95 protein-coding genes, 1 tRNA gene, 1 other RNA gene and 5 pseudogenes (2 of these 102 cut by a window edge) are annotated in these 115343 nt (G+C 66.5%); 32 read left to right on the top strand and 70 right to left on the bottom strand.

Annotated elements, in window-relative coordinates; genetic code table 11:
- From U5S82_16505 to U5S82_16455, 11 genes are all read right to left on the bottom strand, one after another.
- Positions 1–428 carry the 5' portion of a hypothetical protein gene (locus tag U5S82_16505; GenBank protein MDZ7753207.1) on the bottom strand. Its footprint begins 238 nt before the window's first position, so 428 of the gene's 666 nt are visible here — the first part of the coding sequence; its start codon is at positions 426–428; its stop codon lies off the left edge, out of view.
- A gap of 664 nt (positions 429–1092) precedes the next feature.
- Entirely contained in the window at positions 1093–1830 is a 738-nt protein-coding gene (locus U5S82_16500) for a TIGR03747 family integrating conjugative element membrane protein (GenBank protein ID MDZ7753206.1), read from the bottom strand.
- Entirely contained in the window at positions 1820–3946 is a 2127-nt protein-coding gene (gene traD / locus U5S82_16495) for a type IV conjugative transfer system coupling protein TraD (GenBank protein MDZ7753205.1), read from the bottom strand. Before traD ends, U5S82_16500 begins: the two co-directional genes overlap by 11 nt.
- Positions 3943–4476: an integrating conjugative element protein gene (locus U5S82_16490; protein MDZ7753204.1), complete on the bottom strand. Its 534-nt coding sequence runs from the start codon at positions 4474–4476 to the stop codon at positions 3943–3945. The genes traD and U5S82_16490 overlap by 4 nt, the downstream gene beginning before the upstream one ends.
- Positions 4477–4483: 7 nt before the next feature.
- On the bottom strand, positions 4484–4948 hold the full coding sequence (locus U5S82_16485) for a lytic transglycosylase domain-containing protein (GenBank protein MDZ7753203.1): 465 nt from the start codon (positions 4946–4948) through the stop codon (positions 4484–4486).
- Positions 4949–5037: 89 nt separating this feature from the next.
- A complete protein-coding gene (locus U5S82_16480) occupies positions 5038–5817 on the bottom strand; it encodes a TIGR03759 family integrating conjugative element protein (protein ID MDZ7753202.1) in 780 nt (259 codons plus the stop codon).
- A complete protein-coding gene (locus U5S82_16475; protein ID MDZ7753201.1) occupies positions 5810–6052 on the bottom strand; it encodes a hypothetical protein in 243 nt (80 codons plus the stop codon). Before U5S82_16475 ends, U5S82_16480 begins: the two co-directional genes overlap by 8 nt.
- A 2-nt stretch (positions 6053–6054) precedes the next feature.
- Positions 6055–6501: a pili assembly chaperone gene (locus tag U5S82_16470; protein MDZ7753200.1), complete on the bottom strand. Its 447-nt coding sequence runs from the start codon at positions 6499–6501 to the stop codon at positions 6055–6057.
- A 91-nt stretch (positions 6502–6592) separates the two neighbouring features.
- The gene (locus U5S82_16465) at positions 6593–7459 is read right to left on the bottom strand and encodes a phage integrase N-terminal domain-containing protein (protein ID MDZ7753199.1); all 867 of its coding nucleotides are present in this window, start codon (positions 7457–7459) and stop codon (positions 6593–6595) included.
- Positions 7460–8840: 1381 nt separating this feature from the next.
- Positions 8841–9137: a type II toxin-antitoxin system RelE/ParE family toxin gene (locus U5S82_16460; GenBank protein ID MDZ7753198.1), complete on the bottom strand. Its 297-nt coding sequence runs from the start codon at positions 9135–9137 to the stop codon at positions 8841–8843.
- 12 nt (positions 9138–9149) lie between these two features.
- The gene (locus U5S82_16455) at positions 9150–9434 is read right to left on the bottom strand and encodes a ribbon-helix-helix protein, CopG family (protein MDZ7753197.1); all 285 of its coding nucleotides are present in this window, start codon (positions 9432–9434) and stop codon (positions 9150–9152) included.
- A 537-nt stretch (positions 9435–9971) separates the two neighbouring features.
- Between U5S82_16455 and U5S82_16450 the strand changes: the two genes are divergently transcribed.
- From U5S82_16450 to U5S82_16430, 5 genes are read left to right on the top strand one after another with little or no spacing between them, the layout of a single operon-like run.
- Positions 9972–10481 carry a hypothetical protein gene (locus tag U5S82_16450; protein ID MDZ7753196.1) on the top strand — a complete coding sequence of 170 codons (510 nt, stop codon included), beginning with the start codon at positions 9972–9974 and terminating at the stop codon, positions 10479–10481.
- A 46-nt stretch (positions 10482–10527) separates the two neighbouring features.
- Positions 10528–10665, top strand: a complete 138-nt coding sequence (locus tag U5S82_16445; protein MDZ7753195.1) for a hypothetical protein — start codon at positions 10528–10530, stop codon at positions 10663–10665.
- A gap of 39 nt (positions 10666–10704) precedes the next feature.
- The gene (locus tag U5S82_16440) at positions 10705–11874 is read left to right on the top strand and encodes a DDE-type integrase/transposase/recombinase (GenBank protein ID MDZ7753194.1); all 1170 of its coding nucleotides are present in this window, start codon (positions 10705–10707) and stop codon (positions 11872–11874) included.
- Positions 11874–12674, top strand: coding sequence for an AAA family ATPase (locus U5S82_16435; GenBank protein MDZ7753193.1), 801 nt, complete (start codon positions 11874–11876; stop codon positions 12672–12674). The genes U5S82_16440 and U5S82_16435 overlap by 1 nt, the downstream gene beginning before the upstream one ends.
- A complete protein-coding gene (locus U5S82_16430) occupies positions 12671–12856 on the top strand; it encodes a hypothetical protein (protein ID MDZ7753192.1) in 186 nt (61 codons plus the stop codon). The genes U5S82_16435 and U5S82_16430 overlap by 4 nt, the downstream gene beginning before the upstream one ends.
- 343 nt (positions 12857–13199) lie before the next feature.
- Here the strand turns inward: U5S82_16430 and U5S82_16425 are convergent.
- The 7 genes and pseudogenes from U5S82_16425 to U5S82_16395 all read right to left on the bottom strand — a co-directional run bounded on the left by U5S82_16425 (position 13200) and on the right by U5S82_16395 (position 17112).
- A pseudogene (locus U5S82_16425) lies at positions 13200–13364 on the bottom strand (prevent-host-death family protein).
- Between the two features lie 58 nt (positions 13365–13422).
- On the bottom strand, positions 13423–13725 hold the full coding sequence (locus U5S82_16420; protein MDZ7753191.1) for a type II toxin-antitoxin system RelE/ParE family toxin: 303 nt from the start codon (positions 13723–13725) through the stop codon (positions 13423–13425).
- Positions 13722–14003 (bottom strand): type II toxin-antitoxin system Phd/YefM family antitoxin, encoded by a 282-nt coding sequence (locus tag U5S82_16415; protein ID MDZ7753190.1) that lies wholly within the window; start codon positions 14001–14003, stop codon positions 13722–13724. Before U5S82_16415 ends, U5S82_16420 begins: the two co-directional genes overlap by 4 nt.
- Before the next feature lie 556 nt (positions 14004–14559).
- Positions 14560–14667, bottom strand: a pseudogene (locus U5S82_16410) (peptide-methionine (S)-S-oxide reductase).
- A 57-nt stretch (positions 14668–14724) separates the two neighbouring features.
- Positions 14725–15062: pseudogene (locus U5S82_16405) on the bottom strand (transposase).
- Between the two features lie 62 nt (positions 15063–15124).
- Positions 15125–16204, bottom strand: coding sequence for a nucleotidyl transferase AbiEii/AbiGii toxin family protein (locus tag U5S82_16400; GenBank protein MDZ7753189.1), 1080 nt, complete (start codon positions 16202–16204; stop codon positions 15125–15127).
- Entirely contained in the window at positions 16201–17112 is a 912-nt protein-coding gene (locus tag U5S82_16395) for a DUF6088 family protein (GenBank protein MDZ7753188.1), read from the bottom strand. Before U5S82_16395 ends, U5S82_16400 begins: the two co-directional genes overlap by 4 nt.
- A gap of 593 nt (positions 17113–17705) precedes the next feature.
- Here U5S82_16395 and U5S82_16390 point away from each other — a divergent pair.
- The 3 genes and pseudogenes from U5S82_16390 (at position 17706) to U5S82_16380 (ending at position 19706) form a co-directional block, all read left to right on the top strand.
- A pseudogene (locus tag U5S82_16390) lies at positions 17706–18185 on the top strand (phage integrase N-terminal SAM-like domain-containing protein).
- Between the two features lie 53 nt (positions 18186–18238).
- Complete coding sequence (locus U5S82_16385) at positions 18239–18562, top strand: tyrosine-type recombinase/integrase (protein MDZ7753187.1); 324 nt, start codon at positions 18239–18241, stop codon at positions 18560–18562.
- The gene (locus tag U5S82_16380) at positions 18555–19706 is read left to right on the top strand and encodes an IS91 family transposase (GenBank protein MDZ7753186.1); all 1152 of its coding nucleotides are present in this window, start codon (positions 18555–18557) and stop codon (positions 19704–19706) included. Before U5S82_16385 ends, U5S82_16380 begins: the two co-directional genes overlap by 8 nt.
- Positions 19707–20052: 346 nt before the next feature.
- On the opposite strand, the gene U5S82_16375 is transcribed toward U5S82_16380, so the two are convergent.
- From U5S82_16375 to U5S82_16315, 13 genes and pseudogenes are all read right to left on the bottom strand, one after another.
- On the bottom strand, positions 20053–20277 hold the full coding sequence (locus tag U5S82_16375; protein MDZ7753185.1) for a hypothetical protein: 225 nt from the start codon (positions 20275–20277) through the stop codon (positions 20053–20055).
- A 135-nt stretch (positions 20278–20412) separates the two neighbouring features.
- Positions 20413–20775: a DUF3147 family protein gene (locus U5S82_16370; protein MDZ7753184.1), complete on the bottom strand. Its 363-nt coding sequence runs from the start codon at positions 20773–20775 to the stop codon at positions 20413–20415.
- A 295-nt stretch (positions 20776–21070) separates the two neighbouring features.
- Positions 21071–24172 (bottom strand): efflux RND transporter permease subunit, encoded by a 3102-nt coding sequence (locus U5S82_16365; protein ID MDZ7753183.1) that lies wholly within the window; start codon positions 24170–24172, stop codon positions 21071–21073.
- Positions 24173–24205: 33 nt separating this feature from the next.
- Positions 24206–25906 (bottom strand): HlyD family efflux transporter periplasmic adaptor subunit, encoded by a 1701-nt coding sequence (locus U5S82_16360; protein ID MDZ7753182.1) that lies wholly within the window; start codon positions 25904–25906, stop codon positions 24206–24208.
- Positions 25809–26210 (bottom strand): hypothetical protein, encoded by a 402-nt coding sequence (locus U5S82_16355; GenBank protein MDZ7753181.1) that lies wholly within the window; start codon positions 26208–26210, stop codon positions 25809–25811. Before U5S82_16355 ends, U5S82_16360 begins: the two co-directional genes overlap by 98 nt.
- Positions 26207–27430 carry a TolC family protein gene (locus U5S82_16350; protein ID MDZ7753180.1) on the bottom strand — a complete coding sequence of 408 codons (1224 nt, stop codon included), beginning with the start codon at positions 27428–27430 and terminating at the stop codon, positions 26207–26209. The genes U5S82_16355 and U5S82_16350 overlap by 4 nt, the downstream gene beginning before the upstream one ends.
- Positions 27427–28410 (bottom strand): M56 family metallopeptidase, encoded by a 984-nt coding sequence (locus U5S82_16345; protein MDZ7753179.1) that lies wholly within the window; start codon positions 28408–28410, stop codon positions 27427–27429. Before U5S82_16345 ends, U5S82_16350 begins: the two co-directional genes overlap by 4 nt.
- Positions 28403–28813, bottom strand: a complete 411-nt coding sequence (locus U5S82_16340; protein MDZ7753178.1) for a BlaI/MecI/CopY family transcriptional regulator — start codon at positions 28811–28813, stop codon at positions 28403–28405. The genes U5S82_16345 and U5S82_16340 overlap by 8 nt, the downstream gene beginning before the upstream one ends.
- A gap of 141 nt (positions 28814–28954) precedes the next feature.
- Positions 28955–29476, bottom strand: a pseudogene (gene nuoB / locus U5S82_16335) (NADH-quinone oxidoreductase subunit NuoB).
- A 130-nt stretch (positions 29477–29606) separates the two neighbouring features.
- Positions 29607–30797: a DNA polymerase IV gene (dinB, locus tag U5S82_16330; protein ID MDZ7753177.1), complete on the bottom strand. Its 1191-nt coding sequence runs from the start codon at positions 30795–30797 to the stop codon at positions 29607–29609.
- Positions 30798–31305: 508 nt separating this feature from the next.
- Positions 31306–31381: transfer RNA gene (locus tag U5S82_16325), tRNA-Thr, on the bottom strand.
- A gap of 209 nt (positions 31382–31590) precedes the next feature.
- Positions 31591–32889, bottom strand: coding sequence for a citrate synthase (locus U5S82_16320; protein ID MDZ7753176.1), 1299 nt, complete (start codon positions 32887–32889; stop codon positions 31591–31593).
- A 309-nt stretch (positions 32890–33198) separates the two neighbouring features.
- Positions 33199–34317: a sigma-54 dependent transcriptional regulator gene (locus U5S82_16315; GenBank protein MDZ7753175.1), complete on the bottom strand. Its 1119-nt coding sequence runs from the start codon at positions 34315–34317 to the stop codon at positions 33199–33201.
- Positions 34318–34742: 425 nt separating this feature from the next.
- Here U5S82_16315 and U5S82_16310 point away from each other — a divergent pair, with 425 nt between their 5' ends.
- From U5S82_16310 to U5S82_16285, 6 genes are all read left to right on the top strand, one after another.
- Positions 34743–35165 carry a CBS domain-containing protein gene (locus tag U5S82_16310; protein MDZ7753174.1) on the top strand — a complete coding sequence of 141 codons (423 nt, stop codon included), beginning with the start codon at positions 34743–34745 and terminating at the stop codon, positions 35163–35165.
- A gap of 481 nt (positions 35166–35646) precedes the next feature.
- The gene (locus U5S82_16305; GenBank protein ID MDZ7753173.1) at positions 35647–38508 is read left to right on the top strand and encodes a 2-oxoglutarate dehydrogenase E1 component; all 2862 of its coding nucleotides are present in this window, start codon (positions 35647–35649) and stop codon (positions 38506–38508) included.
- Positions 38509–38521: 13 nt separating this feature from the next.
- Positions 38522–39820: a 2-oxoglutarate dehydrogenase complex dihydrolipoyllysine-residue succinyltransferase gene (odhB, locus tag U5S82_16300; protein ID MDZ7753172.1), complete on the top strand. Its 1299-nt coding sequence runs from the start codon at positions 38522–38524 to the stop codon at positions 39818–39820.
- Positions 39821–40030: 210 nt separating this feature from the next.
- On the top strand, positions 40031–42685 hold the full coding sequence (acnA, locus tag U5S82_16295) for an aconitate hydratase AcnA (GenBank protein MDZ7753171.1): 2655 nt from the start codon (positions 40031–40033) through the stop codon (positions 42683–42685).
- A gap of 71 nt (positions 42686–42756) precedes the next feature.
- Entirely contained in the window at positions 42757–44874 is a 2118-nt protein-coding gene (locus U5S82_16290; GenBank protein ID MDZ7753170.1) for a S9 family peptidase, read from the top strand.
- 131 nt (positions 44875–45005) lie between these two features.
- Positions 45006–46031 (top strand): thioredoxin fold domain-containing protein, encoded by a 1026-nt coding sequence (locus tag U5S82_16285; protein MDZ7753169.1) that lies wholly within the window; start codon positions 45006–45008, stop codon positions 46029–46031.
- Between the two features lie 7 nt (positions 46032–46038).
- On the opposite strand, the gene U5S82_16280 is transcribed toward U5S82_16285, so the two are convergent.
- From U5S82_16280 to U5S82_16270, 3 genes are read right to left on the bottom strand one after another with little or no spacing between them, the layout of a single operon-like run.
- Positions 46039–46758: a polysaccharide deacetylase family protein gene (locus tag U5S82_16280; GenBank protein MDZ7753168.1), complete on the bottom strand. Its 720-nt coding sequence runs from the start codon at positions 46756–46758 to the stop codon at positions 46039–46041.
- Entirely contained in the window at positions 46751–47911 is a 1161-nt protein-coding gene (locus U5S82_16275; GenBank protein ID MDZ7753167.1) for a glycosyltransferase, read from the bottom strand. The genes U5S82_16280 and U5S82_16275 overlap by 8 nt, the downstream gene beginning before the upstream one ends.
- Entirely contained in the window at positions 47895–49151 is a 1257-nt protein-coding gene (locus U5S82_16270; GenBank protein ID MDZ7753166.1) for a sulfotransferase, read from the bottom strand. Before U5S82_16270 ends, U5S82_16275 begins: the two co-directional genes overlap by 17 nt.
- A gap of 116 nt (positions 49152–49267) precedes the next feature.
- On the opposite strand from U5S82_16270, the gene U5S82_16265 reads away from it, so the two are divergent.
- On the top strand, positions 49268–49429 hold the full coding sequence (locus U5S82_16265; protein MDZ7753165.1) for a hypothetical protein: 162 nt from the start codon (positions 49268–49270) through the stop codon (positions 49427–49429).
- A gap of 303 nt (positions 49430–49732) precedes the next feature.
- On the opposite strand, the gene U5S82_16260 is transcribed toward U5S82_16265, so the two are convergent.
- From U5S82_16260 to U5S82_16215, 10 genes are all read right to left on the bottom strand, one after another.
- A complete protein-coding gene (locus U5S82_16260) occupies positions 49733–50566 on the bottom strand; it encodes a hypothetical protein (GenBank protein MDZ7753164.1) in 834 nt (277 codons plus the stop codon).
- Complete coding sequence (locus tag U5S82_16255) at positions 50563–50844, bottom strand: hypothetical protein (protein ID MDZ7753163.1); 282 nt, start codon at positions 50842–50844, stop codon at positions 50563–50565. The genes U5S82_16260 and U5S82_16255 overlap by 4 nt, the downstream gene beginning before the upstream one ends.
- Positions 50845–51180: 336 nt before the next feature.
- Positions 51181–51777: a recombination mediator RecR gene (gene recR / locus U5S82_16250; GenBank protein MDZ7753162.1), complete on the bottom strand. Its 597-nt coding sequence runs from the start codon at positions 51775–51777 to the stop codon at positions 51181–51183.
- Between the two features lie 18 nt (positions 51778–51795).
- On the bottom strand, positions 51796–52119 hold the full coding sequence (locus U5S82_16245) for a YbaB/EbfC family nucleoid-associated protein (protein MDZ7753161.1): 324 nt from the start codon (positions 52117–52119) through the stop codon (positions 51796–51798).
- 18 nt (positions 52120–52137) lie between these two features.
- Positions 52138–53760: a DNA polymerase III subunit gamma/tau gene (gene dnaX / locus U5S82_16240; GenBank protein ID MDZ7753160.1), complete on the bottom strand. Its 1623-nt coding sequence runs from the start codon at positions 53758–53760 to the stop codon at positions 52138–52140.
- A gap of 173 nt (positions 53761–53933) precedes the next feature.
- Positions 53934–54030: signal recognition particle sRNA small type (ffs, locus tag U5S82_16235), an RNA gene on the bottom strand.
- A gap of 301 nt (positions 54031–54331) precedes the next feature.
- A complete protein-coding gene (locus U5S82_16230; GenBank protein MDZ7753159.1) occupies positions 54332–55435 on the bottom strand; it encodes a 5-(carboxyamino)imidazole ribonucleotide synthase in 1104 nt (367 codons plus the stop codon).
- Positions 55432–55929: a 5-(carboxyamino)imidazole ribonucleotide mutase gene (gene purE, locus U5S82_16225; GenBank protein MDZ7753158.1), complete on the bottom strand. Its 498-nt coding sequence runs from the start codon at positions 55927–55929 to the stop codon at positions 55432–55434. The genes U5S82_16230 and purE overlap by 4 nt, the downstream gene beginning before the upstream one ends.
- 231 nt (positions 55930–56160) lie before the next feature.
- Positions 56161–56784, bottom strand: a complete 624-nt coding sequence (locus tag U5S82_16220) for an OmpA family protein (protein ID MDZ7753157.1) — start codon at positions 56782–56784, stop codon at positions 56161–56163.
- Positions 56785–56857: 73 nt separating this feature from the next.
- Positions 56858–57085, bottom strand: a complete 228-nt coding sequence (locus U5S82_16215) for a DUF3330 domain-containing protein (protein ID MDZ7753156.1) — start codon at positions 57083–57085, stop codon at positions 56858–56860.
- A gap of 375 nt (positions 57086–57460) precedes the next feature.
- On the opposite strand from U5S82_16215, the gene glpK reads away from it, so the two are divergent.
- The 4 genes from glpK to U5S82_16195 are packed head-to-tail and all read left to right on the top strand — an operon-like array spanning position 57461 to position 63167.
- A complete protein-coding gene (gene glpK / locus U5S82_16210; protein MDZ7753155.1) occupies positions 57461–58975 on the top strand; it encodes a glycerol kinase GlpK in 1515 nt (504 codons plus the stop codon).
- Between the two features lie 2 nt (positions 58976–58977).
- Entirely contained in the window at positions 58978–60624 is a 1647-nt protein-coding gene (locus tag U5S82_16205; GenBank protein ID MDZ7753154.1) for an FAD-dependent oxidoreductase, read from the top strand.
- Between the two features lie 43 nt (positions 60625–60667).
- A complete protein-coding gene (locus U5S82_16200) occupies positions 60668–61402 on the top strand; it encodes an MIP/aquaporin family protein (protein ID MDZ7753153.1) in 735 nt (244 codons plus the stop codon).
- Between the two features lie 10 nt (positions 61403–61412).
- On the top strand, positions 61413–63167 hold the full coding sequence (locus U5S82_16195; GenBank protein ID MDZ7753152.1) for an ABC transporter substrate-binding protein: 1755 nt from the start codon (positions 61413–61415) through the stop codon (positions 63165–63167).
- A gap of 795 nt (positions 63168–63962) precedes the next feature.
- Here U5S82_16195 and U5S82_16190 read toward each other — a convergent pair.
- A complete protein-coding gene (locus U5S82_16190) occupies positions 63963–64238 on the bottom strand; it encodes a hypothetical protein (GenBank protein ID MDZ7753151.1) in 276 nt (91 codons plus the stop codon).
- A gap of 457 nt (positions 64239–64695) precedes the next feature.
- On the opposite strand from U5S82_16190, the gene U5S82_16185 reads away from it, so the two are divergent.
- A complete protein-coding gene (locus tag U5S82_16185; GenBank protein MDZ7753150.1) occupies positions 64696–65658 on the top strand; it encodes an adenylate/guanylate cyclase domain-containing protein in 963 nt (320 codons plus the stop codon).
- 553 nt (positions 65659–66211) lie between these two features.
- On the opposite strand, the gene U5S82_16180 is transcribed toward U5S82_16185, so the two are convergent.
- The 4 genes from U5S82_16180 to U5S82_16165 form a co-directional block, all read right to left on the bottom strand.
- Positions 66212–67069: a TraB/GumN family protein gene (locus U5S82_16180; protein ID MDZ7753149.1), complete on the bottom strand. Its 858-nt coding sequence runs from the start codon at positions 67067–67069 to the stop codon at positions 66212–66214.
- 187 nt (positions 67070–67256) lie between these two features.
- Positions 67257–70421 carry an efflux RND transporter permease subunit gene (locus U5S82_16175; protein ID MDZ7753148.1) on the bottom strand — a complete coding sequence of 1055 codons (3165 nt, stop codon included), beginning with the start codon at positions 70419–70421 and terminating at the stop codon, positions 67257–67259.
- Positions 70422–70498: 77 nt separating this feature from the next.
- Positions 70499–71497 carry an efflux RND transporter periplasmic adaptor subunit gene (locus U5S82_16170; protein MDZ7753147.1) on the bottom strand — a complete coding sequence of 333 codons (999 nt, stop codon included), beginning with the start codon at positions 71495–71497 and terminating at the stop codon, positions 70499–70501.
- Positions 71494–72156, bottom strand: a complete 663-nt coding sequence (locus U5S82_16165; protein MDZ7753146.1) for a CerR family C-terminal domain-containing protein — start codon at positions 72154–72156, stop codon at positions 71494–71496. Before U5S82_16165 ends, U5S82_16170 begins: the two co-directional genes overlap by 4 nt.
- A 275-nt stretch (positions 72157–72431) precedes the next feature.
- On the opposite strand from U5S82_16165, the gene U5S82_16160 reads away from it, so the two are divergent.
- Positions 72432–72899: a transposase gene (locus U5S82_16160; protein ID MDZ7753145.1), complete on the top strand. Its 468-nt coding sequence runs from the start codon at positions 72432–72434 to the stop codon at positions 72897–72899.
- A 1119-nt stretch (positions 72900–74018) separates the two neighbouring features.
- Here U5S82_16160 and U5S82_16155 read toward each other — a convergent pair.
- From U5S82_16155 to kaiC, 6 genes are all read right to left on the bottom strand, one after another.
- A complete protein-coding gene (locus U5S82_16155) occupies positions 74019–75206 on the bottom strand; it encodes a response regulator (GenBank protein ID MDZ7753144.1) in 1188 nt (395 codons plus the stop codon).
- Positions 75207–75230: 24 nt separating this feature from the next.
- Positions 75231–78362 carry a PAS domain S-box protein gene (locus tag U5S82_16150; protein MDZ7753143.1) on the bottom strand — a complete coding sequence of 1044 codons (3132 nt, stop codon included), beginning with the start codon at positions 78360–78362 and terminating at the stop codon, positions 75231–75233.
- 5 nt (positions 78363–78367) lie between these two features.
- Entirely contained in the window at positions 78368–84523 is a 6156-nt protein-coding gene (locus U5S82_16145) for a PAS domain S-box protein (protein MDZ7753142.1), read from the bottom strand.
- A 4-nt stretch (positions 84524–84527) separates the two neighbouring features.
- The gene (locus tag U5S82_16140; protein MDZ7753141.1) at positions 84528–85619 is read right to left on the bottom strand and encodes a response regulator; all 1092 of its coding nucleotides are present in this window, start codon (positions 85617–85619) and stop codon (positions 84528–84530) included.
- Positions 85620–85758: 139 nt separating this feature from the next.
- Positions 85759–86052: a circadian clock KaiB family protein gene (locus U5S82_16135; GenBank protein ID MDZ7753140.1), complete on the bottom strand. Its 294-nt coding sequence runs from the start codon at positions 86050–86052 to the stop codon at positions 85759–85761.
- 6 nt (positions 86053–86058) lie between these two features.
- On the bottom strand, positions 86059–87450 hold the full coding sequence (gene kaiC, locus U5S82_16130) for a circadian clock protein KaiC (protein ID MDZ7753139.1): 1392 nt from the start codon (positions 87448–87450) through the stop codon (positions 86059–86061).
- A 102-nt stretch (positions 87451–87552) separates the two neighbouring features.
- Here kaiC and U5S82_16125 point away from each other — a divergent pair, with 102 nt between their 5' ends.
- Complete coding sequence (locus U5S82_16125; GenBank protein MDZ7753138.1) at positions 87553–87768, top strand: hypothetical protein; 216 nt, start codon at positions 87553–87555, stop codon at positions 87766–87768.
- A gap of 223 nt (positions 87769–87991) precedes the next feature.
- On the opposite strand, the gene U5S82_16120 is transcribed toward U5S82_16125, so the two are convergent.
- Positions 87992–90493 (bottom strand): MMPL family transporter, encoded by a 2502-nt coding sequence (locus U5S82_16120; GenBank protein ID MDZ7753137.1) that lies wholly within the window; start codon positions 90491–90493, stop codon positions 87992–87994.
- A 244-nt stretch (positions 90494–90737) separates the two neighbouring features.
- Between U5S82_16120 and U5S82_16115 the strand changes: the two genes are divergently transcribed.
- On the top strand, positions 90738–91028 hold the full coding sequence (locus tag U5S82_16115; protein ID MDZ7753136.1) for a hypothetical protein: 291 nt from the start codon (positions 90738–90740) through the stop codon (positions 91026–91028).
- A gap of 1129 nt (positions 91029–92157) precedes the next feature.
- Here the strand turns inward: U5S82_16115 and U5S82_16110 are convergent.
- The 3 genes from U5S82_16110 to U5S82_16100 form a co-directional block, all read right to left on the bottom strand.
- Complete coding sequence (locus U5S82_16110) at positions 92158–92730, bottom strand: hypothetical protein (protein ID MDZ7753135.1); 573 nt, start codon at positions 92728–92730, stop codon at positions 92158–92160.
- On the bottom strand, positions 92730–94472 hold the full coding sequence (locus tag U5S82_16105; protein MDZ7753134.1) for a VWA domain-containing protein: 1743 nt from the start codon (positions 94470–94472) through the stop codon (positions 92730–92732). Before U5S82_16105 ends, U5S82_16110 begins: the two co-directional genes overlap by 1 nt.
- Positions 94473–94574: 102 nt before the next feature.
- Positions 94575–95012: a cyclic nucleotide-binding domain-containing protein gene (locus tag U5S82_16100; protein MDZ7753133.1), complete on the bottom strand. Its 438-nt coding sequence runs from the start codon at positions 95010–95012 to the stop codon at positions 94575–94577.
- A gap of 380 nt (positions 95013–95392) precedes the next feature.
- On the opposite strand from U5S82_16100, the gene U5S82_16095 reads away from it, so the two are divergent.
- A complete protein-coding gene (locus U5S82_16095) occupies positions 95393–95569 on the top strand; it encodes a hypothetical protein (GenBank protein MDZ7753132.1) in 177 nt (58 codons plus the stop codon).
- Between the two features lie 327 nt (positions 95570–95896).
- On the opposite strand, the gene zapE is transcribed toward U5S82_16095, so the two are convergent.
- Positions 95897–97003, bottom strand: coding sequence for a cell division protein ZapE (gene zapE / locus U5S82_16090; GenBank protein MDZ7753131.1), 1107 nt, complete (start codon positions 97001–97003; stop codon positions 95897–95899).
- Between the two features lie 212 nt (positions 97004–97215).
- Complete coding sequence (locus tag U5S82_16085; GenBank protein ID MDZ7753130.1) at positions 97216–97347, bottom strand: hypothetical protein; 132 nt, start codon at positions 97345–97347, stop codon at positions 97216–97218.
- Between U5S82_16085 and U5S82_16080 the strand changes: the two genes are divergently transcribed.
- From U5S82_16080 to U5S82_16070, 3 genes are all read left to right on the top strand, one after another.
- A complete protein-coding gene (locus U5S82_16080; GenBank protein MDZ7753129.1) occupies positions 97346–97942 on the top strand; it encodes a hypothetical protein in 597 nt (198 codons plus the stop codon). The genes U5S82_16085 and U5S82_16080 overlap by 2 nt on opposite strands.
- A 725-nt stretch (positions 97943–98667) precedes the next feature.
- The gene (locus U5S82_16075; protein ID MDZ7753128.1) at positions 98668–99228 is read left to right on the top strand and encodes an invasion associated locus B family protein; all 561 of its coding nucleotides are present in this window, start codon (positions 98668–98670) and stop codon (positions 99226–99228) included.
- 6 nt (positions 99229–99234) lie between these two features.
- On the top strand, positions 99235–99366 hold the full coding sequence (locus tag U5S82_16070; protein MDZ7753127.1) for a hypothetical protein: 132 nt from the start codon (positions 99235–99237) through the stop codon (positions 99364–99366).
- Here the strand turns inward: U5S82_16070 and U5S82_16065 are convergent.
- The 5 genes from U5S82_16065 to U5S82_16045 all read right to left on the bottom strand — a co-directional run bounded on the left by U5S82_16065 (position 99338) and on the right by U5S82_16045 (position 108501).
- On the bottom strand, positions 99338–100507 hold the full coding sequence (locus tag U5S82_16065) for a glycosyltransferase (GenBank protein MDZ7753126.1): 1170 nt from the start codon (positions 100505–100507) through the stop codon (positions 99338–99340). The two genes, U5S82_16070 and U5S82_16065, sit on opposite strands and share 29 nt — an antisense overlap.
- Positions 100508–100566: 59 nt before the next feature.
- Positions 100567–101103 carry a phosphatase PAP2 family protein gene (locus tag U5S82_16060; protein MDZ7753125.1) on the bottom strand — a complete coding sequence of 179 codons (537 nt, stop codon included), beginning with the start codon at positions 101101–101103 and terminating at the stop codon, positions 100567–100569.
- A 105-nt stretch (positions 101104–101208) separates the two neighbouring features.
- Positions 101209–102792 (bottom strand): peptide chain release factor 3, encoded by a 1584-nt coding sequence (locus U5S82_16055; GenBank protein MDZ7753124.1) that lies wholly within the window; start codon positions 102790–102792, stop codon positions 101209–101211.
- Between the two features lie 1159 nt (positions 102793–103951).
- The gene (locus U5S82_16050; GenBank protein MDZ7753123.1) at positions 103952–106198 is read right to left on the bottom strand and encodes a PAS domain S-box protein; all 2247 of its coding nucleotides are present in this window, start codon (positions 106196–106198) and stop codon (positions 103952–103954) included.
- Positions 106195–108501 (bottom strand): PAS domain S-box protein, encoded by a 2307-nt coding sequence (locus U5S82_16045; GenBank protein ID MDZ7753122.1) that lies wholly within the window; start codon positions 108499–108501, stop codon positions 106195–106197. Before U5S82_16045 ends, U5S82_16050 begins: the two co-directional genes overlap by 4 nt.
- A 282-nt stretch (positions 108502–108783) precedes the next feature.
- On the opposite strand from U5S82_16045, the gene U5S82_16040 reads away from it, so the two are divergent.
- The 4 genes from U5S82_16040 to U5S82_16025 all read left to right on the top strand — a co-directional run bounded on the left by U5S82_16040 (position 108784) and on the right by U5S82_16025 (position 110667).
- Positions 108784–108990 carry a hypothetical protein gene (locus U5S82_16040; protein MDZ7753121.1) on the top strand — a complete coding sequence of 69 codons (207 nt, stop codon included), beginning with the start codon at positions 108784–108786 and terminating at the stop codon, positions 108988–108990.
- Positions 108991–109156: 166 nt separating this feature from the next.
- Positions 109157–109909 carry a pentapeptide repeat-containing protein gene (locus tag U5S82_16035; protein ID MDZ7753120.1) on the top strand — a complete coding sequence of 251 codons (753 nt, stop codon included), beginning with the start codon at positions 109157–109159 and terminating at the stop codon, positions 109907–109909.
- The gene (locus tag U5S82_16030) at positions 109900–110220 is read left to right on the top strand and encodes a DUF4389 domain-containing protein (protein MDZ7753119.1); all 321 of its coding nucleotides are present in this window, start codon (positions 109900–109902) and stop codon (positions 110218–110220) included. The genes U5S82_16035 and U5S82_16030 overlap by 10 nt, the downstream gene beginning before the upstream one ends.
- Positions 110221–110286: 66 nt before the next feature.
- Complete coding sequence (locus U5S82_16025; GenBank protein ID MDZ7753118.1) at positions 110287–110667, top strand: PilZ domain-containing protein; 381 nt, start codon at positions 110287–110289, stop codon at positions 110665–110667.
- A 415-nt stretch (positions 110668–111082) separates the two neighbouring features.
- On the opposite strand, the gene msrA is transcribed toward U5S82_16025, so the two are convergent.
- The 3 genes from msrA to U5S82_16010 are packed head-to-tail and all read right to left on the bottom strand — an operon-like array spanning position 111083 to position 113148.
- A complete protein-coding gene (gene msrA / locus U5S82_16020; protein ID MDZ7753117.1) occupies positions 111083–111724 on the bottom strand; it encodes a peptide-methionine (S)-S-oxide reductase MsrA in 642 nt (213 codons plus the stop codon).
- A 45-nt stretch (positions 111725–111769) separates the two neighbouring features.
- On the bottom strand, positions 111770–112288 hold the full coding sequence (locus U5S82_16015) for a gamma-glutamylcyclotransferase family protein (protein MDZ7753116.1): 519 nt from the start codon (positions 112286–112288) through the stop codon (positions 111770–111772).
- The gene (locus U5S82_16010; protein MDZ7753115.1) at positions 112285–113148 is read right to left on the bottom strand and encodes a paraquat-inducible protein A; all 864 of its coding nucleotides are present in this window, start codon (positions 113146–113148) and stop codon (positions 112285–112287) included. The genes U5S82_16015 and U5S82_16010 overlap by 4 nt, the downstream gene beginning before the upstream one ends.
- Positions 113149–113249: 101 nt before the next feature.
- Here U5S82_16010 and U5S82_16005 point away from each other — a divergent pair, with 101 nt between their 5' ends.
- Positions 113250–113936, top strand: a complete 687-nt coding sequence (locus tag U5S82_16005; GenBank protein MDZ7753114.1) for an SIMPL domain-containing protein — start codon at positions 113250–113252, stop codon at positions 113934–113936.
- A 218-nt stretch (positions 113937–114154) separates the two neighbouring features.
- Here the strand turns inward: U5S82_16005 and U5S82_16000 are convergent, their stop codons facing one another.
- Positions 114155–115343, bottom strand: the 3' portion of a protein-coding gene (locus U5S82_16000; GenBank protein MDZ7753113.1) for a serine/threonine-protein kinase. The gene runs 95 nt beyond the window's last position; only the last 1189 of its 1284 coding nucleotides appear in the window; the start codon falls outside the window, past its right edge; its stop codon occupies positions 114155–114157.

Genomic DNA, 115343 nt, shown 5'->3' with positions numbered 1-115343 from the left:
TCTGGATCTTCTGGCGAAAGGCCTGAGAAGAAATCTAAAGAGCCACCGTTAGTTGTCTGGCTTTCGATCCATTTGTGCGCTCTAGTGCGAGCTGCGGTCATTTCTTCGGTATGGAAGTCACGATACAATTGAAATGTCGCGTAACGACGCTCTTTTTGTGCGGCTTCATCTTTTTGATTTTCTGTGTCCCTATGTTGCATAAATATGCTAACAATTGCTCCTAGGAGTGCTAGAGAAGATACAAAGGACTGAAAGGCAAAAAAGGTTGTTGTAACGTTAGCGGCTGTAGCCCAATCGTCGAACAGGGCGCTTATTATAAATGGGGTAGCAGCCCACAACAGTAGCAATATACTGCCAACGATTAGAATTAAACTAAATGTACTAATACCACGCCTAGGCGTTTGAGTCGAAGATTCTTGTGCGTTCATGTAGTTAGCAGTCGGTTTAATTGTAAGTCCATTTTCTGGAATAACGCTGATTTCTAATATATGGCGATCGGGTGAAGGGGGGCGTTTCCTGTTGGTTGGTCACGACCAACATCGCAACCAACAGAACAGGAGACGCCATGCCCGAGTCTACATTCCAATCGATTTCGCAGCCACAGGTAGAGAACGACCCAATGTAAGAATCGATCAGCAACGGTGTCCGCGACATCCTCAGTGCGGTGGTGGAAGCCGAGATTGCACAGTGGCTGGCACACTACAGAGAGCTCAAGGATGAACAGGACCGCTAGGCCGTGGCACACAACGGCTACCTGCCCGAAGCTGCTGCGAATAGGCAGTTTAAACGACCTCTTTGGTGCCTCGCAGCTTAGGTGCCTCGCAGCGGTTAGTCTCGCCTGATTGGCATCGACACCTTCCGTGGGGAGGCCCGGCCGGCACACCCATCAACGTGCAGAATGGGGTCACGGCATCGAATTCTTCTCAACGACGCCCTCGTCGGCGTACTTTTCCTCGGCCCGCCTGTTCCCCGGACAGGCGGCACCGTTGCCGCGCCGCTGACGGCACAGCCCAAACGAGGGCATCCTGGGGTAACCCCGTCTCGTCGAACAGCCCACGCCGCGGCGGCGTTCGGCGCGACGACCGCCAACCCTTATAGATACTTCTTGAACGAACTCGCCGTGACCGCCACGCTCAGGGCGAACAATGTCGCGAATGGCAGGACGACGAAGCTCGGGTGCAGGCTGAAGGGCAACGCCAGGTAAATCACCCAGGTGAGGACCAGCAGCGGCAGCGCGGAGCGTTTCGCCCAGTGGTAGACGAAAGAGCTCTCCCGTCCCCCACCCCACCGCCGCAGATCCCGCTTCACCAGGCCGTCGACGATGGCGACCAGCGTGAACATCACGAACACCGGCATGGCGAGTGCCAGAACAGCCAGCCGGACCGAAAAGACCTGCGTCACTTGCATCGCGGCGAGCACGTACTCGGCGACCGGCTGAAATGCGCCATGCAGCCGTGACCGCAGCCCCGACTCGCCGGGCACCGGGGCACTGGCGACCCACTCGATGAAGTCGGCGACTCGGGTAAACTCGAACAGGACGTAGTAGGTCTGGTCCGCGACGGTCTTGGTGAACTGGGCGGGATCCGAACTGACCAGGCTGCGGCCGAAGTCCGCCTGGAGGTAGCCGATCTCGGCAGCCAGCATGTCGCGGCTGTGCTCGAGGCCCTCGTCCGGCCACCAGAAGACCATGCCCACCCATTCGATGATCACCGAGAACACCAGCGACAGGATGAGCCATTTGATGCCCTGAGCGACGGTAGTCAGGAGAGTTGATAACAGCCCTTGGCGCACCTCCCGGCGTCTTGGATCTGCGGCGGCCTCAGATCCCACGGTCGCCCTCCCCCGCGACGGGAGGGTCGCCATCGGTAACCGCGTGCCACCAGGTCTCGTTGGCCCGATACCAGTGGTCGTTGGTGATGTAGGTACGCTCCATCTCATCGGCGATGGCCGTCAGGTTCGCCGGCATCGCTGGATCGCCTTTGTCATCGGGTAACGGCATGCGGATCTTCCAGAGTCCTCCGCCTTCGAGCAGCGCGAAGGCCTGGCCCTTCGGGAGTCGGACGAGTTCGGCAGGCGTGAGCATCGGCACCTCGGACACGCTGATGCGATCCTCGTTGCGCGACTGGAAATCGACGCCGGACATGGGATCCGACGAGTCGTTGACGCCGGAGACGTTCATGAGCGTGAACGCTTCGACCCGGGGCAGCTGGTCGGTAAGCATCTCGGCCGTCGCGAGTTCCTTGACCCGCAGCATGATCAGGGTGTTGAAATTACCGGCCACCTGCCCCGCCTTGGCACGGCTGCCGATCTTCGCCTCCACGTCGGACCAGGTCTGGGTGTAGGCGGTCACCTGAAAGCCGGCGCCACCCGCCTTGTTCAGTAAGGGGACGAACTCGTCCCCGATCAGTTCGTTGAACTCGTCGGCGTGCATCGAGATCGTCGGCAAATGGACCGTTTGCGGCGCGGCACCTTCCTCGGCCGGGTCGTGAATACCGTGCTTGTAGATGTGACCGGCCACGGAGACCAGATCGGCGAACATGGAGTTGCCTACGGCACTCGCGACGGTCGTATCAGTGAGTGCATCGAGGCCGACGTAGACGATCCCCTTGCGATGGATCACGTCCAGCCACTCGAAGATCGGCCGGCTGTCGTCGCCGTTCAGGTAATCGGGCGAGATGAGCTCGGCGATCTTGCCGGTGGTCAGCTTCTCCATCAGGGGCCCGACCGAGCTCACGATCTTGTCGAAATAGGTCTTGTCGTACTTGAACGCCGACACGAGGCCATCGAGGACCGGATCATAGAAATCCTGCGCCTGCAGGTAGCGCATCAGGGCGATTGCGTCCCGATCGCGCCCTTTCAGCGCCGATGAGAGGTTACGCTCACTGATCTTGCCCGCGATCTCCTCGACCGCCTCGGACCAGCTCTCCTCACCATTGCGCCGCAGGTGCTCGCGTGCGTATTCGACAAACAGGGGCTCGATGTCATTGATGTAACGACGGATCTGCTGGTAGTCCGGCCGACGGCCGAGTGCCACCAGCGCCCGGGCGATGATATTGACGAAGCGCCAGGCGAACTCCTTGAAGGCAGCCGAGTTGCCCTCGCTGGGCAGCTGGTTCGCGATCCGGGTCGCCACTTCGGTGATCCGCGAGAAGCTGCCGATGGCGTTGTACCGCGCCGACACCTCGGGGAAGCCGAGATGAAACAGGGTGAAGTCCCTGGCGCGTCCGGCCCGCCTGGCCTCGGCGTAGACACGGCGCAGCAAGTCGGCATCGCCCTTCGGATCGAAGACGATGACCACGTCGCCGCGGCGGATATCCTGGGTGATCAGGATCTCGGCGAGCCGGGTCTTACCGACCCGGGTCGTACCGAGCACCAGGGTGTGGCCGACGCGCTCGCCGAGATCCATCCAGACGTCCTGCTCGTCGGGCTCCACGGCATGCAGTGCCGGGGTGCCGCCGACCGCCGGCAGGGGCTTGAGCGGATTCCACCCTCTGGGCTGGCGCAGCATCCAGGCCACGACGCTGAGCATCGGCACCGATTCCCAGGCGACCTCTTTCCGCCGCGCCCACTGGTAGAGCGTCCCCGGCTGAACGTAGTGCTGCACTTCGGGACGGAGGGTGTCGCGCAGGCGCTGGGTGTGGCGCTGGGTCCAGCGAAAGCCGCGCCCGAGAAACAGCTTGTGGCGGCTGACGGGAATGCGATCGGCCCGGAGCTTGTAGCTTGGCAGGCGGCGCATGTTGCGCTGGTAGCGGATGACGCGCCACGCCTGGCGGGTACGCACAAACGCCAAGAGGAACAATGCCGCAGCCGCGGCCATGGCGACACCCGGCGGCATCATCAATGCCCAGGGCGCCAGCAGGGCCATCATTCCCGTTGCTGCCGCGACCAGGGCCGACCAGAGTTCCACCGGCGGGCGCAGCAGCGCCTCGACGGGATGCGGACTCATTGCTCGATGCCGCGCCGGGAGATCAGGACCGGGATGTGCTTCAGGCCCAGGATCTCCGCGATGTCCGTCGCGGACGCCGGCAGGATCGGCAGGCCCCGCGCGATGGTGGCGATGGCCTCGAGATCTGCCGCGGACTCCGCATTGACCAGCAAGCCGACCCCATGGATCGCCGCGAGCCGCTCCCGATGCGTCTCCAGCCACTGGCGCGACAGGGGATCGGCGCCGATCAGGAAGAGTGGTCGCGGCAGCGTCGCCCCATTGGGGAGAGATAACGGACGCGGTGACACCGGCCCTGGTGTCAGCGCCGGCGTGCGGATCGGGAGCAGGCGCGTCAGATCGGCCGCGCCCAGACTGACTTCGGGCTGTGCCTGGACCGGGGCTGCCGGCGGCCGCTCACTGAAGGCCTCCAGGTACGGTGCGAGGGGCGCGGTGGCGCCGCTGTCGTAGATGACCGTGAGTTCTGCGCAGGCGACAGCGGACCACAGGCCGAGGGTCGCCGGGAGGATCCTTACCGTTCGCGCCATTCGCATCCGGGGATTACCCCATCGCCGTGACGCGGGACCAGATCCGCTCCACCCGCTCACGGTAGCGGGCCGCCCGATCGGCATCATTCGGCGCGTGATAGCAGCCGACCGCCGCCCACCAGTCGCCCCGTGCCCGGTAACAGTCGGCGAGGACCCCCGCGCCTACGGCGAGGTTATGGTAGGGATCGATGGCCGCCTCGACCGAGCGCAAAGCTGCCTTGTGGTATGCCCAATTGATCTGCATGAGGCCGATATCGACCGATCGGCGCCCTTTGGCGAGCGCCTCGCGCGCGGCGACCACCGCCGCCTGGCGAGTGGGAAAGTAGCGCCCCTTGCCCTGTATGTTGAGGGTCCAGGGCCACGGCCGGGTGGTGCGCAGGTGTTCGACGTGTTGGCCACTCTCGGCGAGCGCGACGGCGTAGAACAGCGCGCTCGGGATCCCATGGGCCACCGCGACGCGGCGGTACCCTTCGGGCACGCCGTTTTCCGAAACAGGGGTGGCGGCGAGGGCCGAAGGTGACGCCACCCCGATCGCCACCAGCGCAAGAACCGAGCGGGCGTACGGTCTCACAACGCCGATCCCGACAGTGGTGTGACGGACTCACCCCGGCGGCGCATCAGGACGGGGAGATCACCTCGCCCGGGCGCGACGCGCTTGAGGGCGCCTCCATCGAAGTTCAAGGTCACGCGTCGCGTGGTGACCCACTCGGGACGGATCCCGCGCTCGATTGCCCAGTTCCGAATGGCCCCTTCGTCGCCCACTGCGATCTCGCTCAAGAAGACATCGACGCCGTCCAGGCGGTCGAGTCTCGCCAGCACCCGCGCGAGCAGCGCATCGCACGCGGCACAGTCCGGACGCGCGAACAGCAACACCCGATCGGTGCGCCGTAACCCCTCGCCGCCGTCGGTCTGAGCCGGCAGGCGCGCGACCTCGATGAGGGTCTGGTTCGGGAACAACAGGCGCGCCGCGTCGTCGTAGGCCCGCTGGAAGGCGAGGATACGCCCGGCATCCTCACGCATCATCACGGCCCACTGCTCGGCGTACCTGCGGCGCTCGGCCTCATCGCGCGCGTGGATACCGAGGACCTCTATCGGCGAGATGGTCCCGGGGCTGATGCTGCCGCGGATCCCTTCCATGAGCGTCCGATAGCGCTGCCACTCGGCTGCCGACAAGCCCCAGAGCCCGGCCCGGGCACGTTCGTGCTCGGTGAGCGGCGTGCGCTCCAGGAGGGTCGCACTGGTCGTGGTGTTCCCTGATGCGGTGTTGGCCGGATCGGCGGCCCGGCTTGGGCTCACGATCAGCGACAGCACCGTGCCCACCGTTGCGAGGAGGAAGGGCCTATACATCGCACGCGGCCTCCATGTTGTCGGCCGGGTCGCTACTCGTCCGTCGCGGGTAAGGCACGGTGAGGTCGCGATACGCCGGGTCGTGCTGATTACACGCGGGGCGGACCCCTGGCTCAGACGCCTCCAGGGCAGACGGCTGCGTCTGCTGGTTGGCCGGTCGCGGGGATTTCTCGGGCAGCACGCCGCTTGCGGACAAAAGGCCGAGGACGATCAGGATGGCGATGAGGGTTTCCATGGTCAGCGCTTACCCGTCCCTTGGTCGCACCGCTCGAACGAGATCAGCCGATGCACGGGATCTTCGACCAGCATGAAGGCGGGTCCGGCGAGGATCCTCAAGGCCGTGCGCAGCGGCAGCGGACCGAGCGCGCGGTGGGCTTCCGGCAGCGGCAGATCCAAAAGTTCGGCTCGTTCCGCGTCGGCGGCAAGGGATGACGACAGACGGTAGCCGGATGATTCGAGCAGCGTCTCGACCGCTGCTCCGATCCGGATCACGGAGGCCGGCAGTACCGAGACCACCGGCGCTGCGAGGGGATCCCGTTGCGCCAGGCTCGGCGCCGGCTGCACCGTCGAGTAGCGCGCGACGGTGAGCTCGGCCGTATTGGCATCGAGGGACGCAATCAGCGCCCCCAGCATGCACGCGGAGACGGGAAAAAGGTGACGGCGATGCGCGTAGGTTCGTTTCATGAGTGCCCGGCCGAGTTCAAAACCTGCGTCCGAGTTTGCTGAGCGCGCCGTCCTCGCGAAACGGGAAACTCTCGCAGGTTACGCGCTCCTTTCAGCGCGACAAATATACGGTCAATATCTGCTCGCGTCCGTGGCCGAGCTCGCGGCTGATGACGAGCCGCGCCGCGCGGTCGATGGCGCGCTGCTCTCGCGTGAAAGAACTCGAGGTCGGGCCCCCGGCCGCGGGTGCCTTCCAGCCGGTGAGCTCCTCGTAACGTCCCTGGGCATAGGCGTGCCGGAGGCCGTGCAGCTTGGAGAGACCGGCATTCGCCGTGTGTCGCTCGTACACGCGCAGCTGCTGCCGGTAGTTGCGCTCGGCCGGGATCAGCGAGCCGCGGCCCGCGAGGCGATGGGCGCGATCCAGGATCACCCGCTGCGCCGGGGTGCGCACGGGGATCTCGCGGGCCTTGCCGCCCTTGGTCCAGCTGTCCTTCAGCACCAGTTGATCGCCCCGATCCGCGTAGCTCGGCTGGAACTTGATGGCTTCCTCGCGCCGGAGGCCGAAGGCCTGCTGCAGCTCGAGGCTCATACGGACGTGGGCATCCTTGATGCGATCGAGTGCCGCGCCGTCGACCTGGCGCGCCTTCGACTCGGTGCTGACGAAGGTCCGCTCCGGGATCCCATAGTGGTCGTTCTGGCGTGCAATCACATTCTGTCGATTGACCTTCTGGGCCCACCAGCGCAACACCGTCATCCGGTTCTTGATGGTGCCGATGGAGAGCGACTCGGTCTGCCACCGGTTCACCAGCGCTTCCACATGTTTCGGTTTCAGCGATTGTGCGCCCATGCCCCGGAAGCCCAGCGCGTGGAGTTGGTCCGCGATCAGCGACAGCAGGCGCTCGCGGTTGCGCTGGGTCGCGTAGCCACCGTCACGGTTGTGGCGACACAGCTGTTTGAGTTGGTAGTTCAGGTCTCTCAAAGTGTTCGATGCTCTGGTAAGTGTTTCTGACCACCTGGCAGGCCGTAGCCGCCCAGGTCCCTAGATCAAGGCACGGGTCACGGGACACCACTCCCGTTCAACCTGAAGATGCCTGGTTGCAGGCAACACCGGTTCTCCCCTGTGGGGGATCGGTCCGGTGCAGACCAACGGGCCCGTTGCGGGCCGCTTTTCGATAACGCATCACCTCCTTCGTGTTGCTTGAGTTGAATGAATGGTCTTGCTGTAGCGCATTACCTCCGTTGAGTTGGGCGAATGGGATCTTCGCGATGTTGAGAGAACACCCGTCGACGCGCCTTGCGGCGGCCGGATCGAGCGGATCGTGGAATGGCGAGCTGGGAGCTCACCGGATGAGTCGACCGGAGGGCCGACGATTTTGACGATGGACCGGCGACCTCTCGGTCGGCGCGCTGGATCCGGTCCTTGGCGCGCATGCCCGATTCGACCTGAGAGGTCGAGGGTGGGCGCCCTCTTTGCCACTGAGCCGCAGTGGCCACGGATGAAATCGATCGTGGGCGGCAGTTTAGGAACGCGTCATTCGCGCGTCATCGGAAAAATCGGCCCTCACGCCGCGCCGATTACGGCAGCGCCGCCCGCGTCACTACCCCGCTTGCGCTCGCTAGTGACACGGGCGGCTTCGCGGCGGAGCAGCCCCGGCGCCAGGCATGCGCCTGGCACAGGGGCTGCATCAACGGGCTCCCGCGGGCCTGCGGCGCGGCTTCACCTGACCACAGGGGTCCACAGGCACCGCGCAGGCGCGGTCCCGCCCTTGGCGACGCGAGTAAGAAGGCTCGCTTTGCCAAGGGCGGGCAAGGCCTGTGGACTCTGTGGACAGCTGATTCGGGAGTGAGGGACGGCTTCGAGCGGCCGGCCGGCGGGCGATTATTACACTGTAATAATTTGCCGAGGCGGCACGTCAGGGCGAGTCTTCGTCCGGCACGACGAGCAGGCGCTCGCTACGCCAGACTCGAACGACACGAATCCGCGTACCAGGTCCGTATCGATTCCAGATCGCTAAGTGCGGATTCGGTGATCCGAATGGCAACCTTCGCCATGCTCCTACTTCGAGCCCAGCCGTTTACAGCAGCGCCGCCCGCGCCACTACCCCGCTTGCGCTCGCTAGTGAGACGGGAGGCGTCGCGGCGGAGCAGCCCCGGCGCCAGGCATGCGCCTGGCACAGGGGCTGCATCGAGAGGCTCCCGCGGGCCTCCGGCGCGGCTTCACCTGACCACAGGGGCCCACAGTCACCGCGCAAGCGCGGTCCCGCCCCTGGCGACGCGAGTGAGAAGGCTCGCTTTGCCAAGGGCAGGCAAGGCCTGTGGACTTAAGGGGACAGCTGCGTGAGAATTTCTTCTTTCGTCCGTTAGAGGAATTTGTAACCCGCCTCGCGCTGGCTTCTGATCGCCAACACGAAGACGGTATCGACCTCAGGAACATAGCGGTAGAGGGCAACATAACCGCGAGATTGTCGGCCGATGATCAGTTCCCGGGCATCGTGACGAGCTGGGCGTCCCAGCAGGGGATTGGATTCAAGCACATTGATTGCCTGGATGATCTGATCGATACGCGCTGCCGCCTCCGCGACCTCGTATTGTGCGAGGTGTTCCAGTATTCGATCGAAATCGTCGGCAACCTGCGCCGCCAGCTCGATGCGCGCCATCGCGACGAATGATCAGCGGGAAAGCTTACGTGCCACCGGAGGAGTCGGCTTCTTACCGGCTACGCGATCTTCCAGATAGATACGCATCTCCGACCAGGGGATCGTCTCTCCCGATGCGACGATCTGGGCATAGCGATCTCCTGCCGTCTCGTGGAATTCATTGCGTCGCTCTTCCGCATCCACGCGTTCGGCAATCGCATCGAGGATGAACGCGTGCGAGGTCATGCCTACCCGCTCTGCGGCACGCGCAATACGATTTTTGAGATCATCGGGCAAACGAACGGTCGTCGTCGGCATCATGCAGGCTCCCAAGCATTGCTTTGGCGAAAGTGTAGCACATAAGTGCTACTATCCAAGATACCCGTACGGGTTGATGCCGTCGCTCCACCGGTGGTCCGCGCCATCACCGATCTTGACAGGGGCTACCTCGAGGTAGGTTCGGTTATGCGTCTGAACGTACGTTGAACTCGAAGAGGTCGCTACCTGACCGGCAACCGATGTTGTTTCGCAGATTAAAGCGTTGGATACCAGTCGGATCTTCTCGGTTTGTCCCGCTGGTGAAGCCTCTGGTCAGAGAGAGTATTCCGGGAAGTCGTCGGGCAGGGGTGTCGCCGGTGGATGTTGAGGCTTTCGCTGATCGGGGCAGAGCCGGTAATCTCTACTTACCGATAAGTGAGAAGAAAGGAAAAGGCCCGCGCGGTGACAGCCGCCGGGCCGTGGCCGGTGCAGCTTCGATTCCAAACGGGGCACACCAGCGAGGATTACGTTAACCGCCAAGCCTGGCGGGAGGCAAGTCTCTCTCGCTGCCCAAACCATCCTCGTGGTGGTTGCTCGTTGGCCCGCCACGGCACCTACGAGCGCAAGACGCCGGCGGGGACACGAATCGCCCGCTGGTACTGCCCTGAGAGTCACACCACCTTCAGTCTGTTGCCGGACCATCTGGCGGCACGGCTGCCCGGTACGCTCAACGAGCTGGAACACGTGGTGGCCGTCGCCGAGCAGGCGCCGAGCATGGAAGCGGCGGCAAGCACCTTGCGCCTGGATATCGAGCTGCCGGGGGCGCTGCGCTGGATACGCCGGCGCATTGTCTTGGTGCACCGTTTCTTGCTCATCGTCATCGCTCTTCTGCCTGACCAACTGGCCGGCTGCCTCGCGACCGTCACTCACCTTCGTGGCCATCTCGGCCATGAGACCGTGCTGATGGCGCTGCGTGCTTCGGCGGCCCGGCAGCTGCCTCAACTGCCGACGCCGGTGGGGTTTTGTCCCCGGGCAACCGCCCACGGTGATCCCAATTTGGCCACCCAACAACCCCTGGGGCCTGATCCGCCGCGTTCTCCGCCGTAACGTCTCCTCTCCCGGGCCCAAGGGCTCATAACCGAGAGAAGATCCGATGACTGATCCTGATGATGACCACCGCCAGGCGGTGGCCCTGTTCCGCTACGGCCTGATCGCCGACCTCGTACACTGGCCCCGGGCAGTGCCGGCATCACCGAGCGGCTGCGCGCCAAGGCAGACAAGGACTATGTGATCCCCGGCAGCCGTCGCTCCCGCGTGGCCGCCGAGAACGATCCGCGACTGGCTCAAGCACTATCGGCGCGGCGGCTTCGACGCGCTGTTGCCCAAGCCACGGGCCGATCGGGGGCAGCCCCGGCGACTGCCCGACTCCGTGGCCGAAGCGCTGTGCGCCATCAAAGAGGGGCATCCGAAGCTGTCAGTGCGCGCAGTGATCAAACACGCACGCGAGCAGGGCCTGGTCCCGGCCGAGCAGCCGTTGCCCGCCTCCACCGTGCACCGTCTGTTCACCCGCGAAGGGCTCATGGTCAAGAAGACCGATGCACCCATCGGCACCGATCGGCGGCGCTTCGCCTTCCAGTACGCCGACGAGCTGTGGATGAGCGATGTGATGCATGGCATCACCGCCGCTGATGGGCGGGGCCGGCGCAGAAAGACCTATCTCATCGCCTTCATCGATGACGCCACCCGCGTCATCCCCTATGCGGCCTTCGCCTTCGCCGAAAACACCGGCGCCTTCCTGCCGGTGTTCAAGCAGGCTCTCATCCGCCGCGGGATCCCCCAGCGCCTTTACGTCGACAACGGCGCCAACTACCGCTCCCGCCAACTCGCCCTCGTCTGCGCCAGGCTCGGCACGGCGCTGATCCACGCCCGACCCCATCAACCTCAGGGGAAGGGCAAAATCGAACGCTGGTTCCGCACCGTCCGAGCACAGCTGCTCACCCAGCTCACCGCTGAGGATACGGTGAGCCTCGAGGCCCTCAACCGACGCCTGTGGGCCTTCATCGAGGGCGAGTATCACCACACCCCGCACCGCGGCCTCGACGGCAAAACGCCCCTCGAACAGTGGGCCCTGGTCGGCGATCAGATCCGCTTCCCCGATCCCGGCCTCGATGCGCTGTTCCTCTGCGAGACCAAGCGCCGGGTCATGAACGACCGCACCGTGAGCCTGAACGGCCACGTCTATGAGGTCGACGCCGTGCTCGTCGGCGAGACCGTGACCTTACAGTACGACCCCGCCGTGCCGCCCACCCGGCCCCTGACCGTGGTCCATAAAGGCCAGCCGGCAGGACAGGCCACGCCGCTCGATGCCTATGCCAACACCACCGTGCGCCGCGACCGGCCCTCCTGGCGCCTCGACACCGATACCCCAGCCTCCGAACCGCACCCGTCGCGTCTCACCCTCGGGGCCTTCGACAACCCGCACAATGAGGAGAACGACTAATGTATCTGCGCCACTTCGCGTTCACTCGCTTCCCCTTCGAGAATACCCTCGAGGCCGATGAACTCTATGCCTCCACCGCCCGCCGCGAGGCCGAGGCCCGGCTCACGCACCTCATCGATCTGCGCGGCATCGGCCTGCTGACCGGCGAGGTCGGCTCCGGCAAAACCACCGTCTGCCGGCACGTCACCGCCGGACTCCATCCCGGCCTGTACCGCGTCTATTACGTCTCCCTGTCCACCGGCAACGTGCTCGATATGTACAAGTCCATCGCCTGGGAACTCGGCCTGCCCACGGAGCGGTCCCGCGCTACCGCCTACCGCGCCATCCGCGTCGAGATCACCCGCCTGGTGCAGGAGGCCAAGCAGCTGCCCGTGTTGATCGTCGACGAGGCGCAGCACCTACGCAATGACGTGCTCGAGGATCTGCGCCTCTTGACCAGCTACGCCATGGATGCCGACAACCGCCTGTGCCTGCTGCTGGTCGGGCTCACCGAGCTGCGCCGACGCCTCGCCATGGCCGTGCACGAGTCGTTGAGCCAGCGACTGGTGGTGCGCCACCACCTCCCCGGCCTCTCGCGCGACGAACTCGATGACTATCTCATTCACCGCCTGCGCCTCGCCGGCGCCGAGGCCCCCATCTTCACCCCACCCGCAACCGAGGCCCTGTTCCAGGCCTCGCGCGGGCTTCCGCGCAAGGTCAACCGCATCGCCCACTACGCCCTCACTGCCGCCGCGCTGGACAACCAACACCACGTCACCGAGACCCACCTCCAGACAGCGCTCGACGAGCTGCAACCGTGAGACACCACACCACCATGAACGACGACGATCAGACCCTGCCCGACCACCTCTCCGACGAGGCCGCCGCTCAGATGGTTGACCTCCTCTACGCCATCGCCCAGACCCTCGAAAACCGCTACTTCGCCGAGATCACGCGCTACTACCAGAACACCAATCCCAGACAGCCCGACCTCTGGGACTGAATCCCAGTCTTTCCCAACCGCAACCGCCGCCACAAGCGGCGCCCATCTCGCCAGACCTCCAGCTTCTTCTCATCCTATCCTGCCCGCGCTCTTCCACCGGAGCGCTCAAACCGAGAAAACTGCAGCCTACTCGCTCGGAATAAACCGGGAAATTACTGGTGGAATAATTTGAGATACAACAACCGAGGTCGAAAGCGGCCACCAATAGCCATCCGCAGGAATTATTACACTGTAATAATTTGGTGGCCGGCTTCCGGGCGGCTCGTCGGCGGCATGTTTTGGCAACGCCGCGGCCGGACCGATGCACCTATTCGATGCCGAGTCGGCGCGTTTCGGCATGAGTCTACTTCAAGCCCAACCGCGCTTTGGCCTCCGCGAGTGGCAGTTCCCCTCCGGCCTTGAGGTCGGCGAGACCGGCGATGACGGCGCGCATGAACGCCCGTTCGTCTTCGGCCATCGCCGAGTCAGTCACCGACTTCACATCTGCCACGTCCCGGCCGCGGCGGGTTCGCGCAGGCGACAAGCCAGCCGGCCTTGGGCACTGGGCTTTCGGTGCCATGGTCTCGTTACTCCTGTTCATCGTCGATCTCGCTCACATCCAGCAGCTGGCTTCCCCGGCGGACCGTGAGGATCTCGACCTTGTCCTTGACGCTGTAAATCACGCGGTAGGCGCCAAAGATCAGCTCTCTGATTCGCCTGACACCCACTTCCGGAACAACGCGACCGATCTCCGGAAAATCCTCCAGACGCTCGACCGCATCGAACAGTTCGTTCACCCACCGCTCGGCGGCATCCGGGTTGTCTTTGGCGATGTAGCGCGCGATATCAGATACCCGATCCAGTGCCAGTGGAGACCACTCCACCCTCACCGCGCGATCCCTTTCAGGACCCGCGCCCTCGCTTCATCGTGGGGGACGCCCCCGCCAGCGGCGAGTTGTTCTTCGGCGCGATAGATGTCCTCGAGGATCTCCAGTCGTTCCTGCATCAGCTCGAACTCATGGACATCCATGAGGACGGCGACCCCACGCCCTCGCTGGGTCAAAACCATCGGTCGCCGCGTCTCGTGAATGTGCTTTACAAATGACGCCACTTCGGCACGAAACTCAGACAGGGGACGGATATCCTCATCAACTCTTACCTTCGACATGGCGACCTCTAAAAGTACGTTAAGTTGTACTTTTTAATGTACGTCAAAGGTAAGATGGTCGCAAACTTAGCGGCGATGGGCCGGCACATGCTGGCCGCCCTCGCACGCCACGGCTGAGTGGTCCATTACAGGGCATCGCGATGACCTCGCGGCCCTCTTCGTTATTGTGATTTGTTAACGTGGTTTATTAAGCGTCGAGCCCTAATTCATTAATGGTGCGGATAAAACCCGGATTGCCCACAGAGTCTGTGGATAAGGTTGTGGATGTTTTGGGGCAATTGGTCTCCAACCCGCATTCCCACACGGCTTTCTTTAGATTGGCGACACTTTAGCCAATTCGAATTATACTTTTAACATCATATACTTAAGTAAGTGTTAATGAACCTCACGGCGCCTTGACCGATGTTGTTTCATTTTTAATACAGCAGCACCAGTCATGTGCATAAGGTGGATGTCAAGGCCTTGACAACAACCTGCATCCCCTCTTTCGAGGAGGCCAGCCGGGCTTGGAACGGCCGCCCCGATGCCCATTGCCGGGCGGATCGCGGCGGGCTGCTCAAGCCACCGTCGGATAATCCACCCCGGTGCCGCCGATGGCGCAATATCCGCCGGGATTCTTGGCCAGGCATTGTTGGTGATAGTCCTCGGCATAGTAGAACTCCGGGGGCCGAAAGCATCTCGGTGGTAATGCCCCCAACAGCTCGTCCATCGCGCCAGCCTTGATGTCATCGCCGGCCAGGTAGCGGTTCTCCGCAACAGCGCTCCAGCATCCCATGGCGTTCGAGGTAGCCGCCGATGCATTGCGCCGAGATCCAGGTCAGCCGGGCTAGCTCGGCGCTGATCGGCACCCTCACTCAGGGGAAACGCAGTGCACTGGCGGCACGCTCGATGTACACCCCGTCGAGAAACAGCATATGGAAGTGGACATTGAGGTGATTCCGGGCGTCCTGCCCTCCACCCCTCCGGGACCAGCCTTCGGCTGTTCAAAATCGGTCCTGGCGATTTTGTCAGCGCGCTACCAAAACGCTGGATCAGCTTGACCGCACCGATCTGGGCCACCGCCTCGTCCGCGCGCTGCGCGCCAAACTCCAGCTTCTGCACCGGCCCCTCCTCCAGTTGCTTCATCGTGTCACCCCGCTTCCACTTGCGCCGTTTCGGTTCAGATGCGTCTCCAACGCGCTGATGCTCTTGAGCACGGCTTCGAACTCCGGAGGGTCACCGAAGATCATGCCCTGCATAGCTCTGTAGTCGACCCGCAACTGATCGATCATCGCGTCATGCGGCACCATCGCGAAGGAGCCGGGCGCAGCACTCGCAAAATCAAAGTCCGGTCGATTGAAGAACATCCGGGCGTGCGCAACGCAGTCCGTGCCGAGCGCCGTCTCAGCGATGGCGGCGGCGGCGACCGGCGACGCGGCGAGCCGGTGCAGGTCATAATAATGGCGGGACACGCGTTGGCCGCCCCCGCGTAGCTCGCCGCGCTTGTCGAACCAGCGCCGCAGCCCGTGGAGGATGACGACCTTGTCCCAGAACGTACGTTCCGGATCGACCGTCCGTACAGAAGGAACGGTCAGGTCAAGCGTCGGCAAATCATCATCGACATAGGGTTTGATGGGCACTTCGCTGTTCGGGTCGAGCGCGGACTTCGCGCCAGACTCAATCTTGATCGCCGCCCGCACGTAATCCGATCGCGGCGTTGCCGCGGGATACCAGATCAGCAAGGTCTGCCCGTCGGGATCGGCGTCGTCGGCTTCCACCCGTGGCACGCTGGTATCGAAACCTGCGGCTTGGAGCCGGTCTTGGAGGATCAGCGTCAACTCAGCGTGTAGCGGGCCACTGATATACGTCTTACAGGCATCCTTGATCGCATCGAGCCGCGCCCTGCGCTTTTTGCCGCTGAGCGCATCGAGTTCCTCAATGGTCGCCGGCTCGCCAATGTCGTCCCGAAACACGGTGATGTCGATGTCTTCGGAGAAGCGGTTGATCAGACCGAACCCCTTGGACAAGGAAGTTCCGCCTTTGAAGAGGAGACGGGGTCCCCCGTCTTTCAGGCCATTGAACAAGGCATCCAGCGTCCAGCAGACCCAGAAGTCCTTCTCGATATTCTGGGACACCGTACCGAGACGCAGGGCCGTCGCATCAAAGGCGCCCAACATCGCGTCCGCCCCGGCTGCGAGAACCTCATCGAAAGCCGGATTCATACCTTCGTCGTCCCCGTCGCGCCGCGCTTGGCGGTTCGTGACTTCTGAGTCGAGAGCCGTTTTCGTTTGGGCTGGGCGACGGCCGCGTGATGCTGATCATTACCGCCATCGCACCTTGTCTGTCGATGACGATCATGATCTGCACCATCATCATCATCAGCAGCAGCAGCAGCAGCAGCAGCAGCAGCAGCAGCAGCAGCACGATTATCGTCGACATGCCGAAGACGAGTGCTGGTATCACTTTCGATGAGCGGTTTGAGAAACACCCGCATCCATGTCGGAAGCGCCGTCATGCCGGCTCTGAGATCGGCTGTGAGGTACGACCCCGCCGTCGGATCTTCGAAAAGCTTGGCGAGCTTGCGCTTGACCTGGTCGCTCTCCCCTTCACGGCCCAAGAGATCGTGCAACCAGTGAAGCGCTTGGACAACGCGCATCGCCGGCCGCCCGGCCCAGAACAGCTTGCTGGCCGCGGTCTGACGAAAGGTGATCGTCACGTTGTCAAGCTTGATCGCGCGGCGCCGCGCGTCGGTGTGCACCACGATTTTTGCTGGGACGGCGTCGGTCAAGCCCAGATCGTTCGCCGCGGTCATTCCGTCGACAAGCATCCGGGTTTGGTCGCGGCGCCCGACGGCGTCGATAACCGAGCGCGGATCGGGTGGGTTGAGTTTCTGGGTGAGCTTGTTGTAGCCAGGTTGATCGTAGAGACCGCGATCGATTCGCCTGAGGGTTCCGGCCTTCGTCTGCCGCTGCAACGTCTTGTCGACGGCGTCCCGCGAGGCGAGATCGACGAAATCACTGGGCGTCCAGACCTTACGCGGCGCGTCCGCGCGGATGCGTGCAAGCATGGCGGTCTTCAGATCGGGTGAGTCGTCGTTCATGTCCGAAAATTGTAGATCTTTTTCGGACATCGTGCGAATCGATCTCGGAAATAGATATACAACGTTCAGATCTGACGTTTGTCCAAAGAAACCATTGATTTAAAGTTCAATATGATTCTCTCCGCCTCCACCAGACGACAGCAAAGGGATCCGCCAACTCGCCAGTCTGGTCGCGATGGCGGCTTGACTTAAACCAAGCAGCCTCCGCGATTTTCGGGGCGGTTCACTGTAGCCCGTGGGCCAGAGAGGGGGAGGCGCCACTTTTACCCAAGTGGCCAGGGCGAAGATGCCGGCAGCGGCCGGCGGGATCAGTCCTCGTTTCGTAGCAAGAGGGTCATGACGGGTTCACCGTCGTCACCGGGTCCCACCACGCCTTCGAGAAGATTTGCCAGAACGGGATGATAAATATTATCGCCAACACGACCCACATGATCGGACCGAATGGGAAAAAGCCCATCGGCATTTCTTGGCCTGCATTTGGCATGGTTCTCTCCATTGAAATCTAACGCTGAGTTGAACTAAACCGCTCCGCGGTAGCTCCCCTTCGATAGACGCCGGCGGTTCTTCCGTCGTCAACACTCTCAGTTGACCCGATGTGGGTCTGACTGAGAGGAGAGACGACGATGACACCCTTGCGTCAGCAGATGATTGATGCCATGCGCCAGCGTGGCTTTTCAGTGCGTACCCATCAGAGTTACCTGGCAGCGGTTACCGCCCTGGCGCGGTACTACGGGCGTTCGCCGAGTCAGTTGAGCCTCGAAGAGCTGGAGGCCTGGTTCAGGTATCTGGCCGTCGAGCGTTCGCTATCCGGTTCGACCTGCCGGGTTCACCACGGTGCGGTGCGCTTCCTCTATGTGCAGGTGCTGAAGTGGCCGTCGTTCGATGTGTCCTTCGTGATGCCGAAGCGGGCCCAACGGATCCCCGAGTTGCTGACCCGCGATGAGGTGGGGCGCATTCTGGTGGCGTGTACCAACCCCAAGCACCGCATGCTGCTTCAGACCTGCTACGGCTGCGGCCTGCGGGTGAGCGAGGTGGTGCGAGTGCGGGTGCGTGATATCGATGGCGAACGCGGGCTGCTGCGCATCGAGCAGGGCAAGGGGGCGAAGGACCGGCTGGTCACCCTTTCGCCCGGCCTGCTTCACGCGCTGCGCCGTTACTGGGCGATTTACCGCCCCCCACGTGGCTCTTTCCCAGCGGAAGCGATACGACGACCCCTCTCAGTATCGCCAGCGCCCAGCGGGTGTTCGGTCGCGCCAAGAACCGGGCCAGAGTGGAGAAGATCGGCGGCATCCACAGCCTGCGTCACGCCTATGCGACCCATCAACTGGAGAGCGGCCTGCCGGTCCACCGGCTGCAACGCCTGCTCGGCCACGGCAACCTGCAATCGACGATGCGCTACGTGCATTGGGTACCCGAGCAGCGCGGCGCTGCGCAGGGGGTGTCCGATCTGATCGCGGGACTGGGGGTGGGTCATGACTGAGGCGGCCACTGTGCAAGGGATTCTGAACCGCTTCCTGCGCGCTGACACGCTGGATTACCAGCGGCGCAAGGTCTGTGGCCATCTGCAGGCCTGCCGAACCGAGGCGATGGGCGGGGTGCGGCTGCGCTGCGGCGCCTGCGGTGACGAAGAGGTTTGGTATCACGGTTGCCGCGACCGGCACTGCCCGCAGTGCCAGGGACGGGCGACCCGCCAATGGGCCGCGCGTCAGCAGGGGCACATCCTGCCGGTGACCTATTACCATCTGGTCTTCACCCTGCCACATACCCTCAACGGCTGGGTGGCACTGCACCCGGAGGTGATCTACCGCCTGCTCTTTCAGGCGGCCTGGTCCACCCTCAAGGCGTTCGGCCAGGATCCCAAGCGTCTGGGCGGTGAGATGGGCATGAGTGCAGTACTGCACACCTGGGGCCAGAACCTGAGCCGCCATGTGCACCTGCATTGCCTGGTGCCCGGCGGAGCCCTGGGTAGCGACGGCCAGTGGCGGGCGGCGAAGAGCACCTACCTGTTTCCCGTCAAGGCGCTCTCGCGGCACTTCCGAGGGCGGATGGTGACACAGTTGCGCCAGGCCGCGACCCAGGGCGAACTGTACCGTGTCACGCGCGACGGCGAGGTCGATGCCGTACTCGACGCCTTGATGGCCGTTGACTGGGTGGTCTACACCAAACACTGTCTCGACCATACCGCCACCGTCGTCGACTACCTGGCCCGTTACACCCACCGCATCGCGATCACCCCAGCGCGGATCCTCGCGGTCGACGACGAACGGGTGACCATCCGGTACAAGGACTACCGCGACCGTGACCGACATAAGACATTGTCCCTGGAGGGCGAAGAGTTCGTGCGCCGCTTCCTGATGCATGTCCTACCGAAAGGGCTGATGCGCATTCGTCACTTCGGCTTCCTGGCCAACCGCGGCCGCCGGGAGAAGCTCGCCCGGATCCGTGAGGCCCTGGCCGTCCCCGTCCCACCGGAGAAGGACGACGGCACCGCACACCACGACAGCGTCGACTATCCCTGCCCGCAGTGCCGGACCGGGCGACTGCACGTGATCGCGCAGATTGCGCCCGGTCGGTCCCTCTGGAGACCGCCCGACACGCGACACCGAGGCCGTAGAACAGGATAAAGGCCCGCGGTCTTGACCGAGGTGGGACGGCCCCGCAGCCGGGCCGCGGTTGCGCTCGTCCGGACATTGGATTTTGCGCAGAAATGGCGAGAGAATGACCACCTATCGCACGTTGCAGGGCCCGAAGACATGGACGAAGACGCCTCGCCGGCCACGACCACCGCCCCGATCTGCGCCACCGCCGGCGCATCGCACCCACCCCGCGCAATACATTTCCCTATAGATCAGACCGCGCCGATCTGATGGGCGGCTTAGTCCAACAGACATTTATTCGCCATGCTGCGCACGGCGGATAAATGCTTATGAGTTATGCGGAGCATAACTAAGATCAACGCTGGTGACGAATCTATGTTTGCTTGTCGCTAGTTCCGAGGATCGGCCATTTAGAGAACGCAAAGAAATACAAAAGGATCACGTTCACGAGTGGAACGATCATCAGCAAGCTTAACCACTTTGAGTAGCCAGCTTTGGAAAAAATAAACCAAAACGGCACGATAATCACTGCCGCCATCACCAACATCATCAATGGGCCTAAGGGCCACATTCCAGGACCAGGTATAGTTTCTGTCATGACATATCTCCAGTTTCTCTAAATGATTGCACAATGGCGGGCAACCTTCGCCTAAATCCAGCCACTTAACCCTAGACACAGAGGCGCAAGCTTGCGAGCGTCCTGCGCCCGAAGGGCGCGTCATACTTCGCCTCGTTATACGCTATTTATATATTGGACTCCGTAATAGCGAAGCACAGCCACCATCAGCCCATAGCAAATTGCGGTAATACCGATCGATCCCGCCAGACTGAGATAGAAATTTATCCCCTGCGCCAGAAGAATAGGCAGCGCGATAAACAATGCCAGCGATGGCAAAACCAGCCAGAAGATACTGTCTGCGAGCGCGCTGACTTTGCCAGCATCCCCGGTGTCTGCATAAAGCCAGAACATCGCCAGGACGGAAGTCAGCGGCACCGAGGCAAGCACGGCCCCGACAAACGAGCTGCGTTTGGAGATTTCCGATATAAGGACTACCAGAATGGCGGTCACTGCGACTTTAACGATGTAATAAGCCAACCGTGTCTACCTCCTGCTGAAAATCAACAAATGCCGCTGGAACTCAGCCCATTGATATCTTGAGCCTTATGAGGATAAGCACTATGCCTACTGATAGCTCCGCATTGCTTTCCAGCCACGTTCCACGTTTCGCACAGCGCGGATAACTTTGTCACGCGAGTTGCTGTTACCGACCCCGATGTCATGCGCTCGAATCCGGATACTGGCGTCGATGAACTCTAGTTCTCTCTATCGTTCATGCAGCACACTTCGCCCCGGGAATTATGTCAAACCATTATCTGGTTAGTCAGCGCACTCACGATCGGCAAACGGCGCCGAAACGCAGATACAGCGCGGGTACGACGACCATGTTCAGCGCGGTCGAGGTGATCAGGCCGCACAGGATGACAATGGCCATTGGTGCCTGGATTTCGCTGCCTGGCTGGCCGCCGGCCAGCGCCAGCGGCACCAGCGCGAGTGCTGTGGCCAGCGCGGTCATCAGGATGGGGATCAGGCGCTGATCGGCACCGGTGCGGACGGCTTCGGCCGGCGCCAGGTCGTGCTCCTCGACCAGTCGGCGGATATGGTCGATGAGGATCACACCGTTGCGGGTGGCGATGCCGAACAGCGTGATGAAGCCGATCAGTGCCGCGATGGTCACGACGCCACCGGCCAGCCACACGCCGGCCACGCCGCCGATCAGCGCCAGCGGCAGGTTCAGCATCACCAGCGCGGCGTCACGAGCCGAGGTGAAAGCGGTGACCAACAGGAAGAAAATGCCGGCAATGACCACGAGGCCCAATAACAGTAATCTTTGGCCGGCCGCCTCGGCACTTTCGAACTGGCCGCCGAACTCAATGTGATAACCGGTCGGAAATTCAATCTGCGCGCCGATGCGCCGCCGCATGTCTTCGACCACCCCGACCAGATCGCGGCCGGCGACATTGGCCATCACCACCATCTTGCGCTGGACGTTTTCGCGACTGATCGTATCGGGTCCGCGGGCGCGCCGGACATCGGCGATGGTATCCAGCGTCAGTTCGGCACCGGCCGGGGTCTCGAAGATCGTGTTGCGCAAGGTCTCGAAGTCGTCACGCATGCGCTCGGGGTAGCGCACGACCAGATCGAAGCTGGCCGATTCCTCGAGCACGCTGCCGACCACGGTGCCGCCGAACGCCGCCTCGACCATCTCGGCCGCGGCGGCCATCGACACGCCGTAGCGCGCCAGCGCCGCGCGGTCGAATCGTATGGCGACGAACGGAATCTCGCTTTGCTGTTGCATCGCGACGTCGACGGCGCCGTCGACCTGCCCCGCGATCTGCTCGATGCGTGCGCCGAGCCGGCGCAGTTCGGGCAGTTCGGGGCCGAAGATCTTGATCGCGATGTTGGCGCGCGTGCCCGAAAGCATGTGGTCGATGCGGTGCGAAATCGGCTGGCCAACGACGATATTGGTGCCCGGAATCGCGGCGAATGCCGCGCGCAGGTCGGCCAGCAGCGCGGCCTTTTCGCGCTCGCGCATTTTCAGGTTGACGTCGATCTCCGACGAATACACCGCCTGGGCATGCGGGTCAAGTTCGGCGCGACCGGTGCGCCGGGTGGTCGCGACTACTTCCGGTTGCGCCAGCAGGATGTTCTCGACTTGCGCCCCGATGCGGTCGGATTCCTGCAGCGCAGTACCGGGCAGCGTCACCACGCTGATCGTCAGGCTGCCTTCATTGAATTCGGGCAGAAAGCCGCGACCGGCAAACGCCAGTGCGATACAGGCGGCGATCAGCAGGCCGGTCGCCGTTACAGCGACTGCGCGCCAGCGAGACAGCGCGGTTTCCAGCAGCGGCCGGTAGCCCCGCTTGAGCAGAGCGGTAAAACGGTTGTCGTGGCTGTTCCCGGCCTCGGGCCGCTCCGGCAGCATCAGCAGGCACAGCACCGGCGTGACCGTCAATGCCACCAGCAGCGAGGCGGCCAGCGCGACGATGTAGGCCAGGCCCAGCGGCTCCAGCAGGCGGCCCTCGACGCCGGCCAGAAAGAACAGTGGCAAAAAGACCAGGATGATGATCAGCGTGGCGAACACGATCGAGCCCTGGATTTCGCGCGTGGCATCGAAGACCACGGCGACGGTCGGGCGGCGCACGTCGGCGGCCCGTGCCTGATTCTCCCGCAGTCGCCGCACGATGTTTTCGACCACGATGATCGCGTCGTCGACCAGCGCACCCAGCGCAATCGCCATGCCGCCCAGCGTCATCGTGTTGATGCTGCCGCCCAGCGCGCGGATGGTCAGTACCGCGGCCAGCAGTGATAATGGAATCGCCAGCAACGCAATGCCGGTGGCGCGCGCCGAGAGCAGGAACACGAACATGATCGCCACGACCAGCACCGCGCCATCGCGCAGCGCCACCCCCAGATTGTCGACCGCGATCCGGATAAAGTCGGCCTGGCGGAACGCATCGGTCTCAATCCGCATGCCGTCGGGCAGCGATGCCTGGATATCGTCGATCGCCGAATCCAGGCGGCGGGTCAGCGCCAGGGTGTTGACGCCCGGCTGCTTCTGAATGCCCAGCACCACCGCCGGCTCTCCGCTGTGCGCGGCCGTACCGCGGCGCGGCGCTGGACCGATCCGCACCACGGCCAAGTCACGCAGCTGCACTGGGACGTTGTCGCGCCGGGCGACCACGGCCTGTTCGATGTCTTCAACCCGGCGCACTCGCCCGATACCCTGGATCAAAAATTCCTGGCCGTTTTCAACCATGAAGCCGGCCGACGCGTTGCGCCCGGCCGTGCGCACGGCTTCGAGCACCTGGCCCATGGAAATATCGAAGGTGGCCAGTCGTTCGGGCTGAACGATGACCTGAAACTGACGCGTGCGACCGCCGATCGGAATGACTTCGGCCACCCCGGGTACGGCCAGCAGGCGCCGCCTGACGACCCAGTCGGCCGCGGTCTTCAGCGCCATCTCGTCCCGGATGTCGGGCTCGGCTGCATTCGATTTGAGCGCGATGAACATCACCTCGCCCATGATCGAGGTCACCGGTGTGAGCACCGGCGGCGGCAGTTCGGCGGGCAGCGAGGCCCGCGCGATCTGAAGCTTTTCGGCCACCACCTGGCGCGCGCGATAAATGTCGGTTCCCCAATCGAACTCGATGGTGACCACGCTGATGCCGATGCCGCTGGTCGAGCGCACCCGACGCACCCCGGCCGCGCCGTTCAGCGCGGTCTCGATCGGCAGGGTCACCTGAATCTCGACATCCTCCGGCGGCATCCCGTGGGCTTCCGCGACGACGGTAACCGTGGGTGCGGTCAGATCGGGGAACACGTCGACCGGCGTTTGCAGCGCCGACCAGCTGCCCCAGACAAGCAGGCCGGCGGCCAGCACCAGCACCAGCAGGCGATTGCCCAGCGACCAGGAAATGACGCGGTCAATCATCGCGAACGGGACTTACTAATGCAACCAGAAGTATCAATGCGCATGGCCGTGACCGACCTCTTCGCCGCCGACCGACGCCAGCTTGACGTCATAGGCGCCGGTGGTCACGACCCGCTCGCCGGCCGCCAGACCCGACTGGATTTCGATCCACCCGGCGTCGCGAATACCGGTCTCGACCGGCCGGCGCGCAAAGCTCTCGCCGCCGGTCTGCACGTAGACCACGGGTCGCCCGCCGTCGTCGATGATCGCGCTGGACGGGACGGCCAGACGCTCGGTCGGCGCGCCGACATACACGTGTGCGGCCATGCCGAGGCCGATCAACCCGGGCGCATCCGGGATCGGTTTTGCGCTCGATTCATTGTCGCCGGCGCGGGTGTCGCCGACGGCCGCTCCGGCCGCGGCGAGCAAGGGGTATTCAATCGTCACCACCACGGTGCGCGAGGCCGGTTCGACGCGCCGCGCGGCCTGGATCACCTGGGCGCCGGTGGCGGCATCCAGCACCACGGTTGTGCCATCGGCCATGAACCAGACGCCGCTGGTTTCTTCCAGCCGTCTCGCGCGGGCTTCCGGCACGCGCACTTCCAGCCAGCGCCGGGTCGGGTCCGCCAGCCAGGCCAGCGACTCGCCGGCGCGCACGAACGCACCAGGTGCAATCGCCACGTCGATGATTTCGCCCGACACCGGCGCCTTCAGCGCAATGCCGGCCCCGGCCGTATCGCCCTGCCGTTGCTCGACCCGCCCGCGAGCGGCGCGCAACTCGCTTTGCGCGACGTTGAACTCCGCGCGTGCCTCGATCAGTCGGCGCTCGGGGACCGCGCCCTTTTCGACCAGCGCGGTCAAGCGATCGACGTCGCGGCGTGCCAGATAGAGCCGGCTGCGGGCGCTTTCCAGTTCGGCCATCAGCCGGCCGAAGTCGGTGCCTTCGCCCAACCGGGGGACCAGGTAGCCGAGCACGTCGCCGGCCTGCACATGCCGGCCCGCGCGCGGAACCTCGACCGCCGTGAAGTAGCCGTCGGCAGGCGCGACCACCTGCGCACTGCCGTCGGCGGGCGCCTGGACCCGGGCCACACCCGGTACCGATGCCCGCATCAACACCTCGCGTACCGCCTGGGTGGCGAACGGTACGCGCCATTGCTGTTCCTTGAGGTAGGTGATTTCGCCGGCAGGCGCCTCGCCGACAACGCGTGCGGCGCCCGGATCGGAAAATACCGGGAACTGGCCTAGCTCGTGCACAGTCCTCAAGCCCGGCGCCTCGACCTCGATACGCAACTCGAATTCGCCGGATTCGCGCGGCGTGACGGTGGGCGTGAACAGGCCGTCGCGCGCCGGCTGCTCGACCCGGAACCGAGCTGCGGTCTGGCCATCGCGCGCCAGCACCACATCGACCCGGCCGGCGCGCACCGGCTCGAAATCGCTCAGTCGCGTGACGTGCGCCGCAAAGCGCGAACCCCGGCCCGCGACCAACGGCGCGAATTCAACGAAAAGTTCGCTGTCGGCGGTGTAGTGAGTCACCACTTCGGCCGCTGTTTCCTCGGCAGGCGCGTGTTCGGCCTCGTCGCGGTCGTGCGCGTGGTCTCCGGTTTCCAGCGCGCCGCAGCCTGCCAGCAAGACCAGAGCGGCCAGCAGCAACAGATTTTTATCCATGCGGGTCGTGGTCTTCGCCATCGCCGTGATCATGAGCGTGCGGATCGGATTGCGCGGCGTCGTCGGCATCGCCGTGGTCGTGATGGCCATTGTCATGGTGCTCGTGATTGCTTCCGTCTTCGCCGACGGGCTCGTCGCCTGCCGATTCTTGCGGTTTCGCTTCTTCCGCCGTCGACTCGGCTTCATCACCGTAAAACGCCTGCGTTTCGCCCGAGGACTTTTCTGCGTGCGCATGGTCGCGGTCCGGCCCGTGATCGTGAGCCTCCCCGCTGTCGTGGGAAGAACTTCCGGAATCGTGACTGTGCGCTTCGCTTTCGTCGTGGGCAGGGTCGCCGCACGCGGCGAGCGACAGGACGGCGGCAAGGATGCTGGCGAGGATCAGGGCATGTTTCATTGGGCTTCTCCGGTCAGTTGCATCAATTCGATCGAGGCCACACGCGCCGCGTATGCCAGTTCGATGGCCTGCAGGCGCAGATCGAGTTCGGTCTGCCAGGCATCGAGCAGGTTCATGACATCGAGCTCGCCGGCACGATAGGAAGCTTCCGCGATCTCGGGCAGCGAGCCCGTGTCGCCTTCCAGCGCGGTGCGCGCGGCCAGCGCTGCATTGCGGCGCAGCGCCAGTTCATCGAGCAAGGCCTGCGCTTCGGCCTCCAGTCGCGCGATTGCCAGCGCGGCCTCGGCCGACTTCGCGCCGCCCCCGGCTTCGGCCGCCGCGCGGCGCTGGCGGCCGCGGTCGAACAACGGCACCTCGACACCGATCGAAAAAACCCCGCCGGTCTCCGAGATCGGGCCGTCCTCGAAGCGCCGGACGCCTACACCCAGCGTGACTTCCGGCCAGGCTTCCCGCCCCGCGGCGCGCGCGGCGAGCTGGTCGGCCTCGGCGCCGGCCTGGAGCCGCCGGACTTCCGGATGCGTTTTCAACGCGGCCAGTACGGCCGCGGCTTGGGGCGGATCGGCGGGCAACAGGTGGCCGGCCAACGTGCGCGGCCGGCTTTCAAGCAAACCGAACAGTCGCTTGCGCGCCGAATTCAGTTCGGCGTGACTTGCCGCCAGGCGGCCGTCGAGCAAGGATTGCTCGCGCTGTATCCTTAGCCGGTCGAAGCGCGACGCATCACCGGCGCGAACCCGCTCGGCCACCGCCTGGCCGAGTTCGGCCAACCGGCCGCGCCAGGTTTGCATGGCCTCGCTTTCCCTGCGGAGCTTGGTCGCCCGATAAAACGAAGCGCGAATGGTCTTGGCGCGCTGGCGCCGGATCAGGCTGATGTCTGCGGCAGTGACGCCTTCGGCGGCGCGAGCCGATTTGCGCATCAGCGAGTTTCGGCCGGTCAGGTCCAGCGGTTGGCGTAGCCAGTAGAAGCGGTCGGTATTGCCGCCGGGCAGGTCCAGCGATTCATCGATGAACTCGAATTCAGGGTTGTCTTGCAAACCGGTTGCGCGGGTTTGGTTGCGCGCTTGGTCCATCGAGACGTCGGCCCACTCGCGCCAGGCCGCAACTTCCAGGCCCAGTCGCACCGCCTCGTTCTCGGTAAGCGGTTGGGCGTGCACAGGGGCGGCCAATGCCAGCATCCATCCGGCAAGACAGGCGGCAACGATTCCTGGCCGAATCATCATCATCCCAACCAGCCAATAACGGTCTCGACTGCGTGGTGTTGGCTTGCCGCAGCCAACGTCACCAGACTGAGCCCTGCAATCAGCGACCATTCCAGCCAGCAGGAACTGCTCAATTCGCCCGGACCGTCGGCCAGACGACGAATCCGCCGGGCAACATCGCCCGAATCAGCGCCCATCGAATGCGCCTGCACCGATGATTCAGGCCGCTTGCCGCGCAGGATTTTAACCAGGGCCGATGCCAGGTCCAGTCCCTGGCCGTGCGCGGCAACAGTATCGTCGGCGCGTTCCTCTGCCGCCTGGTTCCAGTGGCGCAAGAGGCACCGCCCCGTTTGCGGCAGATGCAGAGAGGCAAGCAGGACGAGCATCAGCCTGCGCGCCAGATCGCCGGCACGCGCATGCGCGATCTCGTGGCGTACTACGGCCCGTCTTTCAGGCGGCGTCAGTTTGCGCAACAACCCTTTAGTCAGGACTATCCGCGGCTTTTGAATGCCAACAAGAAAAGCCCGCGGCGATTCCGAGTCGGTTCTGATCACGTGGCGGTCTGGCGGCGCGATGCGCGCGATGGAGTTCGTCAGCCGGGCCTGTCCATACAGGGGAAGCACCGCACGCACTAGTCCGACCATCGACAGCGCGCCGGCGACCAGCACCATTAGCGCCAATGGGCTCGCGTCAAACGCCGGGAGGTGGCGTAGGCAAAAATGCGGATGATGCAGACCGTGTGCCAGGCAATGGTCGTCGATCAGTCCCGCAAGCTTGAACAACGCCGGCAGGATGAGTGCGAGCATCGCGAGCAGTGACGCGGCGATCGGAAGCAGCGCGATTTGCTCGACCCGGCGGCAGCGCAGTCCGGGCGGAGTTTGGTCCAAAAATGAACTGGAAAGCAAAAAGCGGGCGCTCAGCGAGGCGACGAGCGTACCGGTGAACAGTCCGAACACGGCAACGATCGCCAATAGACTGGTCAAGCCGAGAAATGCTTCAATCACCTGTGCGCCCCTCCCCTGCCCGCCGCGCCACGATCAATTGCTCGAGTTCGTCCAGGGCGGCGTCGTCGAGTTGCGCCGCGGCATCGATCAGTGCCGCCACGGCGATCGCATTGTCCCCGGACAACCGGGTCGCGGCTTCGGAAACCATCGCTGCGAGCAGAGAGCCACAACTGACACACGCGGTGTAACAATATGCCCGGCTGATCTTCTTGCGGTCCAGGAGCTGCTTTGTATGCAGACGATCGAGCGTCGACTGAATGGTATTCAACGACACGCCGCGCGCCCGGCCGACTGCGTCGTGCACCGACTTCGCCGTGCCGGATTCGACCGTCCACAGATACTTGAGCAGGCACGCTTCGAGGTCCCCCAGGCGGGGTGCGGCTTTTGATTCCAGCGAAGACATGAGGGACCGCATCAGGAAAGGAGCGGGCAATATACAGGTGCTAAAACCGATTGACAATCGGTTTTAGCACTTGGCTAATTCGCCAGACCACACCAACCTGCACCCGCGTGTAAACGGTAGTCGTGCGTGAGCGGTATTCGATCAGGCGTTTTCTTCGAGCAGTGCCAGCAGGCCCTTGAGCAGCGCGACCGGCGCCGGCGGGTAACCGGGGATGTGCAGGTCCATCGGGATCACTTTGTCTACCCCGCCGACCACAGCGTAGCTGGCGGCGAAGCAGCCGCCGTCGCGCGCGCAATCTCCGGCAGCCACCACCCATTTTGGTGCCGGCATTGCGTTCCAGGTCCGTTCAAGCGCCTCGCGCATATTGTGGGTCACCGGGCCGGTGACCAGCAGCACATCGGCGTGACGCGGCGATGCGACAAAGTGCAGACCAAAGCGCTCGAGGTCGTACCAGGCGTTGCTCAAGGCCTGGATCTCCAGTTCGCAGCCGTTGCACGCTCCTGCATCCACCATGCGGATCACCAGGCTGCGGCCGGTGCGTCGGCGCGTGGTACTCTCCAGGTCCAGGGCCCTGGTGAGCTAGACCAGCTCGGCGTCATCGGCAACCGGTGCCGGCTTGGTGATCAGCGAGCGAAGCAGCGTTTTCAACAACAGTTTGCGCATTACAGATCGCGATCCGAATAGGAACAGTTGAAGGACTTGTTGCAAAGCGGGAAATCGGCAGGGTGTAGACCTCAAACTGACTTCAATCGGCGGCGCTTTGCCCCTTGGGTCTTCTGCCACAAAAACGCCATCAGGTTCGTTCTTCAAAGGCCAGTTCGCCCTGTGCCCCGGACGCTGGATCCCGGGCCGCGTCCTCCCTCGACACCAACGCGCTCACGCGTACGCCCAGCAGTCGCAAGGGTTGGTCCAATGGCGCCCGGCGCAGGCACTCCCGGCTCGCGGCCAGCAGGCCCGCGGGATCGTCGAGGGGCTTGCGCAGCGTAAGGTCGCGGGTCAGGGTACGGAAGTCCGCGTAACGCAGCTTGATACCCACGGTCGTTCCACGTACGTCCAGGGCCCTGAGATCGGCCGCCACCTGTTCGCAGAGGGCGGTGAGGATCCCCGTGAGCTGCGCTCGGTTGTGCTGCGGATGGAGGTCGTGCTCGAAGGTCGTTTCCCGGCTGACTGACTTGCGTTCGATTTCCGTGACCACCGGCCGATCGTCCCGCCCGTGGGCGGCCGCGTGCAGCCAGGCCGCGTAATTGCGCCCGAAGTGGGTCTGGAGCAGTCCGAGATCGGTTTGGGCGAGATCGCCAATGGTATGGATGCCCAAGGTCTCCAGCCGTTTCGCGGATTTCGGCCCGATACCATTGATCTTGTCTGCGTTCAGTGGCCAGATCCGTGTGGTCAGATCCTCCGGACCTACCAGCGTGAGGCCGTCCGGCTTGTCGAACTCCGAGGCGATCTTCGCCAGCAGTTTGTTCGGGGCGACCCCGATGGAGCAGGACAATCCTGTCGCGGTGCGTACTGCTTCCTTGAGCCTTCGGGCGATACCGGCCGGATCCAACCCCGGATCCAACCGATGCGTGGCCAGATCGATGTAGATCTCGTCGATCCCCCGATCCTCGATCTGCGGCGCGAGGGCTGCGACCGCGGCCTTGAAGCGCGCCGAGTAGTCGCGATAGGCGGTGAAATCGGCCGGCAGCAGAAACGCGTGCGGCGCGAGGCGGGCGGCGGTCATCAGCCCCATGCCGGAATGCACCCCCAGCGCACGCGCCTCGTAGGTCGCGGTGGTCACCACGCCGCGGCCCCGGTAGCCGCCCAGGCGGACAAACTGCCAGGTACCGTCCTTCCCCTTGACCGGCGGCTCTGCGCGACGCCCGCCGATCACGAGCGGCTGGCCGCGTAGCTGTGGGTAGCGCAGCAACTCCACGGACGCGTAGAAGGCATCCATATCCAGATGGGCAATGCAACGGTCCGGAAAGATCAGATCAGATTCCAATCGAGCCTCTTTCAGCCGACTTCCCGCTTCAACGCCCTCAGTTAAGCAGCGCCTGTTGACGGCTGTCCAAACCCGCATAAATGGCGAACAGGAGCGGCTTGGCCCGCAGCTTGGCCACAGTCGCAGCCATGACGTCCGTACCGGCGCCTGCCGGCCCTCTGCATCGTAGCGTGCTGCCGCCCCTCGGCTAGTGCGAGGCGTTTTCTTAGTGGCGATTCTTTTGGTACCTATTTCCTATCGGACATAAAAAAAGCACCGAGACTAACGTCTAAGTGCTTGTTTTTATTGGTCAGAGCGGGGAGATTCGAACTCCCGACCCCACAACCCCATGCCAGGCTCCGGCCTCTGCCTCGAGGAACTGCCGACGGAAGGGCGGCGCGGCGTACTTCTTATCAACCCAGGCGACTCCGGCCTTTCTGTCGAACCCATTGCCGGAGCGTTAGTAGATAATCGGGTAGATAATTCTTGATAAAAGTATCGGGTTAATCTCGTAACTGTCTGATTTTTATGGTGCCGGTGAGACGAATCGAACGCCCGACCTACTGATTACGAATCAGTTGCTCTACCGACTGAGCTACACCGGCGGTGTGGGGCCGATTATAGCGGGTCGGGGCGCTTTTGGGGAATCCTCCACGCCATCCGTGCTGGCGGCAGGGGTGGGGTTAACTCTCATGGCGATACGCGCCGCCCAAGATGATGAAAGAGGAGCGCGTATCGCCATGTTCGTTCCCTCACCCCATCCCTCTCCCAGAGGGAGAGGGGGCCGCTGTGTGCCTGCGGCACGTCTTTCACATTAACTGCGGATGTCGATAGGCACGAAGTCGCGGCGGGCGGCGCCCTGGTAGAGCTGGCGGGGACGGCCGATGCGCTGGTCGTCGCCGCCCATCATCTCCATCCAGTGGGAGATCCACCCCACGGAGCGGGCCACGGCGAAGATGACGGTGAACATGTTGAGGGGAACGCCGAGGGCCGTGAGGATGATGCCGGAATAGAAATCCACGTTGGGGTAGAGCTTGCGCTCGATGAAGTAGTCGTCCTTGAGGGCGATCTCCTCCAGCTTCAGGGCCACCTCGAACAGGGGCAGGTTGTGGGCAGCCATCTCGTCCAGCAGATCATGGCAGGCCTGGCGGATGATGGTCGCGCGGGGGTCATAGTTCTTGTAGACGCGGTGGCCGAAACCCATGAGGCGGAAGGGGTCGTTCTTATCCTTGGCACGCTCGATGTACTTGGGGATGTCACTGGGGTTCTTGATATCGTGAAGCATGCGGATCACCGCCTCGTTGGCCCCGCCGTGGGCCGGCCCCCATAAGGTGGCGATGCCCCCAGCCACACAGGCGAAGGGGTTGGCACCCGAGCTACCCGCCAGGCGCACCGTGGAGGTGCTGGCGTTCTGTTCATGGTCGGCATGGAGGATCAGCATGAGTTCCATGGCGCGGGCGGAGATGGGGTTCACCTTGTAGGCCTCCGTGGGCACGGCGAACATCATCATGAGAAAATTCTCGACGTAGTCGAGGGTGTTATCCGGGTAGTTGAAGGGATGCCCCTGGCCATACTTGAGCGAATTGGCGGCGATGGTGGGCATCTTGGCGATGAGCCGGTGGGCGGCCATCTCGCGATGCGCCGGGTCGTCGATATCGAGATCCTCATGGTAATAACCGGAGAGCGCCCCCACGATACCCACGAGGATGGCCATGGGATGGGCATCGTAACGGTAGCCACGATAGAAGCGCAGCAACTCCTCGTGGAGCAGGGTGTGATGGCAGATACTGTCCCGGAAGCCCTGGAGCTGCGCCGCCGTCGGCAACTCACCGTACATCAGCAGGTAGGACACCTCGATGAAATTGCTATGCTCCGCCAACTGGGCGATGGGATAGCCGCGATAGAGCAGGATCCCCTCTTCTCCGTCGATGAAGGTGATGTTGCTGGCGCAACTGGACGTGTTGACGAAACCCGGATCGTGGGTGAAGAGGTTGAGCTTCTTCTGAAGTTTGGCGATGTCCACCACCGCCGGCCCGTGGGTACCCTCGAGGATGGGGCAATCGATGCTTTCGCCGGTGCGGTGGTCGGTAATCGTTACCGTGTCGTTACTCATGACAGTTCCTCGACTCGGGTTGGGATGAGCGCTGGTTACCACCAGCCGTTCGTCTACACGACATCAGACATCGGCGCACAATAAAGCAGGTGGCTGCCACAGGGAATATCCGGTTCGATGGATGGCTTTGGAAGCCTGGAGTACGCCGCCGCCAGGGCCGGTTTTCCGGTGCATCTTCCTTCGACGCGCCCGCCTGCACGGGGACAGCACCGGCCTGTCGGAGTTCTCTCAGGCGCGAACACCGGTGGCCGGAACAAGGTGCGCGGGCCGTTCGCGCCCAAGGGCGCGCCTACACTTCCTGACGTCGAGTCACACGCCGTCCGGGGCGAAGACACCCTGCTCCACCCTGAGACCGTACTTGTCGATGCGGTAACGCAAGGTCTCCCGGGTGGTACCCAATGCCCGAGCCGCTGCGGTGACATTGTATCCCTTGCGGTCCAGGGCAGTCTGGATGATATAGCTGTCCATCTCGTCCAGGGTCATGGAGCCGTCGACGGGGATGACCACCCGCGAACCATCGGTTCGCGGAGCCCCACCGCCATCACCTCGCACCTCGCGGCCCAATTGCAACCACTCATCCGTGAGTTCGGGGCCCTCCGCCAGCAGCACCCCACGCTCCACCACGTTGCGCAGCTCACGGATGTTGCCCGGCCAATCGTAAGCCGCCAGGATATCGTAGACGCGGTCAGAGACACGCTCGACCCCATGCCCCGTGGCCGCGTTAACGTCCGCCATGAGCAAGGGCACCAGATCCTCCAGATCCTCCAGACGGTCGCGCAAAGGCGGGAGATCCAGAGTGAAGACGCTCAGGCGATGGAACAAATCGCTTCTGAAGGTCCCATCCCTCACCTGTTGCTCCAGGCCACGGTTGCTGGTGGCCAGCACCTGCACGTCCACGGTCACCGGCTTCTCGCCACCGACCCGCCTCAGAACCTGATCCTCGATGGCAGTCAACAGCTTGGCCTGGAGGTCGAGGTCCATCTCGCCTATCTCATCGAGAAAAAGGGTGCCCCCATCGGCCTGCTCCAGATAACCTACATGACGGCGGCTGGCCCCCGTGAAGGCGCCGGCCTCATGACCGAACAATTCCGATTCCAGCAGTTCCCGCGGCAGCGCGGCACAGTTCACCTCCACCAGGGGCCGGTCGGCGCGCGGGCCCGAGTGGTGGAGGATGCGCGCCACCAATCCCTTACCCGTGCCCGTCTCGCCGTTAATCACCAGGGCGCTCATGGGCACGCCCGCCAGTCGCCGGAGCAGGTCACGAATACGCCGGGCAGCGGTACTGCGCCCTGCGAAGGCTGCGACGCCATAGCGCGGAGCGCCGGCGTCTTTGTGCAGGCGCAGGCTACGCTGGGTTCTGGCGGTGCGGTGGGAGGGCTCTTTGCCCAGGGGCGCCCGGTCTTCGATGAAGAGCAAGGAATCGGTCATGGTCACGCCTCCATGGATCATCCATGGGACCCTCTCCCTGGAATAGGAGAACGCCCCGCACACACGTAACCTTAAGGTGGGCATGAGGGCCTTTACATTGTCGTTTGTTAATGCGGCCATGGCTCGATTGCGGCCGTTACCCGGGTGCTCAGGGATCCCCGCATATCGGACCGGCCAGAATGAGGAGGCATGAAGGGTCCCGGGCGCGGGCCGACTCGCCCGGGAACACCGTTATCACTATTTACGGGGCAAAGAAACCGCGGCCCGGGGCAAAAGACCCGCGGGCGAGAACACTGGCGTCCCATGACAAGCATGGCGTGCTGGTCCGCTTCATGCATTAGACCTGCCACGGTAATGGACTCAATTCAGTTGGCAGATGCCTTTCCTTCGGGGTAATGCGCCCTCAGACCGACGGAGGTGGAATCATGCACGTACGAGACGTCATCACCCGTAGCCTCAAGACCATCGACAGCACGGCCTCGCTGCGTCAGGCCGCCACCATGATGCGCGAACTCGACGTCGGCGTCCTGCCGGTCAGCGAACGAGACGAGGTGGTGGGGATGATCACGGATCGAGACATCACCATCCGCGGCACCGCCACCGGAGCCGCGCCCGATGACACCCCCGTATCCCGCATCTACAGCCCGGGCGTGGTGTTCGCGCGGGAGAATGACGACATCGCCGAGGCAGCGGAGATCATGGAGGAAAGCCAGGTCAGACGATTGCTGGTGGTGGACCACGATGACCGCTGTGTGGGCATCGTCTCCCTCGGGGATCTGGCGCTGCGTGCGGGTGACGATGGACTCGGCGGTGAGATCCTGCAACAGGTGTCCAAGCCTCCCCGCTGAAGATCCTCGCCCCTTCTTTTAACGTGAAAGTCGCGAAGCACGAACTCCCCCTCTCCCTCTGGGACAAATCCGTCGGGAACGGATTTGAACGCGCCTCGGCGCGGCCCGCAGGGCGAAGGGCAGGATGCCCGGAGTACAGGGATGGGGTGAGGGAACGAACATGGCGATACGCGCTCCTCTGTCATCATCTTGGGCGGCGCGTATCGCCATGAGAGTTAGCGTAGATGTCGCTGGCTGCCATGGCCAGCGGGTTTGTAAAGTTCTATAGTCAAGACATCAACGAGATGCCAGGAATTCGTCATCTCCAGGACGGCCCATGGAAGGGCCGCCGCCGCGATCATGGGAGTGATTTATCATGGGATCGATTGATTTGGCAGAGCCGGTAAGGACATCTGCCGAACGGCCGAGGCCGATTTGATCCACGACGGGTTGAATAGCATTGCCTCAATCCTGTTCATCCAACCCATTCGACCATGTGTTCATGAACCACGACTTGCTCACCAACAGCCGAAGCGCCGAACTGCTGGAGGCACAGTACGAGGCATACCTCGATGATCCCACCTCGGTAAGCGCATCCTGGCGCAGCTATTTCGCTGCTCTGGAGGATAAGCCGCACCCGGGCCCTGCCTCGAAGCCCGCCGCCACCGGACCCGCGACACCTCCGGCCGTTCCCAAGGCACCGTCAGGCACGAAGTCCCTGCCCTCTCGCAAACGGCAGATCGCCGTGCTGCAACTCATCAACGCCTACCGTTTCAGCGGCCACCGGCGCGCCCGCCTGGACCCGCTGGGCATCGCCGAACGCCCGCCGGCGCCGGACCTGGACCTGGCCTACCACCGGCTGGATCAGTCCGACCTGGAGCGGGTGTACGACACCGGTTCCCTGGTGATGGAGCCCGGCCAACCCCTGGCGGCCGTACTCGAACACCTGAAGGCGGTGTACTGCGAGACGGTGGGTGCGGAATACATGCATCTCACCGATACCACCCAGAAGCGCTGGATCCAGCAGCATCTGGAGGGCGGACAGTTCATCCCGCCGTCACCCATGCGGCGCCACGTCCTCGAACGCCTGGTGGCCGCCACCGGCATCGAGGAGTACCTGCATACCAAGTACGTGGGTCAGAAGCGCTTCTCCCTGGAGGGCGGCGAGAGCCTCGTTCCCCTGCTCGACGGGCTCATCGAGGACGCCGGGGCCCAGGGCATCAGGGAGGCCATCCTCGGCATGGCCCATCGCGGGCGTCTCAACGTGCTGGTCAACATCCTCGGCAAGAGTCCACGGGACCTGTTCCAGGAGTTCGAGGGCCAGTTCGATGAGGCCAGCCATTCCGGCGACGTGAAATACCACAAGGGCTTCTCCTCCGACGTCGACACCCCGGGAGGCCCCATGCATCTCGCCCTGGCCTTCAACCCCTCACATCTGGAGATCATCAATCCGGTGGTGGAGGGCTCCGTGCGCGCCCGCCAGCAACGCCGCGGCGACCATAAGCGCAACCAGGTGCTCCCGGTGCTCATACACGGTGACGCGGCCCTGTCGGGACAGGGGGTGGTGATGGAAACCCTGAACCTGTCCCAGACCCGGGGTTATTCCACCGGCGGTACGGTGCATATCGTCATCAACAACCAGATCGGCTTCACCACCAGCGAGGCCCTGGACTCCCGTTCCACCTTCTACTGCACCGACGTGGCCAAGATGATCCAGGCCCCCATCTTCCATGTGAATGGCGACGACCCCGATGCCGTGGTGCGCATCACCCGCATCGCCCTGGCCTACCGCATGGCCTTCAACAAGGATGTGGTCATCGATCTGGTGTGCTACCGCCGCCACGGCCACAGCGAGGCGGACGAGCCCTCGGTCACCCAGCCCCTCATGTACCGCGCCATCCGCAAGCACCCCAAGGTGCGGGACATCTATCGGGACCGGCTGATGGCGGAGGGGGTGGTGGATGAGGCGGCCTTTCAGCGCATGACGGAGGAATTCACCGCCCGGGTGGAGTCGGGCAAGGTGCTGTCCCGCCCCATCCTCAACGATTACCGCACCACCTACGCGGTGGACTGGAACCGCTATGTGAGTGGGCCATGGAACGAGGAGGTGGACACCACGGTATCCCGCCGCGACCTGGGCCGCCTGCTCACGGAGATCACCGTCATCCCCGAAGGCTTCAAGGTCCATCCGGCGGTACAGAAGGTATTGTCGGCACGTCGCGCGATGGCCCAGGGAGAGCGGGCCCTGGACTGGGGGGCGGTGGAAATGCTGGCCTACGCGACCCTGCTGGAGAACGGCTTTCCCGTCCGCCTGTCGGGCCAGGACAGCAGTCGCGGCACCTTCTTCCACCGCCACGCCGTGCTCCACCACCAGGAGACCAACGAGCGCTACCTGCCCCTGCGCCACCTGGCCGAGAAGCAGCCCCAGTTCCTGGTCATCGACTCCCTGCTCTCGGAGGCCGCGGTCCTCGGCTTCGAGGTGGGCTACAGTGCCGCGGATCCCGAGACCCTGGTGATCTGGGAGGCCCAGTTCGGCGATTTCGCCAACAACGCCCAGGTGGTCATCGACCAGTTCATCAGCTCCTCCGAGGTCAAGTGGAGGCGCTACAGCGGGCTGGTGATGTTACTGCCCCACGGCTACGACGGCCAGGGGCCCGAGCACTCCTCGGCACGCCTCGAACGCTACCTGCAACTGTGCGCCGAGAACAACCTGCAGGTGTGCTATCCCAGCGTGCCCGCCCAGATGTTCCACATGCTGCGCCGGCAGATGCTGCGCCATTCCCGGCGCCCCCTCATCGTCATGTCTCCCAAGAGCCTGCTGCGTCACAAGCTGTCGGTGTCCAGCCTCGACGACCTCGCGGAACGCGGCTTCAGGCCGATCATCGACGAGGTGGATCAACTGCCGCCCGAGGCCGTGCGCCATATCCTGTTGTGCTCCGGCAAGGTCTATTTCGACCTCCTGACGGCACGCCGCGAACAGGACCTGAAGGACACCGTGGTGGTGCGCATCGAGCAGCTCTACCCCTTCCCCGAGGAGGCCGTGGTGGAGATGCTGGACCGCTACCCCAACGCCGTTCATGTGCGCTGGGTCCAGGAGGAGCCCTGGAACCAGGGGGCGTGGTTCTACATGTACCCCAACCTCAAGGTGTTCCTCTCCCCCGACCAGGGCCTCGACTGCACCACCCGGCCACCCTCCGCCTCGCCGGCGGTGGGTTATTACCACATCCACCTCCAGCAGCAGCAGCAACTGGTGGCCAAGGCTCTGGACTTCTCCGGCATCGAGCGCGGCGCCAGGGACGACAGCCAGCAGGCCCCGTACGAGGGCTCCACCTCTTCCGATCGACAGACCTCCTCACCCAATTGAAGGAACCCCACTCGTGTTGACAGAAATAAAGGTCCCGACCTTCGCCGAATCGGTATCCGAGGCCACCCTGATGGCCTGGCAGAAACAGCCGGGGGACACCGTGCAGCAAGGCGACCTGCTGATCGAGCTGGAGACCGACAAGGTGGTGCTGGAGGTGACCGCCCCCGGGGATGGAGTCCTCAAGGAGATCAAACACGCTGAGGGCGACGTGGTGGGCAGCGAGGAGGTGCTGGCGGTGCTGGACAGCGACGGAGCATCCGCCACGCGCCCCCAGGACAAGGAGCGGCCCATAGCCCGGGGCAAAGAGGCCCCGCTACGGGAGAAGGAGACCGATGCCGCCCCGCCCCAGGTCATGAGCCTGGATGAGGCCAGGCGCGAAGGCGTGGCCAGCGAACCGCCCGTGAGCCCGTCGGTGCGGCGGCTGCTGGCGGAGCACGGCCTCACGCCCCTGGACGTGGACGGCTCCGGCAAGGACGGCCGGATCCTCAAGTCCGACGTCCTCGACCTGGTGGCCCGCCGCGAGGCCGAGATGGCCGAAGGGCAGCCCCCCCCGGCAGAGCCGGCGTCCCCTGAGCCTCGGGCCGTTGTACCGCCCTCCCCAGGTGTGGGCAGCCGCGGCGAGCGCCGAGAGCCCGTCTCCAGGCTGCGGGCGCGGGTGGCCGAGCGCTTGGTGGAGGCCCAGCAGACGGCCGCCCTCCTCACCACCTTCAACGAGGTGGACATGGCCCCGGTGAAGGCCCTGCGCGCCCGCCACCAGGAGTCCTTCGAGGCACGCCACGGCGTCCGCCTGGGCTTCATGTCCTTCTTCGCCAAGGCGGCGGTGTCCGCCCTCACCCGCTTCCCCAAGGTGAACGCCTACCTGGACGGTGGCGACATCGTCTATCACGACTACTGCGACATCGGCATCGCCATCGGCTCCGAGCGGGGCCTCGTGGTGCCCATCCTGCGCAACGTAGAGACCCTATCCTTCGCCGCCATCGAGCAGGCCATCAACGCCTTCGCCGACCGCGCCGGGGACGGCAAGCTGGCCCCCGAGGATCTCATGGGGGGCACCTTCACCATCACCAACGGCGGGGTGTTCGGCTCCCTGCTGTCCACCCCCATCGTCAATCCGCCCCAGACCGCCATTCTCGGCATGCACAAGATCCAGGACCGCCCCGTGGCCCGGGACGGCGAGGTGGTGATCCGGCCCATGATGTACCTCGCCCTGTCCTACGACCACCGTCTCATCGACGGCCGCGAGGCGGTGCAGTTCCTGGTGGCCATCAAGGAGGCCCTGGAAGACCCAGTCCGCTTGCTGCTGGAACTGTAGGCCCGCGACCCACAAAATAAGGTGTCAGGAGCCTTTCCCTTAGCCTGGAAAGGGTTCCTGACACCCTTATTCGGCTGCGGCGCCACCACTCCGCGGCTGGAAATCGCGGGGGGATCCAGAGGAGAATCGGTCCACTTAGCCAAATACTCCGCGCGCCCTTCCCACAGCCGCGGGGAGGCGGCCATCCATAAACCCACCGCTGGAACCACCATGACCGACACCTTCCATAGCCGCACCACCCTTCCCGTGGGCGATACCGATTACGAGATATGGAGCATCCCGGCCCTGGACGGGCGCTTCGACGTGGCCACCCTGCCCTTCTCCCTCAAGGTGCTGCTGGAAAACCTGCTGCGCCACGAAGACGGAGTAAGTGTGCGGGCCGCCGACATCGAGGCCGTAGCCGCCTGGGACCCGGCGGCGGAGCCCGCCAGCGAGATCGCCTTCACCCCCTCGCGGGTGATCATGCAGGACTTCACCGGCGTGCCGGCGGTGGTGGACCTGGCGGCCATGCGGGACGCCGTGCAGCGTCTCGGGGGCGACCCCGCCCGCATCAACCCCCTGTCCCCGGCGGAACTGGTCATCGACCACTCGGTGATGGTGGACAGCTTCGGCTCCGCCACCGCCGCCGAAGACAACGCCACCCGGGAGTTCGAACGCAACGGCGAGCGCTACGCCTTCCTGCGCTGGGGCCAGAAGGCCTTCCATAACTTCCGCGTGGTGCCGCCGGACACCGGCATCGTCCACCAGGTGAACCTGGAGCACCTGGCGCGGGTGGTGTTCGACGATGCCAGCGACGGCGGCCACCGCGCCTACATGGACACGGTGGTGGGCACCGATTCCCACACCACCATGATCAACGCCGTGGGGGTGCTGGGCTGGGGGGTGGGCGGCATCGAGGCCGAGGCCGCCATGCTGGGCCAGCCCATCACCATGCTCATCCCCCAGGTGGTGGGCTTCCGCCTCACGGGGCGCCTGCCGGAGGGCGCCACCGCCACCGATCTGGTGCTCACGGTGGTGCAGATGCTCAGGGCCCACGGCGTGGTGGGCAAGTTCGTGGAATTCTTCGGCGACGGCCTGGACCACCTGCCCCTGGCGGACCGCGCGACCATCGCCAACATGGCCCCGGAGTACGGCGCCACTTGCGGTATCTTCCCCATCGATGCCGAGACCTTGCATTTTCTGCGCCTCACCGGCCGCGACGAGTCCCACGTCGCCCTCATCGAGGCCTACGCCCGCGCCCAGGGCATGTTCCGCACCACCGGCGCGCCGGAGCCCCGCTACAGCGACCTGCTGGAACTGGACATGGGGACCGTGGTGCCTTCCCTGGCCGGCCCGCGCCGGCCCCAGGACCGGGTGGCCCTGGGCGATATGAAGCAAACCTTCGAGACGGCCCGTACGGAACTCACCGCGGGGCGCGAGGGCCCCGGCAGCGCCCCCCTCAAGGGCAATGGCGAGCTGCGGGACGGCGCGGTGGTCATCGCCGCCATCACCAGCTGCACCAACACCTCCAACCCCTCGGTGATGCTGGGGGCCGGCCTGCTGGCCCGCAAGGCCCGGGAGCGGGGCCTGACGGTGCCGCCGTGGGTCAAGACGAGCCTCGCCCCCGGCTCCCTGGTGGTCACCGAATACCTTAAAAAGGCCGGCCTGCTGGAGGACCTGGAGGCCCTCGGTTTCCATGTGGTGGGCTACGGCTGCACCACCTGCATCGGCAACTCGGGGCCCCTGCCCGCGGCGGTGTCCGGCGCCATCGCGGCAGGAGACCTGGCGGTGGCCTCGGTGCTGTCGGGCAACCGCAACTTCGAGGGCCGGGTGCACCCGGAGGTGAAGATGAATTTCCTGGCCTCGCCGCCCCTGGTGGTGGCCTATGCCCTGGCCGGCACCGTCGACACGGACCTCGACCGCGACCCCATCGGCCACGACACCGAGGGCCAGCCTGTGCATCTGCGGGACCTGTGGCCGAGCCAGGCGGTGATCCAGGACACCATGGCGGCGGCCATGAATTCCGCCATGTTCCGCACCAGCTACGCCGAGGTGTTCGCCGGCGATTCCCGCTGGAATGCCATCGAGACCCCGGATTCCGACCGTTACGATTGGAACGACGATTCCACCTACGTGCGCAACCCGCCCCACTTCGAGGGCATGACCATGGAGCCGCCACCCATCGCCCCCGTGGCCGGGGCGCGGGTGCTGGCCCTGCTGGGGGATTCCATCACCACCGACCACATCTCCCCGGCCGGCGCCATCAAGGCCGACAGCCCGGCCGGCGAGTATCTCCAGGCCCACGGCGTGGCGCCGCGGGATTTCAACTCCTATGGCTCGCGGCGGGGCAATCATGAGGTGATGATGCGCGGCACCTTCGCCAACATCCGCCTGCGCAACCGCCTCGCCCCCGGCACCGAGGGAGGCTGGACCCGCCATCAACCCTCCGGCGACGAGATGACCATCTACGACGCCGCCATGCGCTACCAGAGTGAGGGCGTACCCCTGCTGGTGATCGCCGGCAAGGAGTACGGCACCGGGTCGTCCCGGGACTGGGCGGCCAAGGGCACCCGGCTGCTGGGGATACGAGCGGTGATCGCCGAAAGCTACGAGCGCATCCACCGCTCGAACCTGGTGGGCATGGGGGTGCTGCCCCTGGAGTTTCTGCCGGGGCAGAGTGCCGCAGAAGTCGGCCTCGACGGCAGCGAGACCTACACCGTGGACGGACTGGAACCCGGCGCCCGCGAGATCAAGGTGACCGCCGTCGCCACGGATGGCCGGGAACTCACCTTCAATGCCAGGGTGCGCATCGACACCCCCAAGGAGTGGGATTACTACCATCATGGTGGGATCCTGCACTACGTGCTGCGCCAGCTCGCCGCCTGATCCGGAAAAAGAGGCGGAGTGTTAGACTATTGGTATCAGCCGGGCGAAGACCCGGGGACAATAGCCGCGCCATGACAGCCTGGAGGGCCGTAGTCCGGCCCCGTCAGGCCCGGCACTTTTCGACTACAAGCAGGGAGGCCACCCCCGGGGAACCGGGGGGTCGGGCGTGGGAACGCCACTACGGGGCCGTTTCCATCAACCATGACGTCACCAGCCAGTCCACCGTTCCATTGAAAGCGAACGGCTCGACACCACCGGGATCCGGGACCGGGGCGCGGCCCTACGGCACCTGGCCGTCTCCCATCACCGCCGCCAGCATCGTGGCCGAGACCATCGGCATCGGGTCACCGTCAGTGGACGGGGACACGCCCTATTGGCTCGAATCCCGGCCCGCCGAAGGCGGGCGCAATGTAGTGGTCACGCGGGATCCCGCGGGCAACAGGCGGGATGTAACGCCTGCCGGCTTCAGCGTTCGCAGCCGCGTCCACGAGTACGGCGGCGGCGCCTTCGCCGTCTACCGGGGCATCGTATTCTTCTCCAACGACGCCGACGGCCGCCTCTACTGCCAGGCGCCGGATGCCGCCCCCCGGCCCCTCACACCCGAGGGCCCGTGGCACTATGCCGACCTGGTGGTGGACGCCCCCCGCCGGCGCCTCATCTGCGTGCGGGAGGACCACGGCGGCGACGGCGAACCCGTCAACACCCTGGTGGCCGTGGTCTGGGGGGGCGAAGATGCCGGCAAGGTGCTGGTGGCGGGCCACGACTTCGTGGCCTCGCCGCGCCTCAGCCCCGACGCCCGCCGCCTGGCGTGGATAAGCTGGGAACATCCCCGCATGCCGTGGGACGGCTCCCAACTGTGGTTGGCCGGCATCCACGAGGACGGCACCCTCGGCCCACCCCAGCCCGTGGCCGGCGGCGAACACGAGTCCATCTTCCAGCCCGCCTGGTCACCCCGGGGGCAGCTCCATTTCGTCTCCGACCGCACGGGCTGGTGGAACATCTACCGCTGGGAGGAGGTCCACGCCGAGCCCCTGTTCGATGCGCCGGCCGAGTTCGGGCTGCCACAGTGGGTGTTCGGCCAGTCCACCTATGGCTTCACCGCCGGCGGCCAGGTGGTGTGCATCTATACCATGGACGGCGAATGGTTCCTGGCCCGCATCGATGGCGACGGCACCCTGTGGGACATCCCCGTCCCCTACCGCCACATGCACGGTGTCGCCGGCGCCACCGATGGCGCCTGCCTCATCGGCGGGGCACCCGACCGGCCGGACGAACTGGTGCGGGTGGAACCGGAGTCCGGGCACGTGGAGGTGGTGGCCCGGGCCGGTGCCCTGGACATCCCTGCCAGCTACATATCCGAGCCCACGGCGGTGAGCTTCCCCACCGGCAGCGACGAGACGGCCCACGGCTTCTTCTATCCTCCCCGGAACGACGACTGCAGCGCCCCGGCGGGCGAACTGCCGCCCCTCATCGTACGCATCCACGGCGGCCCCACCGCGGCCGCCACCCTGACCCTGCGCCCGGACTACCAGTACTGGACCAGCCGCGGCTTCGCCATCCTCGACGTCAACTACCGCGGCAGCACGGGCTACGGCCGCGCCTACCGCCAGCGCCTCTACGGCGGCTGGGGGGAGGTGGACGTGGAGGACTGCATCGCCGGCGCCAGCCACCTGGTGTACAAGGGCTGGGTGAATCCCGAACGCCTCATCATCCGCGGCAGCAGCGCCGGCGGCTATACCATGCTGGCGGCGGTGACCTTCCAGGACTTCTTCAAGACCGGGGCCAGCCTCTACGGCATCAGCGACCTGGAGACCCTGACCCGGGACACCCACAAGTTCGAGTCCCGCTACCTCGACCAACTGGTGGGGCCCTATCCCGCCGCGCGCCAGCTCTACCACTCCCGCTCGCCGCTGTATGCCGCTCACCGCATCACCGTCCCCCTCATCTTCCTCCAGGGCCTCGAAGACAAGGTGGTGCCACCGTCCCAGGCCGAGGGCATGGTGGCGGCTCTGAAGAAGGCGGGCACCCCGGTTGCCTACGTCACCTTCCCGGACGAGCAGCACGGCTTCCGCCAGGCGGCCAACATCCAGCGCGCCCTGGAATCGGAGCTGGCCTTCTACCTCAAGGTGTTCGGCCTACGTGGCGCCGACACCCTGCCGGAGATCGAAATCCACAACATGCCGGCCTGAGGGGTACGGCGGCGGGCTTCCGATATGCTGCAGCCATGGGCCATACTGGGCCATACCAACAGCAACGGCCGGGCCTGCCCACCCTGCGGCCTGCCAGCCGCCTCCTTGGATAACTACAGCGAGGTTCCACCATGCCGGTACGCCTCATCATCACCGTAATGGTCCTGGTATGCGGTCTCACCGCCCATGGCGCCGACGACCCCGACCAGGGTCTGCTCTCCTTCGACGATAGCCCCGGCGACTTCAATCTCCAGAAACCACCCTGGTTCAAGATGAGCCTGCTGGAACTCGGCCACGATCTGGAGGAGGCCCTGGACAAGGGCAAGTCGGGCCTCATCATCTATTTCCACCAACCCGAGTGCGCCTACTGCAAGACCATGCAGGAGGTGAATCTGTCCAAGCCCGACCTGGTGCACTACGTCACCAGCCACTTCGATGTCATCGCCCTCAACATCTTCGGCGACGAGGAACTCACGGATCCCCAGGGCAACACCCTGACGGTGAAGGAATACGCCATCCGGGAACGCACCCATTTCACTCCGTCGCTGATCTTCTACGGCGCCGACGGCAGCCAGGCCCTGAAACTGAGGGGCTACTACCCGCCCTACAAGATGCGCGCCGCCCTGGAATACGTGGCCGACGGCCACTACCAACGCATGTCCTACCGCGACTATCTGGCCCGCGCCGAGATCCTGGTGCCCATCGAGGACGACGAACTCATCCCGGACCCCCTGTTCAGCGACCCGCCGTACGCCCTGGACCGCTCCCGCTTCGCCGCCCCCGAGCCCCTGCTGGTGATCTTCGAACAGGCCCGCTGTCATGCCTGCGACGTCCTCCACGCCGAGCCGCTACAGGATGCCAGGGTGCGGGACAAGCTGGAGGGCTTCGAGATCGTGCAGCTCAGCATGTGGGACGACGAGACCCCGGTCCTCACCCCCGGCGGCCACCGCACCACGCCCTTCCAATGGGGACGCGATCTCGAACTCTTCTACACCCCCACCCTGGTGTTCTTCGACGAACACGGCAGCGAGGTGATACGCGTGGATTCCGTCATCCAGTTCGACCGCCTGAACAATGTTTTGGACTACGTGCTGAAGAAGGGCTACCTGGAGGAGCCCCTGTTCCAGCGCTGGCGGCGCGCCCAACAGCTGCCCTAAGCCGCCATCACGTCACGACGGCCATGGCCTCGTCGTAGCTCAGAAAGCGGAAGTCCCGCTGCAGCAGGGCGCGGAGCTGGTCGCTAAGCGGCAGCTCCAGGTCGCGGGGGTGGATGCCGATGCGCAGGGGCCGGCGGTGGGCAAGGGCCACTTGGGCCCGGTTCCAGGACCGCAGGAATGCGGCCCGTAGGGGGGTATCCGCCTCGAAGCCCGCCAGAGGCAGCGGCCGCAAGCGGCCCGAGGCCACCTCGACCACGCCGCGCGCCACTTCGATGTGGGCGAAGGGCAGCCGCTGGCGCTGCGCGGCCGCCAGCGGGCCCAGCGCCCAGGCCGGGGGCACGTAGAGGGTGGGAGACGGCAACCCATGGGCCGCGAACCAGCCATAGGAGCGACACATCAGGGCGCAGACGCCGGCACCGTCGAGGGCCAGGTGCTCGGCCACGTCGCGGGACACCACGGCCCCATGCAGGCGGTGGTAGAAGCCGCCGAAGCACTCCACCCGGTGGCTCCAGCCGTGGGCCGCCAGGGGGTAACCGGCCGCCGCGAGCCGCCCCAACCGCCGCAGCGGGTCATCCTCCCAACGCCTCCCTGGGACCACCAGCAGGGTAGGCGGCGGCACCCCTAGGCCCTCGGCCAGGGCCAGCACTGCCTCCACCCGCCCGAGGGTCTCCGGCATGACGTCGTGCACCGAGACCACCGCCGCCGGTCGCCCCGCCGAATCAGTCACGGGGCCCCCGCCCGTAGCGCTCCACGAAGTCCAGCCATTGCATGAGGGTGTGCTGGTTGAGGGCCTCGGCGGCCTTCCGCGCCGCCGCCGCCTTGGTCGTCCATACCTCCGCGGGCAGGGCCGCCAGTTCCACGAGGGCGGCGGTCACGGTATCCCCCGCGGCCAGCGGAAACAGGGCCTCGCCCAGGATGGGCCAGTGGTGAATGCCGGCGCTCTCCGCCACCAGTGCCGGACGCCCCCGGGCCATGGACTCCAGGGCGACGGTGCCGAAGGTCTCCATGTGGGAGGGCAGCAGCAGCAGGCTCGAGGCGTCCATCTCCGCCCGCAGGGCGTCGCGGCTCAGCCACCCCGTCAGCCGCAGGTTGGGCAGCTGCGCGGCGGCCTTCTCCAGTTCCCGGCGCAGGGGCCCGTCGCCGGACATCACGAAACGCAGCCCGGGCAGGGCGCGGCTGGCCTCCAGGATCTCGGAGAGGTTCTTTTCCGGGGCCAGGCGGCCAGCGAACAGCACCTGGCGCAGGCGCGGCGGCGGCGGCAGCGGCGGAGTGTCCAAGAAGGCACGGGCCAGAGGCGTACCCATGACGTCCACCCGGCGCGCCCCCAGGCGCTCCACGGTGGCGCGCAGGGCATCGTTGTTCACCAGCACGGCGTCGCTGTTGCGGCATAGCAGGTGATTGACGCGTTCCAGGTAGCCCTGGGCCAGTCGCACCGCCACGGTGCCGCCGTAGAGTTCAGCCAGCCCCTCGAAATGGGTGTGGAAGGCGGTGAGGAAGCCGCAGCCGCGGCGTCGCGCATGGTAGAGGCCGAGCAGGCCGAAGGGGCCCGGGGTCACCGCGACGATGAGGTGGGGCCGCAACCCCTTGAGCTCCCGCCCGATACGCATCACGTTGGGGGTAATGAGCTTCTGGGTGGAGTCGCCGGGCAGCGGCAGGGCGAGTCCGAGCAGGCGCCGCTTAACCGCCGGCCGGAAGAGCCGGAGCGCCGCCAGCCTCGGTCCCAGCTGCACCGCCAGGTCCTCGTAGTAGGCGCCGGCGCCGTTGCGCTCCGGCAGGGCGTCGGAAAAGATAGCCACCCGCAGCCGACCTGCCTCGCGGCGGGCCGGCAGCGTCAAGGCGCCCGCGGAGCCGTCTGGCTCGTCATCAATCGCGCGGCTCATTGCTCGGCTCATTGTTCGGCTCATGGTCCAATTCATGGTCCAACTCATGGTCGAACTCACGGCCCAGCGGGGCCATGCCGTTGATCAGGTCGTGGTGCAGGCGGGCGACTACCGGGCCCGGATCGGGGTCCTCACCGCCGGTCACCGGCGGGTGACGATGGCCCCTGTCTTCACCATCCCCCGTCCGGCGCTTTGCTACTTCCAGGGCCGCCTCCAGGGCTGCCTCCAGGGACGGGACCACCGGCACCCCCAGCCGCGCCAGTGCCCCTTCCAGCTCACCCCGGGGCGCCGCCCGCAGCCGCCCCTGGTCGATCACCGCGAGGCGCCCGGCGGGAAGCCGCTGCCCACAGTCCCGCAGCACTACGTAGGCGTGGGTGACATTGGCCTTCAGCCCACGTGCCACGGCATCGGCCGCCGGCAGGGTGCCGAATAACGCCAGGCCGCCTCGCAACGCCCCCAGCTGGGAGCGTAGGGCCTCCACCGGCTCGCGCACGCAAACCAGGAAGCGGGCGTCGGGGAAGCGCGTGGCCAGTTCGGGGAGCCAGGAACCGAAGGCCGCGTTCTTGGAAAGCAGGCGGCGGCCCGGCGGCGCCGCATAGAGGTGCTTCTGGAGGCAGGCCCGGTAGAAGTCGACGAGCACCCGCCGCTCCGGCGCCGGCAGCTCTTGCAGGCGCCCCAGGCGCCACAGCGAAGGGCTGGCGGGGAACGCCAGCACCAGGATGAAGCAGCCCCCCGCCGGCAGCAGGGTCAGATAGTCCTCCTCCGCCGCCTCCAGGCCCACCTCGTGGATGGCGGCCAGTCCGCCGGTAAGGCGCCGCGTGACGGCCTCGGCCAGGTGCCACAGGGGACGCCCCAGCAGCCCGTCCAGCCGGGCGATGCCGCGGAGCAGCCGGCGCTCGCTTACCGAGGGTGCAAACAAGGCTTCCCAGGTGCGGAGGGTAGTGAAGCTCGCCTCGTCCCCGGCCAGTGCACGGTGGACAAAGGTGGTGCCGCTGCGCGGGATACCGGTGATGAACAGCGGCGCCGTCACGGGGGCATTGCGGTAGCCGGGGAAAAGCAGTTCATCCGCCACGAAGCCCAGCCAGTGTGCCGCCTGAAGCAGGGCGTAAGCCGGCAGCAGGAGAGCCAGCACCAGCAACCGGTAAGGAGTGAGGGGTGCCACCTGCCGCCCCCGTGGACCAAGGGCCTCGCGGAGCCAGCGGCCGTGCAAACGCAGGCTGAGGATGAAGGCTTCACGCATTGGAAGAGGGGTTGCGTCAACGACGGTGAGGATCGCCAGTCAGCTTATCATCTTCGGGCAGCCCGCACCCCGGGTGGGGAATGCCGGTACACCATGGTGGGGAGGCAGCCGCCCCGGTGCAGCCAACCACGGTGACCGCCGCTGGTTTCCGTCATAGACACGGGGACACGCCCCGAGCCGCGCGCGCCATGGCCCGCGCCCGCCCGGTGGTGGTGACCAACCTCTCCCGCGGGCTGCTGATCACCGTCATCGGCGTCGCCGGGCCGTTGCTCGGCTAAGCCGCGATTCGGAGCCCGCTGAAACGCATTCTTACGTTTGGCTCGTGCGCAGAATCTGTGGGTGAATGTTGCGCTCGCGGCGAGCGCTAAGCATATCATGCACACGGATAAATGATGGCGGCGTGGCACACCTTCGGGTTGGTTTTTCCGCAACGAACCATAGGCTCTCGCCAAGACAAGGGATAGGGGGAGATGACGGAAGACGCGACGGGGAGGCCGATGGTTGACAATGCGGTGAAAATTCATCAACTCGTCGGGGTTCGAAGGATGCCGACAAAGGAGATTCTCGCTGAAGCAGCCGAGTTAAGCGCCTTGTTGGGCTTCGCCGTTTTCTCGATCTTTGTGTAGCTTCGTCGCCAGTTCCACGTATCGATCATGAGAGAGTCTCGCATCCAGTTGAGGGGCTGCTTCATTTGTTAACCATTTCTTTAAATTACGCAGATTGAATGTATCCATAGATAAAGCAGCTTGTTCCGTCAAGCTGTCAACTTTTCCTAAGGGATCGTTCTGCTGACCTGCATACGTTGTTATATCTTCAATAAACGTCACACGAAGCATCACCAATGACCATGCAGTTAAATCAGATTGCCTAGCTAGATTTGTTGCCCCAACACTCCGTAAATCTTCGACCTTAATTTCTGGCATATCTGCCAATCGCCCCCTGCTCCACCAATACATGTGCAGACCACTAGTCCACTTTCCGTTTCTTGACATACAGTTGGAAACATACGCACGACCAAGGCTTAGCATTGCTAACTCGGCCCGAGCGCCAGGCAACGCCTTTAATTCAGCAAGCGACTCAATAGTTGATCCGAGTTCGCCATAATCTAATGCCGCGCCGGCCACAGCGTCTTTTCTTAGATGAATTTTATCTTTATCACTGTCCGATACATCAGGCTCACAGCACTCGGCGTCTACTATTCGACTTACACATTCGCTCGTGTAGTGTTCATGATGAACGATTGAAATTTCTTTTGCTCGGTTAACTGAGAGGTCTTTTCTTAAATGCAATCCGCAGGTAGTACCATCTGCAACGTTTAGTATTTTTTTATGCCTAGAACAATATCCGACAGCCAAGCCGAGCGCCCCGTATTGAAGCCCGTTAAACCAACAGTTTTGACAAGAGTGAAGTCTCATGATTTCTCAAATATCTTTTTGATGACAGGCGCAGGTTCTCCTATTCCGCGAAAATCGAGCAAGTGTTCTCCCCATTGCTCCACGTAACGGCGTGCCTGCATAACTTCAAATGCATTTAGCCATTTAGCTTTTCCTTTCCCGTTCCCCTTTATTAAGGATAATAGCTCTGCCCGACTAATATGCCCAACTGCTTCTGCTTTTGCGATTTTCACAAGCGTCTGCCAAACAGCGCCATTTGAAAACTTTTCAGCCAATTCGAATTCTTCTGAGGTGGACAACTATGGCGTTTCTCTTCCGGGGTCTTCAAAATACATAACGTGACGCACTATCGAATCATCTGCATCCGGTCTCGGCACGCAGACTGACTGTCTCCCGTCACCTCTATAGAGTGGGTCTTTCGACGCCTTCCATTTTTTCTTAGTTGCCATCTATTAACTCTGCGTGTACTTGTAGCCCAACCATGCATCGACTGACCCGTATAAACGGCCGAAATCGGTGGCGGGTCCGCATATGCCGCCTTCTCTTCATTGCCCGTCCACTTGACTGCGAACGCCTGCGGGCTCTCGGTTCAGTTCGAGTAGGTGGGTTTCACCCACCTCCCACTCCCTCGCTCGTCAAACCTCCTGCCGCCCGCTGAAGGCGTGGGAGAGGGTGCCGCTGTCCACGTATTCCAGCTCGCCACCCATGGGCACGCCGTGGGCGATGCGGGTGGCGCGCACGCCGCATTCGCGGGCATATTCACTGATGTAGTGGGCGGTGGCCTCGCCTTCCACCGTCGGATTAGTGGCGAGGATGATCTCGCGGATACTGCCGTCGGCGAGACGGGCTTCCAGGCGGTCGAGGCCCAGATCTTCCGGGCCGATGCCGTCCAGGGGGGAGAGATGGCCCATGAGGACGAAATAACGACCGCGGAAATCCGTGGCCTGCTCGATGGCGGCCACGTCCGCGGGGGATTCCACCACGCACAGCAGGCCGGCGTCCCGCCGGATGTCGCTGCACAGGGTGCACACCTCCTGTTCCGACAGGGTGCGGCAGACGCTGCAGTGGCCGATATGCTCCATGGCGGCGGCCAGGGCGCTCGCCAGGCGGCGCCCGCCGTCACGGTTGTGCTGCAACAGGTAGTAGCTCATGCGCTGGGCCGACTTCGGCCCTACCCCTGGCAGCACCCGCAGGGCCTCCACCAACTTGTCCAGCAGGGGACTGCCACTCATTTGCGGTACCCCACCATACTAGAAAGGCAGCTTCATCCCCGGCGGCAGGTTGAGCCCGGAGGTGACCTCGGCCATGTGCTCCTGCACCGCCGTCTCCACCTTGCGCACGGCATCGTTCACCGCCGCCGCCACCAGGTCCTCCAGCATCTCCTTGTCGTCGCCCATCAGAGCGGGATCGATGGTCACGCGCTTGACATCGTGGCGGCCATTCATCACCACTGCCACCATGCCGCCACCGGACTGGCCGGTGACCTCCACGTTCACCAGTTCCTCCTGGGCCTTCTGCAGGTTCTCCTGCATCTGCTGGGCCTGCTTCATCAGGTTGCCCAATCCGCCTTTCATTGCTCACCTCGTGGGCGGTCAGTCCGCCGGTTTGATTGAGTCATTCACCACCACGGCCCCCAGGGCTTCCTGCATGTGCCGGATATTGGGGTCGCGCTCGATGGTCTGTTCCGCGCTGCGCTGGCGCTCGCCGGCGCGACGACTGCGGACGGATGCGGGCGTCTCGCCGTCGAGGGTACCGAACTCCACCGCCAGTCTCAGCGGGCGGCCGATCCAGGCGCCCAGGGCTGCCGCCACCTGGCTCTCGCGCTCCTTGCCGTGGAGATGGCGATGGCCGTGGTCCAGCAGCACATGCACCGTATCGCCTTCCAGCCCCTTGAACTGCATGTTGTAGAGCATCTCCCGGGCCAGGCCCTTGATGTCCAGAGCGGCCACGGTGTCCGCCCAGGTGGCGGCGGCCAGTTGGTGCCCTGCGGTGTCGGCGACCGCCGCTGGCCCGAGCGCCCCGCTCGGTGCCGGCTCGGGAGACGGGGTGGCGCGGGCCTGAGGCTGCCGGCCCCGATCCGCGGGCTCGCGGGGCGGGGTGGGCGGCGCAGCCGCCGGCAGGGCCACCGCCTCGGCCGGCCTAAAGGCCAGCATACGCAACAGGGTCATCTCCATGCCCGCCCGATGGTCGGGCGCATAGGGCAGGTCGCGGCGGCCGTGGACGGCCACCTGATACCACAGCTGGATATCCTCCGGGCTCATTGTCCCGGCCAGGGCCGTCATGCGTTCCTGCTCCAGGTCCTCTGCCACCGCCTCGGCACCCACCACCTGGATCACGGCGATGCGCTGCAGCACCGTGGCGAGTTCCGCCAAGGCCCCATCGAGGTCCTGGCCCATGGCCGTCATCTCCGCCACCTGCCGGAGCACACCCGCCCCGTCCGCGGCCGCCAGGGCTTCCAGCACATCCAGTACCCGGCCGCGGTCCAGGGTACCGAGCATCTCCCGCACATCCGCCTCCACCAGGCGGCCGTGACCGAAGGCGATGGCCTGGTCCAGCAGGGACAGGGCATCGCGCACGCTGCCGTCCGCCGCCACCGCCAGGAGCTGGGCCGCGCCCGGCTCGGCCTCGATGCCCTCGGCGCGGACGATACGCGTCACCTGTTCGGCGATCTCGGCGGCAGCCAGCCCCTTGAGGTTGAACTGCAGGCAGCGGGACAGGATGGTCACCGGCACCTTCTGGGGATCGGTGGTGGCCAGCAGGAACTTGGCGTGGGGCGGTGGCTCCTCCAGGGTCTTCAGGAGGGCGTTGAAGCTGTGGTTGGAGAACATGTGCACCTCGTCGATGAGGTACACCTTGTAGCGGCCTGAGGCCGGCGCGTAGGGCACGTTGTCCAACAGCTCCCGGGTCTCGTCCACCTTGGTACGGGAGGCCGCGTCCACCTCGATGAGGTCCACGAAGCGGCCCTCGTCGATGCTGCGACAGGCCTGGCATTCACCGCAGGGATGCGAACTGACACCCTCCAGGCAGTTGAGGCACTTGGCGAGGATGCGGGCGATGGTGGTCTTGCCCACCCCGCGGGTGCCGGTGAACAGATAGGCATGGTGCAGGCGGCCGCTGTCCAAGGCGTTGGTGAGGGCGCGCACCACGTGGCCCTGCCCCACCAACTCGTCGAAGGCGCGGGGCCGCCACTTGCGGGCGAGGACCTGGTATGTCATGCGGGGTGAATCATGCCAGGTGGATCATGTCCGGAACATCATGCAACAGGGCGATCCTCGTGGGCCGGTACGCCGGTGGTGAATCGGGGCGCGGTCATGTCGGGAAAGGGTGATTCTAACCGTTGCGGGGGGGATGAGAAATCCGCGAGCCGGACCTCGAATAGGGTGGCGACCCACGCCAGCCACACCCCGGCACACGCATCGACCGCTGCCGCTGCTCCCTTCCGGGTCTGACGGGGTTCACGATCTAGCGTTGCGAGGGGACCAACGCGGGCCACCATTGAACGGGCGATTCTATCACAGCCGGCCGGTCCGCGAGGAACCTGCCCAGGGGCCGCGCCGGCCGGGGCGTACAGCACAAACAGGGCAGACTAACTCTCATGGCGATACGCGCCGCCCGAGATGATGAAAAGAGGAGCGCGTATCGCCATGCTCGTTCCCTCACCCCATCCCTGTACTCCGGGCATCCTGCCCTGCGCCCTGCGGGCCGCGCCAAGGCGCGTTCAAATCCGTTCCCGACGGATTTGTCCCAGAGGGAGAGGGAGAGTTCGTGCTTCGCGACTCTGACACATTAAGACGTCCCGGCCTGCTCCCCCGCCGCAGCGAGACGCAGGGCCTCGTGGAGCCGGAACTCAAGGGCACCCGGGTCGGCGGCGCGCAGGGTGATATGGCCCACTTTGCGCCCGGGCCGCGGCGCCTTGCCGTAGTCGTGCATGTGGGCCCCCGGCACGGCCATCACGTCCGCCAGGGCGGGCAGCGCACCGATGCAGTTCACCATGGCCGTCAGCCCCAACGCCCCCGTGTCCCCCAGTTCGAGGCCGACCACCGCCCGCAGGTGGTTCTCGAACTGGCTGGTCTCGGCACCCTCGATGGTCCAGTGGCCGGAGTTATGGACCCGGGGCGCGAACTCGTTGGCCAGCAGGGCGTCCCCCACCTGAAACAGCTCCAGTGCCAACACGCCCACGTAGTCGAGTTGCTCCATCAGGCGCCGTCCATAGTCCTCGGCGCGAGCCTGCATGGGATCGCCGGGCCGGCTTACCGCCACCTTGAGGATGCCGCCCTCGTGGGTATTCTCGGACAGCGGATAGAACAACAGCCGACCGCGGACGTCCCGCACGGCGATGATGGAGACCTCCCGCTCGAAGGTCACGAAGGACTCCGCCACCCCCGGTCCTCCGCCGATACGTTCCAGGGCCCCCGCGGCATCTCCCGCCGTCCGCAGGAGTACCTGGCCCTTGCCGTCATAGCCCTCGCGCCGGGTCTTCAGCAGAACCGGGAGACCGAGGGCGGATATGGCCGCTGCCACATCCGCATCCCGCTCCACGGGATGAAAATCGGCGGTGGGGATGCTGAGGCGACGGAACAACATCTTCTCCGCCAGCCGATCCTGCCCCGTCGCCAGGGCCCGCGGCGGCGGCTGAACCACCGTCCGGCCGTCCAGGACCTGGAGGCTCTCTACCGGCACGTTCTCGAACTCGTAGGTCACCACGTCCACGGCGTCGGCCAGCACGCCCAGGAGCCGATGATCGATGAGGGAGCCATGGAGATGGCGGGTGACGGCGGCGGCGGAGGCATCCTCCACGGGACACAGCACCGTGGTCTCTATGCCCAGGGGATGACCGGCAAGGGCCAGCATGCGGGCGAGCTGACCGCCGCCCAGAATACCCACCTTCATGAATCCCCGTCCCTCGGATCGGGACGGGCGAGCACTGCCGCGGTCTGTTCGGCCCGGTATGCCCGCAGGGCATCCAGCACCCGGGGCTCGAGATGACCGACGATGGCCGCCGCCAGGAGGGCGGCGTTGACCGCCCCCGCGCGGCCGATGGCCAGGGTGCCCACGGGCACGCCGGCGGGCATCTGGGCGATGGAGAGCAGGGAATCCATGCCATTGAGGGCCTTGGACTGCACGGGGACGCCGAGCACCGGCACCACGGTCTTGGCCGCCGCCATGCCCGGCAGGTGGGCGGCGCCACCGGCACCTGCGATAATCACCTTGAGCCCGCGGGCCTCCGCGCCGGCCGCGTAGTCGAACAGCCTGTCCGGCGTGCGATGCGCGGAGACCACCTCCACCTCATGGGGAACGCCCAGACGCTCCAGCGTCTCGGCGGCATGACGCAGGGTCTCCCAGTCGGAGACGGACCCCATGATGATGCCGACCTGTGGTTCCATGGAACTGACCTCTCAATGGACACCCAAAAACCGAAAGCCCATCGCCGGCGCGGCGAAAAGCAAAAAAGGCCCCGAAGGGCCTCGAAATGCTCTGGCGGGCCACCATGACCACCCCAGACGCCGCCGACAGTCCATGGCGGCGGAAGAATTTAAGCCCTCTAGTTTAATCCCTCCGCGACACCAAGGAAACCCGCTCCCCGCCCCAGGCGGAGAGCGGGCCGTGGCTGGCGGTCAGGGTTCGACACAGCCCACGCACTGGATAACCACTTCCACCCGGCGGTTGGGGGCCAGGCATTCGACGAGGGGCTGGCCGCGGAGCCCTTCGCAGACCACCACGGGCCGGGTCTCGCCCTTGCCTGACACCTGGATGAGCTGCGGCCTGAGCGCCCGGTTATCGATGAGGTACTGGCGCACCGTCTGGGCGCGGCGTTCGGACAGCCGCTGATTATAGGTAGCGTCGCCGATCCGGTCCGCGTGCCCCGTGATGGTCACGGACTCCACCGACTCATAGCCCTGCACCTCCTCCACCAGCGCGTCGAGCACCGCCCTGGCCCCGGGAAGCAGCCTGGCACTGTCGAAGGCGAAATGGGTGTCCGCGTTCAGCACCACTGGATCGAGAGGCACCGGCGGTGAGGGCGGAACCGGCTTGGTGACTTCGGGCGCCGGTGCCTCGGCCACCTTGCCATCGCAGCCCACGATGGCATCGGCAGACGTCCAGAAACCCGTATGCCAGCACTCGTCGTAGGCATTGCGTACCACCTCCCCCCGGCTGTCCGTGAGGTACTGAGCGTGGGCCGGCGTCAGGGCCATCGCGCCCATCGCCCACAGGAAGACCATCGTGAATCGCACCTTCATCGCTCGCTCCTTTTTCGTCCTGAGTCAACGTTAATTTAAAAGCATGTCTGGCACCGAAGACGCCCCTGTTGCCTCAACCACCACCTTCGGGCCGTTCCTTCTTCACCCCGCTATGGGCCGCGAATTCCTGCTCGAGTTCGGCGGCGCGCTCCGCCTCCCACAACGCGTGGCACTCCACCCCGCAGAAATACAGAACATAGTCATCGCCCTCGGGACTGACGGCCTCATCGCCCGGCAGCCACTCACTGCAGTAATTGCAGCGGACCTCGTTCTTGTCCGCATCCTCATCTGTCTTGTTCATAACCATGCCCCCAGGCCTTTCACGGACCCCGTGAGCCGCAAAACCCGGCACCCTTACCGTTACTTACAGGATTCGGGATCCGTTTCTATACTCGAATTATAGCCTCGTCACGCCAGTCCACTGATATGGGCCATCCATTTTCCCCGCCCTCCCCGTCCATCAGCCCCACGGCCGGCCGGTTAGAACCGTGGGGCCCGGTCTCCCCCGTCCCTGCAACCCGGAACCGGGGGGGGTCCCGGCTGGCGACCACCGCAGGCGCCGGCTCCAAGCGGGGAGCTGGACAAGGCAGTCGGGGACATGCAGACCTTTGGCCACCGTGATCAGGCCTTCCGGGATGGCTATATTCGTGACACAGATGCGGCGGAGGAATCTTCCATGAATGACGGTTACATCCTGTCCATCGACCAGGGCACCACCGGCTCCACCGTGCTGATCTTCGACCACGACGGCCAGGTCAAAAGCCGTGCCTACTCGGAGTTCACCCAGCACTATCCCAAGCCAGGGTGGGTGGAGCACGACGCCGAAGAGATCTTCACGGTGACCATGAAGGTCATCGCCGACGCCCTGCGGGCCGGTGACGTGCAGGCCAACGACATCCAGGCCATCGGCATCACCAACCAGCGCGAGACCGCCGTGGTGTGGGAGCGCGCCAGCGGTCGGCCCGTGGGCCACGCCATCGTCTGGCAGGACCGGCGCACCGCGCGCTATTGCGACGAGTTGAAGGCCGCCGGCCACGAAGACATGATTCGGGAACGCACGGGCCTGGTGATCGACCCCTACTTCTCAGGCACCAAGGTGCGCTGGATCCTCGAGAACAACCCCGGCCTGCGGGCCCGCGCCGAAGCCGGCGACATCGCCTTCGGCACCATCGATTCCTGGCTGGTCTACCGCCTCACCGGGGGGCAGGTGCACATCACCGACTACTCCAATGCCTCCCGCACCATGCTCTACAACATCCGTGAGCTGCGCTGGGACCCGGATCTGCTAGAGCTGCTGGGTATCCCCGCGGCCATGCTGCCCGAAGTCAAACCCTCCTCCGCGGTCTACGGGCACACGGATCCGGGCATGTTCTTCGGCACCCGCGACATTCCCATCGCCGGTATCGCCGGCGACCAGCAGGCGGCCCTCTTCGGCCAGGCCTGTCACCGCCCGGGTATGGCCAAGAACACCTATGGCACCGGTTCCTTCGTGCTCATGAACACCGGCAACGAGGCGGTGGCGAGCCGCGAGAAGCTGCTCACCACCATCGCCTGGGGGGTGGGGGACGAACCGGTCACCTACGCCCTGGAGGGCGCCATTTTCGTCACCGGCTCCGCGGTACAGTGGCTGCGGGACGGCCTCGGCATCATCACCAAGGCCGCGGAGACGAAGGAGCTGGCCCGCTCGGTGCCCGACAACGAGGGGGTCTACTTCGTACCTGCCCTGGTGGGCCTCGGCGCCCCCCACTGGGACCCCTACGCCCGCGGCCTGCTCATCGGCATCACCCGCGGCACCAGCCGGGGTCACGTGGTGCGGGCGGTGCTGGAGAGCATGGCCTACCAGACCCGGGACGTCATCGACGCCATGCAGCGGGACTCCGGCATCACCCTGAAGGATCTGCGCTGCGACGGCGGCGCCTCGGTGAACAGCGTCCTGATGCAGTTCCAGTCGGATATCCTCGGCGTGCAGGTGGAGGTACCGAGCATCGTCGAGACCACCGCCCTGGGGGCCGCGTATCTGGCGGGCCTGGCCGTGGGCTACTGGGACAGCAAGGACGAGATCGCCGAGAAGTGGGCCCTGGACGTCCGCTACCGCCCGCGCTTCGACGAGGCCAAGCGCGAACGCCTGTTCAAACGCTGGCACCAGGCCGTGGAACTGTCCAAAGGCTGGGCCCTGGAGGACGAACAATGACCCTGACCCTGCGCGAGAACAACATTCAAAGGCTACCTCAGGGCACCTTCGACGTGCTCATCGTCGGCGGCGGCATCAACGGCGCCGTGGCCGCCGCGGCCCTGGCCGGCAAGGGGGCCCGGGTGGCCCTCATCGATGAGCGGGACTTCGCCGGCTTCACCAGCCAGCAGTCCTCCAACCTGGCCTGGGGCGGCATCAAGTACCTGGAGAGCCATGATTACGGCCTGGTGCGCAAGCTGTGCCTGTCGCGCAACCGCCTCATCCGCAGCTACCCCACCCGGGTCAAGGAGATCCGCTTCCTGGCCACTATCGAGAAGGGCTTCCGCTATCCACCCTGGTTCCTGTGGCTGGGCACCTGGGTCTACTGGCTGTTCGGCAACGGCTTCACCCGCACCCCGCGCCTGATGGGCAGCGGCCGCATCGACGCCGAGGAACCGGTGGTGGATACCGCCAACGCTCAGGGGGGCTTCGAGTACTCGGACGCCTATCTCCACGACAACGACTCGCGCTTCGTCTTCCAGTTCATCCGCTCCGCCATGGACCGCGGCTGCATCGCCGCCAACTACGTGGAATCCCTGGGGGCACGCCGCGAGGACGGCCAGTGGATCACCGAGGCCCGGGACGTACGCTCCGGCGAGACCCTGGAGATCCGCTCGCGGGTGCTCATCAACGCCGCCGGCCCCTTCGTGGACGAACTCAACGCGAAGACCGGGGAGCAGACCACCCACCATCACGTGTTCTCCAAGGGCATCCACCTCATCGTGCCCCGCATCACGCCCAATCCGCGGATCCTCAGCTTCTTCGCCGACGACGGGCGCCTGTTCTTCGTCATCCCCATGGGCATGCGCACCTGCATCGGCACCACCGACACCCGGGTGGAAGACCCGGAAACGGGGGTGACGGACGAGGACCGGGACTTCGTGCTGGACAACATCAACAAGCGCCTGCGCCTGGAGAAGCCCCTGGGCCGCGAGGACATCATCGCCGAGCGCTGCGGCGTGCGGCCGCTGGTGGTGCAAAAGCAGGCCGAGGGCCAGGCCCGGGACTGGATGCAGCTGTCCCGCAAGCACGCCATCGACGTGGATCGCGAGCACGCCCACCTGTCCGTCTTCGGCGGCAAGCTCACGGACTGCGTCAACGTGGGCGACGAGGTGTCGGAGCGGGTGGCAGAACTCGGCGTGGGCCTGGACCACCCGCACTACCACTGGTACGGCGAGCCCCATCCCTCCGTTTGCAAGGAATACATGCACCAGGCCACCCTCATGCGTCTCGACGACTACACCGCCCCCGAGGCCATCGAGTCCCTCTCGAGCCGCCTGTGGCGGCGCTATGACAAGGATGCCTTCCAGTTGCTGGACGAGATCCGCGAGGACCCGCGCCAGGCCGAGGTGCTCATCAAGGGCACCGACTACACGCGCTGTGAGATCCGCCTCGCCCGGCGCCGCGAGATGATCGTCACCCTGGAAGACTTCCTGCGCCGCCGTTCCAAGATCGCCCAGGTGGTGCGCCACGAGGACATCCGCGATGCCGAGGGGCTGATGGAGGCCTGCGAGATCCTGTTCGGCGACCAGGCCCGGGCCCGCTACGATGAATATTTCGGGTCCGTCAACACCACGGCGCCGGCCGGGTCGCCGGCGTCCCCGGCATGATCCCGCATCACGCCGGTGGCGGACCGCATGGAGGAGACGCGTCATGAATCCCTTTATCGGTGAGGTCATCGGCACCGCCCTGCTCATCCTGCTGGGCAACGGCGTGGTGGCCAACGTGGTGCTCACGGGCACCAAGGCCAACGGTGCCGGCTGGATCGTCATCGCCTGGGGCTGGGGCATGGCGGTGTTCGTGGCGGTGTTCACCGTGGCGGCCTTCAGTGGCGCCCACCTCAACCCCGCCGTATCCGTGGGGCTGGCGGTGGCAGGCAAGTTCGAATGGGGCCAGGTCCCGGCCTACGTGGCGGCCCAGTTCCTCGGCGCCATGGTGGGGGCCTCCCTGGTGTGGCTCGTGTACCGTCCGCACTTCGCACGCACCGATAATCCTGACCTCAAGCTCGCCTGCTTCTGCACCGCCCCGGCGGTGCGGGACGCCCCCGCCAACCTGGTGTCGGAGGTGGTCGGTACCTTCGTGCTGGTGTTCGCGGTGCTGTTCCTGGCGGTATCGGTGTTCGGCCTCGGCGCCCTGGACGCCCTCCCCGTGGGCCTGCTGGTGCTCGCCATCGGGCTCAGCCTCGGCGGCACCACGGGCTACGCCATCAACCCCGCCCGGGACCTGGGACCACGCCTGGTCCACGCCCTGCTCCCCATGCCCGGGGGCAAGCGGGACAGCGACTGGGGCTATGCCTGGGTGCCCGTGGTGGGTCCGCTGCTGGGGGCGGTGCTGGCCGGGCTGCTCTACCTGGCGCTCCAGGACCCCACCAACGTCCATTTCCGCTGACACCGGAGTCATGGCCCACCGTCCCTCTTTGCCGAACCCGCGGCGCCGCCAGTTGCTCGCCGCGGCGGCGGCAGTCGGCCTCGGCCGGCTGGCGGCCGCCGCGCCCCTCGAGGCCGCTGCGGATCCCCAACGGGAAGCGGCGGCGCGGCGCTGGGTGCGGGGGGAATTCACCCCCTCCACCCTCAACGAGAAGGCGCGCATGGCCGAGATGGCCTTCTTTATAAGGGCCGCCGCCCCCTACCACGGCCAGCGCATCCACGTGGCCACGGAGACCATCCCCACCCACGTCTACGAACAGCGCGTCCTGGCCCGCGCCTTCCACGAGATCACCGGGGTGCGGGTGCAGCACGACCTGCTCCACGAGGGCGAACTGGTGCAGCGCTTCCAGCGCCAGGCCCGCACCGGCCGCAACCTCTATGACGCCTACGTCAACGACTCGGACTTCATCGGCACCCATTACCGCAGCGGCGCCGTGGTGCCGGTGTCCGACTGGATGGCCGGCGAAGGCGCGGCCTCCACCCTCCCCACCCTCGACCTGGATGACTTCATCGGCCTCGATTTCACCACTGCCCCCGACGGCAAGGTCTATCAATTGCCGGATCAGCAATTCGCCAACCTCTACTGGTTCCGCCACGACTGGTTCCAGCGGGACGACCTCAAGGCGGCCTTCCGGCGGCGCCATGGCTACCCGCTGGGAGTGCCCCTCAACTGGAAGGCCTACGAGGACATCGCCGACTTCTTCACCCATCACGTGAAGGAGCTGGACGGCCGGCGGGTCTACGGCCACATGGATTACGGCAAGGCGGATCCGTCCCTCGGGTGGCGCTTCACCGATGCCTGGCTGTCCATGGCCGGCGTCGGCGACCCCGGCCTGCCCAACGGCCGGCCGGTGGACGAATGGGGGATCCGCGCCGAGGCCTGCCATCCCCTGGGGGCGGCGGTGGCCCGCGGCGGCGCCGTCAACGGCCCGGCTGCCGTGTATGCCCTGCGCAAATACCTGGAATGGCTGGAACGCTTCGCCCCGCCCGAAGCCCGGCGCATGGACTTCTCCGACGCCGGCCCGGTACCGGCCCGTGGCGACATCGCCCAGCAGATCTTCTGGTACACCGCCTTCACCCCGGAGATGATCAAACGGGGCTCCGAGGTGATGAACCCCGACGGCAGCCCCCGCTGGCGGGTCGCCCCCTCGCCCCGCGGCGCCTACTGGGAGCCGGGCATGAAGCGGGGCTACCAGGATTGCGGCGCCTGGACCCTGCCCGCCGGCACCCCACCGGAACGGCGGCGCATGGCCTGGCTCTACGCCCAGTTCTGTACCTGCAGGAGCGTGTCCCTCAGGAAGACCCTGGTGGGCCTCACCCCCATCCGCGACAGCGACCTCCAGTCCCCCGCCATGGCCGCGGCCGCCCCCCGCCTCGGCGGCCTGGTGGAGTTCCATCGCAGCCCCGCGAGCCGCGCCTGGACCCCCACCGGCATCAACGTGCCGGACTATCCCACCCTCGCCCAGCTGTGGTGGACCCACATCGCCCGCGCCGTGGCCGGACGGGCCTCGCCCCAGGCGGTGCTGGACGCCCTGGCCGCCAGTCTCGACGAGTCCATGGCCCGCCTCGCCGCCCGCGGCGCCTTCGAGCGTTGCGAACCACGCATCGGCGAGGCCGGCGACCCCGCCGCCTGGCTGGCCCGGCCCGGCGCCCCCAAGCCCCGCCTCGAGGACGAGGAGGGCCGGGGGGAGACCATGGACTACGAGGCCCTGATGGCCTCGTGGTAAGCGGGCAGTCGGGCTGAAGCCCGACCAACACCCCCCCCAACACCCGTTCCTGCGGCACGGATGTAGGTCGCTTGCTCCTGGCAACCGACATCCCGCCCGCTACCCGCCGGGATCCCGTCGGCTGCCAGGAGCAGCCGACCTACGCCTCTGTCTTTCCCCCGAGGAGAAATGGGAAAGGGGAAACGGGAAAGGGGAAAAGATTACCACCCGTGCGTCCGCTCTGCTGACGCCGAAACGGTGGATCCGCTGCGCCTTTTTAAACTGCCACTCCTCCCTGACCTTCTCCCTTTTCGCGTCACTCGCGTCTTTCGCGGTTACGCTTTTGTAGGTCAGGATTCATCCCGACATCCAAACCCCATCGCACGTACCACGGGCCGGGCGCGGGCGGCGATATCGGTAGCCGGGAGCTACCGACGGGATAGCCTTACCGCGCACCTCCCGCGCTTATCCCCCAACCGCCTGGATCGGGTTAACCTGTAACCTTCCCACGGGCCCGCAGGCCCGGCATCCGCGGGGGGCCGTCATGAGATTCTTCGCACCCGTCATCACCTCCCATCCCCTGTACGGGGGGATGAACGCCGCGCGCCGCGGGAACGAGGGCGACGCCGTGGCGGAAGAGGAGACCTGACACCCGACCCGGACCGCGCACACGGTAGGGGTCGCAGTCCGAATGCAGGAGGGGTCTGAATATCGTCGTCCACAATGCGTCGACCTGCGGTGGTAAGGCAGGCCCCGGTCGTACACCGGCAGAACCGCGAGCCCTGCTTTACGGGGGCGCCGGGTCGATGATCCTCGTCAGGAACGCTTGATGCGCACCACGTTCATCACCTCCATCTCGATGCCGGCCACGGTCACTGTGGAGGGGTAGTAGGTGAGGTTCACGCGCGCGCCCTGGAGGCTGCGATAGCGCTTCTTGCGCTTGTAGCGGAATGCCACCTCGTGGCCCTCCACCATGAGGGTGTTGACATACCACTCACCCTCCACCCGTTGCACATGGGAGGTCACCTTCGCCATGTCGGTGTGTACGAGGTCGGGATGGCGCTCCCGCAGCTTTTCGGATTCGGATTTCATCACTCACACGCCTGCCAGGGCGGCCCGCTGCCGGGAGCGGGTGCCGATGGTGGGGAAGGCACACCATCCTGGTGCCTTTCCATCCATCCTAAGCCATCCCGGGCCGAAATGAACGCGGGCCGTATCCGGCCATCCGCCGGCGCGCGCCCTTGTGCGGCATGGGCGAGGTGCCTGTGAGCACCCGGACGATGGTATCTTATCGCCTCGGACGGCGACCCAGACGCCCTGACGGGCCACCACCCAGGTGCTCCAGCGGCCCGGGATTGATGTCCAAGGCGGGAGACGGCTGGTGAGCTTCGGACATCCAAGGCTCGGGGTATCGTGGCGGCGCGTATTGGCCGGTGCTCCGGGCGCCGGGCGGGTACGTTGTGTTCATCCGCCCACTGGGGTAATTTCCGCTTCAGATACAGTAACATCGGTAGTTCGCACCGAGGGCGCGTCCGACAGGGACTGAGCGATGAACGACCATCAAGGCAGTACCAGCGCGCCCGCGCCCGTGGACGACGCGGCCACTGTCAAGTCCGAGGACATGGCCATCATGTTCGCCGACGTCAGTGGCAGCACCCGTCTCTACGAGCGACTGGGCGACGAGATGGCCCTGGAGAAGGTGACCCGTTGTCTGGCCATGGCCTCGTCCATCACCCGGGACAACAAGGGGCGCGTGGTCAAGACCATCGGCGACGAGGTGTTATGCCTCTTCCCCACCTGCGCGGACGCCATCTCCGCCGCCTGCGTCATCCACGACCAGCTGGCCGGCCTCAAGGGTGTGGACGACGAGGCCGGCAACCGCCTCGCCATGCGCATCGGCATCCACGTGGGTCCCGCCATCCTGGAGGGCGGCGATGTCTTTGGTGATGCCATCAACGTGGCCGCCCGCATGACCGCCCAGGCCAAGGCGCGCCAGATCATCGTCAGCGGCGCCGTGCGCGGCGAGATATCCCCCATGCTGAAGTCCTGCACCCGCTACGTGGATCACGCCACGGTGAAGGGCAAGCAGGAACCCATGGAGATGTACGAGTTCATATGCCACCCGGACGATGCCACGGTGCTGGCGGAACTCACCCTGTCGGGGGGCGTCACCGCACCGCGCACTTTGGTGCTGCGCTGCGGTGACCAGACCGTGGGGGTGGGCGAGCACAACCCCAGCGTCCTCGTGGGGCGGGACAGCACCTGCGACCTGGTGGTGAACGAGATGACGGCGTCGCGCCACCACCTGCGGCTGGAATTCAGGAAGAACCGATTCTTCGTGGTGGACCAGAGCACCAACGGCACCTACATCCTGCCGGACCGGGAAGAGGTGGTGTTCGCGCGCCGCGACGAGATCGCCCTCGAGGGCAGCGGCCTGATCAGCCTGGGGTGCTCCTTCAAGCACGGCCCCAAGGCGGTGATCACCTACGAGGTCGAAGAAGACGGCGGCTGATGTCGGGATGAATCCCGACCTACATTCGTGCCCCGGGAACGGACGGTGGGGGGTGTATCTGGCCGGATGTCGGGATGAATCCCGACCTACATCCGTGCCGACGGAACCGGCGGTGGGAGGGAGTGTTTGTAGGTCGGGCTTCAGCCCGACAGCCCGCCGGTGAGGATTCCAACCCGACCCCGGGCGCATGCGGCGGGATTGGATGTCGGGATGAATCCCGACCTACGTCCGTGCCCCGGGAACGGACGGTGGGGGGTGGTGTTTGTAGGTCGGGCTTCAGCCCGACAGCCCGCCGGTGGGGATTCCAACCCGACCCCGGGCACATGGGGCTGGGATTGGATGTCGGGATGAATCCCGACATTCGTGCCCCGGGAACGGACGGTGGGGGGTGGTGTTTGTAGGTCGGGCTTCAGCCCGACAGCCCGCCGATGGGGATTCCGGCCCGGCCCCGGGCGCATGGGGCGGGATTGGATGTCGGGATGAATCCCGACCTACATTCGTGGCGAAGGGATGAATCCCGACCCGCATCCGTTGATATCGGGATGGTTCCCGCCTACAGGGGCCTGACCCGGTAACCGCGGCGCTCCAGCAGGGCCAGCAGCCCCTCCTCGCCCACCAGGTGGGCCGCCCCCACCAGCACCAGCTCGGTGCCGGGCTCCTCGAACATGCCCTCCACCCGGGGCAACCACTCCCGGGTGCGCTTCACCAGCAGGTTGGCATAGAGGCCGGGGAAGGCGCGTTTCATGTCGGTCACGAAGAGTTCCCTCAGGGTCTCCATGTCGCCGCCGCGCCAGGCCGTAATGAGTTCCTCCATGAGCTCATCGGTGCGTTCGAGATCCTCCAGGGAGTAGAGCACGAAGGCGCTCTCCCGCCCCTCGCCCATGGCGGCCAGGTAATCCAGCTGCGCCTCCACGCTCTCCAGCTCGGCCACCGTCTTGCCGTCCCGCCGCGCCATGCGGTACATGGAGCTGCCCACCCCCTCGGCCGCCACCCCGAGGCGCTCCAGTTCCAGGCCGATGAGGCTCAATATCACCATGGCCGGCTTGAAGCGCTCGAGACTCTGGAGGGCGACGCCGCGCGCCTCGCCATAGGCCTGGAGGGCCCCGTAGGCCTCCGGGGACAACACGTCCTCCAGGGTGCGCCCCGTGGGCAGGGTCATGCGCCGGAGGAGTTCACCGGCCAGGGCCGGCGACTCCATGCGCTCCACGTCGGTCTCCAGGTAGAGGGTATCGGCCTGGTGGTAGGCCCGCTCGAACTCCGCCGGCAGCGGGTAGTCCGTGGGGCGCAGCATATGGATGGTGCCGGCGAGGAACACCCGCTCACCGCCCTTCTCCGCCACCCACACGGCGGCTTCGCCCCGGGCGCCGGCGGAGATCATCAACAGCAACACGATAATCCACAACCGTTTCATGGTTGGTCTCCCTGGTCCGGGCAGGCCTCCCGGCCGGGCCCGAGGCGCCGGCGCACGGGCCATGCCCCCTGAGTCATGGTGTTGGACCGCGGCCCCGGCGGTGGGTTGCCCCGGGCCCGCATTGCCTTGCCCACCCGCGGGGGCCACGCCGGATCCCGCGGCGTCCTGCACCCTTCGGAACGACCTATCAGGTCGCCCCCCCCGCTGCCGCCAGCCGGTGCCGGCGCCGCGCCCGGCGTTCCTGCCACCCCATCATCAGGTCCCATTCCACGGGGATGATGAACAGGGTAAGGAAGGTGGCGGTGGCCAGGCCGGCCACGAAGGTCGAGGCCATGGTACCCCACACCAGGGAGTAGCTGGGGACGCCTACGGCCATGGGCAGCAGGCCGAGACTGGTGGTGAGGGTAGTCAGTAGGATGGGCCGCAGGCGCAGCCGCACGCCCTCCAGGATGGCAGCGCGGCGGCTCATGCCGGCGCGATAGTTGCGGTTGATGAAGTGCAGCAGCACCAGGGAGTCGTTCACCACCACCCCCGTCACCCCCACCACGGCGATGAAGCTGTTCACCGTGAACAGGGACTGGGAGACGAATTTGCCGAGCACCACGCCGATGATGGAGAACACCACCGCGGACAGGACGATGAGAGGCTGCCCGTAGGACCTGAACTGGGTGGCCAGGATCAGGTAGATGAGCAGCACCGCCAGGCCGAAGGCATAGGTCAGGGAGCGGTAGGAGCGCTGGGTGTCGTCGAAGGCCCCGCCGAAGGTGATGGTGGCACCCGGGTAATCGTCCCGGATGGCGGCGTAATGGCCCTTCACCCATTTGACCACCAGCGGGGTGGAGATGGGGGTGCCGCTGCGGATGTCGGCGGTGATGGTGAGGCTGCGCTGGCCCTGGTAGCGGGCGAGCTCATCGAGTTCCACCGCCGGCACCGCCCGCGCCACGTCCCCCAGGCGCACCGGCCCGCTGGGGTGCTCCAGGACCGGGATGTCCAGGGCCTTGTGCGGGCGCTCCAGGTAAGCGGGGTCCACCCGCAGCTTGAGGTCCACCTCCTCGTCCCCGGTGCGGTACTTGCCGATGTAGCGCCCGTCCAGGACCGATGCCGCCAGGCGCGCCGCGGCCGCCTTGGAGAGGCCATACTCATGGGCCCGCTGCTCATCCACCTCGAAGCGATACAGGCGTGCCGGCTCGCCGCGGTCATCCGCCAGTTGGGACAGATGGGGCGCGACATCGGGATTGGCCGCCAGGGCCCCGAGGATGCCGTCGGCGAGACGCTCCACCGCCCCGTCGTCACTGCCCACGACGCGGATGCTCACATCCTTGCCCGCCGGCGGCCCGTCCTTCTCCGCCCGCACCCGGATGCGGAAACCATCCGTGCCGAAGCGCGCCTCGAGCCGCCCGGCGATCTCCTCGAGGTGGTCCAGGGCGTCCTCGAAGTCGCGGTCCGCCGTCGCCGGCAGGGCCACCATCACGGTGCCCAGATGGCGGCCGAACTGCTGCTCGTAGTTCTCGTCGATGACGAAGCCGGCGAACCCGGCGGCGGACCGGGCGGCGCCGGGACCATCGGCCATGATGAACTCGGAGATGGCCCGCACCCGCTCGGAGGTGTCGGCGATGGGGGTATGGGGCGGCCCCTCCACGAAGGCGTAGTAGAGGTTGTAGTCGTCCGGGAAGAACTTGATGCGAATGAGGGGCGCGATCCCCGCCACCGACACCGCCAGCATGGCCAGGGACACCACGAAGGCGATGAGCACCGTGACGACGCTGGTGATACGGAACCGCAGGGTGACATGGATGAGGCGGTTGGTGAGCCGGCGCAGGGGCACCATGAGGGCGTTGTCGTGGTCCTCGTCCGGCACCCCGCGGCCGTTCGGTCGCGGGCCGTAGTCCTTGAAGTGGATGGGCAGGATGAAAATGCACTCGATGAGGGAGGCGACGATGGCGAAGGCGATGGCCTTGGGGATGAGGGCGAAGAACTCCCCCGTGGCCCCGGTCATGATGAGCATGGGCAGAAAGGCGGCCACGGTGGTGGCGGTGGCGGACACCACGGGCATCAGCACCTCGGCGGCACCGTTGACGATGGCCTGCTCCAGCTCCTCGCCGTTCTGGACGTGGCGGTAGATGTTCTCCACCACCACGATGGCGTCGTCCACGACGATGCCCGATACCAGCACGAAGGAGAACAGAGTGATCTCGTTCAGGGAATTGCCGGTGAGGTACATGAACACCATGGTCACCAGGAAGGCGAAGGGGATGCCGACGGTGGTGATGGCGGCGTTGCGCAGCCCCATGAAGTACCAGATCACCAGGCTCACCAGCAGGATCCCGAGGGCCAGGTTGGAGCCCAGGGTGGTCATGGCCTCCTCGATGTAGGTGGTGGAATCCTGGGTCAGCACCACCTCCACGCCCTGGCGGGCGAGGGCCGGGGCGAAGTCGGCCACCGCCGCCTGCACCCCGTCGTAGATGTCCAGGGCATTGCCGCGGTCCGTCTTCAACACCCTGATGGTGACGCAGGACCGGCCGTTGACGGTGGTGATGACATCGGGGTCGCGGTGACCCATGACCGCCCGCGAGGCCACGTCGCCGACGGTGACGAAGGAGCCGTCGGCGTCCCGGCGCACCACGGTGGAGACCACCTGGTCGCGGTTGCGGAAGCGTGCGTCGGCGCTGACCACGAACTCCCCCGAGGCATCCGTGAAGTCACCCGCCGGTATGGATACGTTGGCGTCCTGCAGGGCGGCGGCCACCTGCTCGTAACTGACCCCGTGGGCCTCCATGAGGTGGGGGTCCAGGTAGACATGAAACTCCCGTACGTACTCCCCCTGCAGTTCCGCATCCATTACCCCGGGGATGGTCCCCAGGGGCACACGCAGCTCCTCGGCCATGAGGGACAGGGCACGGTTGGAACGCTCGCCCACCAGGTTAACCGCCACCACCGGCAGCCAGTCGGAGGTCCGGACGAGATTGAAAGTGGGCGGGTCGACACCCGCCGGCAGCTCGTCGAGCACCGACAGCACCCGGAAGCGCAGCTCGTCGTAGAGGGCCTCGTAGTCGGTGTCGTCCCGGAACTTCACCATCACCGTGGACACCTCGCGGGTGGACCTGCCCTGGATGAACTCCACCTCTTCCAGACCCTCGAGGGAGTCCTCCACCTCCCGGGTCACCAGGGCCTCCACGTCCCGCGGCGAGGCGCCGGGATAGACCGTGACGATGAGGGCCTTGCCGAAGTTGACCTCGGGATAGCGCTCCACCGGCATCTGCATGACCGAGAAGGCCCCGGCCACCATGAGCAGCACGAACACGAGGTTGAACAGGACCGTCTGGCCGAGGGCGAAGCGCACGACGGGGGTCATGACGGCGTCATCCCGGAACCCGCTCGCGCAGCGAGATCGATCCCTTTATTCCCGGACGAGCCATGATGGTCGGCGGGTCAGTCCCGGGGGCGGACACGGAAGCGGTCGCCGGGGGCGAGACCGGGGGCGTTGACCGTGACGCTATCGGCATCGAGGCCGCGCAAAACGGTGACCGGCACCCGCTCGCCGCCCTCGCGCACCAGCCAGTGCTCCTCGTAGCTGCCCCGGAGGACCCGCCGCGACACCTGCACGGTGCCCGGCTCCGCCGCCAATTCCAGGGTGAGCAGCGCCCGCCAGCCGCCCCGTGCCTGTTCCGGCTCGAGACGCAGGGCCAGCTCCACGGGGATCTTGCGGGTCGTCGGGTCGAAGTGCGGGGATACACGGTGGACCTCGGCCGCCACCGTCTCAGCGAGTTCCGGCAGTTCCAGTCGCAAGCCATCGGGCCGGACCTTCAGGGCGTTGAATTGCTCGGCGGTGAGGGCATAGGGCACCACCAGCAGGGACAGGTCCACCACCTCCCCGAGGGGGTCCCCGACGTTGACCCATTGGCCCGGCTCCACCTGGCGGCGACTCACCCGCCAGCCGGCGGGCGCGTGGATGCGAGTGCGTCGAAGGCGCTCCTCCAGGACCCGGGCCGCCACTTCCAGGGCCTGCAGGGCGTAGCGGCCATCCCGCAGGGCCTGCTCGGCGGCGTCCAGGGCGGCCCGGGAGGAATCCCCCCGCTCCGCGAGCACCCGCTGGCGTTGGGTCTCTTTCAGGTCATAGTCGATGCGCGCGCGCAGGCGCGCCTGCTCCACCTCGTTGGCCTCCAGCTCGAGGGCCAGGAAAGTGGTATCCAGGCGCGCGAAGACCCCCTCCGCCGCCACCGCCTCCCCCACCTCCCATGGCACCTCGAGGACCCGTCCGGCCTCCTCGGTGATCACCTGCAGGCGTGCCCGCGGCCGCGTGAAGCCCGACAGCCGCACCTCGCGCACGGCCGCGCCGGCCTTCACCACGTCATTAACGGCATCCACCGGCCGGGCCAGCGTCATGGCCGCCAACCCCAGGCAGACCGCCATCAAGGCACGACCCGTCATGGCTCGGACCTCGCGCCCACGGCCCTGACCCCGGCGACGGAGAAACGACTGATGTGTTCCACCAGTTCGGTAATGCGCTGTTCCGGGGGTGGTCCCTCTGGATGCAGGCGCTCGATGAGGGGGCGGGCATGGTAATAGTAGAGCACCTGGCCGATGATGCTGGCCGAGCAGTCGACGACCGTGTCCCGGCCCGCCCGCGGCCCGAGGAGAGCGGCCACGATGTCCCGCAGTTCCTCGGCGTCGTGACGGATATACTCCTGCACCACCCGATCCAGCACATCCGTGGGACGCACCATCTCCATCAGGTACATGGCGGCCAGCCGCGTGCATTCGTCCGCATCCCCGAGGCAGTGGAACATTTCCTCGAACAGGGCCTGAATGAACACCCGCAGCCGTTCTTCAGGCGGCCGGTGAGGCGGCAGGAAGCGTCGGCGCCGGGCCCGCAACAGGGTAAACACCGTGTCGAAGATGGCCCCATAGAGTCGATGCTTGTCACCGAAATGGTAATTCACCGCCGCCACATTGGTGCCGGCCCGCCGGCAGATGTCTCGCACCGTGGCGGCCTCGTAGCCGCGCTCCGCGAATACCTGCACCGCCGCCGCCATCAGGCGCTCCCGCGTGGCTTGCGAACGCCGCGGGCTGTCTTCGACCGGGATCATGGGTGCATTGTTAAACAACCGTTTGAAACAGGCAATCGATTATCCTCGGGAGGTTGCGCCGGATGTCGGGATGAATCCCGACCCGTGCCGAAAGAACAGGCGGTGGGAGGGGGTTTGTAGGTCGGGCTTCAGCCCGACAGCCCGCCGGTGGGGATTCCGGCCCGGCGCAGGGCGCATGGGGCGGGGTTTGGATGTCGGGATGAATCCCGACCTTGTTACGACGTTATCAGCTAGGATAATGCTCTCGGGACAACCAATCCACGGAAGGAGGCACCATGGGATATGGGGATCTACGCAAGGGAAGGAGATGCATCGAGGGGCAGGAATACCTCGTTACGACAGTCTGCTCTGAACGACGCCCCGTCTTCTCCAATGCAACCAACATGCGTTTGTTCGTGGCGGAGATCCGCAGGCTTGAAACACAAGGCGATGTAGATTGGTTGGCCTGGATCGTCATGCCGAACCATTTCCACGGTCTGCTCCGACTGAAGGGCAATCGCTGCTTGCCAGATATCATGCGGTTGCTGAAGGGGCGATCGGCGCGTGCCCTCGGCGGACCGACCTGGCAGGAGGGCTTCCACGATCACGCATTGCGTAAGGAAGAGGATCGGTGTGCCGTCGCGCGTTATTTGCTCGCCAACCCCGTTCGCGCGGGCATCGCCGTTTCTCTCCGGGATTACCCATACTGGCATTGCACCTGGTTGGCTCACGGAGATAATCCGGACCTGTTCCTGGAACCATAGATGGCCTTAACATCCAGGCGGTTGGATGTCGGGATGAATCCCGACCTACATTCGTGCCGAAGGGATGAATCCCGACCCGTGCCGAAGGAACGGGCGGCGGGAGCGGTGTTTGTAGGTCGGGCTTCAGCCCGACAGCCCGCCGTTGCGGATTCCGGCCCGGCCCCGGGGACATGGGGCGGGGTTTGGATGTCGGGATGAATCCCGACATTCGTGCCGAAGGGATGAATCCCGACCCGTGCCGAAGGAACAGGTGGTGAGGGGGGGGGTGTTTGTAGGTCGGGCTTCAGCCCGACAGCCCGCCGGTGGGAATTCCGGCCCGGCGCAGGGCGCATGGGGCTGGGATTGGATGTCGGGATGAATCCCGACCTACATTCGTGCCAAAGGAACCGGCGGTGGGGGTGGTGTTTGTAGGTCGGGCTTCAGCCCGACAGCCCGCCGGTGGGAATTCCGGCCCGGCGCAGGGCGCATAGGCGTGGGTTTGGATGTCGGGATGAATCCCGACCTACATTCGTGCCGAAGGGATGAATCCCGACCCGTGCCGAAGGAACAGGCGGTGGGAGGGGGTTTGTAGGTCGGGCTTCAGCCCGACAGCCCGCCGGTGCGGATTCCGGCCCGGCCCCGGGCACATGGGGCGGGGCTTGGATGTCGGGATGAATCCCGACATTCGTGCCCTGGGAACCGGCGGTGGCGGTGTATCTGGCCGGATGTCGGGATGAATCCCGACCTACATTCGTGCCGAAGGGATGAATCCCGACCCGTGCCGAAGGAACAGGCGGTGGGGGGGGTGTTTGTAGGTCGGGCTTCAGCCCGACAGCCCGCCGGTGGGGATTCCAACACGGCCCCGGGCGCATACGGCGGGATTGGATGTCGGGATGAATCCCGACCTACATTCGTGGCCCGGGAACATGCGGTGGCGGTGTATCTGGCCGGATGTCGGGATGAATCCCGACCTACATCCGTGGCCCGGAAACGGGCGGTGGCGGTGTATCCGGCCGGGATGTCGGGATGAATCCCGACCTTGGCGCCGCGGGAACGTGCGGTAGCGGTGTATCTGGCCGGATGTCGGGATTAATCCCGACCTACATTCGTGGCCCGGGTGGTGTATCCGTGGATCGGGCTTCAATCCGGCGGCCGGGGGCGGGCTTCGCCGGCCTGGGCGATGACGGCATTGATCTTGTCGAGGATGGTCTTGCGGTCGCTGGGCTTGACGATGAAGCCGCGGGCGCCGGCGCGCACGCTCTGGTCCACCACCTCCCGGGCGCCGGCGCCGGTGAGCATGACCACCGGGATATCCCGGGTCTCGGGGTTGGCCTTGATCTCCTGGAGGGTGGCGATGCCGTCCATGCCCGGCATGCGGTAATCGAGAAGGATGGCGTCGGGCTTGATGAGGCGCAGGCTTGCCAGGGCGGTGGCGCCGTCACCGGCCTCGAGGATCTGCAGCCCCGCATCCTTCAGCATGGTGGCCAGGATCTCCCGGTAGGCGTCGTCATCGTCCACTAGCATCACCCGCGGCGTGTCCGGACTGTGGGCATACTGTTTGAAGGTCTGGGTGTAGTTCTGGTAGCCGTCCTCCAGTTCCTTGAACACGCTTCCGGTCTCTTTCATCTGCGCCAGTACCCGTTCCTGCCCCGACTCCAGGGTGTTCCTCCGAAAAGCATTGAAATGCTCGTCGATGTCGTCGTGGCCCGCGCCACTGCCGACCCGCCGGCCCTTGAGGGTTTCTTCCAGGCCCTTGAGGTCCGAGCCGATGGTGCGGGTGAAGCCCTGGAATGCACGAATGGTGCCGTCATGCTGACCGCCGCCGAAGGCCAGGCGCTGGCCGATGAGCTGGTCGAACTGGTGCAGCTTGTCGGTGATGTCGGCGATGTCGGCACTCAAGGAGGCCACGTAGCGCATCTGACTGTGGCGCTTCAAAGCCTGGGCCACGGACAGGCGCAGGCGAAAGGGGTCGTAGAGGGGGCGGTCGGCCACGTAGTCGTCGATGGTGCCGTTCTTGCAGAGCCGGTAGGCCTGCTCGGACTCGGTGCTCCTGCACAGCAGCAGGGTCTGGTGCAGGACTTCGTGAATGCGCTCGTCCCGGCGGTAGAGGGTGAGGTAGAACTGCTCCGCCTTCTCGATGCTGCGGAAGGCCAGCACCAGCACCGCCGGGTGGTGCTTGATGAAGAGATTCAGGGCCCCGGCCTCGTCGTGGCTCTCGAGATAGCGCCCGTACTCGCCGCTCAACAGGTGGCGCAGATCGGCGAGTTCCTCGGCCGAGTCGCTCACCGCCAGCATGCGCTTGGCACTCAGATCATGTGATTTGGCCATAACCCTTGTCTTCCCCCCCTGATATCAGGATGACGCCACATGGTCCCGCACCGCCTCCAGGGCCGCCGCCAGTTCCGCGGCCAGGCGCGCCATATCGGGCTCATCCCCGGCAGCGGCGGCCGTCTCCAGGGCCTGGCACAGATCGGCCGCGGTGTTGGCACCCACGGTGCGCGCCGACGACTTGAGGCGGTGGGCCAGGAAGCCCAGGCGCTCGGTGTCCTGGGCCGCCACGGCCGCCGTTATCTCGGCCTCCGTATCCCGGCTCTGGGCCGCGAACTTGACGACGAACTCCCGGCCGCGGGCGGCGTCATCGCCGAACAGCCGTCCCAGGGCTGCGGGATCGATGATGGGCGCCGCGCGGTCCTCCGGGCCGGATGCCGCCACCGGTGTCCCGTCCGGCGGCGGCGCCCCGACCGCCTCCGCCCCGTGTCCTTCGCCATTCGCGCGCCGCGGCAACCATGCGGCCAGGGTGCGGTAGAGTTCATCGGGTTCCACCGGCTTGGCCACGAAGCCGTTCATGCCCGCGGCCTCACAGGCCCGCCGGTCCTCCTCGAAGACGTTGGCCGTCATGGCCAGGATCGGCAGCCGGGCATGGCTCGCCATGGAACGGATGATACGGGTGGCCTCCAGGCCGTCCATCTCCGGCATCTGCACGTCCATGAGGATTACATCGTAGTCATCCCGGCGCACCCGTTCCACCGCCTCGCGGCCATTTTCCGCCGTGTCCACCACCAGCCCCGCGCCCTCCAGCAGCACCACGGCCACCTCGCGGTTGATGGGATTGTCCTCCGCCAGCAGCACCCGGGCCCCACGCTGCGCCCCGGCCAGGGGCCCGCCCGTTGCGCCCTCCTCCGCCGGTACCGGCTCGCCCCCTTCCCGCCCCCTGGCCAGGCGGGCGGTGAACCAGAAGGTGCTGCCCGCGCCGGGGGTGCTGGTGGCCCCCGCCTCGCCCCCCATGATCCCGGCCAGGCGGCGGGTGACGGCCAGGCCGAGACCGGTGCCGCCGTACTGGCGCGAGGTAGTGGCATCGCCCTGCTCGAAGGCGCCGAACAGGCCGTCGATGCGCTCGGGGTCCACGCCGATGCCGGTGTCGCTCACCTCGAAGCGCACCGTCACCCCCTCGCCTGCCTGTTCCTGCACCAGGGCGCGCAGGGTGACGCCACCCTGCTCGGTGAACTTGACGGCGTTCGCCGCGTAGTTGAGCAGGGCCTGGCGCAGGCGCGTGGGGTCGCCCCGCAGCCACCGCGGCACGGCGTCGAGGTCCATCGCCAGGGACAGCCCCTTGGCGGTCAGGGGTTCCCGCACCATGGCGGCCACGTGGTCGAAGACGGCGGCCAGGGAGAAGTCCGTCTCCTCGAGCACCAGCTTGCCCGCCTCGATCTTGGACAGGTCCAGGATGTCGTTGATGATGGCCAGCAAATGGCGGGCGGCCTCCTCTATCTTGGCCAGGCGCTTGGCCTGCTCCGGTGTCGGGTGCTCCCGGCCCAGCAGATGGGTGAGACCCATGATGGCGTTCATGGGGGTGCGGATCTCGTGGCTCATGTTGGCCAGGAACTCGCTCTTCGCCAGGTTGGCGGCCTCCGCCCGGCGGCGCGCCTCCACCAACTGCTCGGTGCGTTGGTCTACCAGGTCCTCCAGGTGGTGGCGGTACTGCTCCAGCTCCCGGCCGATGCGCTGGCGCTGCACCAGGCGCCACACCTGGCTGGCGATGAGCTGCACCGTCTCCACATCCATGGTCGTGTAGTCCGTATCCTTGTTGCCCACCCCCGCCAGCATCACCACCCGGCCCCCTTCGATGACCGGCACCGATATCAGGCGCCGCAGCTCCGCGTGACCCTCGGGCAGGCCATGCTTGTGGGGATAGGCTTCGTAATCATTGAAAACCACGGGTTCCCGCCGCCGCAGGGCGTCGGCCCAGACGCCTGCCTGCTGCACCGGATAGTGGGTGTCGTGGACCGCGGAGCAGTAGTGGTCCAGGGTGCGCCGGGACCAGGTCACCAGCTCGATGGTCTGCTCGTCGTCGTTGACGAAGTGGATGAAGGAGACCCGACTGCCCGTGAGGTCCTCCGCCAGTTCCTGGCCGCGCTGCATGAAATCGACCTCCGGCAGAGTCTCCACCACCCGCGGCAACTCCAACAGGGCCTCGGCGCGGCGGGCCTGGCGGTCGAGGATGGCTTCCGTTTCGAGGCGCGTGGTGACGTCCGCCGCCACGCTGAGCGCCACGCGGCGGCCGTCGGGCAGGGGGTCGAGACCCACGGACTGGAAGGCCCACACCCGTTCCGTACCGTCCTTGCAGCGCATCCGGAACTCGCCGTCCTCGGTGGCATGACCATAGCCGTAGGTGCGGGCGACCGCCTCACGCACCCGCACCCGTTCGGCTCCACAGGCCAGCTCCATCCAGGTGGGCAGGTCGGGGATCTCCTCCCGTGCATAGCCGCTGATCTCGGTCCAGCTGCGACTGAGGGCGAGTACCTCGCCATCCTCGGCATGAAGTATCAGGGGAAAGGGCACCTCCTCCATGGCGCGCCGGAAACGGCGTTCGCTCTCCTCCAGTACCCGCTCCATGTGCCGGCGACGGCTGATGTCGCGAAATACCCCGAGCACGTGCTGGCGCCCCTCCAGCACCAGGGGGGCGGCGTTAATCTCGGCATGGAACACGCTGCCGTCCCGGCGCCGGACCGGCATATCCGGCACCAGGGATATCCTGTCCCGCATGGACTCGGCGAACAGGGCGCGCACCCGCTCCAGTTCATCGGCCGGGTGGATATCGGCCACCGTGAGCCGGGGGATGTCGGCGGCGGTATAGCCCAGCATGGTGCCGATGGCGCGGTTGCCCAGCACCAGGCGCCCCGTGTCCGCATCCGCCAGCAGGATGCCGTCCCGGGCCGCGTCGAAGATGGCGCGCATCTTTTCGTCGGCCGCCTGCAACTGCCGGTGGGCGGCGTCCCGCTCCGCCACCAGGCGGCGTTGCTGCCGCGCCCCGCGGCCCTGCATGAACACCAGGGCCGCGGCCAGCAGGGCCAACACGGCCAGCACGGCCATGGCCACAGCGACTACGGATGCTTGCTGCCCATAGGCCAGCGCGGCGACGGCCAGGCCGGCCACCAGGATCAGGGCCACCCACAGGCGATAGCCGCGGCCATTCGATGGGGCCACGGCCCTCATCCGTTCCCGCCGCCGAGGGGTTCGAGAAGGGCTAGGGCCCGGGGATAGTCATAGGTCTCGATATCGTGTCCGGCGGCAACCATGGGCTCGCCGAAGGCCGCCTCCAGCCCCGCCTGGTGGCGGGCGAAGAGCGCCCCCGCCGCCGTGTCGTCGGTGGCCAGCAGCGGGATCAGGGCCTCCAGCACCTTTTTCATATCTTCCACATCGGTCCCATCCCCGCCGGGCGGGGGGACGGCCGGTGGCGGGCCCTGGGCCCCCAGGGTGTCCACGAAGCTGGAGAGGGCCGCCGCCAGGGCCTCCGCCTGCAGTGCGAGGTCCGTCTCGCCCTCCCGCAGGGCCGTCTCCAGGCCCGTGGCGCGCTCGGCGATGGCCACCAGGCCCAGGTTGCCCGCGGCGCCCTTGATGGTGTGGGCGAGGGCCCGGGCCTCGTCCGTTCCGCCCGCCGCCAGGTGCCCCATGATCACCTGTCCGTCATCGCCATGGTCGGCGGCGAAGCGCCGCAGCAGGCGCTCATAGACGGCCGCGTCGCCGCCCAGGTTGCGCAGGCCGAGGCGCGTATCCACCCCCGCCATGGGCGCCGCGAGGATACCTACCGGGACCGCCGCCGGCCCTGGGGCGGCGGCCTCTGCGGGCGGGGCTTCCCGCGGCTGGCGCGGCAGCCAGCGGGCGAGCACCCGGACCAGCTCCTCCGGGTCCACGGGCTTGGCCACGAAGCCGTTCATGCCCGCCTCCTCGCAGGCCCGCCGGTCCTCCTCGAAGACGTTGGCGGTCATGGCGAGGATCGGTAGCTCGGCGCCATCCGGGCGGGAGCGGATGACCCGGGTGGCCTCCAGGCCGTCCATCTCGGGCATCTGCACGTCCATCAGCACCAGGTCGTAGTGCCGGCCCCGCAGGCGGTCCACGGCCCGCCGCCCGTTGTCCACGGCATCCACCTCGAGGCCCAGGTTGGCCAGCAGGGCCTCGGCCACCTCGCGGTTGATGGGGTTGTCCTCCGCCAGCAACACCCGGGCGCCCTGCTGCTCCGGGGCCAGGACCAACCCCGCCGCAACCGGGGCGCCGGGGGCCTGTGCGGGCCCGTGGCCGCGCTGGAGGCGGGCGGTGAACCAGAAGGTGCTGCCCGCGCCGGGGCTGCTGGTGGCCCCCGCCTCGCCCTCCATCATCTCGGCCAGGCGGCGGGTGATGGCGAGACCGAGGCCGGTGCCGCCGTGGCGCCGGGCGTTGGTGCCGTCGGCCTGCTCGAAGGCCCCGAACAGGCGCTCCAGGGTGGCGGGCTCCACCCCGATGCCGGTGTCCGCCACCTCGAAGCGCACCACCACCTCAGCGTCATCCTCCCGGACCTTGACGGCACGCATGACGATACCCCCCTGGCCCGTGAACTTGACGGCATTGGCGGCATAGTTCAGCAGGGCCTGGCGCAGGCGCGTGGCATCGCCCCGCAGCCATACCGGCACCGCGTCCCGGTCCAGCTCCAGGGTCAGGCCCTTGCGCCGGGCCTGCTCCCGCACCATGGACTGGACGTGGTCGAAGACGGAATTGAGATGAAAATCGCTCTTCTCCAGGGTGAGCTTGCCGGCCTCGATCTTGGACACATCGAGGATGTCGTTGATGATGGCCAGCAGGTGGCGGGCGGCCTCGTCTATCTTGGCCAGGCGGGCGGCCTGCTCCGGCGTCGGGTGCTCCCGGTTCAGCAGGTGGGCGAGGCCCATGATGGCGTTCATGGGGGTGCGGATCTCGTGGCTCATGTTGGCCAGGAAGGTGCTCTTGGCCAGGTTGGCGGCCTCGGCCCGGGCCCGCGCCTCCATCAACTCGGCGGTACGCGCGGCCACCTGCTCCTCCAAATGATGGCGATGGCGGTCCAGCTCCTCCCCCATGCGCTTGCGCTCGGTGATGTCCTCTTTGACCGCCACGTAGTGGCTGGTGCGCCCGTCCTCGCCGCGGATGGGGGTGATGATGGCGAACTCGAGGTACTCGGAGCCGTCGCGGCGGCGATTGCAGAGTTCGCCGCGCCAGGTCTCGCCGCCGGTGAGGGTGGTCCACATGGCCTCGTAGGTCTCGGGGGGGGTCTTGCCGGAGTGGAGGATGCGGGGGTTCTGCCCCACCACGTCGTAGGGCCGGTAACCCGTGTTGTCCACGAAGGCCTGGTTGACGTACTCGATCTCCGCGTCGGTGTTGGTGATGACGATGCTCTCGGGGCTCTGTTCCACCGCCAGGGAGAGCTTGCGCAACTGCTCCTCGGCCGCCTTGCGGTCCGTGATATCCGTGGTGAAGGCGAGCACCCGGGGCACGTCATCCAGCACCACCCGGGTGAGGAGCACGTCCAGCCACACCCTGTGGCCCTCGGCATCCGGGCTCTTCCATTCGGTGCGGTTTTCACCATCACGAGCGGCGATATGGATGTTCTCCAGGGCCTTGGCGTGGGAATAGGCCGGCTCGTCCAGCCATACGGCCTCCCGGTTGAGTTCAGCGACGGTGGTGCAGCCGTGGAGGGCCAGGGCCCGGCGGTTGGCGTCGACGATCTCGCCGCTATCGGCGTCATGGACGAAGATGGCCACCGCGGCACTCTCGAACAGGGTCCGGAAGCGCTCCTCGCTGCGGCGCAGGGCCTCCTCGGCCGTCTTGCGCTCGGTGACGTCCGCCGCCATGCTCACCACCACCCGGCGCCCGTCGGGCAGGGGCCCGAGGCCCACGGAGCTGAAGTCCCACACCCGCCGGCTGCCGTCCCGGCACCGGATGGTGAACTCCCCCTCGGCCTTGCGGCCGGTGAGCCCGTAGAGGGCATCGATGCGCGCCTGCACCGGGGCCCGGCGCTCGCCGTAGGCGCGCTCGGTCCAGTCCGCCACGGTGGGGATGTCCTCGCGGCTGTAGCCGCTGATGTCGGTCCAGGTGCGACTGAGGGCCAGCACCTCGCCGTCCTCGGCGTGGATGATGACCGGGAAGGGGGCCTCCTCCATGGCCCGGCGGAAGCGCTCCTCGGCGGCGCGGTGGGCCTCTTCCATGGCCCGGCGCTCGGTGATGTCGCTCATGCCCCCCACCACCCGCAGGGGCACGCCCCGGGCGTCCCGCACCACCTCGGCCCGATCAAACACCAGGGCGTAGCTGCCGTCCTTGCGGCGGAAACGGAACTCGGCGCGGTAGACCGCGGCGCGCCCCTCCAGCACCTCGGTCAGCTCCGCCGTCACGCGCTCCCGGTCCTCGGGGTGGATGCGGGACAGCCAGACCTCCTTGGTGGGCCCCAGGTCCCCGGCGGCGTAACCGAAGTTGGTCTCCATGCCCTCGCTGCGCCACACCGTGCCGGTGGCGAGTTCGAGGTCCCAGATGACATCGTGGCTGGCGTTGGAGAGCAGGCGGAAGCGCTCCTCGCTGGCCTCCAGGGCCGCCACCGCCTGCCGGCGCTCGGTGACATCCATGATGAAGCCCTCGAGCCACCGCCCGCCCCCATCCTCCGTGGCCACGCACTGGCCCTTCTCCCATACCACCCGCTCGCCGCCGTCGGCGGTAAGAATGCGGTACTCCAGCTCGAAGGGCAGGCCCGCTGCCACCGCCTGGGCCACCTCCTCCCGCACGGTCGTGCGATCTTCGCCGTGAATGAGGTCCTCGTATTGGAGATCCCCGCCCTCCAGGAAACGCTCGGGGGCGTAGCCGGTGACCGCCAGGCTGCCGCGGCTGACGAAGGCCATGGGCCAGCCGTGGCTGTCCAGGCAGCGGTAGGCCATGCCCGGCAGGTTGTCCATGAGCACCGCCAGGCGCCGCCGGCCCTCGAAGACGGCCATCTCTGCCGCCACCCGCTCGGTGATGTCGGCAGCCATGCTGATGGCGATGCGCCGGCCGTCGGGCAGCTCTCCCAGGCCCACGGAGCTGAAGGCCCAGATGCGCTCGGCGCCGTCCCTGCAGCGCACCCGGAATTCTCCCTGGGGCCGGGCCGCGGTGGTGCCGTAGGCCTCGGCGATGACGGCATCGACCTCCGGCGCCAGGTCGCCGTAGGCGCGCTGCGTCCACTCACGGGTGGTGGTCAGCTCGCCGCGGTCGTAGCCGGCGAGCTCCACCCAGGCTTTGCTCAGGGCCAGCACCCCGCCGTCCTCGGCATGGATCATCACCGGCACCGGGGCCTCCAGGATGGCCCGCCGGAAGCGCTCCTCGCCCTGGCGCAGGGCGGCCTCCAGGCCCTTGGCTTCGCTGATGTCCTCCAGGGTGGCCATGATGGCGGTGACTTCGCCTTGGGAGTCCCACACCGGGGCGGCGTTGAGCCGCAAGGGAATGGTGCCGCCATCCCGGCGGCGGTGCCGTATCTCCCGCCCCGCCAACGTCGCCCCGGCGGCCGCCTCCCGCAGGTGGGTCTCGAACTCCCCCCAGTCCTCCGGCGCCACCATGGGGTTGGGGCGGCCGATGACCTCCGCCTCCGGCCAACCGAACACGCGCTCGGCGGCGGCGTTCCAGGTGAGGACGCGGCCCTGGAGGTCCACGCTCATCAGGGGCAGGGGGGAGCAGGCCACCATGGCCTGCTGGAAGGCCTCGGCGGCCCGCCGCGCCTGCTCCGCCTCCTGGCGGGCGCTGATGTCGCGGATGAAGTCCTGGCGGTAGGGCCGGCCATCCAGCTCGATGAGCGCCGAACTCACCTCCACCGGGAAGGGGCTGCCGTCGCGGCGGCGGTGGATGGTCTCGAAGAGCGCGCCCTTGTCCGTCCCCGCCACCTGCCACTGGGGTTCCAGATCGACCAGGGCCTCGGGGGCCCGCAGATCGGCGATGGTCCTGGTGGCCAGTTCGGCGGCGCTATAACCATAGGCCCGCTCGGCGGCGGCGTTGGCCTCGACGATGCGCCCGCCGTCGTCCATCAGCAGCACCATGTCCCGGGCCTTGTCCACCAGCCGGCGGAAGCGCTCCGCCAGGGCGAGGCGCTCCTCGCGTTCCGCCGCCGCCTCACGCTCCAGGCGCAGGCGGTCCGTGGTCCAGTCCAGGCGGTGGCGCTGGTGCCAAGCCAGGGCGGCCCCGGTCAGGGCCAGCAGGGCCAGCGCCAGCACCGCCAGGGCGAGGGCGACGTCCCGGGACAGGCCGGCATAGACCTCACTCTGGTCCACCTTGGCGATGAGATGCCAGGGGGTGCCCGGCACCGGCCGGGCCACCGCCATCACCGCCTCGCCCCGGTAGTCGACGCCCCGCAGCAGGGTACCCGGCGCGGCCTGCCCCGCCACGGCCTGGACCGCCACCACCTCCGTCGCCGTGAGGGGCACCCGCACGCGCAGGGCGGCATCCGAGCGGTGGCGCAGGTCGTTCAGGAACAGCACGCCGTCGCCGTCGGGCTTCACCAGCAGGGTCTCGGCGCTGGGGCTGGGCACCGGCCAGCCCTCGAGGAAGGGAAAGAGGAAATCGTCCTCGTGGAGGCGGAACAGCAGGGCGAGGCCCTCGCCGCCGTTGGTATCCGGCAGGGGCGCCACGATGTCGAAGTTGAAACGACCGTCCTCCCCCTCACCGTCGGGGTAGAGGCCGGAGAGATGGACCGCGCCGTCGGCCCGGGCCCGCTCCAGGGCGGCCTGGAGTGCCGGACCGGCCCGCAGATGGTCGCCGGCCCCCAGGGGATAGCGCCCGGACTCGTCCATCAGGGCCACCATGCCGTAGCCCTTTTCCTCGGCGATGGCCGCGAGGCGCACCAGCACCTCTTCCCGGGCCGCCATGTCGCCCTCGACGCGCCAGCGCTGGAGCAGTTCGAGCCGGGTCGTGCTGCTCCGTACCTGCTCGGCGTCCCGGCGCCGCTCCTCCAGCCAGCGGTCGAGTTGGTCGGTCTTGAGGGCGGCCACCGCCCGCAACTGGGCGGTGTAGCGGTCGTCGTGCTCGGCCATCAGCCCCCGCACCCCCAAGGCACCCCCCGCCACCAACAGCAGCCCCAGGGTCACCAGGCCCGCCGTCAGCCAGGGGGCGGCGGGCGGCGCCGGGCCCGCCACGACCTCCCGGCCACGCCCCAGGGCCCAGTAGAGAAGCAGGGAGGTGACGGCGACGAAGGCGAGCCCCTTGAAGGCCCCGACCACGCTGAGGGCCCAGGGGTCCCGCACCAGGGTGGCCACCAGGAGGTCCGAGAGCAGGATCCACAGGGTGGCCCCCAGGGCGTAGAGGAGCACGGGGGTGCGGGACCCGCCGGCTGGAGAGGTCGCGGGGCCCGCCATGGGATCAGGCCGCCGCGACGCCGTCACGGTGGCGCTGGGCGATGGCCGTGAAGGCCCCGTAGTCCGCCAGGAAGGCGGCCGCCAGGTCCGGATCGAAGTGGGTGCCCCGGCCCGCGGCGACGACCTCCCGGGCCTCGTCGAAGGACATGGCGGGCTTGTAGACACGCTGGGAGATGACGGCATCGAAGACATCCGCCACCGCCATCAGCCGCGCCGACAGGGGGATGTCCTCCGCCGCCAGGCCGTCGGGATAGCCGCTGCCGTCCCAGCGCTCGTGGTGCCAGTGGGCGATCTCCTTGGCCAGCCGGAAGAACACCACCGGCCGCTCCACCTCCGCCTCGGCGCGCTCGATGGCGCGGGCGCCGATCTCCGCATGGGTCTTCATGACGGCCCACTCTTCTGGGGTGAGCCCGCCGGGCTTCAACAGGACATGATCGGGGATCCCGACCTTGCCGATGTCGTGCAGGGGCGCCGACTTGGTGACCAGGCGGATGAACTGATCGTCGATGGTGTCCCGGAAGCGCGGGTGGTCCCGCACCAGGACGGCCAGGCGCTCCACGTAGGCCTGAGTGCGCAGGATGTGATCGCCGGTCTCGGGGTCCCGGGTCTCTGCCAGGTGGGCCAGGGCGCGGATGGAGACGTCCTGGACGATCTGGTTCTCCTCCAGGCGCCGCGCCACCTCGGCCTCCAGGAAGTCGTTGTGGTCATGGAGGCGGTCGTTGGCATCTTTCAAGGCCAGGTGGGCGCGCACCCGGGCGCGCAGGATGGCGGGATTGACGGGCTTGGTGATGTAGTCCACCGCCCCCAGGCGCAGGCCCTTTTCCTCGTCCTCGGCGGCCTCGCGGGCGGTGACGAAGATGACGGGGATATGGCCGAGGCCGCACTCCTGGAGGCCCGCCACCACCGCGTAGCCGTCCATGCCGGGCATCATGACGTCCAGCAGGATGAGGTCGGGCCGGGGCTCGCTGGCGGCCACTTCGAGGGCCCGCGGCCCGGAGGTGGCGGCGCGGACGCGATAGTCAACGGCCAGGGCATGGTCCAGCACCGCCAGATTGGCGGCCTGGTCGTCGACGATGAGGATGGTGTGCTCGGTCATATCCCTTGATCCTGGATAGTCATTCCCTTGTGGCGGCGGGAACGGGTAGCCCTTTAGGAAATAGCCGATTATCGGCTCCCTCTCATCGGCGAGGCATGGGCGCGCCCCCGACGCCGAACCACGCGGCGGCAGGTGCTGCTTAAGCGTCGTCGGGCGGCAGTGGGTGGATATCCAGGCCGATGAGGACCTTCTCGTGGTCCGAGAGGTCGCCGATGATGCGCCGCATGGGGAGCGGCAGGTGCTTCACCAGCATGGGGGTGGCGACGATGCGCTCGTCCTCGGCGAGCTGGGGGTGCTCCAGCAGGTTGATCACCTCGGCCTCGTAGTGGGCGCCCACCTCGGGCTCGGCGCAGATGGCCTTGAGATTCTCGATGGCGCGGCGGGCCATGGGGGTCTCCCCCAGGACGTAGAGGCGGATGGTGTACTTTTCCATGGCGATTCAATCTCCCTCGATCCGGATGCCATCGGCGCCGATGGTGAACTCCCGCAGGTCGCCGGAGCTGGCGCCGCCGCGGGCCTTAACCACCTGGATGACGCGCTTCACCGCGCCCCCGGATTCCACCTGGCGTGTGCGGATCCACACGTCATTGAGGCTGGAGATGTTCATGGTGCTGGTGCCCCGGGCACCGTCGGGCAGCAGTTCCGTGAGCAGCACGCTGACGCCCCGGGCCTTGAGGTGATGGGTGAAACGCATCAGCATCATCTTCACCTGCAGGGGCGAGCCGAGGTCGGCCAGGGCCGAGATGGGGTCGATGACGATGAATTGAACCGCGGCCTGGTCCACCCGTTTCGAGATATAGATGAGATGGCTCTCCAGGCCCATCTCCACCGAACGCATCGAGTACATCTCCAGGGCCCCGGATTCCACGAAGGGGGCCAGGTCGATACCCACGGCCCGCAGGTTACGGCGGATCTCCTGCGGCGACTCCTCCAGGGAGATGAGGGCGGCCTTGCGGCCCGCCTGCAGGGCGGCGTGGAGCAGGCTGGCGGAGAGGAGGCTCTTGCCGGTGCCGGCGGAGCCCGAGACCATGATGGTGCTGCCGTCGAGGTAGCCCGCCCCGCCCATCATGGCATCCAGGCCGGCGACGCCGGTAGTGGTGCGAGTGGTGGGCGCCGCCGCCTTCAACTCGGTACCCGTCACGGGCAGGATGGTAACGCCCCCCCCATCCAGCAGGAAGGGATACTCGTTGGTGCCGTGGCCGGCGCCCCGCATCTTCACCACCCGCAGATAACGCGTCATGAGACGCTCCCTCAGCTGCTGGCTGAGGTGGATCACGCAATCCGAGGCGTACTCCTCGAAGCGGTGCATGACCCCGGCGCCGGTGGACGCGGCCAGGGTGACCAGGGTGGTGAGTCCGGCATCCCGCAGCCACTCGAACAGGGCCACTATCTCGCTGCGCAGCCGGTCGCCCGCCAGGGCGATCTGGAGGTTGTCCAGGGAATCGATGACCAGGCGGGTGGCCCCCGTGGCCGCGAGGGCGCTCTCGATGCGCAGGCGGATCACCCCGAGATCATAGGCCCCCGCCACCTGTTCGTCGGCCCCAGGCCGCATGTCGAGGAGCTGCAGGCGCCCCTCGTCCAGGGCCCGGCTGCCCGCCATGCCGAGGGCGTCCATGTAATTCAGCAGGCGCTCGGGACGCTCGTCGCAGGTAACCATGACCGCCCCCTCCCCCGCCGCCAGGGCGCCATGGATGAAGGACAGGCCGAACACGGTCTTGCCGGATCCGGGCCCGCCCGTGAGCAGGGCGGCGGTACCGGCCGGGTAGCCGCCATCGAGGATGGTGTCGAGGCCCCGGATGCCGGAGGATACCTTCGCGTGGTTGATGGTCATTTTATAAATACGTGCTCGCTGGCGGCCCCGGATCAGCGCTTCGCCCTCACCTGCCGGGGACGCCTGAATTGACTTATAAAAGCTGGCTCGTCCGCAGAATCCGTGGGTGAAAATTTCGCTCGCGGCGAGCGCCAAGTAGATGATATGCAAAACAAAGGCTGGCGGCGTGGTGCACCTTCAGGTTGGTTTTTCCGCCACGAACAACAGGCTCTCGCCAAGATCGCCAAGAACGCCAAGGGAACAGCGGTGTCTTCCAGCCGATTGACCATGCGGGTGATGCCGTGCTCCATGAGCGCCTCGCCGAATTGGACGTCTTAGTGCTTTAGTGCTCGATTGGAATCGAGACTTGGTTTTCAACCTGGAAGCCTCCCAATCGGGTCTCCCGTCATGCTCGTAATCCCTTGGCCCAATTTCTTGGCGTTCTTGGCGTTCTTGGCGAGAGGAAATTCTTCTCTCTACACCCACAAACTATTCTTACGAGCCATAAAACTTAGCCGGTATTTAGCATCAGACCTGTCCCACCGCAAGGACAGCCCGTCCGTCAGGCCGTCACCGGGCGGCCTTGCCCGTCCCCCTTGAAGGGCCGCACCAGGGCCACCAGCAGGGGCAGCAGGGTGAGGTTGGCCACCAGGGCGATGATCATGGCCAGCCCCGTGAGCAGGCCGAAGTAGATGGTGGGGATGAAGTTGGACAGCACCAGGATGGAGAAACCCAGGGTGATGGTGATGGAGGTGTAGTAGATGGCCCGCCCGACGCTGGCATGGGAGCGGCGGATGGCGGCCCGGTAGTCGCCGTCCACGGCGTACTCCTCGCGCATGCGGTGAAGGTAGTGGATGGTGTCGTCCACGCCGATGCCCACGGTGATGGCGGCGATGGTGATGGTCATGATGTCCAGGGGGATCCCCGTCCAGCCCATGAGGCCGAGGATGAGGGCCGCGGCCACCACCGTGGGCATCACCCCCACCACCGCCAGGCGCAGGTTGCGGAACAGCGCCAGCAGCATCAGGAGGATGGCCGCGAACACCACGGACAGGGTCATGATCTGGGACTGGAACAGGCTCTGAAGCACGTTGTTGTAGAGCACCACCATGCCGGTGATGTTGATCTGGCCGGGCTCGAATCCCAACTCCTCCAGGCCGGCGCGAATGCGGGTCAGGAGTTCGTCCCGCTCCAGGTCCGGGTCGGAGTCGATGATGCGCACGCCGAAGCGCACCTGGTTGCCGTCGTCGCTCATGTAGGGGTCGAAGAGAGTGGTCTTGACGTCCTCCGGCAGGCGTTTGTGCATCACCGCCAGGGTGAGGTTGTCCAGGCGCTGGTCATCATTGAGCTTGGTGAGCATGGCCATGGTGGTGTGCAACGACAGCACCTTACCCGTCTCGTCCAGGCTGTCCAGGTACTCGTGGACCCGGGTCACGTCCTCGAGGGTGAAGGTGTTGAACCAGAAGCTGTCGCCGGAGAGCCCCGCCTCGCCGCCGCCACCGTAGGCCACGTCCTCTGCCGCCATCTCCTGCTGGTATTCCTGGAAGTCCTCATCGGGGTCGAGGACCACGTCCAGGGGGGTGGTGCCCCCCAGCTTGCGGTCGATGAGCAGCATGCCCTGGTGGATCTCGGTGGTGTCCTTGAAATAATCGATGAAGCTGTTCTCCACCGTGAGGCGGGTGATGCCCGCCACGCTCACGGCGAACACCAGGCCGTAGAGCACCAGGGTCCCCACCCGGCGGTGCTCGATGAGACCGGCGAAGGCGCGGGTGACGGCGCCCGTGACATCCACCCGGCGGCGCACCGGGTCCCGGGGCGGCAGCATGGCCACCAGGGCGGGGAACAGCAGGAAGGACAGCACGAAGGCCATGGCCACCCCCGCCACCATCATCCAGCCGAAGTCCATGACCGGACGGATGGCGCTGAAGACCAGGGAGCCGAAGGCCACCATGGTGGTCAGGGCGGTGAAGAATGATGGCACCAGCTTGGAACGCATGGTGGCGGCTATCTTGCTGTCGTGATCGTCCGCCGGGGCCTCGTGGTGGAGTTCCTCGAAGCGCACCACCAGGTGCACCGTGAGGGACAGGGTGATGATGAGCAGCAGGGAGATGAAATTGGACGACACCACGGTGACCCGCCATTCCGCGAGCCCCAGCCAGCCCGCCATGGCGATGCCGGCGGCGGCGCATATCACCATGGGGATGAGGACCCAGCGCACGCGTTTGAAGGCCACGGCCAGCAGGGCCACGATGAAGCAGAACACGCCGATGCCGAACACCCGGATGTCGTTCTCCACGAAATCGATCATGTCGGAGACGATCATGGGCACGCCCCCGAGGTGGATGTCGGCGCCGTCGCGATAGCGCTCCAGCACCTCCCGCACGGCGGCGATGGTGGCCTGTTCGCGCTCCTGGTAGCGGGCCTTGTAATCGGCGAAGGCCTCGGATGCCCGTTCCAGTTCCACCTCTTCGTCCGCCGTGAGCCCCTCTTCCATACGCTTCATGCGCAGGTCGTCCCTTGCCTCCAGCAGGGCGCGGTAGCGCTCATCGCGCTCGAAGGTCACCTGGAGGGCGGTGGTGGTGCCGTCCTCGCTCATCAGCAGGTTCTTGTACAGGGGGCTGGTGCGCAGCTCCCGGGCCGCCATCTCGCGATCCGTCTGCGGGCTGGTGAGGGTCTGCACCCCTTCCTGGATCTCTCGCAGGGTCACCGGCGGGCTCTCGATGAGGGGGACGTCCAGCATGGAGGTCACCTCGGCCACCCGGTCCACCCGGGCCAGCTCGTCCCGCAGCGCCCCCACCGCGGCGAGGGTGGCATCGGAGAACATGTCGCCGTGGGGGGTGTAGGTGACGAAGAGGAAGTCATCGGAGCCGTAGCGCTCGCGGATCTCGCGGTAATAGCGCAGGTCGGCGTCGTTCTCCAGCAACAGGGAATCCGCCGAGGCGTCGAGCTTGAAATCCCGCGCGAACCAGGCGGCGGCGAGGATGAACAGCCCCACCATCAGGAGGGCCACCACGGGCCGGCGCAGTACCAGGCCGAAATAGAGGGAATAGAGGGTCGCGCGCATGTCAGGAATCCGGAATATTTTAATCTATTGGAAACAGGATGTTATGGGCCGCCCATGGTGACATAACCTGCAGCGATTCGCCTCGGCCAGGGCTCCGCATCCCGCCGCTGTGGCCATGATCCGGCTGGCCTTGACCCGGGCACCTTTGCCATGGCGCCCGGCGGGCCTATCCTTTTAACAGGCGGACCGCTTTCGCAGTCCGCCATAGCGGGACCCCGTGGCTTCACGACCTTGGATGGGCACCATGAATACACTGCACCAGGATACCCAACGCTTCGAGGCATGGCTTGCCGATTTCGATACCAGGATCCAGGATCTCCGACACCAGGTGGCGGCTGCCCAGGGTTATCGCCAGAAGGGGCTGCAGGAAGAACTGGACAAGCTGCTGGCGCGCCGCCGCAAGGCCGACGAGCACATGGCCCAGCTCCGGCTGGCGGACGCCGAGTCCTGGTCCCGGAACGACTTCCGCACCAGCATCTTCGCCGTATTCGACGACATCGGCGAGCGCCTGAACCGCCTCATGGCCCGGGTGTAACCCGGGATTCATCCCGACATCCCGGTCAAATACACCACCACCGCCCCTTCCCGGGGCACGAATGTAGGTCGGGATTCATCCCGACATCCCGGTCAAATACACCACCACCCCTTCCCGGGGCACGGATGTAGGTCGGGATTCATCCCGACATCCGGCCCCACCGTGTGCGCCCCGCGCCGGGTGGAATCCGCGCCCGCGGGCTGTCGGGCTGAAGCCCGACCTACAAACACCCCCCCACCGTCCGTTGCCGGGGCACGGATGTGGGTCGGGATTCATCCCGACATCCAGCCCCGCCCGACATCCAGCCCCGCCGTATGCGCCCCGCGCCGGGTGGAATCCCCGCCGGCGGGCTGTCGGGCTGAAGCCCGACCTACAGCCCGACCTACAAACACCCCCCCACCGCACGTTCCCGGGGCACGGATGTGGGTCGGGATTCATCCCGACATCCGGCCCCACCGTGTGCGCCCCGCGCCGGGTGGAATCCGCGCCCGCGGGCTGTCGGGCTGAAGCCCGACCTACAGCCCGACCTACAAACACCCCCCACCGTCCGTTCCCGGAGCACGGATGTGGGTCGGGATTCATCCCGACATCCAATCCCGCCGCATGCGCCCCGCGCCGGGTGGAATCCCCGCCGGCGGGCTGTCGGGCTGAAGCCCGACCTACAGCCCGACCTACAAACACCCCCCCACCGCACGTTCCCGGGGCACGGATGTGGGTCGGGATTCATCCCGACATCCGGCCCCGCCGTATGCGCTCGGGGCCAGGCCGGAATCCCCGCCCGCGGGCTGTCGGGCTGAAGCCCGACCTACAGCCCGACCTACAAACACCCCCCCCACCGTCCGTTGCCGGGGCACGGATGTGGGTCGGGATTCATCCCGACATCCGGCCCTGCCGTGTGCGCCCCGCGCCGGGTGGAATCCCCGCCGGCGGGCTGTCGGGCTGAAGCCCGACCTACAGTCCGACAGCCCGACCTACAATCCGACAGCCCGACCGGCCACCCGACCGACCGCCCGATCTTGTCCTTTTTCGCGTTATTTCGCGTCTTTCGTGGTGACGCCTTTTTCTCCCTTTTCGCGTCTTTCGCGGTTACGCTTTTTAGTATTTGGGATGGAACCCACCATACACCGGATCATGGGGACCGCTTGTGCTGCTCCTGGCGCAGCCGCTCGCGCTCGTAGAGCTTGTGGTACTCGCCGGTGACCTGGGCCAGCTCCGCCTCGAGACGCGCGTTCTCCTCTTTCAACTCGCGGTAGCGGGCGCCCATGTTGTTGATCTCGTTCCGCAGCTTCACCAGCAGCTCGTCCCGGCCGCTGGAGCGCGGATTGACGACGTCGGCGACAAGGGCCAGGTAACCCGCCACGAGGCCGTGGATATCCTCGTCCAGGTGTTCCAGGGCCTGGCTGTCGTCGCCGGTAAGGGCGTTGAGGATGCGTGCGAATACGGTGTTCTCCCGGCGCATGAGGTCGTCGAGCCCCTCTTTCACCAGGTCCTCATTGAGGACGCTGATCTGCTGCAACAGCTCACGCCGCCGCTGCTCCCGCTGGGGGCGGTCGTCCTTCAAACGGTTGATGAGGGTACGAGCGGAGCGGCGGTGGGCACGGTAGCGGCGGGAGAACATGACGATGATCACCACCAGCAGCCCGCTGATGAGCACCCCAAGCTCGATGGCCACCAGTTGCAGGGCGATGGTGAGGTCGTCCATCAGGCCAGAGCCTCGGCGACAGCCGCGGCCCGGCGGGCGCGGGCGCGACGCCACAGCCACCACCCCAGCCCCACCAGGGGCCACAGGATGAGGTTGGCCACCCCCAGCCACACCCAGATCATGGACCAGTCCAGGGGCGGTGCCGGCGCGACCGGCGGTTCCTCCCGGGGCAGGGGTGGCAGGGGTACCGGCTCGCCGGGCACCAGACCCTCGATGGCCAGTTGGTAGTCATCGCCGTCCACCTGGCGGGCCTCCAGGCGCACCTCGATCATGCGCCCGGCCAGGGCCCGGGGCAGCACCGTGCTCCACTCCCCCGGGGTGCCGGCGGGCACGGTGACCGAGTCGAGCCGGTCGCCGTCCAGGGCACGGTAGGCGAGGCGCGCCGTGGCCAGGTCCATGAGGCCGTCGGCCAGGGTGGCCGCGAGAGTCACGGCGCCGTCCGCGCCGGCGGTCATGGTGATGGCGCCGGGTTCCTCGTGCACCCGGATCTCGTGGCGGTGCTGGCGGGCGAAGGTGCGGCCGTCCGCCACCACGGTGATCACCAGGGTCCCCTCCCCCGGCCCCACATCGACGCTCAGGGTGTAGTTGCCAGGGTCGCCTTCCGGATACATGCCCGAGGACACCTGCTCCCCCCTCTCCCGGCCCGCCGCCACCTGGAAGCTTACCAGGCCCAGGAAGGCGGGGTCCGTCACCGTGCCGTCATCGCGCAACAGCCGCGCCACCACCGGCACGGACCGCTCCTGTAGCACGTGGTTGGGCAGGGGGTCCACCGCGAGGCGCAGGTTGGTCACCACCATCACCCGGTTGTCGGGGTCCGTGGCGGCGTCGATACGCCAGCGACCCGCCGGGGGATCGTTGATGGTCACCAGATCGTAGGCCTGTTCCACCTCCCAGCGCACGTTGTCGGGGAGGGGATTCCTGCTGGAGAGCAGGCTGCCGTCGGGCCGCACGATCTGGCTGGCCATGGCGCCGGGGGGGCGGAATACCAGCAGGGTCATGTCGCTGACGGTGTCGTCCACGGTGAAGCGGTTGCCTTCGTCGAGGGGCACGGTATCCGGCGGCGCGGTCTTCTCGAACAGGCGCAGGAACACTCGGTTGAGCTGTTCCGCCGCATCCACCTGCTCCGACCAGCCGCCGGTGCCCCGGGCCAGGGCCTCCAGCAGTTCCGCGTCGGCGTTGGCGGACAGGGCGATGGTATGGACCGTGGCCCCCTTCTCTTCGAGGGCGGCCAGCACCTCGGTGCGGATGCGCTCCCGCGAGGCCGCGCTGGTCTCCTCGCTGCCGCCGACGTCCACCATGCCGTCGGTGAGGAGGATGACGTAACGGCCCCCGGTGCTCTCGGTGGCAGACCAGTCGGCCGTGGCGACCCCCAGGACCTGTTCGATGTCGGTGTAGAGTTCGTCCGAGCGGATACGCTGCGCGGCGCGGCGGGCCCGCTCCTTCCAGGCCGCCCCGGTGGCGGCCACGGGCACCGCCTCCTGCACATGCTCCCCGAAAGTCCAGATGCCGGCGCGGGCGTCGTCGGGCAGCAGCCCCACCAGCAGGCGCAGCGCCGGGGCCCTGAGGTTGTGGGGGTCGTTTTTCCTCATGCTGCCGGAGACATCCACCAGTACCCGCAGGTCCACCGGCCCCTGTTGCGCCACCACGGGCCGTGGCGCCAGCAGCCAGATCAGGGCGAGCCAGACGATAAGCGCCGGAGAAACCGGCAATGACCATTTGCTGCCGAGCACGTCGATTGCCACCCCTGATCCCATGCCGCGTCCACCGCAAAACGGCACGACGCCTTTCATTCCTATTCGGTCGAAGGCGGGAGTTCTTGAGGAGAGACCCAGCCTGCGTGACGCTCAGCGGCGATCCATTTCGGGGGTCCAGGAGGGGATATCGGACTCGTCGGCGTTGACCAGGGCGCTGGTCTCCCGCAGGCGCACCGCCAGGATGGCGGCCAGGGACTGATAGAAGCGGCCGTAGATGCTGGGATAGTTCTTGAGCAGGGGCTTCATGAGCATGTGGTCGATGACGTAGCATTCCACGAAGTCGTCGGCGACGATGTTGGCGCTGGCGGGGGAGCCGTCGATGAAGGACATCTCGCCGAAGATCTCGCTGGGCCCGAGGCGGGCCAGCTCCAGGGGGAAGCCCATGCTGCCCTTTTCCACCCGCACCTCGCCATGGCGAATGACGTAGATGGCGCTGTGGCGGTCACCCTCGCGGACGATCACCGACTCCGGTGAGAAACGCGAGGTCCCCCCTTTCTGAAGCAGGGCGATCTCCTCTTTCTCGGTCAAGTACTGGAAAATCCGCTCCACGAACCGGTGTCCTCGCTGGTTTGATGGGGGCGGGCGCCCCGGTTTGGCCATCCGGAAGCCATCAATAACCGCTAACTCTCATGGCGATACGCGCCGCCCAAGATGATGAAGGAGGAGCGCGTATCGCCATGTTCGTTCCCTCACCCCATCCCTCTCCCAGTGTGAGAGGGGGAGATCGTGCTTCGCGACTTTCACGTTAACATAGTCTAGCGCTTCCCATCGGGCCATACGACAGGGGGGAGCCTGCGGCAATTTTGAATTTTGAATGAGGGGGGCGTGTAGCGTGGACAATACGTAGGGTGGGCCAGGCGCGGTGGACGGTTATGGTGGGGAAAAGGGAAATGGGAACAGGATAGTGAATGGTGAATAGTTTCGCCGGCGTCCCGGGCGGGGTGACGGCTGGCACCTCGTCATCCTGGCTCTCCCCCGTCATCCTGGCGAACGCCAGGATCCAGGGCCGCCGCACCCGCGCAGGCCAGGGGCACCGGCCCGGCCGCCACGCCGCCGCCCTGGATGCCGGGGCAAGCCCGGCATGACGAGGCGTGGAGCCACTGCCTTCCTTCCACCCTGCATGCCTTCCCGCCACTCCTTTTTCGCGTTATTTCGGGTCTTTCGTGGTTACGCCTTTAGCTGTTTGGCCGCCGGGTCAAGCCTGGCATGACGAACCCCATCATGACCATAACTGGCGCCATGGCTCTGGCGGATAGCCGTTGGTGTCCGCAAGCCCACCCCAACAGTCCTTTCCAGAATTTCGAGTTATTTCGTTTCCGTCGTGGTTACCCGCTTTACTTTTCGCGTATTTCGCGTCTTTCGTAGTTTCTTTCTTTGTCTGGTTGCGGTGCCAGGAGCATCGTCCCGGTGCCTCAGCCGGGGCGATGGGGCGCGGCCAGGTAGGTGTGGCTGGCCATCTCCAGCAGGCGGCTGGCGGTGCGTTCGAACTCCTTCCGCTGGTGGCGCCCGCGGTAAAGCTCGGCGGGGGGCGCGGCGGCCCATACCACCAGCTTGACGCCATGGTCATAGAAGGTGTCTACCAGATGGATGAAGCGTTTGGCCGCGGCGTCCAGGCGGGGCTCCAGCACCGGCACGCCGGACAGGAACACCGTGGGGAAGGTGGCCGCCAGCTCCAGGTAGTCGCTGGCGGCCCGCGGGGTCTCGCACAGCTCGCCGAAGGTGAACCAGGCGGCGTCGGCGGCCAGGGCGCGGGTGTTGATGCGCCGGCCGTTGACGGCGAGGGCGGCATGTTCCGTCACCGCCGTGCGCGCCAGGGCGGCGAAGCGCGTCGCCACCGCGTTCCCCTCCTCCCCCGCCACATGGTAGGTGCCCGCCGCCGCCAGCAACTCCTCGCGGTAGTCCACCTCGCCCCCCAGCTCCACCACCTCCATATGGGCCTCGATGAGGGCGATGGCGGGCAGGAAGCGCTGGCGCTGCAGGCCGTTGCGGTAGAGGTCCCGCGGAGCGGCGTTGGAGGTGGTCACCAGGGTGACCCCATGGCGGAACAGGGCCGCCAGCAGGCCGCCCAGCAGCATGGCATCGCCGATGTCATGGACATGGAACTCGTCCAGGCACACCACCCGCACCTCGCTGGCGATCTCCCGGGCGACGACCACCAGGGGGTCGGGGTTACGGGGCAGGGCTGCCAGTCGCTGGTGGACCTCGCCCATGAAGCGATGGAAATGCACGCGCCGCCTGGCGGCGAAGGGCAGGGCCTCGTACAGGCAATCCATGAGATAGGTCTTGCCGCGCCCCACCCCGCCCCACAGGTAGAGGCCCTTCACCGGTGGCGGTCGCCGCCCCCGCAGGCGCTGCCACAAGGCCGGACGCGCCGGCGGCGCCATCAACTCCTCGTAGACCCGCTGGGTATGGGCGACGGCAGCCGCCTGGGCGGGATCATGGACGAAATCCGCGCGGGCCGTGTCGGCCTTGAAGCGCTCCCGGGGGGACAAGGGCGTCTCGAAGGGTGGCCGGTGCATGCCAGGACGCGGGGGAAGGGGGCTCGCCATACCGGATTGTAGGGGCGAGGCGCCGCGAAGATCATCCGCCGACCGAATCCCCCGGACGGGGATGTGCCGGCGCATGCCGGATCACCGGCGAGGCAGTGTAGCGTGGCGCCGGCCGGGGTGCGGCCGGCGGCAGGCAGCCCCCCATCCCGCCACGGCCAGGGAGTCCCGGAAAGGACGCCGGATTACCGGACCACCGCCGTCACCGTCACCGTCACCGTCACCGTAAAGAATACGCTGTGGGCGCTTGGCCTCGGCGGGTAAAAGAGCCCATGATCCCCCACCACGCCCCGCGGCACCGCCCCCGAATTCGCCATGGAATCCACCGCCATCCTCGTGCTGTATCCCCACTACCACCCGGTGGAGGCAGGGGAGGCCGCCACCCTCGTGGACCTGCTGGCCACCATGGGGCTCATCGGCGATGCCGTGCCGATGGAGGGACATACCCACTACGCCACCGGCGACGAGTTGCTCAACCTGGTGACCTTCCTGGGGTGCGCACCCCATGTGATGCTGGAGCCGCCTCCCGCGCCGGGCCCCATGGACTTCGTCAACGTGGGCCTCACCGGCCCCCTGAGCGCCCCGCGGCTGCGCCGCGGGCGCAACACCATCACCCCGCCCTGCCCCACCTGCGGGGCCCGCGAGCACCGTTGGGAGGCCCTGCCGGGAGACGGCGGGCCCGAGCTGCGCTGCAACGCCTGTGGCACCGTCACCGCCGCCGTGTCACTGAACTGGCGCAAGACGGCGGCGGTGGCCAACTGCTTCATCGACATCTGGGGCGTCTACCCGGCCGAGGCCGTGCCCAATCCCGCCCTTATGGAGCGCCTCGCCGCCTTCTCCGGCGGGCCGTGGCGTCACGCCTACCTGCTGGATGAGCTCGTAGGTTGGGGTGAGGAACGAATCCCAACGTGACCATGAATCTGGCGAGTACCCGTTGGGGTTCGCAGGCTCACCCCAACCTACGATCTGGGGAAATGGGGACAGGATAGTGAATGGTGAATGGTGAATAGTTTAGGCGGCGACGCGGCGGGGTGGCGGCTGGCACCTCGTCATTGCGGCGAACGCCGCACAAAAGCGAAGCGTTGAACGCCCGCAGGGCGGCCCGAAGGGCGAGCGCAGCGAGTAATCCAGGGCCGTCGCACCCGTGCAGGCCAGAGGCACCGCCCCGGCCGCCACGCCGCCGCCCTGGATGCCGGGGCAAGTCCGGCATGACGAGGAGTGGAGCCACTGCCTTCCTTCCACCCTGCACACCTTCCCGCCACTCTTTTTTCGCGTTATTTCGCGTCTTTCGTGGTTACGCCTTTCGCTGTTTGACCGCTGGGGCAAGCCCGGCATGGCGAGGCGTGAAGCCACTGCCTTACTTCCATCCTGCACGCCTTCCCGCCACTCCTTTTTCGCGTTATTTCGCGTCTTTCGTGGTTACGCCTTTCGCTGTTTGACCGCCGGGTCGAGCCCGGCATGGCGAGGCGTGGAGCCACTGCCTTACTTCCATCCTGCACGCCTTCCCGCCACTCCTTTTTCGCGTTATTTCGCGTCTTTCGTGGTTACCCGCTTTACTTTTCGGGTGGGGGAACTGGCAATGCCGGGGCCAAAACTTTAAAGTTTCAGCCATGTTCAAAACAGACTGCAGGTATACCATGGATCTCCTCTTCATCACGCCGCGCCGCACGCCCTTGGGCATCACCCTCCTCACCGTCCTCGCCCTTGGCCTCGGGGCACTCCCGGCATGGGCCCAGGAGGACGAGACCAACGTGGAGACCTCCGAAGAGACCCATGCCGACTGGCGGGTGCGCTGCGAGAAGCCCGAGGATGGCAGCGCGCCGGAGCGCTGCTTCATGTTCCAGAACCTGGTGATGCGGGACAGCCAGCGCCAGTTGCTCAACTTCGCCGTCGCCTTCCCCAACGAGGACGCCGACACCCCCACGGCGGTGGTGATGGTACCCCTGGGGGTGTCCCTGCCGGCCGGCCTGGGTCTGGCGGTGACGGAGGACACCGAGCCCACCCGGGTGGCCTTCCAGCACTGCATCACCATCGGCTGCCGCGCCGTGATCCCCCTGGACGACGGCCAGGTGGCTGCCCTGAAGGCGGGCACCGAGGCCACCGTATCCTTCTCCGACGGCACCGGCCGCGCCGTCAACGTCCCCGTGTCCCTGTCCGGTTTCACCGCCGCGTTCAATTCCCTGGAGGCCAAACGCTAGGCGAAGTTGTCCTGGCATGCCCTGCCCGCGGCCTTCGCGCGGGAGGCGGAGGGTTACGATGACGGCTTCACCGCCGCCGTGGTGCGCCAGTACCGCGGTCCCATCGCCATCACGGCCGTGGCGCGGGGCGAGGGCTGATCACCCGCGCGTAGAGTTCCAGCATGCGTTCCGCCAGGGCCCCCGCGGACCACTGCCGGGCGTGCTCCTTGGCCTCTTGCGCCAGGCGCGCGGCGAGGCCGGGGTCGGCCAGCAGGCGCTCCACCGCGGCGCTGAAGTCCGCCACGTCGTCCGCGGGCACCAGGGCGCCGCGTCCCGCGGCCAGGATGTCCCGGGTCCCCATGACGGCGGTGGAGACCACCGGCAGGCCGAGGGCCATGGCCTCCAGCAGCACCAGCCCCTGGGTCTCGGTGCGGGAGGCGAAGACGAAGGCGTCGGCCGCGCAATAGCACTCCGGCAGCTCGCGCTCGCGCTCCAGGTAACCCACGAAACGCACGTTTGCACCGATGCCGAGGGCATCCACCCGGCCTCGCAGGTGGCCCTCCGCCGGCCCCTCCCCGGCGATGACCAGCAGCACGTCGGGACGCCGCCGGCGCAAAGTGGCCACCACCTCCAGCAGGAAGTCGATGTTCTTCTCATGGGCCACCCGGCCGATGAACACCAGCACTTTGCGCTCACCGGGGATGCCGTGGCGGGCCCGGAAGGCGGTGCCGTCGCAGCGGCCGAAGCGTTCGGCCGGGATCCCCGTCGGCAGCACCTCGGCGGGGGTCACCACGCCGTAGGCCCGCAGATGCTCCAGCATGGCGGTGGAGGGCACGGCGATGGCATCCATGGCATTGCACTGCCACCTGGAGAAACGCCGTGCCGCCAGGCGCAGGGCGGTCCTGGGCACCAGGGGGGCGTAGTGGAACAGGTACTCCTCGAAGAAGGTGTGATAGCTCTCGACCCGGGGCAGGCCGAGGCGGCGGGCCATGGCGAGCCCCGCGTAGTGGGCCACGAAGGGGGTCTGGATGTGCACCAGGTCGAAGCGCCGTGCCGCCAGGGTGGCGGTGAGCCGACGCATGGAACGGCCTCGCATCAGGCGGTCCTCGGGGTCCAGCACCACGCGGCGGGCGGGGATGCGCAGGATGTCGGCGTCGTCCCCCCAGGCGTGGCCATAGTCCGGGACCACCAGCACCACCTCGTGGCCACGAGCCAGGAACTCTTCACGGAAGGTCTGGATGGAGGTGGAGACGCCGTTGATGCGGGGGAAATAGACGTCCGAGAACATCAATATCCGCAAGCCGGGCCCCCTCGCCCGCGGGCCGCTCCGCGGGGACTACGCTGCCGCGACATCCGGCGTCAGATCACCAGGAAACTGGCGCTGGCCAGCAAGGCCCCCACCAGGGCACCGGCCACCACGTCGGTGGGATAATGCAGGCCCAGGATCACGCGGGACAGCATCACCAGGGCCACGAAGGGCGTGAGTAGCCAGGTGAGCCCGGGATAGTAGGCGGTGGCCACGGTGGTGAAGGCCACGGCGTGCAGGGTGTGCCCCGAGGGGAAGCTGTAGCGATCGAGGGGGGCGGTGCCGAGGGCGACGCCGGCATGGGTGATGAACGGCCGTTCCCGCACCATGCGGATTTTCAGAAGCTTGTAGAGCAGGACCCCCGCCACGCCCACCGCCACCATGTGGAGAACCGCGCCGAGGGCGGCGGGCCCATGGAGCAGGAGCAGGGACACCATCAGGGCATACCAGAACAGCCCGTCCCCGAGACGGCTGACGCGGGCGAACAGACGCCGCAGGCGCGGCCGCGCGGAGACGCGGTTGAGGCGCAGGCACATCCCCAGCTCCGCCTCGTCGAAGTGCCGGAACAAACCACCCGCCTTGGTGTACATGCCATTGCCCCCATGATTATGGAGACAAGTATGGGCAGGCCAAGTGACGGCTGGTTGACAGGGGGGTTAAGGGATCATGACAGGACGCCCCGCCCTGGGACCGTGTCAGTGCTGCTCGCGGGTGGCGTGGAACTCGATATCGGGCCAGCGTTCCTGGGTGAGGTTGAGGTTCACCATGGTGGGCGCCAGGTACACCAGCTCGCCGCCGTGGTCCAGGGCCAGGTGGGCGCTGGCCTTGGAGCGGAACTCGGCCAGTTTGGCCTTGCTGGTGGCGCTCACCCAGCGCGCGGTGGCCACGTTCACGGCCTCGAATACGGCCTCCACGCGGTACTCGTCCCGCAGCCGCGCCGCCACCACGTCGAACTGCAGCACGCCCACCGCCCCCAGGATGACGTCGTTGCTGTCCAGGGGGCGGAAGACCTGGGTGGCCCCCTCCTCGCACAGCTCGCCCAACCCCTTCTGCAGGGCCTTCATCTTCAGGGGGTCGCGGAGCTGGGCGCGACGGAACAGCTCCGGCGCGAAGTTGGGGATGCCGGTGAACTGCAGGTCCTCGCCCTCGCTGAAGGTGTCGCCGATACGGATGGTGCCGTGGTTGTGCAGGCCGATGATGTCCCCGGCACAGGCGTCCTCGGCATGGGAACGGTCGGCGGCCATGAAGGTGAGGGCGTCCGACACCCGGGCACCCTTGTTGATGCGCACGTGATGCATCTTCATGCCGCGGCGGTAGACCCCGGAGCACACCCGCAGGAAGGCGATGCGGTCGCGGTGGGCCGGGTCCATATTGGCCTGGATCTTGAAAACGAAGCCCGAGAACTGCTCCTCGTCCGGCGCCACCTCACGGCCGGCGGTGGGATGAGGCAGGGGCTCCGGGGCGTGCTCGACGAAGCTGTCCATGAGGTGGGTGATACCGAAGTTGTTGAGTGCGGTGCCGAAGAACACCGGCGTCAGGCGACCCTCGCGATACGCCGTCTCATCGAAGGCATGACTCGCCCCGCGCACCAGCTCGATCTCCTCCCGCAGGCCGTCGGCATCGCCCCCCAGCAGGTCGTCCAGCAGGGGACTGTCCAGGCCCTCGATGACGCGCCCGTCGGCGCTCTGGGTGGCCTTGTTGGGCTGGTACAGGGTCACGGTGTCGTCATAGAGATGGTAGAGCCCCTTGAGACCCTTGCCCATGCCCACCGGCCAGGTGATGGGGGCGCAGGGGATCTTGAGCACATCCTCCACCTCGTCCATGAGTTCCACGGGCTCCCGGCCCTCGCGGTCCAGCTTGTTGATGAGGGTGTAGATGGGGGTGTCCCGCAGCCGGCACACTTCCATGAGCTTGATGGTGCGCTCCTCCACGCCCTTCGCCACGTCGATGACCATGAGGGCGGAGTCCACCGCCGTCAGGGTGCGGTAGGTGTCCTCGGAAAAGTCGGCGTGGCCCGGGGTGTCCAGCAGGTTCACCACCCGGCCCTGGTAGGGAAACTGCATCACCGAGGAGGTGACGGAGATGCCGCGCTCCTTTTCCATCGCCATCCAGTCGGAGGTGGCGTGGCGCGCCGACTTGCGGGCCTTGACCGTGCCCGCGAGCTGGATGGCGCCGCCGTAAAGCAGCAGCTTCTCCGTCAGGGTGGTCTTGCCGGCATCGGGGTGGGAGATGATGGCGAAGGTGCGACGCCGGGAGATTTCCTCGATGAGTGAGGGCATGGATGGGTGGATCGCCTGTGCCTGGGGATGTGGAAAAAGCCCGTAATTATAACAGGCGTTTCCGCGAAACCCACGCTTCGGTGTTTTGTCTTTGCAGGTCGGACTGTCGGGCTGTAGGTCGGGCTTCAGCCCGACAGCCCGCCGGCGAGGATTCCGACCCGGCCCCGGGCGCATGGGGCGGGGTTGGATGTCGGGATGAATCCCGACCTACATTCGTGCCGACGGACCTGGGGGTGGGGGGGGGTGTTTGTAGGTCGGGCTTCAGCCCGACAGCCCGCCGGTGGGGATTCCGGCCCGGCGCGGGAGCATATGGCGCGGCTGGATGTCGGGATGAATCCCGACCTACATTCGTGGCAAAGGAACAGGGGTGGGGGGGGCGTTTGTAGGTCGGGCTTCAGCCCGACAGCCCGCCGGCGGGGATTCCGGTCCGGCCCTGGGGGCATGGGGCGGGGTTGGATGTCGGGATGAATCCCGACCTACATTCGTGCCTCGGGAACGTGCGGTGGCGGTGTATCCGGCCGGGATGTTGGGATGAATCCCGACCTACATTCGTGCCGAAGGAACAGGGGGTGGGGGGGGGTGTTTGTAGGTCGGGCTTCAGCCCGACAGCCCGCCGGCGGAGATTCCGGTACGGCCCTGGGGGCTTTTGGCGCGGCTGGATGTCGGGATTAATCCCGACCTACATTCGTGCCTCGGGAACGTGCGGTGGGGGTGTATCCGGCCGGGATGTCGGGATTAATCCCGACCTACATTCGTAGCCCGGGAACGTGCGGTGGCGGTGTATCCGGCCGGGATGTCGGGATGAATCCCGACCTACATTCGTGCCGAAGGAACAGGGGGTGGGGGGGGTGTTTGTAGGTCGGGCTTCAGCCCGACAGCCCGCCGGCGGGGATTCCGGCCCGGCCCTGGGGGCTTTTGGCGCGGCTGGATGTCCGGGATTAATCCCGACCTACATTCGTGCCCCGGGCATAGGCGATTGTCTTGAACCTGTCGGGGCCCGGCATGACGAGGAATCGGGCCTCTGCGTTCGCCCCCCACGCACGCCTTCCCCGCCATGTCCTTTTTCGTGTTATTTCACGTCTTTCGTGGTTGTCATTTTCAGTATCCTTTTTCGCGTTATTTCGCGTCTTTCGTGGTTGCTTTTTTTCAATAGCGGTGACTACAGGGTGAACCCGCCGTCCTCGAACAGGGCCACGCAGGCGTCCACCACGTCGGCATCGAAGGCCACACCGCGTCCTGCCCGCACTTCGTCCAGGGCCTGTTCCAGGCCCAGGGCGGGGCGGTAGGGGCGATGGTTGGTCATGGCCTCCACCACGTCGGCCACGGCGATGATGCGTGCCTCGAGGATGATGTCATCGCCTTCGAGGCCCTTGGGATAGCCCGTGCCGTCCAGGCGTTCGTGGTGCTGCAGGGCCATCTCCGCCACCGGCCACGGGAAGTCGATGTCCCGGATGATGAGATGGCCGGCGGTGGTGTGGTTCTTGATGAGGGCGAACTCTTCCGGGGGCAGGCGCCCCGGGCGGCTGAGGATCTCGGCGGGGATGTAGATCTTGCCGATGTCGTGGATGCGGCCGCCGAAATCGAGGCCGTTGAGAATACTGCCGGACAGGCCCATGGCCCCGCCGATGGCTACCGCCAGGCGCGCCACCCGCATCTGGTGGCCGGCGGTGTAGGGGTCCCGCATCTCCATGGCCTGGGAGATGGCGCTCACCGTGGACTCCATGGCCTGGAACAACTGGGCCTCGTGCTGGCGGCGCTCGGTGATATCCGTGAGGATATGGATGGAGAATCGGTAATGCCCCTCGCCGTCGCGAATGGTACCGGCCCGGGAGGTGAAGATGCGGCCGTCCGGCAGCGCCAGCTCCTCTTCCGTCTCCCGTTGGTCCTTGTCGTCGAAGGCCTGGACGCAGCCGGGAGAGGGCCCCGAAAGGCGCGGGAACAGCTCCCAGTAGGGGTGGCCGGGCACCTCGGCCACGGACAACCCGGCCTCCTCGGCATAGGCCCGGTTGGCGCGCAGCACCCAGCCCTCGGCATCGTGGAGAAAGATGGGGTCCCGCAGGGCGTCGAAGGCCGCCAGCCATTCGCGGTGGGCCTGCTCGATCTCGCGCCGGTTCTCCCGCAACTGGTACTCGGCCTCGAGGCGCTCGCTGATGTCCCGCGCCACCACCAGCAGCAAGTGCTCATGGGGGGCGGGCATGGGGGTCACCCCCAGTTCCACCGGCAGCCGGCTGCCGTCGGCCCGCACCAGCGTGCACTCGGCGACGGCGGCCCCGTCACCGCCCCCCCCCTCGGCCAGGCAATCGGGGCCGATGCCCAGGGCGGCGGCGTCCATGCCCACCAGAGCCCCGGCCTCGTAGCCCAGGGCCCGCAGCGCCCCCTGGTTGCAGTCGGTGACGGTGCCGCCGACGCGGTCGATGGTGAGGATGCCGTCGGCGCTGTGGTCCACCATGGCGCGAAACTGGGTGAGTTCGGCCAGCAGCCGGTACTGTTCGGTGACATCGGCGAAGATGCACTGGGTGACCCGGGCCCGGCTCACGGGATCCGTGACGAAGGAGCAGTCGGCCAGGGTGTTCAGCACGGTGCCGTCACGGCGCACCAGGTCCAGGCGCACCCGGTGCAGCTTGCCGGTGGCGCGGGCCTCATGGAGCCGGGCCTCGAACTCGGCGCGGCTGGCCGCGGTCTGGAAGTCGCCGTAATAGCGCCCCACCACCTCGGACTTTTCGTCATGGCCGATGGTGGCGAGCCAGGCCTGGTTGACGTCCAGGATGACGCCTTCCTCGTCCATGGACAGATAGGGCAGCGGGGCGTGCTCGAACATCTCGTGATAACGCTGCTCGCTGGCCGCCAGGGCCGCCTCGGCACGGTGCTGGGCGCTGATATCGACGACGGCGATGCGCAACGCCTCGGCCGCGCCGGGTGCAGGCGCGGTGATCAGCCGCACCCGGCGCCCGGGCGCTTCGGCGCCCACCACCGTCACCTCGCACTGGGCGCCGGTCTCGTCCCCACAGGCGGCCTTCAGGTGGAGGTGGAGGGTGTCCTGGGAGTCCGGGCTGCACCAGCGCGCCAACTCGCTGCCGGCGAGGCGGCGGGGTGCCGCCCCGAGCAGGTCCGCCATGGTGCCGTTGGCCTCGATGAGGCGGCCCTCACGATCCACGAGGAGATAGCCGATGGGCGCCTGGTCGAAGAGGTCCTGGTAGCGCTCGCGGATGTCATCCAGGTCATTCTGGGTGCGCCGCAGCTCGTCGTTCTGCAGCTCCAGTTCGATCTCGTGGACCTGCAGATCGTGAATCAGGCTCATGGCGTCGGCGCGGCTGGAGGCCTCCCCGGGCGGACCCCGCTCGGCGGCGCGCTGTTCCGCGAGTTCGCGCAGCCGCTCCCCCGCACCCTTATCAACTTTCATCATCATGGTCTCGCATCCTCCGGCGCCTGGTGGCCCCTCATGGCTGCCGCCAGACTGGCGGCGAGTTCCTCGAGCAGGTCCGTTTCCTCGTCGCTGAAGGCCTCGACCTCGGCACTGTAGATGGTGAGGGCCCCGAACACCTTCTTATAAAAAGTTAGCGGCAGGGCGATGGAACTCTTGAAGCCACGGACCAGGGCCGCCTCGCGCCACGGGGCGAAGGTCGGGTCCGTATCCATGGCACGCATGCGCACCGGCCGGCCGCTGCGGATGGCGGTGCCGGTGGGGCCCCGGCCGTGGGGATCATCACCCCAGGTGAAGGTGCCGTTACCGATGTCGTCCGCCGCTACGCCGGCCCGGGCGATGGGTCGCACGGCGTGGTCGTCGCCATCCGTGGCGATCCCGACCCAAGCCATGGGATATCCCCCCTGCTCCACCAGCAGCCGGCACAGGGCGGCGGCCCGGGCCGCCCCGTCATCGTCATCATCATCGTCATCGTCTTGGGCCATGCCGCGGTACCAGGCGCCGAGGACGGCGAGCATGGTGTTGGCACGACGCAGGGCGGCCTCCGCCACGGCCTGGCGTTCGGCCTCGGCACGCCGTTCGGTGACGTCCTCGTAGATGGCCACCACCTCCCCGGTGGGCAGGCGGTAGACGTAGTTCTCCACCCACTGGGTGAGCCGCGGATCGGCATACCTGGCGGCCGGCAGGTGTTCGGGCACGCCGCTGCGCCACACCCGCTGCAACACCGCCAGCAGCCCCAGCTCGGCGACCCCGGGGAAGACCTCGGTCACCGGGCGGTCCATCACCGCGCCGCGCTCCAGGCGGCTCAGGCGTTCGCTGGCGCTGTTCATGTCGCGCACCAGAAAATTCTCCCCGTCGTTCGTCGCCTCGTAGACCACCACCCCGGCGTTGAGGTTGTCCACCATCTCCCGGTAGCGGGCCTCGCTGGCGCGCAGCGCCATCTCCATGTGCATGCGCCCGGTGATGTCCTCCTTGACCGCCACGTAATGACTGATGCGCCCCGCCTCGTCGCGCACCGGCGAGATGGAGGCCGACTCCCAGAACAGCTCGCCGTTCTTCTTGCGGTCGCAGAAACGCCCGCGCCACACCTGGCCGGCGCTGATGGTGTCCCACAGCTCGCGGTAGAAGTCCGGGGGATGCTCGCCCGACTTCAGCAGCCGCGGGTTCTGTCCCAGCACCTCGTCGGCGCCGTAGCCCGTGACCTCCGTAAAAGACGGATTGACGTACTGGATCTCGGCCTCACGGTTGGTGATTATCACCGTCACCGGGCTCTGCTCCAGGGCCTCGGTGAGACGCTTGAGTTCCTCGCCCCGCTTCTGGGCGTGGATGTCCACGAAGGCCAGCACCACCCCCCTGATGACATTGCCGGTGGTGCGATAGGGGCGCAGGCGCAGCAGGTACCAGCGCCCGTCCCGACTCCTGATCTCCTTTTCGGTCGATTGCAGGGTGTCGAGGAGGGCCTGGGCATCCTCCACCAGTCGGGCATAGTCCAGCTCGCCGGCGATATGGTCGATGGGGCGGCCGATGTCCGCCTCGGCCAGGTGCAGCAGGCGCGTGGTGGCCGCCGTGAAGCGCTGCACCCGCAGATCGGTGTCCAGGAACAGGATGGCCAGCTCGGTGCTGGCCATGAGGTTGGAGAGGTCGTTGTGGGCCTGGTCCAGGGCCTCCACCTTGGTCTCCAGCTCGGTGTTGACGGTGATCAGCTCCTCGTTCACCGAACGCAGTTCCTCCTGGGAGGCCTGGAGTTCCTCGTTGGTGCTCTGCAACTCCTCGTTGGCGGACTGCAACTCCTCGTTGGCCGAGGTCAGCTCCTCGTTGGTGGACTCCAACTGCTCCACCGTGGCCTGGAGATAGCCACGGGTATCCCGCAGCTCCCGCTCCAGGGTGGCCACATACTCGCCCGTGTCGCCGGCAGTCTCGGCGGCGACCGGTTCCGGGACCGGACCGGCATCCTCCAGGAGCACCGTGAGATACCCCTTGAGGGCGGCGGGCTGGAGCACGGCGTGGAGGGTCACGTTGCACAGCCGGTCGCCGTTCTCCTGGCTCACCCGCACCCGCTCGTGGCGGATGGGCTCGCCGCTGCGCCGGGCCCCGGCGATGGCGCTGGCCAGCACCGGCCGCAGCCCCTTGCGGACGAGGCGCAACAGGTCGAGGCTGGGCTCGCCCTGGATGTGATCCAGGAACGGCCGGGTGTTGCCGTGGACATAGACGATCTCGCCCTCGGGATCGATGGTGATGCAGGCGGCGTCGAAGTGGTCCAGCAGGGTCTGCTCGGTGAGCCGGCGCACCAGTTGCTTGAGGCCGGTGGCGTCCGGCCCCCCGGCTGGCGGCGCCTGGCCGCCGCCGCCCTGGACCGGGACGATGGGCCGCGACGCATCTCCGGGGCCTGCAGCCGCAGGCGACCCCCGCGAATCGTCAGGTCGTGGTTCGGGGGGATGATATAGACATGGTCCGGGGACAGCGCCATGCCGTCCTCCACCTCGGCCACCGGCATGCGGGTATAGCGCTGCACCAGCTCCATGAGCAGGCTCTTGGCCGTGGGATCCAGGTGCTGCACCAGGACGTAAGCCATGCCGCTGTCGGGGGGCGTGTGCCTGAAGAAGCGCTCGAAGTTCTCCAAGCCGCCCGCCGAGGCGCCGAGGCCGACGACGCAGGAGGGCTCGTCCGTGGACGGCACCGGCGCCTCGCCGGACTCCGTCGCGGTGGCCGGCGGCGCGCCACCGGCAGCGGACTCGGGAGACTCGGGGGGGATCATCAACAACCTCGGGAAAGATTAACGGTGACTCAGGGCCCGTTTAAACTAACATAGTTTAAGTGGTTTTACATGGCGCCTGAGAAGCGCTGCCTCCGGTGCCGCGGAGCAACGCCAGGCCTTGCGGGTTTATATCCCAGGCGCGGCGGGCTATGCTGCTGCTTCCTCCGTCACACCAGATCTCAGTACCCGTGTCCCCCATCAAGCCCTTGGTTCTTCCCCTGTTGCTCACCATCCTTCCCGCCGGACCTGTTGATGCCGCCTGCGACGATCCGCCGGCACGGGGGGTGAAGTGGATCGGCTGCGACAAGCAGGGAGCGGATCTCGGCCGCGCCGAACTGCGCAACGGCACCTTCACCCACACCGATTTCAGCGGCGCCAACCTCGCCGGTGCGCGTCTCGGTGGCAGCGACCTCAGCTTCACCAACTTTGCGGGGGCCAACCTCGAAGGGGCGCGACTCGACGATACGCGCTTTCTCAGCGCCGATCTCGAAGAGGCCAATCTCAAGGATGCCATCCTCAACGGCGCGCAGATCCACCGCGCCGTGCTGGTGAAGGCCGACATGGAGGGGGTGCGTGCCACGGGGGCCTCCTTCTGGCAGTCGGACCTGACGGATGCGCGGCTGGGAGGCGCCGTGCTGCGCGAGGCCGACCTGCGCCAGGTCACCCTCGACTTCGCCTTCATGGAGCAGGCCGACCTCAGCCAGGCCGATCTGGAGCGGGCCTCCCTGGAGGACGTCAGGCTCAGGGGCGCCATCCTGGAGGGTGCCAACCTGAAATCCACGCGGCTCCACTACGCCGATCTGCGGGAGGCCGATCTGCGCGATGCCAGCCTGGTGGGCGCCGAACTCGTCGAGACCCGCCTGGAGGGCGCCAGGCTGGGCAGGACCCGCTGGGTCGACCGCCGCCTGTGCCAGGACGATTCGGTGGGGGAATGTCGCTAGTGCCCGCGGAACAGGACGGCAAGGCGGCGGCTAACGGCGGCGCCCGGCCCCACTGGTTCCGCGGTCTCTACATGCTGCTGTTCGTGGTCATCTACAACGTGGTGGAGGCCCTGGTGCTGCTGGTGGCCGTGTTTCAGTTCGGCCATACCCTCATCACCGGGGACACCAACCGGCACCTGCTGGACTTCGGCCGTCACCTGAGCGGCTACGTCTTCGAGATCATGCGCTACCTGACCTATGTCACCGACCGGCGCCCCTACCCTTTCAATCCCTGGCCCACGCCCCCGGATGAGACCGGCACGGCGACCTGAGCCGGCGGGGGACAGCCCCCGCGCCGGGGCGCTACACTCCACGGTAGTCCGCCACAGGTCCCGTCCATGAGCGAAGAGCGCCCCTCACGCCGCAAGGTGCCCCGCGTCCCGCGCCGGGAGCGCCTCTACGTGCGCATCCTGGAATCGGACCGGCATCCCGGCCTCAAGGGCACCACGGCCCGCTGCACCACCGCCAATGTGTCCAGCGGTGGCCTGAGACTGGCCCTGGACTACCCCGTGGAGGTGGGCACCCGGCTCGACCTGTGGGCGAAGCTGCCCGAACATCCGGGCACCTTCCTCCTCACCGGCGAAGTCCGCTGGGCGATGGCCGGGGACCTGGAGGACGAGCATATTCTCGGCATCGAACTGGTACCGGATGGCGACGCCCCCGACGCCGATCTGGCCGAGTGGCAGCACCTGCTGAGCGCCCTCGCACGCCACCCCTGAGGGATCCATTTCAGTGCACGGCGACGACCTCGTCATCATCTCCGTTACGCCGGCTTTTTAAGGTGGTTTGTGAACTCTCGAGGGCTAATCCATTAAGGATGCAAACAAAACCCCGATTGCCCACAAAGTCTGTGGATAAGGTTGTGGATGCTTTGGGGCAATGCGCCGCCAAGCCGCATTCCCACAGGGCCTTCTTCAGATTGGCGATACTTTAGCCAATCCATATATAGCCTTTAATATCAACAACTTAAGAAATCGTTAATAAACCGCCCCGACACCCTGATGAATGTTGTTTCATTTTTAATACAGCAGTCTCACGCATGTGCATAAGGTGACTGTCAAGGCCTTGACAAGGGACGGGAATCGCCCTCCGGCGATAGCGCCGCGGGCGCGGCAAGGCCCGGCGGGGCTTCGTTCATGCCACCGTCAGATAATCCACGCCGGTGCCGCCGATACCGCAATAGCCCCCGGGATTCTTGGCCAGGTATTGCTGGTGGTAATCCTCGGCATAGTAGAACTCCGGTGCCGGCAAGATCTCGGTGGTGATGGCCCCGAATCCCGCGGCGGCGAGGGCCTGCTGGTAGCGGTCACGGGAGGCCAGGGCCTCCCGCAGTTGTTCGTCGGTATAGCAGTAGATGCCCGAGCGGTACTGGGTGCCCACGTCGTTGCCCTGGCGCATACCCTGGGTGGGCTGATGAGACTCCCAGAACACCCCCAGCAGGGTCTCGTAATCCACCCGGGCGGGGTCGTGCACCACCCGCACCACCTCGTTATGCCCGGTGAGGCCGGAACAGACCTCCTCGTAGGTGGGGTTGGGGGTGAGGCCGCCGGCGTAGCCCACCGCCGTGCTGAACACGCCGGGGATCTGCCAGAATTTGCGTTCCGCACCCCAGAAGCAGCCGAGGCCGAACAGGGCCAGGGCGATGCCTTCGGGGTAGGGGGGCTCGATGGGGTTGCCGTTGACATGATGCCGGTTGGTCACCGTCATGGGCCGCTCGCGGCCCGGCAGGGCCTCTTCCGGCCCCGGCATCTCGACACGTTTCTCGCGCATGAACATGGGTTTGCTCTCCAACTTTGTTGTTGATACCGGGCACCGCCGGGATCAGTCCCGTGGGACTGTGGCGGACAGGGCCGCCACGGCCCGCTCGTGGTGACGGGCCCGCCGGGGGTCCGGGTCCTCGTCCCACGGCAGGGCGAAGATCTGTGCGATGTAGGGTGCAGGAAAGCCGTGGTAGCGGGCACCCCATAGCACGTAATCCCGGTACCAGCGGTAAGGGCGCAGACCCTCCACCACATACTGGGGACGCGCCCTGTACAGAAACACCCGGCCGTATTCGGGTATTTCGAGGGCATGGGCGGCGTAGCCCGCCCCCTCCGCCGCGTCGAGGGCCGCCCACTCCGGGGCGGCGATGGCATACACGGCGCCGTGAACCACGAGCGCGCCACCCGGTGCCGCCGCCACGTCGCACTTTGCCGAGCCATCCACGCTGCGCTTGTGCCAGCGCAAGCCCCAGCCTTCAAGGGAGGTGGTGCCCAGCAGCCGTGCCGACGGAGTGCGCTGGCGCAAGCGTTCCGGGTGCAGGTTGGAACCATAGGCCAGGTAGAGATATTCCCGGCTCATGGGGCATCTCTCGCGGGCGGCGCCAGTCGCTCCTCGAAGTGCACCAGCAGATGTCCCGCGGCCAGGGACAGCAAGGCGTAACCCGCGAAGAAGTACAGCCCGATCCCCACCGCGGCATCGGTGGTCCGGGCCTGGTTGGCGGCGAGAAAGGCCAGCAGCACGGCCACCACGAACACGTCCGTCATGGACCACCGCCCCACGTGGTGGATGGTGGCCAGCGCGAGACGCCGCCCGCCACCGTGGGCCAGCCCCAGCACCATCAGGGACAGCGCCATCTTGACCACGGGCGTCACCACGCTGAACAGGGCCAACAGCGCCGCCACGAAGAGGTTGCCGCTGTCCGCGAGCCCCGCGATCATGGACAGCACGCTCTTCACCTCGTGGCTCAACACCACCCGTCCCAGCACCGGCACATCGCCGAAGGCCGACAGGGTGAACATGGGCGCAGCCAGGCCCACGGCCAGAAACACCCCGGACACGCCGAAGCCATGGCGCAGTGCCTCCGCCAGGGTGCCGCCGCGATACCAGCGCCACAGCTTCCAGCCCAGGAAGACCACACTCAGGGTGCCCAGGGCGACGGCCCACATCCAGGCGAGACGGTCGTGGCGGGCCGCCGCCTCCGCCAGCAGGGCCATCTCCGCGGCATGGTCCGCGGCATCACCCAGATACCCGAAGCTGAGCTTGTCCAGCCACCCGTCCAGCAGTGCCCGGGCCCGCCCCTCGGAGTCCGACAGGGATGCCAACCGCCGATACACAGCCGCACCGTGGCCGGCGGCCGTCACAAGGGCCCAGGCCAAGCCGAGGGCAAGCCCGTAGTAGGCGACATCCAGCGCCACCACCCCGGCCCGCGGCATCGCCATGATCAGCCCCGCGCCCCGACCCGTTCTGGCGCCACCGTATTCCCTATTGCCTGCCGGCCCTTCATGATTCATCTTTCACTATTAGCATTGGAGCCCTTGCCATGCATCTTCTGGCCTGCCTGTTTACCCTCGTCCTCGCCGCCCCCGCCATGGCCGGCGGCGAGCCTCTCAGCTATGACCGTGTCAGCCTGTCCGCATCCGCGGAACGGGAGATCGCCAACGACATCCAGGTGGTGGTGCTGCGCGCCCAGGCCGAAGGCGACGACACCGCCGCCCTCGCCCGGGAGGTGAACCGGCGGGTGCGCCGGGCGGTGGACCGTGCCAAGGCGGTGCCCGGAGTGGAGGTCCAGACCCTCGATTACCAGACCCGGCCCGTCTACCGCCAGCAGAACCTGGTGGCGTGGCGGGTGAGCCACGCCGTGCGCCTGGAGAGCAGGGACAGCACCAGCTTGAGCGGGCTGCTGGCCGAGTTGCAGGAAGGGCTCAACCTCGTATCCCTCGACTACACCGTGTCCCCGGAGGCCCGGCAGCAGGCCGAGAAGTCCTTGATGGCCGAGGCCCTGGCCCTGTTCCGGCAACGGGCCGACGACATCGTCGACCAGTTGGAACGCCCCGGCTATCGCATCGTTCATATCGACATCAACACCTCGAGCGACGGCGGCCGCCCTCCCATGATGCGCGCCATGGCCATGGAGAGCGCCAATGCCGACAGCGCCCCGGTGCTGGAGGCGGGCAAACAGCGCCTGCAGGTGGACGTGCGGGGCACCATCGAGCTGCGCGTGGAATAGATGGCCATCGCGGCGGGCTGTCGGGCTGAAGCCCGACCTACAGCCCAACCTACAACCCGACCTACACGACACCCCAGCGCCCATTCCTTTGGCACGGATGTAGGTCGGGATTCATCCCGACAATCAAACCGGTTCCCTGGCGTTCTTGGCGTTCTTGGCCAGAGGAAATTCTTTTCTCTACACCCACGAACTCTGCTGGCGAGCCAGTCAGTGCTTGTTCAACGCTCTGCCAGCCGTGCGCTGGTGGTGTCGAGGCGGGCGATGAGAGACTGCTGGAAGGCCTTGGTGAATCGCAGCTGGCTGGCCAGGGGGGCCCATTGGCCGAGGGGTTTGTGGATGGCCAGCACCGCCACTTCTGAGACGGCCGTCACGGTGGCGCTGCGCGGCCGGCCCGACAGATAGGTCATCTCGCCGAAGCACTCACCGGCCTCCAGGGTGGCGATGGTCGTGCCCTTGCGCGCCACCGTCACCCGGCCCTCCACCAGGAAATAGAGCACCCGCTCCCGCCCTCCCTCGAGGATGATCTCGGCGCCCGGCTCGTGAAACTCCCAGCGCCCAGCGCCTATCGCCTCCCGCAGGTCGCCGTCGGGAAAATCCTCGAAAAAGCCGAGGGCCTTCAACAGCACCAGCTTCTCGTCGTCATCGGGCTCGATGCGCCCGCTGGTGGACCGGCCCGCGGCCACGGCCCGCAGCTCCGCCTCCATCTCCGCGCCACTCTGGTAGCGCTCGGCGGGGTCCTTGGCCAGGGCCTTGTAGACGATGCGGCACACCGCCTCGGGCACATCGGGGCGGATGGCCTCCAGAGGCTCCGGATCCTCGTTGAGGATCTTCTTCAGCAGGGCCGGCAGGGTGGTGGCCTGAAAGGGCGGGCGCCCCGCCAGCAGCTCGTACATCACCACCCCTAGGGAGTAGATATCCGAAGTGCGGGTGGCCTTGTTGTCCTGGGCCGATTCCGGCGACATGTAGCGCGGCGAGCCCACCACCCCCAGCACCATGGTGGCATCGGCATGGTCCCGCTGGGCGATGCCGAAATCGACGATCTTCACTACCCCCTGCTGGGTAAGCATGATGTTGGCCGGCTTGATATCACGGTGGATCACTCCCCGGCCGTGGGCATAGTCCAGGGCACTGGCGCACTGGATCATCAACATCACCACCCAGTCCACGTCCTGACCTTCGCCGCTGGCGGTGTACTGGCGCAGGTTCTGAACCCCCTCCACGAACTCCGTGACCATGAAGGGCTGGCCGTCATGCTCGCCGGCATCGTAGATGCGCAGGATATTGGGGTGGTCCAGGTGGCCGGCCGAGCGCGCCTCGTTGAAGAACAGACGCTTGGCCCGCAGGGTGGCGGGGTCGTCGGGGGAACGGGGCGAGGCGAGTACCTTGATGGCCACCTTGCGGTCGACG

This window comes from Gammaproteobacteria bacterium, from assembly GCA_034522055.1.
Lineage (GTDB): Bacteria > Pseudomonadota > Gammaproteobacteria > JAABTG01 > JAABTG01 > JAABTG01.
This window is presented reverse-complemented; position numbering and strand designations above follow the sequence as displayed.

Bases quoted from the DNA above. Each gene is read 5' to 3' on its own strand.
- traD (MDZ7753205.1), bottom strand. From the start codon at position 3,946: ATGAGTCCGCATCCCGTCGAGGCGCTGCTGCGCCCGCCGGTGGAACTC.
- U5S82_16490 (MDZ7753204.1), bottom strand. From the start codon at position 4,476: ATGCGAATGGCGCGAACGGTAAGGATCCTCCCGGCGACCCTCGGCCTG.
- U5S82_16480 (MDZ7753202.1), bottom strand. From the start codon at position 5,817: ATGTATAGGCCCTTCCTCCTCGCAACGGTGGGCACGGTGCTGTCGCTG.
- U5S82_16475 (MDZ7753201.1), bottom strand. From the start codon at position 6,052: ATGGAAACCCTCATCGCCATCCTGATCGTCCTCGGCCTTTTGTCCGCA.
- U5S82_16470 (MDZ7753200.1), bottom strand. From the start codon at position 6,501: ATGAAACGAACCTACGCGCATCGCCGTCACCTTTTTCCCGTCTCCGCG.
- U5S82_16460 (MDZ7753198.1), bottom strand. From the start codon at position 9,137: ATGGCGCGCATCGAGCTGGCGGCGCAGGTTGCCGACGATTTCGATCGA.
- U5S82_16455 (MDZ7753197.1), bottom strand. From the start codon at position 9,434: ATGCCGACGACGACCGTTCGTTTGCCCGATGATCTCAAAAATCGTATT.
- U5S82_16445 (MDZ7753195.1), top strand. From the start codon at position 10,528: ATGACTGATCCTGATGATGACCACCGCCAGGCGGTGGCCCTGTTCCGC.
- U5S82_16435 (MDZ7753193.1), top strand. From the start codon at position 11,874: ATGTATCTGCGCCACTTCGCGTTCACTCGCTTCCCCTTCGAGAATACC.
- U5S82_16415 (MDZ7753190.1), bottom strand. From the start codon at position 14,003: ATGTCGAAGGTAAGAGTTGATGAGGATATCCGTCCCCTGTCTGAGTTT.
- U5S82_16400 (MDZ7753189.1), bottom strand. From the start codon at position 16,204: ATGAATCCGGCTTTCGATGAGGTTCTCGCAGCCGGGGCGGACGCGATG.
- U5S82_16395 (MDZ7753188.1), bottom strand. From the start codon at position 17,112: ATGTCCGAAAAAGATCTACAATTTTCGGACATGAACGACGACTCACCC.
- U5S82_16380 (MDZ7753186.1), top strand. From the start codon at position 18,555: ATGACTGAGGCGGCCACTGTGCAAGGGATTCTGAACCGCTTCCTGCGC.
- U5S82_16375 (MDZ7753185.1), bottom strand. From the start codon at position 20,277: ATGACAGAAACTATACCTGGTCCTGGAATGTGGCCCTTAGGCCCATTG.
- U5S82_16365 (MDZ7753183.1), bottom strand. From the start codon at position 24,172: ATGATTGACCGCGTCATTTCCTGGTCGCTGGGCAATCGCCTGCTGGTG.
- U5S82_16360 (MDZ7753182.1), bottom strand. From the start codon at position 25,906: ATGGCCATCACGACCACGGCGATGCCGACGACGCCGCGCAATCCGATC.
- U5S82_16355 (MDZ7753181.1), bottom strand. From the start codon at position 26,210: ATGAAACATGCCCTGATCCTCGCCAGCATCCTTGCCGCCGTCCTGTCG.
- U5S82_16350 (MDZ7753180.1), bottom strand. From the start codon at position 27,430: ATGATGATGATTCGGCCAGGAATCGTTGCCGCCTGTCTTGCCGGATGG.
- U5S82_16340 (MDZ7753178.1), bottom strand. From the start codon at position 28,813: ATGTCTTCGCTGGAATCAAAAGCCGCACCCCGCCTGGGGGACCTCGAA.
- U5S82_16320 (MDZ7753176.1), bottom strand. From the start codon at position 32,889: ATGAGTAACGACACGGTAACGATTACCGACCACCGCACCGGCGAAAGC.
- U5S82_16315 (MDZ7753175.1), bottom strand. From the start codon at position 34,317: ATGACCGATTCCTTGCTCTTCATCGAAGACCGGGCGCCCCTGGGCAAA.
- U5S82_16310 (MDZ7753174.1), top strand. From the start codon at position 34,743: ATGCACGTACGAGACGTCATCACCCGTAGCCTCAAGACCATCGACAGC.
- U5S82_16305 (MDZ7753173.1), top strand. From the start codon at position 35,647: ATGAACCACGACTTGCTCACCAACAGCCGAAGCGCCGAACTGCTGGAG.
- acnA (MDZ7753171.1), top strand. From the start codon at position 40,031: ATGACCGACACCTTCCATAGCCGCACCACCCTTCCCGTGGGCGATACC.
- U5S82_16290 (MDZ7753170.1), top strand. From the start codon at position 42,757: ATGACAGCCTGGAGGGCCGTAGTCCGGCCCCGTCAGGCCCGGCACTTT.
- U5S82_16285 (MDZ7753169.1), top strand. From the start codon at position 45,006: ATGCCGGTACGCCTCATCATCACCGTAATGGTCCTGGTATGCGGTCTC.
- U5S82_16275 (MDZ7753167.1), bottom strand. From the start codon at position 47,911: ATGAGCCGCGCGATTGATGACGAGCCAGACGGCTCCGCGGGCGCCTTG.
- U5S82_16270 (MDZ7753166.1), bottom strand. From the start codon at position 49,151: ATGCGTGAAGCCTTCATCCTCAGCCTGCGTTTGCACGGCCGCTGGCTC.
- U5S82_16260 (MDZ7753164.1), bottom strand. From the start codon at position 50,566: ATGAGACTTCACTCTTGTCAAAACTGTTGGTTTAACGGGCTTCAATAC.
- recR (MDZ7753162.1), bottom strand. From the start codon at position 51,777: ATGAGTGGCAGTCCCCTGCTGGACAAGTTGGTGGAGGCCCTGCGGGTG.
- U5S82_16245 (MDZ7753161.1), bottom strand. From the start codon at position 52,119: ATGAAAGGCGGATTGGGCAACCTGATGAAGCAGGCCCAGCAGATGCAG.
- dnaX (MDZ7753160.1), bottom strand. From the start codon at position 53,760: ATGACATACCAGGTCCTCGCCCGCAAGTGGCGGCCCCGCGCCTTCGAC.
- U5S82_16230 (MDZ7753159.1), bottom strand. From the start codon at position 55,435: ATGAAGGTGGGTATTCTGGGCGGCGGTCAGCTCGCCCGCATGCTGGCC.
- purE (MDZ7753158.1), bottom strand. From the start codon at position 55,929: ATGGAACCACAGGTCGGCATCATCATGGGGTCCGTCTCCGACTGGGAG.
- U5S82_16220 (MDZ7753157.1), bottom strand. From the start codon at position 56,784: ATGAAGGTGCGATTCACGATGGTCTTCCTGTGGGCGATGGGCGCGATG.
- U5S82_16215 (MDZ7753156.1), bottom strand. From the start codon at position 57,085: ATGAACAAGACAGATGAGGATGCGGACAAGAACGAGGTCCGCTGCAAT.
- glpK (MDZ7753155.1), top strand. From the start codon at position 57,461: ATGAATGACGGTTACATCCTGTCCATCGACCAGGGCACCACCGGCTCC.
- U5S82_16200 (MDZ7753153.1), top strand. From the start codon at position 60,668: ATGAATCCCTTTATCGGTGAGGTCATCGGCACCGCCCTGCTCATCCTG.
- U5S82_16195 (MDZ7753152.1), top strand. From the start codon at position 61,413: ATGGCCCACCGTCCCTCTTTGCCGAACCCGCGGCGCCGCCAGTTGCTC.
- U5S82_16190 (MDZ7753151.1), bottom strand. From the start codon at position 64,238: ATGAAATCCGAATCCGAAAAGCTGCGGGAGCGCCATCCCGACCTCGTA.
- U5S82_16185 (MDZ7753150.1), top strand. From the start codon at position 64,696: ATGAACGACCATCAAGGCAGTACCAGCGCGCCCGCGCCCGTGGACGAC.
- U5S82_16180 (MDZ7753149.1), bottom strand. From the start codon at position 67,069: ATGAAACGGTTGTGGATTATCGTGTTGCTGTTGATGATCTCCGCCGGC.
- U5S82_16175 (MDZ7753148.1), bottom strand. From the start codon at position 70,421: ATGACCCCCGTCGTGCGCTTCGCCCTCGGCCAGACGGTCCTGTTCAAC.
- U5S82_16170 (MDZ7753147.1), bottom strand. From the start codon at position 71,497: ATGACGGGTCGTGCCTTGATGGCGGTCTGCCTGGGGTTGGCGGCCATG.
- U5S82_16165 (MDZ7753146.1), bottom strand. From the start codon at position 72,156: ATGATCCCGGTCGAAGACAGCCCGCGGCGTTCGCAAGCCACGCGGGAG.
- U5S82_16160 (MDZ7753145.1), top strand. From the start codon at position 72,432: ATGGGATATGGGGATCTACGCAAGGGAAGGAGATGCATCGAGGGGCAG.
- U5S82_16155 (MDZ7753144.1), bottom strand. From the start codon at position 75,206: ATGGCCAAATCACATGATCTGAGTGCCAAGCGCATGCTGGCGGTGAGC.
- U5S82_16145 (MDZ7753142.1), bottom strand. From the start codon at position 84,523: ATGGCGGGCCCCGCGACCTCTCCAGCCGGCGGGTCCCGCACCCCCGTG.
- U5S82_16140 (MDZ7753141.1), bottom strand. From the start codon at position 85,619: ATGACCGAGCACACCATCCTCATCGTCGACGACCAGGCCGCCAATCTG.
- U5S82_16135 (MDZ7753140.1), bottom strand. From the start codon at position 86,052: ATGGAAAAGTACACCATCCGCCTCTACGTCCTGGGGGAGACCCCCATG.
- kaiC (MDZ7753139.1), bottom strand. From the start codon at position 87,450: ATGACCATCAACCACGCGAAGGTATCCTCCGGCATCCGGGGCCTCGAC.
- U5S82_16120 (MDZ7753137.1), bottom strand. From the start codon at position 90,493: ATGCGCGCGACCCTCTATTCCCTCTATTTCGGCCTGGTACTGCGCCGG.
- U5S82_16115 (MDZ7753136.1), top strand. From the start codon at position 90,738: ATGAATACACTGCACCAGGATACCCAACGCTTCGAGGCATGGCTTGCC.
- U5S82_16110 (MDZ7753135.1), bottom strand. From the start codon at position 92,730: ATGGACGACCTCACCATCGCCCTGCAACTGGTGGCCATCGAGCTTGGG.
- U5S82_16095 (MDZ7753132.1), top strand. From the start codon at position 95,393: ATGGTGAATAGTTTCGCCGGCGTCCCGGGCGGGGTGACGGCTGGCACC.
- zapE (MDZ7753131.1), bottom strand. From the start codon at position 97,003: ATGCACCGGCCACCCTTCGAGACGCCCTTGTCCCCCCGGGAGCGCTTC.
- U5S82_16080 (MDZ7753129.1), top strand. From the start codon at position 97,346: ATGGAATCCACCGCCATCCTCGTGCTGTATCCCCACTACCACCCGGTG.
- U5S82_16085 (MDZ7753130.1), bottom strand. From the start codon at position 97,347: ATGGCGAATTCGGGGGCGGTGCCGCGGGGCGTGGTGGGGGATCATGGG.
- U5S82_16075 (MDZ7753128.1), top strand. From the start codon at position 98,668: ATGGATCTCCTCTTCATCACGCCGCGCCGCACGCCCTTGGGCATCACC.
- U5S82_16060 (MDZ7753125.1), bottom strand. From the start codon at position 101,103: ATGTACACCAAGGCGGGTGGTTTGTTCCGGCACTTCGACGAGGCGGAG.
- U5S82_16055 (MDZ7753124.1), bottom strand. From the start codon at position 102,792: ATGCCCTCACTCATCGAGGAAATCTCCCGGCGTCGCACCTTCGCCATC.
- U5S82_16050 (MDZ7753123.1), bottom strand. From the start codon at position 106,198: ATGATGATGAAAGTTGATAAGGGTGCGGGGGAGCGGCTGCGCGAACTC.
- U5S82_16040 (MDZ7753121.1), top strand. From the start codon at position 108,784: ATGCCGCTGTCGGGGGGCGTGTGCCTGAAGAAGCGCTCGAAGTTCTCC.
- U5S82_16030 (MDZ7753119.1), top strand. From the start codon at position 109,900: ATGTCGCTAGTGCCCGCGGAACAGGACGGCAAGGCGGCGGCTAACGGC.
- U5S82_16025 (MDZ7753118.1), top strand. From the start codon at position 110,287: ATGAGCGAAGAGCGCCCCTCACGCCGCAAGGTGCCCCGCGTCCCGCGC.
- msrA (MDZ7753117.1), bottom strand. From the start codon at position 111,724: ATGTTCATGCGCGAGAAACGTGTCGAGATGCCGGGGCCGGAAGAGGCC.
- U5S82_16015 (MDZ7753116.1), bottom strand. From the start codon at position 112,288: ATGAGCCGGGAATATCTCTACCTGGCCTATGGTTCCAACCTGCACCCG.
- U5S82_16010 (MDZ7753115.1), bottom strand. From the start codon at position 113,148: ATGGCGATGCCGCGGGCCGGGGTGGTGGCGCTGGATGTCGCCTACTAC.
- U5S82_16005 (MDZ7753114.1), top strand. From the start codon at position 113,250: ATGCATCTTCTGGCCTGCCTGTTTACCCTCGTCCTCGCCGCCCCCGCC.